This is a genomic window from Sphingobacterium populi, assembly GCF_001586775.1.
GTDB classification, from domain to species: Bacteria; Bacteroidota; Bacteroidia; order Sphingobacteriales; family Sphingobacteriaceae; genus Sphingobacterium; species Sphingobacterium populi.
In genome coordinates this window covers 55847-171189 of record NZ_LQXS01000004.1, presented here as the reverse complement: position 1 = coordinate 171189, position 115343 = coordinate 55847, and the positions used below count along the sequence as shown (strand labels likewise).

Sequence of the window (115343 nt, the reverse complement as noted above, 5' to 3'; positions counted from 1 at the left end):
CAGCGCTTGTATTGGCTTGTTTTACTAGAGATCAGCAGTGGGAGCTTTATATTTAACATTAAGAAGGCCGTATGTTTCTCCAAATCAAAATGCCATGATTTGGTTGCCAAAAAGTCGGTAGCAACGTGCAAATTTTCGGCTACTTGCGACATGTGGGACTCTGAATAGGTTTTGGTCAACGACTCGCTATTCGATTGCCGATAAAGGTAATAGTGCTGGTCAAGAAAGCTGACATTTTTTGCCACCGCAAACAATTTAATCATGACCATCATATCTTCGCCCATATTTACTCCGGGCAGAAAACGGATTTGATGATCTTCATAAAGTGACCGTTTTACCAGAAATAACCAAAGGTTCCAACGCATGGTGCCATTCATCAATTTTTGGAGCGCATCTTCAGCAGAAATGAAGGAAGGTTGGTTCATTGGTCGTTTGTTTTTTTCAAAAGCCAAGTACCAACTAAAGCCCACAATGTCGCTTTCGCTGTGCTCGGCTGTGTTTACAGCCGCACGAATAGTATCGGTTTCGAGCTCATCATCAGCGTCTACATAATAAACGTATTTACCCGATGCATGATCTAAACCTGAATTTCGAGCTGCCGCAACACCTTGATTTTTTTGATGCTGTATTAGTATTGATAGTTTATCGTTTTCCCTAGTACTCAAGAACTCGTTTACTATCTCTATTCCGTTATCTGAACTGCAATCATCTATAAATACAAATTGGAGATTCTTGTACGTTAAGCGTGCTAAACTTTTTAGGCATGACGACAACGTCTTCTCTGCGTTGAAAATAGGCGTAATTATGGTGACAAGCGGTTGATTAATCATTTCGGTGATTTTAATTACTTACCTTTTGAAGAATTTTTTGTACAATATCAAGGTTTTTGCTGTTAAACTTTCGGGCAAATAGTAATGGTGAATGGATTAACTTTTCGTAGTCTTTATTGCTAAAATCATTTATGTGTCCATTTTCCCAACCGATCAAACGTAAACTGCCTCGACCTTCGTCATCTATATCATAAATATGTTTACGAAAAGCGGAGTGCCAACAAAGTGTTTGTTTATATATCTCATCTGCACAAAATGTGTGCTTGTAAATCTTTAGCACATGGTGCTCTTGTGTCAGTAGATAGCCAACGAAGTTGTGTGTTACGCTAACCCAGTTCGTACCCTTTTTTAATTCAATGTTTTTAGATCTGTATAGATTCAATGCAATTTGCAATTGCATGAAAGAGGCTCTCAGAACGCGTTTAACAAACTGAATAAATCCTTTTTTCTTACCAAAATGTTTCGAAAAAAAATGGTATCGCTTAACTTTTCGTTCTAATTCTTTTGAAATATCTCCAGAAGTAAAACCGATGAACTCTGTACCAAGATGAGACTCGAAAAATTCATGGATGTAGTCTTGAGATTTCAATGGCATATCTACTCCAGACATCAAATGATAGTAAGCGTATTCATCATGATTGAACGCGGTATTGAAAAGTGATAATTCTACCTTGATCTGGCTTACATCTCCCCACCTGACATCTATTCGATTCTTCAATAGGATTAATTTTGCATAGCGACAAACAAGATTTGGAATAGTAGAAGCTTTTTTGTCAAAATGAATAAAAATAGTGTTTCTTTCGTCATCTAAGGCTTCAATAAGAAGTGCTAGTACATCAAATTCTTGATGAGCAATAATAAGGTAAGCATGTTTTTTCATGTATTTTGATTCATTCAACGACGTACGAATTTACGAAGACCGTCCAATAAATTTTTACCCAACGAATTTTCGTAGATTGTGGCTAGTAGTCTAACTTTAGAACTGTAATTACCAAATTTCTTAATAGAATTTGGTAAGTTGTTATAGTATTGCCACCAAATATCAAAAGCCACGGTAAACGTATTCCATGGTTTTGGACCTGTATAGTGAATATTACCTGTTCGTTGGACGTTTATCCAATCATCCGCACTGTAAAACTGTAAAAAATTGGCCTTGTAGGCAGGTATAAAAAATGTGCGAATACTATTCCAATATGGTGGTAAGCCTATTATCTTGCCTACACACAATTGATTGATGACATCTTGATCTGGAAATTCTAGACCCGGAAATCGTAATGCTTCTAAAAACTTAGTACTCATATTATCTTGGCGAAGTTCACGCAAATTCATCAGTAGCAACCCAGAATTTATGTATTTTCCAGGATCGCAACCAATAGCCAACATATGCTCTTTTTGAAAATCTAATGTTGCTTCGAAAACTCCTGCCATATAGTGGCCTGTTAGATCTACCGAATGAAAAAGTTCTGCGAGATCATTACGAACAATTATGTCACAGTCTATGTATATGATGGTGTCAAATTCAGGGAGAAGATCGGGTAGTAACAAACGGTAGTTTGCCGCAACAGTGTATTTCTCGTCAACGTAGATATCATCAGCGATTTTACCAGCTAAGTTTAGGAAAGACAGGGTGTTGGTGGGCCCGATCAACTCTGCTAAAGAGTTTCTCATTTCATCGTTTAGTTCTTCAGTAAGTAAACAAATTACATGAAAAGAACCCTTGAATTCGGAAGATTCAAGAATAGAAACCAAGCAAGTACATGCGGGCACATAGTAGTTAGGCGTGAAAGCTAAGACAAGAGGTATACTATTTTTGTGCATTACGATATCGTTTTGTAAATATAGCTTTAATTTTTGTTGTCAATAATTTAGAAATTTTCTCCAAAAAAAGGTTTCATCAAGCAACTATTGTTCGTATTTCTTTAGCGCCTAAATACTTTGTTATAGAAAAATCGGCCCAGTGTAATGCACTTATCTCGTATGGAAAGTAATTCACATTGGCCTATTTTCCAAAATTTGTACCAAGGCAAATATTTGATAACCTGATTGTAGTAATCGTAAAGGCACTTTTTCTGAATGTATTTCGAGTTGTTTTCGTAAAAAAAGAACTGATCTCTTTCTTCAACAGGTTTCTCGTAATTCAAGGCAAGTAGCCAACGATAAAACTTCGTCGTTGCTAGAAGCTTGTTATCTAGCTGGCTTCTGTCACTTGATAAATGAATATCAGATATTCTAAATGAAAACAGTGCTTTATCTGTATTTGCTATACCATTTTCGGCCATCATAATTGCTGTAGCAGCATCTGAGCAGAATGCAGATGGAAAATTTATAAAGCCCTTGCTATTTAATACAGTAGTTTTAAACATGTAATTGCCAATACACGTAAAAATCGTAGCGCGTAACCAATGGTATAGAAACTCATGTTTACTACAGTATTCGGATATCGTTTCATCAGTTATTGACACTTCATTGTGTTCATTGATGATGGATGTTTTGGCTCTTACAATGTCTACTGCGGGATATTTTACGGAAAGGTCCACCATAGTTTGCAGAAAGTTTGGATGATAGATATCATCATCTGCCGCTAGGACTATATATTCTCCTTGCGCAAAAGTAATGGAGTGATTCCATTGTTTTACAAGATCAGTACCACCGATGTTCTTCGTGTTGCGATAATATTTTATGCGAGAATCTTCAAAAGAATCAACAATGACCTTTAAGTTTTCGGGCGAAGTATCATCTACGACAATAAGCTCCCAATTTTCGTAAGATTGATGTAGAATACTTGAAATTGCTTGCTCAAGATACGTTGCTTTATATGCCGGAAGAACAAAAGAGATTAGTTTCATGGTGTTGTTATAAATTGAAAAACAACTATTTTGAAAGTTTACGACCTATTTTTACCATCGCAACATATAAAGGATAGCATTTTTTCTTTATCAACAATATTAATCGTGTTGAAAACCCCAAAGTATCGTTTGTATAAATGTCACGTAAGCTATATTGTGACCAAATGTGGTTTGTGTTTTTGATAGTTGGCAAAACAAATCGTTTCAATAAGGCGGAATCTAATGCTGAAGCGTCGTCATTGCGGCCTAGGTCGATAAAGAAATTTCTACGGTTATAGATGGCTTCTGTTTTATCTACAAAGCCAGCTGCGTTTGTTTCATCAGCAGTAATGCTTCCTGCGCGACGGCGGTAATAATACAAAGGAATATCCATATAACAGGAGACATCTACTTGATGTAGGATTTCGTGTATTAGAAATTCATCTTCGTGTACTCTGCCTGAAGGATATCGAATTTGATCAAATAAACTTTTTGCATACAGCTTGTTCCAAGGAACGACAAAAAGTATGTCGAAAATATCCACCAATTTTTTTAATGGATCTGATAGGTGTTTTATCTCGTTTTGACTTATGTTAATCGGGTTAGTAGGATTAACTTCAAAGTCTTGATCGAATAGTTCATAACCACAAGTTATCAACTTGTTAGACCCAATATAATAATGTAGCAACTCTATAAACTGGTTGTGTACGCGATCGTCACTATCAATAAATGAGATGTACATGCCATTTGCATGATCTAACCCCGTGTTTCTAGCTGCTGAAACGCCAGCATTCTCTTGATGAATAACCTTAATGCGCGCATCTTTCTTTGCAAAATCGTCGCAAATTGATGCGCTCGAATCTCTTGATCCATCATTTACTAAAATGACCTCTAGGTTTGTATAGGTTTGCGCCAAAATGTCGTCCAAACAGCTCGGCAAATAGTTTTCTACATTGTAGATAGGTACAATGACAGAAACTAATGGATGTTGTGTATTGATCATCTTTTCCATAACTCACCTGCAATAGCACGACATTGTCTAATAATCCTTTCTTTTAAAGGAACTTTTTCTGCGTACATGGAATGGATTTCTTGGTAAGCCTGTTTAGGAATCATGTGTCTCACACTATAAAAGTTGCTGAAATGGTAGGCAAAGAATCCTTCTTTATGTACGAACCCCTGTAGAAGCTCATTCAGGTACGTGATAGCTTGCAGTTCTTCCTTAAATCGAAGCCCTGAAGCTGTTGTTTTAGTAGTAACGTCTGCTGCATGTTTTCTGAAATAACTGAGAAACTTACCACTAATAAAAAACGTCGCCGAGTAAACTAATTTCACTCCAAAAAATCCAGTCGCCACAGAGTTTATAATTCAAGTATTCTGAAGAAATCTTATAAAATGCGGCTTTTCTGAATATGGCTTGGCTAGCATTCCAAATACTTAAATGAGGCAACATCTGATTTTGAACAAAGCTTAAGCCGTCTGTCGTATGGTGTAAGTTTTTGCCCTCGAATCGAGCGCTAATGTATTGGGATTTCTCTTGTACCAAATATAGCTGAGTGAACGCCAAATTTGTGTTTGGTGATCCATTGGTTTGGCATATCAACTCTTCTAAAAAATTAGGTTCTGCCCAATCGTCACTTTCTGCTATCCAAATCCACTCTCCATTTGCAAGCGCAATACCTTTCTCCCATTGCTTGAAAGTACTTCCAGAGTTCTTCTCGTTATAAACAATATGTGACACCTTCGGGTGGTTAGCATATTGATCTATGACATCTCTGCTCTCGTCCGATGAGCAGTCGTCCATTATAATGAGCTCAAAACCTTGATAAGTCTGATTGAGTATAGAGTTCAATCGCTGTTCGAGGAAAGGAGCGTGATTATAATTGGGTACGATGACAGATACAGAGATTTCGTGCATATTCAATTTTATTTACTTTTTAATTGAGGTTGCTCCTTTAATAAACTTGGTAAACGAAAAATAATTTTCAATATCATTAAATAAGGTAAGCGACTCATCGGAAAATGTTTGAAAGTTTCAAAAGCATAATACAAGCAAAGATCAAGCTTAGAATAGTAGAAGCACTCATTGAAAAACCAGAGGTATTTGGCCTTTTCAAACTTAGATTCCTCCTCTATTTTTTCTGTGTAGACGGGTAAAAAATTCTTGTACATTTTGTAATAATGATGACTAGAGATAACCCAGTCTTTGTTAAAATTACCAGAAGAAAAGTGTTTTACACGGATTTGGTAACTGACGATATTTTTCAAACTTTTTTGAATTGATTTGATTGAGATAGCTAAATCGTAATTATGAAATCCAGATAAATTTTCATCAAATCTTAACCCAAGAGATTTTTTGGTAGCTAGGAATACACCATCTAAAGTTGCAACTTCATCAAAGTCGCGACCTAGGTTATCTTGGACAAATTCGCCAACTATTCGTCCATTGCTATATTCTGTAATGAACATTTTTTGAAATTTATGATCTATCCACCACCCAGATGGCGCTTTAGTTTTTAATGTGCTGCCCGCTAAACCTACTAAGCCCACATCTGGAACATTTTCTAGAATGTTTAAAAGAATCTTTCCCCAACCTGGGGTCTCGAATAGTACATCTTCGTGAACAAAAAGCAAATGTTCATAATTACTTTTGTCGATACCCCGATTATACGCGGAATTTATACTCATAATCCCTGGGTTCTCCATACGGATAAGTTCATATTCAATACCGCAGGTTGTAGCGATGTTGGTCGCTAAAGCACTATAAAGATTGTCTTTGTAAGATGACACTATTATTGACAGCATTCTTTAACCTTTGGTATAAATTTTTAAGATTATAACTCCGTTTTTTTTGATGAAAAGCTTAAAAAGCATTTTTAAGTCATTAGGTTGGTTTTGAAATCAAACCCACGACATTTTTTATAAAATTCTTGATGAAAGACGGTGTGAAGTAAGAAATTTTTCTACTGATCGGCGTTTTACTAGTCTTCTTTTTTATCACTGGCGATTGGAAAAAAACCATCTTTATTTTACTTGAAAAAGATAGCTTGTCCGTGAGGTAGAGGTGGTCTATCGTCGTGTTGGATAACTTAACTAAAGCAATCTCATTATCACCATTATACTCATTCTGTACAAAGCTTTTACAAATAGGCGTGAGTGATAGAAAATCTTTATAGAAAAGTTGCAACTTAGTCCTCCAAGCATTCATGGAATAATTATGTATGACGAAGCCATATTGTATTTCGGCCAAGTAATCTCTATAATCTTTGTCTAGGATTACACGATCAACAGCTAACCTCCATTCATTTAGGTTCGAAGGATATTGAAAGCCGATATCCGAATCCATAAATTGTTGAAAAATAGGTGTTGGGTTGTAATGTAGTATGGCGGGCTTTTTAAAAAAAACAGTTTCTAACGTTGCAGTAAAAGATGGCATCGGAAACCCTTCTAAATAAATATCGCAGCTACTTCTGTATTTTTCCAAATCTTCATAATCCAAAAGCCCGAGGTAATCAATCCTTTCATGCTGATGTTTTATCGCGTATTTCCCTTCCTTGCTTACCCCAATAAGTTTAATTCTTACATTTTTATGCTTCTCTACGATTCTAATACACTCCTCGTAAAAATTATATTTTTCATTCGGTTCAAATTTAACTTCGCTGCCAATACAGAGTATGACAACTTCATCTGCTTGGGTCGTTGAAAAACTGTCTTGTTCGGTTGGAGCAGTTAAAGGTGCCTCTACTATCGGAAGAGGTATGTAAAATGACTTTTCAATCTGCCGTCTTTCCACGTCCAGTATTAGAAAAGGCTTACGTAATTGGACTAATATAGTAGAGATAGTGCTACCGAGCCAAAAAACATGATCTGCATGATTGACGAAAGCTATTTGTATGGTAATTTTTGGGTCTGAAAACACCAAATTACACAAAGAATCATCCGGATGAATGTGCAAAACTACCAAATCATAGTTTTCGTATAATTGGTCTTTCAAAGCTTGGGCGCGTCGGAGATGATCTTCTTGAGGTAAGCAGACATGCTTTGCGATTTCTTGTCCTAAATAACGTTTGGATACAGCGTTTATAGCACTCATGTCCATTCTAGTTGAAAGTATGGTATGTTGGCTTGTTACATCATTTTGCACCCAGTTATATAATAATTTCGTGTGACCTCCCGTAGTGTAAACTTCGGAACAAATGTGTAAGATCTTTCTTTCTTTTTTACATGAATTTGGTTTGATCAATTCCGGATTAAAACTTGTAAGTTTTTTCCCTATTTCGGCAAGTAAGGTTTCCATTTCCAGCGAATAGTATACACTTGGAAAGTTCCACCAGCAAAATTGAGCGATCTTCTCGATGTAGCTTACACAGTCATTGTAACAACCCCTATCATAGAGCTCGCGCATTATTGGAATAGATTGCCGATAATAGGCCCTATTATCCGAAAGCTTTAATTTATCAATTTCTCGCAAGCTTTGCGCGGCGTTTAATTCATTCATGGCTGTTATTACAAAGAATCATAAATATAAGCGTGTACTAAAAGTTACGAGTAAAAATCTTTTAAACAACGGATTATCTTATCGATTTCTTCCATTTTCAATTCGTAGAATAGCGGTAGCCGAATAAGAATATCTGAATATTGATCTGCCATAGTGAGCTCATTTCTTTCGTGTTTATTTTCGAAAAAGGGACTTTTATGCAGACTCAAATAATGAAAAACAGAATGAATACCGTTTGTTTTTAGATGCTCAATTAACTCTCCTCTTTCAGACAAAGATTGACACAATATGTAAAACATGTGAGCATTGTTTGTTGCATAGTTTGGTAGTTTTGGAAGCAAAAAACAGCCCTCGCGCTCTAGGTCTTTTAATCCGGAGTAGTAACGCTCCCAAATTTCTTTCCGTTTACGTTGGATTTTCTCAATATTTTCAAGTTGAGCCAGTAAAAAGGCAGAAATGAGTTCTGAAGGAAGAAAAGACGAACCAATGTCAACCCACCCATATTTGTCGATCTCATTTCTGAAAAAAGCACTTCTATTAGTGCCCTTTTCACGGATGATTTCTGCACGTTCAATGAAACTAGGGTTATTTATCGTCAAGATCCCACCTTCTCCCGCAATAATGTTTTTTGTTTCATGAAAAGAAAAGGCTCCGAAATGACCGATAGAGCCTAATGCTTTTTTTGAGCCATCACTGAATGTGAAATAACTATCAATTGCTTGAGCGGCATCCTCTACGACATAGAGATTGTGTTTATGAGCCAAACTCATGATGCTCTCCATGTCACAAGCCACGCCAGCATAGTGTACTGGAACAATGACTTTAGTATTTTGAGTGATAGCCGCTTCAATTTTTTGCGGATCTACGTTTGGGTTATCTTCACATGAATCTACAAATACTATTTTAGCTCCCCGTAAGACAAATGCGTTTGCTGTGGAAACGAAGGTGTAACTAGGAATAATTACCTCATCACCAGGTTTTATGTCGCAAAGTATGGCTGCCATTTCAAGTGCATCCGTACAAGAGGTCGTAAGTAGCACTTTTAGAAAACCATACTTTTCTTCTAGCAAAGCTTGGCACCGTTTTGTAAAAATGCCATCTCCGGAGATTTTGCCGCTAACAACGGCGTCTTGGATGTACTGTAATTCGTTGCCGATTATAAAGGGCTTGTTAAACGGTATCTTCATGCTTCCAGTAGTGATTTATATATATTTGTTGATTCTCTAGATATCCTTTTTTTTTATAAAATGCGCAGGCTAAATTGTTGTGCTTTTGTGTGGGTACATCGATAGAGAAAATATTGTTTTGATAAGCAATGGTTTCTAATTCTCTAATAAGTGACGAACCGACACCTTTACCCTGCGACTTTTCATCGATACCTAAAAGCCCAATTTTAGCACGACCTGACGGATTGTCGAACTTCGCTGTTATGAAGCCAATCACTTGCTGATCTACCTCATATACCAATACGTAATCGGCTATCGAACAATCGACAGACTTATCAACCCACGTGTTATAGAGTTCGAAAAAGGAGCTTGATTTAAATTTTTTGTCTAAAAAAAATCTGCTGTGCTGTCCACTTACGTGCGCAAGTTTATATAGGTCTTCTATGTTATGTCGTGTTTCATTGAAACGGACTATATTGGAACACAGCGGTGTGCCGGACGTAATTTTTTTTGAAAAGGTAATTTTTTTCTCTGAATAACATAGATAATAACCATGTATAATAGGGCATGTAGATAAATGAGACTGGTGATAGATTAGTTCATAATCCTTGTTTGCAAAACTAAAGATGCTTTCGTTTGTCGTGTCATTAATTAAGCCCACCTCAAAGCCAAAAAAATCACTATCCCAATCTAGTCTCTGCACCATAACCTCATTATTATCAATTTATCAATTTTAGGATTATACGCCTACAGCTCCTGTAATTGCACCATTTTTTTGAATTTTGGAGACGACTCTTTCAGAGCATCAAAATCACCTTGACTCACAATTTTTCCATCGCTCATCAAGACCACCTTATCCGCATTTCGAATCGTGGCCAAACGGTGTGCAATAATTATAATCGTAAATTGTCCTTTAAGTGCATCTATATTTTCTTGAATAGTTTTTTCTGTTTCGGAATCTAAAGCTGAGGTAGCTTCATCCAAGATCAGGATATCTACTTCTTTGAAAAGCTCTCGAGCAATCGAGATTCGTTGTTTTTGTCCTCCGCTAAGGTTTATGCCGTTATTGCCTAGCACAGTTTCCTTGCCTTCTGCTAAGCCATCAACAAATAGGCTCAGTGAGGCCCTGTCTAAGGCTTTTTGGAAACGAGCTAGATTTTCTGTGTTAGGTTCCGCCCAGAGCGTCACATTATTATAAACACTGGCATTAAAGATGACGGTATCTTGTGAAATATAACCTACTTTGTTTTGAAAAGTATACTTATTTAATGATGCTATAGATTTTCCATCCACAAGGTATGTTCCGCTATTGGCATCAAGCAAACCGGCAAGAAGGTTTACCAGAGTAGACTTACCACTACCAGATTCACCAACTAAAGCAACGGTATTATTTTTAGCAATTTCGAAATTTATTCCCTTGATTATTTGATGGTTCCCGTAAGCGAAATAAATATCTTGGAATGTTAAACCATTCTTTAGTTTTTCGTATTTAATTTGGCCTTCTTGCTCGCGATTTGACCCAATATCGTCAGAGAATTGAGCCACATTTTCCATTGTCCCTACTTTCCCCAAAAAGTAATTGTATTGTGCCTGTAGGTCAGTCAAGTTAGTTAATGCCCGATAAAAGAAAAGCAAACTGACGATAATGGTGCTAAGAGGGCTCTCTCTCATATATACTTGCAACAAGATAACCGCCGCAACGATAAAGATGAGGATCGGCTCTCTTATAGCCCCAGTGATGGAGCCGAGTTTACCTAATCGATAATTTACCGCCTCTATCGATTCAATATTTTGTGTTACGCGTTTTGCGTATTCCTTGATAAAACCAGTTGCTTTCAAATACTTGAAATTGGCAACAAGCTGAATAATGGTGCCTTGATAATCGTTGCTCTCCTTGACGAGTTTTCTTGATGCGACAAGAGTAAACTTGTATATCCATTGAAATACAAAATTGAACAGCAGTCCGCCTACCATGATCAAAATGGCGAATTCTGCATTCATGGCAAAAGCAAATAGCATATAGACGATGACCATAACCCCTTTTTGAACAATGATTAGATAATCTCTAAAGGCATACAAGAGATTGTTGATTTCATTGGTCATTAAATTTTGTACAGCACCCACATCGGCTTTGATAAAGTAGCGAAATGATAAGTGCGCAAATTTTTCTAAGAGGTTTTTGCGCGTGGAAACTAGGAAATACCGAGAGACTTTTGCGTCGTAAATTGACTTGACATAGAAAAACAGCCCTTTGAAGGCAAAAAACACGACCATCAAGATCAACATATTGACTAAGGTAAACTCAATACCCAAGACCGTAAAGAAGTTCATTAGGAAGTTGTCTTCGGTAGGTGAGCTTGCAGTACTCCCTCCTTCTCGATCTGCCGCAATCTGGAATAATGGCAAAAACATGCTTAAGCCAAGGCCGTCCATCAAACCAAACATGAAGGTTAACCCTATCACGATAAAAATGCGGTACTGAAGGTACCGATAGAAGTAAGTGAAGTTTTTAAAATATTTTTTGATGAATTGCTTTAGCATGTGCAGATTGATTCTTCTTTTAAAAGTTATTTTCCAAACTCGGATGCTAAGGTTCTTCTCAACCCTTCCTGCATGGTGTATGGCGGTTGGAATCCAGATTCCATCGCTTTGCTAGAATCGTATTTGGTGATTGCGCAAAATTTCTTAACGCGCACGGAACTAATTGGCAACTTTTTTCTCGTAATAAAAGCCAGTACATCAAAGCCATAGCCGCCTAGCATACCTAACCAGTAAGGGATGCGTAGCGTAGGGATACTTTTGCCTAGAATCGTGCTGGTGTGATGTACTAAATCTTTCGTAGAAAAATCTGGTTTATCGACATAATTGTATACGCGTACACCAGGAGACATGGTGTTTATTAAAAAGGCTAAGAAGGCAACAATGTTTCCAATGTAGGACATTGATTTTTCGTTATTACCTTTTCCTATAAGCATAAACTTTCCAGAGGCGATTTGATTTAAGAGATTAAATACATTTCCACGATTACCTTCGCCAAAAATCACGGTTGGTCTTACAATGCCAATGCTCCAGTCGGGATGGTTTTGTGCCCATTTCTGCAAAACTAATTCAGCTTCCCATTTGCTTTTGCCATAATGGTTAAAAGGGTCGGCGGGAAAGGATTCGTCGGGATTATCTTTATCCAGCCATAAATGGCAACTGAACTGGTGAATACAATTTGTTTTACGCCCTGTTTTTCCATCGCTTCCAAGGTATTCTGCATTCCTTGAACATTAACGTCGTAATATAGAGAAGTTGGCGATACATCATCGCGATGTTCTGCTGCCAAAAGAACTACGGTATTTACACCAATTAATGCGTGGCTCAAAGAATCAGGATCTAGCACATTGCCAATTACAGAAATGGACGCATGTGTCTGGCTAGGTTGTTTGTCAATGTTAATAACGGAAGTTTCGGGAGAGACACTTAATGTGTCAATTAACTTTGTGCCCACAAAACCTGATCCACCTATGATGGCTATTTTCATCCAGAAAGCTTATTACTTAGCGTTGCCGCCGGTTATTTAATTTGATCTGCAATTACCTGACTATGACTTTTGTACTTCTTAGGAGCATTTTTCGTGGCGAAGGACTGCTTGCGTTTAAGGCTTTTGTCTACAACAGTATGAAAAGCACCCCACAATATTAAATCTGCTGCTAGTACAATATTGTTGCTAATTAGCTGAACAGCGATAGCGTTAAAGATACAAAAAAAACCAGCAAGGGAAATGATCGAAATCATGGCCTTTTGGTGTGACATTCCAAGGTCAAGCAGTTTGTGATGTATATGACTGCGGTCGGCCCGAAATACTGGCGTGCCTAATCTTAATCGGACAAGCATAACTCGTGCAACGTCCATTACTGGAACGATCAATACCGTAAATGCCACTACGATCGCTCCTTCAGAAAAAGGCTGAATATGTGGGTTATTCATGGCATAACTTACTGACAGAAAGGACATCGATAAGCCAAGCGTTAGGCTTCCTGAGTCTCCCATAAATATTTTTCGCTTTTTGCGCGAAATACCGAAAACATTGTAATGAAAAAATGGAATTAGCAGTCCTGCGGTAATAAATGCAAATAATGCGTGTAGCCAAGCTTCATTGATCATAAAGAGTGTACCTAAAGCCAGGCAACCAACCAATACCAATCCTGAACAGAGCCCGTCGATACCATCGATAAGGTTAATCGCATTTATTATTAGAACGGTAATAAATATGGTGAGCGGTATACCTATCCAAGCAGGAATATATGTGATGAAGAAGACGCCGTACAGGTCATTGATCCATACTCCGGATATGGGCAAAAAGCAAGCAACTACGATTTGCATATAAAGCTTAGTTTTTGCACTAATGCCGATCAAGTCATCTGTGATCCCGACTATAAACAGCACAACTAGACCACAAACCAAACCCATAACCATGGGATATACCTCAAAAGTTTCAAGATTAAAATCCACCAGATTGTTTCTATAGCACAAGATCAACGTAAGTACTATGAGCACACATTGTATCGGTACGAATGTAACGCCGCCAAGCCGTGATACTAATTGATGGTGTGCCTTCCGAGAATCAACAGGATCGAATAATCTTTTACGATAGCTGATAAGTAGAACGTAAGGCAAAAGGAGTCGTCCGAGTATTAAGGCAACAATAAATGCTGTAAGTACGACTAATATCTTCATCTTCCTGTAATCCTAAATTAAATCGGGTAGTTGTTCCAATATGTTATTCTATAGAGCTTAACACGCAATTCGAAGCCATAATAAACGCTTTTGTAAAGGTACTACAAGAAGAATGTGAAGATGTATACATCGAATGCTTTTATTCTGCTGTGTAGTATTCGAACTACATGGCTGCTTGACGCAATTAAAATTTCGAAGATAAGACTTTTAATTTGTGAACGGGATTTGGGGCGCTATAGTCGATCTCTTGGCGCGATAAAATAGGTTTGCTTTCCAAACATTAATGGTTCTGTAAAGCAATGGTTTAGAGGTGAAAGTGCTAATTGTGATTAATTTTTTTTCTTATAAAGCCGAGTGCCGCGATTTGACATTTTATTTAATTATGGGGGCGACAAATTTATGGTTAATCAATGTTACCGCAGGGACATCGTGTTGCATTATTCGATACCTAGGGGCGGGTTGTAGGCAAAGTGTAAAGTCTATAATAATATAAATTTATAAATTTCCTTGTTGTGATAACTTTATAATTACGAACGAAACAATTGTCATTTTTTAAAATTCTTAAAGTATTTTCTCATTAATGACTGTTATCCATATTATATTTAAAGCACTTTAAGTCAATTAAAACTGCGTATTATTATTTTATTTTATCTTTCGTTTTTTTAAAATTAATCTAAGAAAGATAATTGTATAATACATTCTTAAGGTATATTATGAATACAATTTTCACACAATTATACTTATGAAACAGCAAAAGAAAATCTATTTTAAACCAATTGTAAATGTCGTTTCTTTAATCACGGAGTACGGAGTCGCCGCTTCTTCGGTTCAGGTTTCTGGAGGATCCAATGATACGCCATATCAACCCACTATAGAAAATTGGGAAGTCGGTGGTGAAGGATACGGCTCTACAGACTTATAATAGCTTTTATCGATCCAGACTTTATACCAACATTATTTAATATGATAACGGCACGTTATAATCTAAAAATTATGAAGCATTTAAGTGCGTACCTGCTAATCACAAGCGTTTATTTAATGGGTTGCGATCGAGATACTAGTCGCGAAGATCTCTCGGATCCAAATGCCACTTTAGTAGTTGTGCAAGCAATGGTTGATGACACGGAAGTGGTACCGCTAAATGATGCTCAGAATACCAAGGCAAATCTTGGAGATTCAAGAAGCTCATCTACTCCGTCAGGTCTTGCTGATATTGACAATAAGAGTGCCTTCATTGAAGGTGATGGATTTGATGTTATTACGTCTGTGTCCTCTTCTTGGAAATTAAAAGAGGATGAAAGTACTTTAGAAGCTCCCAGTTTGCAGAGTTATCCTAGGGCGGCATCACCAATGACTCCGGGATTTACCTACAGACTTGTGCTTTATAAGGTCGTTGGTTCTACGCAAACCTTTTGGAGACAAAAGCAATTGAGATCTTCGACATCCACCGCGGTAGATACAGCACAGCAGATTGAAGTAGTAAGAGGTGATACGTATCAGTGGTATGCTTATTCCTATAACAACAGTAGTGATATCCCGCCTTTAACAAACACGGGTACTAATGCCCAAATTAGCATGGGAACAAACTCTGACTTCCTTTATGCGACAGGAAGTTTTACAATTTCTGCGACAGGAACAGCCAACACGCCTTTAAACATCACATTCCGCCATCAGGTAGCCCGGTTAGCGGTAGAAGTCGATGCAAGGGGAATGTTTGCAGATCAAGTTACGCAGCTTGGTGTATCAGTAGGCGGCATTACTGGCGGCCAATCTCCGCTCACTACTGGATCTTTTGGATTGCTCGATGGACAGGTTTATAATCCAACACCTTATACTCCAACGACAACATTTACTATTGCTGATTTTCGAAACGTAGATGTGGGGTTTAATGACCGGAAAGCAATCTATTTCTATTCGGCAACTCCAGCCTCATTCTCCAACTTTACGGTTAATCTCAATAATGTCACTATTACCATGACAGATGGCCCTACAACAAGAGCTTTTACTGGCCTAAATAGGGTCTTTGCTTTCAACACTTCGGCTGCCATGACTAGGGGCCGTACATATAACGCAAAAATCGATTTAATTGAATCAGCGTTGCCGTTTCAAGGGGTTAATTGGGCACGAACGAATTTGTACTTACATTCATCTCAAAGAAACCGGTATCGATTCCATGCAACATATGCACACACAAATATGCGGGAATCGTATTGGCCATTCCGCTCCACGACGCCCTACATGTTCAGTACCGGCGCTGCTGGTGCAAATTCAGACCCCTGTACCCTAGTGCATCCTACAACGCGTCCGAGCGATGGGCTTAGTGTTTGGAGGCAAGCTACGAGGGCGGATTATTCGACATTAGGATTTAATGATCTTCTCTTAGGTGTGCTGCCTTTAGTAACACGAGCTCCAGCAAGAAGTATCATTTATAATCAAACCAATGGCAGGGGTTATTATGAGTATGCAACAACAGGTAGCGCTGCGCAATACCCAAGTTCCAACCTAAGATTTAATATGAATGGCTTCGGAACCGCAGTGAATGTTGCTAGCGGCTTACTAGTAATCGACATTGGTATATCTAACTATGGTACGGAAGGAAGGCACTGGTCATATGATCGATTAATAGATGCAGGAGGTCTGCTGGGGCTTGGAGCTTATAGTTTAAGAACTAGGCGAGTAACAAGTTCTCTTGCAGGAGCCTACAACTTACTTAACCCAGATATCGTAGAGGTGCTCACAATAAGTTTATTAGGAGGTGGGTTATTAGAGTCTTCTTTTCAAAATGTTCGTTGTGTTAGGAGGTAATAAATTATTGTTGTTGAACACAAGGGGTTAGTAGTGAATAATCTACATACGGTGTGTTTATGAATCATTAGGTCGATTGGCGGTCGACGGAACGGAACTATTGTATCAACAAAACGTTATCTTTGTTTGTACAGACATATATACGCGTAACAAAACAATGATAATAGCTGTAGATTTTGACGGAACTATTGTAGAACATCAATACCCCAAAATCGGGAAACCGATTCCATTTGCGATAGAAACATTGATTAAGTTACACGAGGAACGACATACGCTAATCCTATGGACCGTTCGCGAGGGCGATCTTTTGCAAGAGGCGGTTGATTATTGTGCCGCCAGAGGTGTGGCCTTTTACGCACACAATGCTAATTTTCCGGAAGAAATAGCGGCACGGGCATCCCGGAAGCTAACAGCGGATTTGTTTATAGATGATCGTAACCTAGGAGGATTGCCCGATTGGACAGCTATATATCGAGCCATTTCTGCTATGGGAAAAGGCTCTCAGGATATAATCCCTATACTTTATGGGCAACCTAATTTTTTGGCAAAAAGACAAAAGAGAGGCTTTTTTTCAACATTGTTTAATAGATATTAGTGCTTGAAACAACTGTGGCAGAATATGACTACACATTGGGTATATTGCATTGTGCTTCTAATCCTTTTTAGCACATCCTGCAAGCAGCAAAAAGAGAAGTCCGAGCAGCAGCAAGGAGAAGGTCAAAAACCGGCGGTGACGCTGTTTTGGGACAAATACAATTTGGAAGATACTGTAGCCATCGTGAGGCCAGAGATTGGCGAGCAGGCTATAGTAGATTTTATCACGATTGCGCAGCAAAGTGATAGCAAGGAGTCGGTAGCGGCCTTAAAAAAAATGCTGCAACGAGCTTCTCAGACACCCGCAGTACTTGAGTTTTTTGTGGAGAATTTTGGTAAATACTTATACAATCCCAATTCTTCAATGTACAACGAGGAGCTCTACTTGCCAGTACTCGAGTTCATGGCGCAAAACGAGGATATACCCCAGTATGAAAAGCAGAGATTTGAACAGCGGCTAGCCTTAATTAGGCGAAACAACGCCGGCACAAAGGCAACCAATTTTGTTTTTCAAACGCCAGACGGCAAAAGGCATGATATGTACAGTCAAGAAGCACCATATACACTACTGTTCTTCTACGAGCCAGGATGTGGTGGGTGTGCTAGTGCAATTGAAAATCTACAACCCGAATTGACAGTGCAGGAATGGATTCGCCGAGGAGATTTACAGATTCTCGCAATCTACGCCACCGCTGAGTATAGTTTGTGGAAAGATTATCAGCAATATATTCCGCCCTTGTGGATAAACGGCATCAATACCGACCGATCTATTATAGCAGATAATTTGTATGACCTCAAGGCCTCTCCGACATTTTATCTACTTGATAGCAATAAAGTAGTGTTATTAAAAGATCGAAATTTGGCCGAGAATATCCTTTACCTTGGTCAATTTTTGGGGCAATAAATTAATAGTACGAAAAATCAGCTACTATTAACACGATTATCAAGTAATAATCCGTGTGTTAACAGTAGCTGATGATTAATAGATCGGAAGAGCTGTAAGTGTAGCTAGATACTAACTAATTTGCTCTTACGCACCTGATCGATACGGCAGTATTCTGTCCTAGCTCATAGAAATTAAACGTATTAATGTTTGGTCCTATTTGCATGTATTCATATTTGTTTCCATTTTTGAGCATGTACCATCCGGTGCCGTCTAGATCACTTCGAGTAGTATTGCTATTATAAATACCATCGAATGAAATGAAAAGGAATTTATTAAAGTTACTACCAGGATCAGTTTGCGTACCGAAATACATACCTCGTCTATCGCCTCCAGGATATTTTTGTGCGATATAACGAACTGGATGATATATGTCTGGACCAGGATGCCCACTAATGTTTGCCTCAGTAGCATTCTTGATGTTTTCCATTTCTACGCGTTTTGGAAGTCTCCAGGAATTTAATGGCGCGACTAATGCACAAGGGTCACCAGGGCCACCATTTAGTTCCGTACGTGCTTCTTGATTATTCTGCCCCCAAGGGAGCTTATCTAAATCATTACGTCGTGGTTTTACGTAATTTTTAAACCAAAGATCACCCTCACCTTTCGTAGAGAAAAGATAAGTCTTTTTATTGCGGTCGTAAATCAGGTTTCCAGGAGCATAAGTGCGATCGCCCAATTCAATTCCTGGATCAACGTCTTGTGTAAAAGTTTTAATCTTCAACGTTAAGATATATCGCGTTCCAGGGGCTAATTGAACATTTGGAATTGTAACACCTCTTTTGGTGATATTGTTGATCGTTAGCTCATCAAATGTTAATGTGCTTTTAGTAGCTCCGCTATTACAGATTATGGAAGCTTCATTCGCGGCACTTGTAGGAGTGTTTTGAACAAATTCTAATACTTTTCCGTTTTCGGCTTTGTTGTTATATGTTAATACGGTGCCGTTGTTCAAGCCGATCGTTGGCGATAAAAAGTGATCGCCAATTCGTGCTTTAATGGTGGAGATATTCCCTACGTCTGCTGTATTTATATGTGTCGTTATCTGACTGAAGACGTGTCTTAGCGTCACGTTCAATTTGTTTTGGCCTGGGCTGAGTTTGAAGGTTTTGCGAAAGTAAACAAAGTCAGTATTACCATTTATGTTTGTGAATACGGCTTCAGACAATTTACCGTTTGGAGCGGCTGGCACCTCAGATTTACTCATTGTAGAATAAAGTACAAAAGTGTATGTGGTTTCAGGATTCAACTTCAGTGCACTATTGCCGTACTTTCCGACAGTATATACCGTGTCAATTACCTTGCTCTCATTACTATCATAAGCGAGTAGTCGGTATTGAATACCGTCTTCCATTTTCCATGTTATTGGTCCAAGGTTGGTTACTCCAGCTGCGCGCGACACCGTGTTCTCTTCTTTCACAAGATCACTGCGGCCATCTGTATTTGGAAAATCTCGTGCTAACGACACTGTAACACCAAAGTGCTGATCGAATGGGATGTGTGCTAACTCTTGTGATTCGTTTTCAAGGATAGACGCGCTAGTCGCAGCACGACTTTCGGTATCCGAAGGTTCCGAAGTTTCTATTTCTATACCCAATAAGTTCACCTCAACAGAGGTTTCTTCTCGGAAGGTCTCTTTATTACAAGAATACAATACTACTGCCACCGACAATAGTAAAAGATAAAAGTTGCTCTTCATGACTGTTGCTTATAGATTTTTTAGGGGCTACCAATAAAGCTCGCGATCATCGGCGACATTTGACTCCCATAAGTGATCTACATCTTGAGTCGGAGATTGAACAACAACTTGTGCGGAACCTGCTGCGATACTGTTTTCTAATTCGACGATAAAAATATTCAGTGTAGGCGCGACGTAGGCGCGACGTATTTTTGAGTTCATTTTCTTTATATTTTCGTTTCTCATAATATCCTCCATTTGCAGGTAGAGCTGAATAGAGTGATGCAAATCTATAATATAAATTAGTGTTTGAACTCAAATTTTCCCATCCAATTTTCTTTTGTAGTTTGTTGTCTACAAACGAAAAAGCCCCCCAAAAATGTCTTGGAGGGCGGAAATTTTCTCAATGCGTGTTAAACTTCTTCGGAGGCGATTTCTTCATCGACCAGTATTCGGCCGCAGTGCTCGCACACTAAGATCTTTTTACGTTGTCTGATTTCAGATTGCATTTGCGCAGGTATTTTATTGTGGCAACCAGAGCAGCTATCACGTTCGATAGATACGATGGCCAGTCCATTGCGGAAAGAATTTCGCAATTTGTTGGAGACTTTCAATAGGCGCTCATCGATATTAGCTTCAGATGCTTCTGCTGCTTTCAGTAGCGAGTCTTCCTCTTTTTGTGTTTCAGAGGTAATGTTCTCTAGCTCCTGTTTCTTAACTTCCAACTCCCCTTTACTGTAGTTTAGATTACCTTCGGTAGTTTCATACAATTCGGTTTTGTTCGAAATTTCAAATTCAGCTTCGCGAATACGTTTCTCACATACTTGGATCTCTAAGCCCTGCAGCTCGATTTCTTTCGTGATGGCATCGTACTCACGGTTATTTTTTACTTCGTTAAGTTGAGTTTCGTATTTCTTGATTGCCGCTTGCGCGTCTTTAATCATGTTTTTACGAGATACGATGGAATCTTCTAACTCATCAAGCTCACTGCGGATTTTCTCATTACGAGTTTCCAATCCTGCGATCTCGTCTTCTAGATCAGCCACCTCAATAGGCAGTTCTCCCCTTACCTGGCGAATTTTGTCAACTTTGGTATGGATCGATTGCCATGCCCATAAAGCTTTTAGTTTTTGTTCTACAGTTTGTTCCATTAAATAAAGTACTTTATCGGATTTGTCTCTGTTTCAGTCAACAGGACAGCAAAGTTAGCAAATTTTTTCTGAATTAATTCCATCAATAATTCTTGTGTAAACTGTTCACTTTCATAGTGTCCCACGTCGGCTATAACTATTTTATCTTCTGCGTCAAAGAATTCGTGATACTTATAATCTGATGTTATAAAAACATCAGCACCAGAACGTATAGCATCTTGTAGCAAAAACCCGCCAGCTCCTCCGCATACGGCTACTCGGCTTATAGGTTTGCGAGGCAGGTTGGTATGTCGGATTATCGAAAGCTTTAGCGAATCTTTCAAGAATCGCAAGAAATCTTCTGCGAGCAAAGGCTCCTGCAAGTTCCCGATAGCGCCAGATCCTACGTGATGCACTGTGTTTTCTAGATTTAAGATATCGTAAGCGACTTCTTCGTAAGGGTGAGCGGCCAACATCGCAACCAATACTTGGCGCTCTATATGAGCAGGGTAGACAACTTCGATTTTAGTTTCTTCTACACGCTCTTGCTCACCGCGCGAACCGATGTGGGGATTGGCTTTTTCTAATGGACGAAAGGTGCCGTATCCCGCTGTATTAAAACTTGCTTGATCATATTCTCCAATGCGCCCGGCACCACTACTGAAAAGTGCTTCTCGTACTTCCTCAACGTGAGTTCGTGGTACAAAAACGGCTAATTTTTTAAGAATGTGTTTCTTCGGTGAAAGGATAGATATTGCGTCTAACTGTAGTTTATCGGCGATCTTCGAGTTTACACCACCTAAGACGTTGTCCAAATTGGTATGAATAGCGTAAAGGGCGATGCCGTTTTTTATTGCTTTGATGACCGTTCGCTCTACATAATTTTGGCCTGTAAAACGCTTTAATCCCTTGAAAATAATGGGATGATGTGAAATGATAATATCACATCCCTCCGCTATCGCTTCATCAACGACAGACTCTGTACAATCAAGGGATATCAATGCGCGATGTATCTCATCGTTTGGATTACCAACGATTAAGCCTGAATTGTCATAAGACTCTTGATAGCTTAGTGGCGCTAACTGTTCAAGGTAATGCGTTAATTCTTTAATCTTCATTGGGCTGCTGCTTTTGTTTCCAGGCCTCATGATCCTGAATCAATGATTTGAATTGTACAATCTTATACCAGTACGATATAAAATAGGTGATACATAGTATAAATGCCAGAAGGCGGATAAAATCTGGAAAAAAGGGAATATTGTAGATTAAAAAGGACCATGCGTAGCGATTACCGATCTGTAGGGTCGGCATCTCTTCTACTGCAACTTTGCGATCAAAAAACTCATTGTTGAAAGAATAAGCCAAGCGCTTTGAAACCTCAAAATTCCAAAATATATTAAATAATGGTACGGCCAGAAACCAAGCTTGGTTTGGTAAGATAATTTGGTTTTCGGGCTTAATCAGTAATAATGTCTTACGCACGTTGTACGCGAAAAGAATCCACACCAAAAGGATGACAATCATGACGTAGATCGTCAACTGCTGCAATTCGGCAATTAATTCTGGTGATAATTCGGACATGTGTGTTTCGTTAATATATATATGCTGACCTCATAAATAATATCGAAGTGAGATCAATCCAGCTAAAATTACGGATATTATGAAGCAAAAAGGAGGAATATTGCGGGTTTTTTATGCAGGTCAACTTCTGCTATCGTTTTCCACCTTGCGATGGGCTGGGATATGATTTGTTCGTCTTCGCCAGTTAGATTCCAAGCCACGCACAATCTCGTATTCGGATGGCAGGTGCGTAGTAGTTCGTTTAGGAGTTGGCCATTGCGAAATGGCGTTTCAATAAAAATTTGTGTACTATGCTCTTTGCTAGCCGTTGATTCTAAATCTTTTATTTTACGACTTCGGGCCGCCTTATCGATCGGCAAATAGCCATGAAAATTAAATTGCTGTCCATTGAATCCGGATCCCATCAACGCTAGTAAAATTGAGCTGGGGCCTACTAGTGGACAAACCTGTATACCACGCTTATGCGCTTCGGCCACCACTAGTGCGCCTGGATCTGCTACTCCCGGACTGCCGGCGTCAGACATTAAGCCTACATCTTTGCCCGACATTAGTCCGTTAAACAAGGCGTTATAATTCACTTTATCGCGCACATGCTTGCCATAATCATGTATGATTAATTCGCTTTGCGCAATTTTTAGTCCGGCAAGTTTCAAGAACTTGCGTGCCGTTTTTTCATTCTCCACGATGTATTCGTCGATCGATTGAATTACTTCTTGATGTAGCAATGTGTACGAAGCTTTTTCTGCGCCTTCTGCTAGTGGTACTGGTATAAGATAGAGTTTTCCGAACGCCATAATGCAAACTTAGTCATTTCGCTGGTAAACCAATTGCGATTATCTAGCATTGCATGCTAGAATTGGCTGCTTATCTCATACTACATAAATGAAAAAAGGATCTGACCGATAGGTCAGATCCTTTTTTCATTGGCTGAAAGTTGCTTACGCTTCTAGCTCAGCATAGGCTTCTATTGGAGGGCAAGAGCAAATTAAGGTTCGGTCACCTTGTGACTCATTCACCCGCCCAACAGTAGGCCAAAATTTATTGTTACGCAAATAAGCTAATGGATACGCTGCTTGCTGACGACTGTAAGAGCGATCCCATGCATCATCAATCACTACTTGAGCCGTGTGCGGCGCATTTTTTAACACATTATTTTTGGTATCTACTTCTCCAGATTCTACCAAGGCAATCTCTGCGCGAATCGCAATCAAGGCATCGCAGAAACGATCTAATTCGGCTTTCGACTCCGATTCTGTCGGTTCAACCATTAGGGTGCCAGCTACCGGGAATGATACAGTAGGAGCGTGGAAACCATAATCCATCAATCGCTTTGCGATGTCGGCTACTTCGATTCCTACGTTTTTAAAGCTACGACAATCCAAAATCATCTCATGCGCACAACGGCCATTTGCGCCAGCGTACAAGACAGGATAATGGCCTTCTAAACGCGCTTTGATGTAGTTTGCGTTTAAGATCGCTGTTTTGGTGGCAGTCGTAAGACCTTCAGCGCCCATCATAGCAATATATGCGTGTGGAATTACTAAGATAGAAGTCGATCCATAAGGCGCAGCAGATACTGCCGTGATTCCTTCTTGACCAGAAACCGGTACGACGCTGTGATTTGGTAAGAATGGTACCAAATGCTCGGCTACGCCGATTGGTCCCATGCCTGGGCCGCCACCGCCATGTGGAATACAGAATGTTTTGTGCAAGTTTAAGTGACAAACATCCGCACCAATAAAGCCTGGACTGGTCAATCCAACTTGTGCATTCATATTCGCACCATCCATATATACTTGTCCACCATGTTCGTGAATGGTATTACAAATCTCAATGATCGGTTCTTCAAAGACGCCATGCGTAGACGGATAAGTCACCATCAAAGAATGTAGGTTTTCGCTATGTTCTTCTGCTCTGGCTTTTAAATCTGCTACATCAATATTACCGCGTTCATCGCATTTCACTACCACTACTTTCAAGCCTGCCATTGAAGCAGAAGCCGGATTGGTACCGTGTGCCGAAGCCGGAATTAAACAAATATTACGGTGTCCTTGCCCTTTGCTTTCTAAATATGCCTGGATAACCATCAAACCGGCATACTCACCTTGAGCTCCCGAATTTGGTTGGAAAGACATCTTGGCAAAACCGGTAATCTCGGCCAACCATTGGTTTAATTCATCCAACAATTGCATATAACCCGAAGTTTGATCGACTGGTGCAAATGGATGCAAACTGCCAAAACGTGCCCACGTTACTGGAATCATTTCCGAAGTTGCATTCAACTTCATGGTACATGATCCTAACGGAATCATCGAGTGGCACAAAGAAAGATCTTTGGCTTCCAATGATTTGATATAACGAAGCATCTCACTCTCGGAGTGGTAACTATTGAAAACTGGGTGTGTAAGATAGTCGGATTGGCGTACCAGATCAGCCGGGATTGCTTGTTCCAACTGTTCTGCAATCGCTTCAACATCTACATCATTCGCATTTTTGCCTTTTATTCTTGCAAATACTTTAACGATGGTTTTGATGTCTTCGAATGTTGTAGTTTCGTCGATAGAGATCCCCACAAATTGATCTTGGTAGAAGAAGTTGAGGCTATTGTCCAACGCTTCGCCTTTCAACGTGCCAGCTTGCTCACCAACTTCAAAACGCAGCGTATCAAAATAGTTCGTGTTAAGTTGCTTGTAACCTAAAGCTTGAATCGCTTGATCTGCCAAGCGGGTCAAATCGTGAATTCTCGAAGCAATATTTTTGATGCCTTGTGGTCCATGGTACACCGCGTAAAAAGAGGCCATTATCGCCAGCAAAGCTTGCGCTGTACAGATATTGGATGAGGCTTTGTCGCGACGGATGTGTTGCTCACGTGTTTGCAACGCCATACGAAGCGCATAATTACCAGAAGAATCCGAAGTTACGCCGATGATACGGCCAGGGATTGACCGTTTGTACGCATCTTTTGTCGCGAAGTAAGCTGCATGCGGACCGCCAAAACCCATCGGCACACCAAAACGTTGGCTGTTACCAACCACGACATCAGCGCCCCACTCGCCCGGAGGCGTCAATAGTGCCAGCGACATCAGATCTGCTGCTACTGCAGTAGTAATACTTTTTTCACTAGCTGCACTAACAAGCTCACGGTAATCAGATACTGAACCACTTGCTGCAGGATATTGTAAAAATATAGCAAACACATCGTCCGACAAATCATTAGCTGATAGGTCAGCCGTTTTGATTTCGACGCCGAAAGGTAGTGCTCGAGTGCGCAATACATCTAATGTTTGCGGAAAAATATCTGAACTGACTAAGAATGTACGTGCTTGTTTGTTCTTGCGCGCATTGAACAACATGAACATCGCTTCTGCAGCTGCGGTCGCTTCATCTAAAAGCGAAGCATTAACAATTTCTAATCCAGTCAAGTCCGAAACCATAGTCTGGAAGTTGAGCAACGCTTGCAAGCGACCTTGCGCAATCTCGGCTTGGTAAGGCGTATATTGGGTGTACCATCCTGGATTTTCAAACACATTGCGCTGAATAACTCCTGGAAGTACTACGTTATAATATCCTTGGCCAATATAGGATTTGAAAACCTTGTTTTTTTCGGCGATTTGATTCACACGCTCTAAGTAAGCTACCTCACTTAATGAAGAGGGCAATCGCATCTCTTTTCTCCGAATCGGAGCTGGTACGGTTTGCTCGATCAGTTCGTCTAGAGACGACACACCCAGAAAGTTTAACATATCGTCTACCTCGGTGGCCCGAGGACCGTTGTGACGATCTTCAAATTTTTCGCTGTAAAATATATTGCTCATTGTAGCCCTTAACTTTTTCATTTACATCGTTCTAGCTTCCTTTTCACTTCCCTATGACGTGATCCCGACTCATGAACCTTTTGACGGGGCAAAATTACGATTTTTATTGGCGAAAAAATAATGCTGTGTTCCTTTTATTCTCTTGATCAAATTGGGCCGTACACGCCGAGGCAAAAATGCTGTTTAACCATGTATTTTGTAACATAAATTGTGATCTACAAATAACAGAAATAGCTGATGAATGAAAATAAAAGATTAAATTTATATCTTCATGTGTTATAAAAATTAATCATGCTGAAGCTGTCAATAAAAAACGAAACCAATAAATTACGCTCCGTTATTCTGGGAAGAGCAGATTCCAATGGCCCCACACCGATGGAATCCGAGGCATATGATCCTAAATCGTTGGAACATATACGAGCAGGAACTTACCCAAAAGAAGTAGATATGGTGCAGGAGATCGACGCTTTTCAACGTGTGCTTAAGAAATACGATGTTGAAGTTTTGCGGCCTAAACGTGTAGAAAACATGAATCAGATCTTCACCAGAGATATTGGTTTTGTGGTAGACAATATTTTTGTAAAAGCGAATATATTGCCTGACCGGGCAGACGAATGGCAAGCGATTCAAGATATCGTTGCTCGAATTGATCCGAAAAACGTGATTGTCCCGCCAGAAGAAGTGCACATTGAAGGCGGAGATGTTCTAGTGTGGAACGATTATTTGCTGATCGGAACATACACCGGTACAGATTATAGCGACTACAATACGGCGCGGACTAATACGGCGGCAATTACCTTTATGCAAGATCTTTTCCCGAATAAAAAAGTGAAAGCCTTCGATCTGGTGAAATCAATGACCGATGCGCGCGCCAATGCCTTGCACTTAGATTGCTGTTTTCAACCTGTAGGCATAGATAAAGCCATTATTTATGAAGGTGGATTTCGGAATCCCGAAGAATATCAATTTTTGGTTGACTTATTTGGTTTAGAAAACCTTTTCCAGATCACGGCAGATGAGATGTACCAGATGTATTCTAATGTATTTTCTATCTCACCGGAGGTCGTGGTTTCCGAAATGCAATTCACACGGTTAAACCACTGGCTTCGAGCACAAGGATTGCACGTAGAAGAGATTCCATATCATGAAATTGGCAAACAGGAAGGTTTACTTCGTTGTTCAACATTACCACTTTATCGCGATTGAGCTATGAAACAAACTACCGATACGATCTTGATGGTACGACCATCACAGTTTCGCAAAAATGAAGATACCGCCGTCAATAATTATTTTCAAACAGCCGAAAGCACGCGTGATAATACGCAAGAATTAGCTTTGACGGAGTTCAATGCGATGATTCAGCGCTTAGAAAAGGCCGATGTACGTGTCATTATTGTGGAAGACGAAGGTAAATTGGATACACCGGACAGCATCTTCCCTAATAATATCGTCTCTTTTCACGGGAGCAAAGCTGTATTATACCCGATGTTTGCAAAAAATCGTAGGCTCGAACGCCAACTTAATGTACTCGGGGTGTTACAACATGAAGCATTGCCTTATGATCAGATTATCGATTATTCCATTTATGAAGATCAGCAGCAATATCTAGAAAGCACTGGCGTACTGATTTTGGACCGAATTAATCGTGTGGCCTATTGTTCGTTATCGCCTCGAGCACATCCCGCTTTGGTCGAGCGCTTTTGTGACGATCTTCACTATAATGCTGTAGTGTTTGAAGCATACCAACAGGTAGGTGACGAACGATTGCCGATCTATCATACAAACGTGATGATGGCAATAGGTACTGCATTTGCAGTCGTCTGTCTGGATTCGATCCGAGATTCGGCACGCCGTCAAGCAGTGCAGCATGCTTTAGAAGAAAGCGGTCGAGAGATCATTGAAATTAGTGAAGACCAGATGAACCATTTTTGTGGCAACATCTTGGAGTTGCGTACTAAAACAAATGCTGATCCACTTATCGTGATGAGCGAACAAGCATATAAGCATTTTAGCGATGCGCAAAAGGAACGGCTAACTGTGCATGGTGAGATTGTAAAAACACCTGTGTACACCATTGAGAAGTATGGTGGCGGCAGCGCACGTTGCATGATTGCCGAAATATTCCACACATAGAGCGAATCGGTTTTTTGCTTATTTTTGTGAGAAATAGAACCGCTCATGCAAATCGAACAACTCTACCAAATATATCAACAGTTTCCTCAGATCAGTACCGATACGCGGCAGATTAGTCAAGATTCCTTGTTTTTTGCTTTGAAGGGCGGAAACTTCAATGGTAACACATTTGCTAAACAGGCACTGGCAAGTGGCGCAAGATATGTGGTGATTGATGAGGTTGCGTACCAAGAAAACGATACGCAATATATTCTAGTAGAAGATGTGCTCACGACTTTGCAACGTTTAGCCAAACATCATCGTCAGTTACTTAACATCCCAGTGATCGGGATCACAGGTACCAATGGCAAAACTACGACAAAGGAGTTGATCTACTCGGTACTAAGCCAAAAGTATCAAACACTAGCGACAAAGGGCAATTTGAACAACCATATTGGCGTGCCTTTAACATTATTGAGTATAGGAAAGGAAACGGAAGTAGCAATTATCGAGATGGGAGCCAACCATGTGGGCGAAATCGATTTTTTATCCAGTTTGGCGCAACCAACAATGGGCCTAATTACGAATGTAGGAAAGGCGCATCTGGAAGGATTTGGCTCTTTCGAAGGGGTAAAAACCGCCAAAGGAGAGTTGTATACTTATCTGGCAGATCATCAAGGCACCTTATTTATTCAGGCGGACAACGCGCATTTGCTCGGCATGGCCAGTGGAAAGCAATTTGATCAGGTGATTAGATACGGTGCATCAGAAGAGTATGATGTGTCTGGCAAACTTTTAATGGCAGATCCTTATTTGCAGATCGAATGGAAAGTAAACCGGGGTACTTATCATACTGTTTCCACCCAACTAACGGGTTCTTACAATACGGAGAATATCTTAGCAGCGATTGCGATAGGACTTAGTTTAGGGCTTTCATCAGATCAAATTTGTGCAGGCGTAGAACAGTATACGCCACAAAACAACCGTTCGCAAGTCACAAAAACGGCCCGAAATACCGTGATTGCTGATTTCTATAATGCCAATGCGAGCAGTATGGCTGCCGCGCTTACTAATATGGAGATCGTAACTGCCTCGAAGAAGGTAATTATTTTAGGAGATATGTTTGAGATGGGGGCGGAGAGTGAAGCCGAACATCTTACAGTGATTCGCCAGGCAGAAAATATCCCAGTTCATTTAAGGGTGTTTGTGGGCAAAGCATTCTATGCTCAGCAAAATGGTCAGGATCACTTTTTCCCAACAACTGAAGAAGCGGCACAATTTCTACGTGAGCAACAGTTGTGCGAGTGCTTCATTCTATTGAAAGGTTCTAGGGGGATGGCTTTTGAAAAATTGATGGAGGAACTTTAGGTTCGTAGTCGTTGATTGTCGACTATTCTTCGGGTACGTGGAGATCTAATTCTTTCTCCTTGTTGATCAATGCAGCAATGCTGGTATCGTTCAAAATCTGAAGCATTGCATTTCGTACATCAGTAAATGTATCGCGAATACCGCACACCCGCTCTTCCATACACTCATCGCATGCGCGATAAAAGTTGAGACTGACGCAAGGAAGCAATGCAATTGGTCCGTCGATCAGGCGCATTACTTGTGATAAGTAGATGTCTTCCGGCGCCTTGTTCAGGCTATAGCCGCCACCAGCACCTTTTTTGGAGTACAACATGCCCGCATTGCGCATCTCAAGCAAGATTTGCTCTAAGAATTTTTTCGGAATACGTTCTTCCTCCGCAATCTTCACGATCTGCATTGGATCCTTGCCGTAGTTTCTTCCTAAAAGCATGAGTGCCTTAATAGCATATTTGGTTTTCTTCGATAGCATAGCAGCTCAGATAATCTAAAATTCAGAACAAAATTACGAAAAAATATCCGTTTGCATGACTTTCTGCTGTTATGCCTTCGGCAAATGATCTCGCAAGAACTGGCCCGTATATGATGTTTCACATGTTGCCAATTGCTCGGGAGTACCTGCAAAAACTAATTCGCCACCAAGTTGACCGCCTTCCGGGCCGATATCGATTACCCAATCGGCTGATTTTATCATGTCCATATTGTGCTCAATGACCAAGATGCTATTGCCTAAAGCAATCAGCGCATCAAACGATTTGAGCAGTTTGAGAATATCATGAAAGTGTAGACCAGTGGTTGGCTCGTCGAAGATAAATAAGGTTTTCTTGCTATTGTTGCCTTTGATCAGAAAAGATGCGAGCTTGATGCGCTGTGCCTCACCACCTGAAAGCGTACTGGAAGACTGTCCTAGTTTTACATAACCTAGGCCTACATCGTGCAGCGGCTGTAGTTTGGCGATCACTTTAGGTTGATCGGCAAAAAACGTTAATGCTTCATCCACGCTAAGTTCTAGCACCTCCGATACATCTTTCTCTTGATAACGAACATCCAAAACGTGCTGTTTGAAACGTTTACCGCCGCAAGCCTCGCAAGGTAGTACAATATCTGCCATGAACTGCATTTCGATCTTTACTTCGCCATCTCCTTGACACACATCACAACGCCCACCTTCTACGTTGAAGGAAAATGCTGCTGGTTTCAGACCACCAGCTTTGGCTGCTGGAAGACCAGCGTACAAAGCACGTACTTCATCCCAAGCTTTGACATACGTGACCGGATTGGAGCGCGAAGATCGGCCAATGGGATTTTGATCGACCATTTCTACTTGCTCGATGCGCTCGATGTCGCCTTCGATTCCATCGAATAAACCGGTCTGATCGCCAGTATAATTTCCTAAATTCTTTTGCAGAGCAGGATATAAGATGCGTTTCACCAAAGAGGTTTTACCCGATCCTGATACGCCCGTTACTACGGTAAAGACATGCAAAGGAAATTCTACATTAATGCCTTTCAAGTTATTCTCACGCGCGCCTAAAATGCGGATCGCATCATTCCATTTGCGACGTTCTGGAGGTACTGGAATCGCTGCACGGCCGCTAAGGTATTGTCCGGTCAGACTGTTCTTGTCGGCGATTATTTGCGCATAATTGCCGGCAAAAACCATTTCGCCGCCATTGATGCCAGCTTCCGGGCCAATGTCAATAAGGTAATCCGCGGCTTCCATCATCTCCTGCTCGTGCTCTACAACGATCACCGTGTTTCCCACATCGCGGAGTGATTTCAAAACACCGATAAGGCGTTGCGTATCTCGTGGGTGCAGACCGATACTGGGCTCATCAAGCACGTATATCGATCCTACTAGCGAACTGCCCAAAGATGTTGCTAAATTAATACGCTGAGATTCTCCGCCAGATAAGCTATTGCTCAATCGGTTCAATGTAAGATATCTCAAGCCTACATCGCACAAAAATTTGATGCGGTTGCTAATTTCTTCCAACAATCGTTTAGCGATTTTCTGTTCCGGATCAGAGAGTGAAAGCTGCTCGAAGAATACCAACGCTTCATCGATAGGTAGCAATACAATGTCGGTAATCGATTTGTCTGCGATCTTCACGTAGGTGGCATCTTTGCGGAGGCGTGATCCGTGACATTCTGGGCAATCTGTTTTTCCGCGGTAGCGAGAAAGCATGACCCGATATTGGATTTTATATGTTTGTTCTTCGAGTTCCTTAAAAAAATCATTTAATCCTCGAAAATACTTATTGCCAGTCCATAGTACTTCTTGTTGTGCTTTGGTGAGCTCATTGTAGGAGCGATGAATTGGAAAATCAAACTTTAGGGCCGATTTGATCAAGGCATCAAGCCACACGCCCATCTTTTCGCCACGCCAAGGAGCAATGGCACCATCGTATACCGATTTACTCTTATCCGGAACGACTAAGTCCGGATCAATCCCAATCACTTTTCCATAACCCTCACAACGCTTACAAGCACCGTAAGGATTATTAAAGCTAAAGAAGTTGGGCGATGGCTCTTCAAAGGTGATCCCATCTAGCTCGAATTTGTCCGAATACGTCTGGCGTGCGCCATCAATATCTAATGTGCAATTGCCTTTTCCCTCGAAGAAAGCCGTTTGTATCGAATCTGCCATGCGGTTTACCGTATCCTCATCACCATCCCAACGAATCCGATCGATCACGATCTCTACATCTTGCGAGCCAAAAGAAGCGTTGCGGATGCTGTTATCCTCCAATAGCGCTTCGATCTTATGCATCGCATCTTTATAGAAAACACGCACAAAGCCTTTTTGCAGTAATACGGATAATTCCTCCTTTAGCTTGCGGCCATTGAGTGGAATTAAAGGACAGAAAATAGTAAAAGTACTGTCTTCGGGGCGATTGGTAAGGTCGGCTACAATAGATGTTACCGAATCTTTCTTCACTTCGCGGCCAGATATTGGCGAAAATGTGCGGCCGACCCGTGCATACAACAATTTTAGGTAATCGTATATTTCGGTAGAAGTACCCACCGTGGATCTTGGATTGCTGGTAATGACTTTTTGCTCAATGGCGATCGCTGGCGCAATACCTTTGATGTAATCGACTTCAGGCTTGTTCATCCGACCCATAAACTGGCGAGCGTACGATGATAAGCTTTCCACATAACGTCTTTGTCCATCTGCGTACAACGTATCAAAAGCTAAGGAAGATTTACCAGAACCAGACATTCCAGTAATGACGACCAGCTTATTCTTAGGAATGTCGACATCAATATTTTTTAAGTTATTGACCCGAGCACCTTTTATTAATATGTGTGATTTCGCATCGTGCGCAGACTTCTTTTGCATAGATCGCAAAATTACGCAAAAACTAAGTAATATCCACTAGTTCGTCATCAGGGCTTTCGTCCTGATCGTCGGCCAATTTGGCCAGTAGCTGCTGTACTTCGTCCTCGGTACTAGTGAGTTTCGCTTTACATATCGCAATGAGTTGGGATGCACGATTGATATTTGCTGATAAGCTGTCAATATCAATATTTCCAGATTCCATATCTGCTACAATTTGTTGCAGCTCTGCGAAAGCATCTTCGTACGTGTATTCATTTTCCATGCTTGATGTCGTTTAAGGTACTGGTCAAATGTCCGTCCAGTATTTCTGTTTCTATGATGTCGCCAGCCTGTAAATCCGCGCTATTTCGTATGGCCTTGCCATTGACTCGCGTGATGCTAAAACCACGTTTAAGTAATCGCTTTGGATCGGATAGGTGGACGAGTTGAGCAAGGTGCTGTAAGGCCGTATGCTGTAATCGGATCGTGTTTCCGCTCGAGTGTTCCAACCTTTGAGTAAGACTCTTTAATAATTGATGATGTGCCTGCAAAGGCTGCTGACTCTGCCAGCTCAATGCCTGAGAAAGTTGTAGGAGCAACCGCTTTTCTTGCTCAAATTGCCATTTTCCGCTGTCTACAATACGCTGTAAAAGACCATCAAGAGGTATCGCAAATTCGTGAAAGCGCTGCAAAAGGAAGTCAGCGAGCTCGCTGGGTGTAATAGCATTTTTGTAAGAAACTAATTCCGAGACGGTTTCGTTGGTCGAATGACCAATCCCCGTGAGCACAGGTAAAGGAAAAATACAAATCGCTTTGGCTAACTGATAATTGTTGTAGCTCGAAAGCCCAACCTCACCACCACCACCACGGATAATTGCGACAGCATCATATGATGCTGCGTGCTCAGCGATATTGGCCAACTGGGCAATAATCGATGGAATGGATTTGTCGCCCTGCAATAGTGCTGGGAACAAGGTCATTTCCAGCTTATATCCCCACGGATTATGCGAAATAATTTTATTAAAATCGGATAAACCTTTACTCGTTTCTACCGAAATGATGGCTAACCGCTTGGGCAATCTCGCTAATCTCAATTGCTTGTTTAGCTGAAAGACTCCCTCAGCCTGAAGGCGTTGTACACTTTCTTTCTTCTCCCTTTCTAATTCGCCCAGCACAAAGGCAGGATCTATATCTACTATACGCAAACTGAAGCCGTATAACGGGTCGTAAGAGATACCTGCTTGAAATAAAATCGTAATTCCATCACGTAGCGGCTCTTGCAATAATTCCAAAAACTGCTGATTGATCCGAGAATAATCAGATTTCCACAAGATCGAACGCATTTCCGCTACGATTTTCCCCTCTTTTTTCTCAACTAATTCTGGGTAGCAATGTCCGGAATGGGAATAATGGTTGAGCTTATTCATTTCCGCTTTGATCCAATACAAACTTTGATAACGCTCACCAATAGTTTTCTGGATACTGCGAGAAACCTCGAATAGGGAAAAAACAGTTTTATGATCGATTAACTCTGGCATTTAACCAAAAATAAATAAAAGTGATCTCAAATGCAATGGAACAAAATCTGGACATTATTCTTACCTTGTTTATAGTGTTAACAAATATACGCACTATGAAAGGGACCAATAAAACTCTTACACGATATAGGCTTTTATTCATCATAGCATCACCCATAGTATGGATGCTTTTTTACGATGCACATGTGTATGCTGCCGAACCTCCAGTTATTAATCGCACCGAGCTATTAGCGGATAGCAAAAATTTTTTGCCAGTAGGAGATCTTTCCAAGCAATCTTTGGTGATCATTACTCCTTCCACAACAAAATACGAAGCTTTTATTCGACAAGCCGCGCGATATGCGCCGCTAGCCGCCTTTTCGTTTGCAGCTCTCGGATCTGTAGTAACGCAGTCGCAGGTCATTCTAGTCGTTGCAGAGCGCAGTGAATTGCGCAGTGATATCCTTTCGAGATTGCGTACTTATGCGGCCAAAGGGCAAACTATTGTGTTCTGCGAAATAGGAGGGAATAGCTACAGCCTGCCAGCTGGATTATCGGCTGATATTATCCACCTGCGCAACCCCACGAAAACGAAATCGGCTCAGCGCGCACTCGCCATGTCGGTGTTTGGTGGTTTGCCGATCACATCTGGGAAAATCAAACGTAGCCAAACGCGTCTGCAATATGATGATGGTCAATTAAAATCTTGGGGACTCGATGTGGCGAAAATGACCCAAAAGATTGATGCGATTGCCGATGAAGCGATGAAAGAACATGCGACGCCTGGCATGGTGGTGATGATTGTCAAAAACGGTGCAGTGCTGCTCGAAAAAGCCTATGGCTTTCATACGTATGATAATATGCAACGTACCAAGTCAAATGATATTTTTGATCTGGCTTCCGTTTCCAAAATCGCTGCAACTACACCATTAATAATGCACTTGTACGAAACTAAAAAAGTGCAGTTGGATAGTACGTTGGGGTTTTATCTGCCAGCAGCACGCCGGAGCAATAAAGCAAAAACCAGCTTACGAACGGTGCTGTTGCATGAAGGTGGCTTTGAACCTTACATTCCTTTTTATCGCGATCTTAAACCCGGTGATGTGCAACGGCAAAGCTCGGCTACCCATCAGGTGCAATTGGCCGATCATGCTTTTCTTCGCAACGAATATTATGAGCAAATCATGTGGCCAAAAATGTTGGCTTCGCCAATCAAAGATGCAGGGAAATATGTCTATTCAGACATTAGTATGTATGCCATGAAAGAAGTGGCTGAAAAGGTGACGCAGGAAGGCATAGAACCGTACTTGCAAAAATGGCTTTACAGCCGCATAGGTATGCAAACTACGGGATACAATCCGCGTAAGCGTTTTCCGAAAGATCGATTGATTCCAACCGAAAATGACACCATTTTTCGAAATGAACTATTGCAAGGATATGTGCACGATCAAGGTGCCGCAATGGCCAACGGCGTGGCTGGCCATGCTGGTTTGTTTGCTTCGGCCAACGATTTGGCTATTTATGGGCAAATGTTATTAAATCGAGGAACTTATGGCGGAGTGCGCTATTTTCAGTCTGCCACGGTCGACTTATTTACCTCACGGCAATCCTTAACCAGTCGCCGTGGATTAGGATTTGATCGCTATGATATGGATACCAGCAAGGCGTATCCTTCGCGACTGTCGAACGAATCAGTTTATGGGCATACAGGCTTTACGGGCACTTGCGTGTGGATCGATCCGAAGCATCAATTGGTATACATCTTTTTGTCCAACCGTGTATATCCAGATGTATCCAACAAATTGTATGATCTCAACATTCGGAGCCGCATACAAGATGCGATTTACGAGACAATTAATGAAGCTAAATAAAATCGTCTTCGTCGTAGAATTCGATTAAGCTTTGCATATACACATCGTTCCAGCCATCTACAATTTCATCATATGCCTCGTCCGGGATATTGGCGTGTTGTAATTCAAAGGAAGTACCTTTCTTGTGCGGGTGCAATTTGATCGTGACGACCGATTGCTCAGCTTGCTCACCAAAATACCATTCTTGTACGATCTTCTGCGAAGGGATCAATTCTAGAAATCGCCCCGTAATCGCGCCGTCCCACATAGAAAATTCACCGTTTGGTCGTGCATCAATCGAAACGATATCTCCCGTCCACAATCGGATCGTGGTTTCTGTGATGAGCGCGAGATAGACTTCTTCAGGCGTAGCCGCCAAGGTGTAGTATTTCTTGAAATGCTTCATGTATCAAAGATAGGGCAATATTTATGATTTGTGTTTTTTATCCTAACTTTGATGTATGAGTAACTTCCTGCCCAACGAGCTGATAAAGCGCTTAAATGAAGAGCCTGAATTCAATATGCAAGCTTTTCTCCAAGTCCATGAAAATGAGCAGAAAATATCTTCTATTCGGATAAATCCAGAAAAATTGCCAGATCCTACATCGGTCTTGTCGATCTCGGAGCGCGTGCCGTGGTGCGATCGCGGATATTTTCTGGAAAAGAGGCCGGTGTATACCTTAGATCCATTGTACCACGCCGGAGCTTACTATTCGCAGGAAGCGAGCTCTATGTTTTTGGCTTTCGCAATGCAAACCCTTAGCGTAGATACGAAACCGCTTATAGCGCTAGATTTATGTGCAGCACCAGGCGGCAAATCTACTTTATTACAATCGTATCTTTCGTCAGATTCCTTATTGGTTTCTAACGAAATCATCAAAGCACGAGCCAATATTCTGGAAGAAAATAGCATGAAGTGGGGCGGTGTGAATGTCGTAGTTACCAACAATGATCCGGTGTCTTTTGGCCGACTGCCCGGTTTTTTGATTTGTTAGTGGTTGATGCACCTTGCTCGGGCTCGGGAATGTTTCGCAAAGATCATGATGCGATCGATGAATGGTCGGAAGCGAATGTGAAGCTTTGTGCCGATCGCCAACGAAGGATATTAGCCGATACAATTGGCAGTCTAAAAACAGATAGTTATCTATTTTATTCTACCTGCTCTTATTCTCGAGAAGAGAATGAGGAGATAGTTCATTGGTTGATGGAAGAATTTGATCTCAACTCGGTACCGCTTGATCCGCCTGCGGAATGGGGAATAACTACAACAAAAGCAGGTGATGTATCTGGATATCGGTTCTATCCGCACGAAGTAAAGGGCGAAGGCTTTTTCTTTGCCGTTCTGCAAAAGAAAGCGGAGCAGACGACGTTTAGTAGAAAGAAGATCAAATCGGAGAAAAATAATGCTCCTAAAGAAGAGCTTCGCAAGTGGATCGATGATGAAGGACTGTATCCTTTTTTGCATAACGATCAATTACATGCTTTTCCCAAAAAGTATGAAGTAGAGCTAGAATTCATGCAGAAGATTTTGTACTTGAAAAATGCGGGCACGCGATTGGGTAAATGGACAGGTCGTGAACTAATACCAGCTCACGATCTAGCATTGAGCACGCGAGTGCGTGATGATATTGCAGGAATAGACTTAGATTTGGAGACAGCCTCCAGTTTCTTCGCAAAGAAAATCTGGACGCAGGCATTAATGATTCTGGAAAGATAGGCTGGTTATTGGTTCGCTATCAGGGTGTGAATCTTGGTTGGATTAAAGCATTGCCCAACCGAATCAACAATTACTATCCCAAAGAGTTGCGGATTTCTAATCTATAAAGAATTGCGATGCACTAAGATGCGTTCGCAAATATCGGAAGCAACGGCGTCTTTGCTTTTCAACTCATAACGATGTTCCTGCCCATCTCTTTCGATGATGGTAATATGGTTGGTATCTGTCGAAAACCCTGCTCCAGTGTCATTGGTAGAGTTCAAAACAATGAAATCTAAATTTTTGCGGGTTAATTTACCTTTTGCATTAGCTAATTCGTCGTTGGTTTCCAGCGCAAAACCAACCAATGTTTGTTGAGCTGTCTTTTGCTGACCCAGTGTGGCCAAGATATCGGTAGTGCGCTGCAACGAAAGCGCGAACGAATCTTCTTTTTTCTTAATCTTTTGATCAGCGTATTCGGTAGGGGTATAGTCGGCTACTGCCGCGCTCATGACCACAATGTCAGACGATTGGAAGTGCTCCTGACAGGCGGCCAACATTTCGGCTGCCGAATTTACTTTGACAAGATCTACACCTTTTGGTGCGATCTCATGCGATGGGCCTGAAACTAAGGTAACTGTTGCGCCAAGATCGTGCAATCGCTTGGCGATTGCATAGCCCATTTTGCCACTAGAATGATTACCAATAAATCGTACTGGATCAATAGCTTCGTAAGTTGGGCCAGCGGTAACTAAAGCCCTGAGATGAGTGAAGGGCTTGTCGCCTTCATATTGTTCGGAAGATTGACGTTGTAAGAACGCAATAATCTCTTCTGGTTCAGCCAATCGGCCTTCGCCCGAAAGTCCGCTTGCTAATTCTCCATTACCCGGAGGGATAATGTGGTTTCCATACGATTGGAGTAGTGCAATGTTGCGTTTAGTTGCTGGATGTTTCCACATGTCTAGATCCATTGCAGGAGCTATATAAACCGGACATTTGGCAGAAAGATACACAGCCGTAAGCAGATTGTCGCAAAGTCCGTTAGCCATTTTGGCAAGCGTATTTGCTGATGCAGGAGCAATTATGAGAAGATCCGCATCGAGACCAATCTGTACGTGGTTGTTCCATTCTCCCGTTTTAGGATCAAAGTAATCGACAAAAACGGGCTGTTTGGATAAAGTTGCCAGTGTGAGTGGAGTGATAAACTCGGTGGCATCAGGAGTCATAATCACACGGACAGAAGCGCCTTCGTGGATCAATAATCGGACAATGAGGGCGGATTTGTATGCGGCAATACTGCCGCATACGCCCAATACAATATGCTTGCCCTGCAGAGACGACATGAAATTATTCTTGCTCTTTAGCAGGATTTCTGAAGTACACTTTGTCGTGCAAAAAGTCATCTATCGCAACCAGACTTGGTTTGGTAAGCGCTCGTAATGCTTTGAGATTTCGATTTGCTCTCTATTTTCAAATACTTCTTCTAGGTTGTCGCTACTAGTCGCAAATTCGGCTAGCTTACCGCTCAACTCCTCTTTAATATCTACTGCGATTTGATTAGCACGTTTGCTTATCACTACGATGGACTCGTAGATGTTGTCAGTGCCGGTGTCCAAATCACGTAAATCGCGAGTTATGGTTGTATTAGGGACAGTTGATGAATTATGACTCATAGTTTGATCGTATTTTTCTTATTGTAGTTATTTATTGTGCTTCATTAGTGCTAATTGAACCTGGGCCATTTGCAATTCCCAGTTCTTCTTCGTGCTGCTTTCTGGCCTCATTCATCTGGTCAGTTTGTTTTACAGCGAGAACAATTTTTCGTTCAGCACTTTGGCGTAATGTTTCGAGCTCTTTAACGTATTTGCTTTCTGGATAGTTTTGCACAAAACTCTGATAGTAATCAATGGCATCGTTAAAGCGTTCTTCTTGCCGAAAGAATGCGCTATGTTCAGCAAACATATATTGAGACCGTACTATTAAATATTCCGCTTCTTCGGCATATTTGGTGTCGGGATACTGTCTTAGCATACTTTCGAAGGCGATTACTGCCGCTCGGAAGTCCGCAGGTTGCGCCATGTTGTAGTACAGCTTGGCATTGTCAAAGGCTTTTTTCTCTAATTTGTTTCGTAGGTTCTGAATCAAATCAGATGCTTCTTCGCTACGCTCCGAATCTGGATACAAGTTTACAAATAGCTGTAGCTCGTCAATCGCTTTATACGTGTTTTCCTGATCCAAATTTGTGCGTGGAGAATCAATATAAAAGCAGTATGCAGACATAAAACGGCACTCTTCGGCACGCGCACTGTTTGGATAATTTTGTGCAAAAGCTTTGAAGTGATAGCGTGCCGAGATGTAATCTTTCATACGATATGACGTATATGCCGTATAGTACATAAGATCTTCAGCTTCGGCACTTGCGCGATATTTGTTCAATAGATCTGTAAAAAGAACAGAAGCTTTAGAGTATTTGCCTGCTTCGTAATACTTGACCGCCTCGAGATACTTCATCTGGATATTATTGCTGGCACGCAGCCTTTCAAAGCGACTTTTACAAGCGCCAAGACTTACTAGCAACACCGTGCCGAGACAAAAAAACCAGATACGTTTATGTGAAAACATTTTGCAAAGATACTTCAATTCGTAGTAATAATCAATTTATTTTTCGAAACTAAGGTAATTTAATAATGCACACGAAGCATTTAAATATCACGCATTTAACATTCTTTAACTGTGGCAGAACTTTAGTCATTGCAATGTTTTATTCGGCAGGGCAAAGGTGGCATTTTAGATAAAATTATCTATATTTATACCATAAATATAATAGTTAATAGTAAAATGACTTTACACGAACGAGTTGAGCAGGCGTTAGATACCATCAGACCTTATTTGGAGACTGATGGTGGGAATGTGAGTGTGGAAGAGATTACTCCAGAAAATGTTGTGAAGCTAAAGCTGTTGGGTGCATGTGCAAATTGTGCGATGAGCATCATGACTTTTAAGGCGGGTCTTGAGCAGGCTATTAAGAAGGCTGTGCCAGAGATTGTCTCTGTTGAAGCGATAAATTTGACCGATGTGGACGATCCTAATGCAACCACTCCATACTAGACATATTTTCCATTATATACCTGATTAACACATTTTAACAACACCCGCTTTGGTGATTGATTACTTTTGTGAATATGGCAAAGGGATTTCCATTTTTTGTTTTTAGTTTCTATTTCCTCACGCTGTCTTTTGCACAAGCACAGAAGAAAGAAATTGTGCAATTTTCTGGCATCATAACAGCAACTGGTACGACCATAGAGGTGCCTTATGTTACTATTATCAATGCTAGTTTTGGAAATCAATTGTTTATCGCCAATCATGAAGGCTATTTTACATTTGTAGCGCATAAGGGTGATGTTGTCGCTTTTTCATCGATTGGTTATAAGCCGCTAACAGTGACGATTCCTAGCGATATTTCGGGAGATAAATATAGTCTTAATATCGAGATGGAGAGCCTAGTCGAAGAACTACCGATCGTTACGATCGGTCCGCCATTACCTTGGGCTAGTGTTGAAGAATTTACCATGGCATTTTTGAGTTTAAATGGGACGATGGACGAATATGCGAATGCGCGCAAGAACCTATCTCCAGAATCATTGGCAGCGCTTTCTGCCATCCTGCCTCGTAGCGCCGAAGAGATGCAAAGTTTTGACGGGCGGATGAATCATATCCAAATGAATAATACAGGAATGCGACAGAATGCTACGACACCATTTCTGAATCCTTTTGCGTGGGGGCAATTAATTAATCAAATCAAAAGCGGGGACTTTAGTAGAAAGCGACTAAAGTATTAGCTATTCTTCATGTAAGCCGACCGATCCAAATCTTTTAATACTGAGCTTGGAAGCAGCATACGAAATGAGTATGGACGAAAGCATTACTGTAAAAAAGATCAGCGCAAAATCCATATAACGAACATCTACCGGATAAGCGTCAAATAAGGTCTGCCCACCGGTTCGCACAAAACCATATTTAGCTTGCAGTAAACAGAAAGCGATCCCTAAAGCAATCCCTATTACACTGCCAAGAAGAGCGATAAGAACGCCTTCAAAAAAGAATATCCGCTGAATAAGGCTCGCATCTGCTCCGAAGCTTTTTAATATCTGAATGTCTTTCTTTTTATCGATCACCAACATGGTCAATGAGCCGATAATGTTGAAGATCGCTATTACACCTATAATAGTAACGATGAAAAATACAATCCACTTCTCCGAACTCACAGTTTTGTACAGCGTCGGGTTTTGCTGTTGCCGGTCTTTGACGATGAATTTTTCGCCGATTTGTTTTTGTATCGATCTTTGAATATGATTTACTTGCGAAGAATCCTTTAAAAAGATTTCGATGGCTGAAATACCGTTGGGTTCACTTAACAAATCTTTTGCGAAGCTCAAGGAGGTAATAACCAGATCTTCAAATCCTTGCTGGAATTTCATCACGCCTACAGGTTTGATTCTGCGCACATTAATCTCATCCATTGGGTTGAGGTTACTTGCCTGCGGGTTAATGTTTTTCTTCGGAATGTACAGGGCGATTGCATTCTCAAATTCTTTATAAGGAATTTGTAGATTGGTTTGTACTTGCTCACCAATGATTGCAAAATTGGTGCTGTCCTCCTGCACAACAAAATCGCCGAACAATAGCATATCCTCAGCGGCTTGCGTATGTAAACTTTCTTGTTCAACTCCTTTGATGCGGCCTACGAATTGCTGATTGCCATATTGTACTAATACGCGGTCTTCCAGAATTTCGCTGTACGACTTGATGGCATCATTGGTGCGCAGCTTCTTAAAAGCCGGATTCTGCGCATCAAATACTTTCCCTACAGTGGGCTCTATACGTAAGTCTGGCGAAAACACGCTGTATTGTGACAGGATAAATTGCTCCATACCATTATAGAAGGAAAGCACAATGACCAATGCGGCACTACTTACTAATACTCCTACTACACTGATAGAAGAGATAATATTAATTGCATTTACAGACTTTTTGGAAAAGAGGTACCGCTTGGCGAAGAATAATGGCAACTTCATGTATTAGCCCTGAATGAATGGGTTAGAACCTTTCTCGAAACCAATACTGGTACTTGGTCCATGGCCCGGGTAAACCGTTGTATTATCAGGCAGGCTGTAAATTCTTTGTTTAATACTATTTAATAACTGCGCATGATTTCCTCCAGGAAGATCGGTACGCCCGATGCTATTGCGGAATAATACATCACCGCCAATCAAAAGTTGATGTTTAGCTGAATAGAAACAAAGATGTGCCGGAGAATGGCCTGGTGCCAAGATCGCTTCAAAGGTTTCATCTCCAAGTGAAATGACATCCTTATCTGACAAAAAATGCTCAGCAATTGGTGCAGCATCGTAATTAAAGCCCATCTGCGGAGCATAATTCTGAACTTCCAGCAAAACAGGAATCTCACCTTCATGAAATTGTGCCAACAGGCCGAAGTTGTCATACACAAACTTATTGCCTAGCACATGATCAACGTGGCAGTGTGTATTAAGTAGGATAGTCGGCTTGAGCTCATGTTGCTTTAAAAAAGAAAGGAAATGTTGTTCTTCCTGTCTATTATGCATTCCCGGATCTACAATAATACAGTCTTTCTGCTCATTGAACAGAACGTAAGTATTTTCTTGATATGGGTTGTAAGTGAGGGACTCGACTGTGATCATCTTCAAAAATAGGAACTATTTTGCCTGATGCCAAATCTCCCAATTTTTATCAGCTTGTAAGATGAGCATCTCTAAACCATTCTTCGTCACAGCGCCTTGCATGCGTCCTCGTTTCAAAAATAGCGTTTCCTCAGGATTGTATATCAAATCGTATAGATAATGATTTTTTCCAATACTTTCATACGGAATGGGTGGGCAGGCTTCTATGTTTGGGAATGTACCTAGTGGCGTGCAATTAATAATTAACGGCGATTGGCTGACCATATTCTCCGAAAGCTCTTCATAGCTGATAGCCGAATCCGATTTGACGCGGCTCACTAGTTGACTGGAGATGTCCAACTTTTTTAAAACGTATAATACGGCTTTGGCCGCTCCGCCATTGCCAAGTACCAACGCTTTATGATGTTTCTCTGGATCCCAATGCTTTTTTAAGGATTGCTCAAATCCATACGCGTCCGTATTGTAGCCGACCAACTTTGTGGATCCGTCAGGGAGATGCTTTATGGTGATACAATTTACTGCGCCAATTTCTTTCGCCTCGTCCGAGATTTCTTGCAAATAAGGCATCACTGCCTGTTTGTAAGGAATAGTGACGTTGCATCCCACAAAGTCTGTATTTCCTGAGGCGAAGAGCTCTGGAAATTCGCTGATGCTTGGTATCGGATATAAATCGTAATCGACATCAAGAATGTTTTCCTTTTGCATCTTCTCCACATAATATTTTTTGGAGAAAGAGTGTCCTAAAGGATAGCCAATCAGGCCAAGCTTATTCATATATACAAAAATGTTATCCTGTGTACTTTTTTATTAATTCAAGTATGACTTGATTACCTTCCAACTGTGGCAAGTATTCGAAGATCACATAAGCTTTATCAGGGTCTTTGGTCAACGCGATATCTAAGAAATTAAGTGCTTCGTTTAAATTCCCATTTGCAATAAGATAGGCCACTGTTCGATAATACAATAACGCTTCATCGGGATTGCATTTAATACCTTCGGCCATGGATTCGATGGCCGCTTCCAGCTTCCCTTGCTCAAATAACAAAGACGAATAATCTAACCAAGCTTCCGCGTCTGTAGGGTTTAGCTCTACAACACGAGAGTAGGCATATTCTGATTCTTCGATTTGATGTAATTTGTATCGTGCATCGGCTATTGCAAACCAAAAATCTGGGTTTTCCTCATCAATTTCTAAAGCTTTCTTATAGTAGTACAACGATTCAAAATATCGACCTTCGGAGTCAAGTGTTACGCCGATTCCAAACCAGGCATCGGCGTGTAAAGCGTCCAGCTTGACGGATTTCTCATAGAACTCCCGTGCTTTGGTCATTTTATCTAGCTTTTCGTAACATTCTCCTATGGCACAAAATGTCTCAGCACGCGGACTTTCGAATTCAAATGTATGCTTGAAAACCTCAATGGCTTCGCGATACCGCTCCATATTGATTAAAGCATTGCCTTTATCTAAATAAGCTGGAGAAAACTTCTCCTGGATTAGTATGGCGTAGTCATACGCATCAATAGCTTCTTCAAATTTGCCTAAATGATGAAAAGCATTACCCAAGTTATACCACGCGACAAAAGAATAGGGGTCGCTATCAATGTATTTTTGGTAGAATGAAATGCTTTCTTCTAGCCGGTCCATTCGATCGTAACACTCTGCAATCGCATACAGCGCGTCAGAATTTTCGTTGTTTAGACTCAGCGTCATCTTAAAAAACTGAATTGCTTTAGAAAGGTCGTTATTTGACTGATGCATCTGGCCAATCTGAAAGTATACTTCGTCTTTCGCATCGCTAAGTTCTAGTGCACGGTAGAAATTCTCTTCAGCTCGTGCAGAGTCCCCATATGAGGAGTATACAGCGCCTTTAATAAGATAAATCTCAGATTCGGAAGGCTCCAAAAGCTCTGCTTTTTCAAGCGCCTGTAGTGCAAGAGCAAGCTGTTGCATGCTGAGCAGCAATTGTGCTTTACGAATAAAGAAATTCGTCTCGAATGGATGTTGATTTAAAGCAAAATCGGCGACTTGTAAGGCTTTTACTGGATCATTTTTCCCAATATAATATTCTATGATTCCTTCGAAGGCGATGGTGTCAAAGAAATACTGATCCTCATTGCGAAGCATTTCCTCATATCGATCCACTGAGTGCTTCTGTTCTTCGGGTGATCCGAAGTCAAAATTTTCTTCCATAGCTACAGTATCTCCTAATGGTTGACATCGCAGCATAAATCTGCTGCTTTGGAATGAAGATAAACGTTTCTAAGTTGAAATTTACCTGATTGTTTTCCACATTTAAACATTAGACTATAGATGAGTCAGATTGTTTAACGTCAGAAATTTCTAAAAACAGAAAAAGCCGACTCATACGAGTCGGCTTTCTTATGTTGATAATCAACGCTAGGCGTTACTTATTTTTTGATCTCAACACGACGGTTTTGGATACGTCCAGCTTCAGTATCGTTAGACGCTACTGGGTTAGACTCACCTTTACCTTCTGCAGTGATTTTAGAAGCAGCAACACCTGCATTTACTAAATACTGTCTTACCGCGTTAGCGCGATCTTTAGAAAGGTTCATGTTGTAAGCTTCGCTACCTTCAGCTGAAGCATAACCATCTAATTTTACAGATCCATTAGTATCACGTAGTTCTTTCGCTAATCTATCTAGAGTAGAGTAAGATTCAGTTTTCAATACAGAGCTATCAAATTCAAATTGAATTGGAGCTGAGTAAGAACCTGTTGCTACGTTATTGATTACTTGTGGCTCTGGGAATTTGATTGGACATCCTGAACCATCTACTTGAGTTCCAGCAGGAGTGTTAGGACATTTGTCAAATTTATCAGATACACCGTCACCATCAGAGTCTTTGCTCAATTGATCAACAGTACCTTCTAAAGTAGATACACGTTGTTTCAAAGCTTCAACTTCGTTTCTCAAAGTGTTGTCTTTCAACTCATCGTAAAGAGCAGCAACTGGGTTAGCAAAAGTTAAGTTTTCTTTGTCACGTGATCCTAGAGTGAACTCTAAACCACCTGTAACATGAGAGAAACGTCCCTTGATATTCATGTCGCGACTTGGTCCGTAGAAGTAGTTATCATCAGTGAAGTTCATGGTGTAACCTAAGTTCAAGGCAACCACTTCAGATAATTTAAATTTAGCACCAACACCTACTGGAATGAAACCAGATAATTTGTTTTTGCGATCTCCTGTAAAGTTTCTGTCTCCAAAGATTTCAGAACCCCAGTTTCCTTCATTGCTGAAAGAAGCTCCAGAGAAATCGTTGTTTGCGAATTGTACTGGATTCGAAGCCAATACTCCCATACCTACTTTAGCGAAAAAGTTAACCGCATTTTCTCTGCGCATGAAGTCGATAGTACCCAATTGGAATACTGCGTTCAAGCTACCAGACCAGTCAACACTAACCTCTGAAGAAGTAGCTCCACCTGGTAACCACTCACGGCTCTCAATTGCAGGGCCAGAAGCGTCAGCATTGAAAGTTTTGATACGACCACGGTTACCTTCCAACTCTAAACCGAATAGGTGAGAGAATTGTTTACGGATAGTCAAACCATAGTACTCACCAACACTGTTTTGGAAGTAACCAACTTTTTGACCAAAAGCGTTTGATCCGCCAGTCAAAACGTTAGGAGCAGTAATACCACCGTGTACACCGATAGACCAAGTTCTGTATTGAGATCTTCCACCGAATACAGTTGGTTGTTGAGCTTGAGCAACTTCAGCAAAACCGAAAGCGGCTACTAGAGAAGCTGCAACAGCTGTTTTTTTAATTGTAGAATAGTTCATACTCTTGTTTTTAAGGTTATTGAATTTTTAATTGTTTCTTATTAATCCCAATTGATCATCACTCTTACAATAACGATGCCAAAATTAATTTAGGCATATTCAAAATTGAAAAAATTCCATCCTATGGGTATTGTGCCGTAAAAATACGTTAATACATACGATGTTTCCAAATTTTAAAAGAAAAATTTCTTCTAAATGGAGCAAATATTTTTTTGGCTATCTAAATCACGTAATGAATGATCGCAAAAGTAATACCTCCTAGTACAGCGCTCACTGGTATGGTTAGTACCCAAGCCCACAAAAGACTTATCGTAACGCCCCAACGAACCGCTGAAACGCGTTTTACAACGCCGACACCGATTATCGCCCCGGTAATGGTATGCGTTGTGGAAGCAGGAATACCGAAATGCTCTGTAATACCTAATGTTAAGGCTCCAGCGCTTTCTGCACTAACTCCTTCAAGAGGTGTCACCTTAGTAATTTTCGTACCCATGGTTTTTACAATTTTCCATCCGCCACTCATAGTACCTGCGGCGATAGCTGCATAACATGATAGTGGAACCCACTCTGGCATAGCTTCAAAATTTGGAATAACCTGTTGTGCAATCAATGCTGTGGCGATAATACCCATAACTTTTTGCGCATCATTACCACCATGTGCAAAACTCAGAGCGCCAGAAGAAATTAATTGAAAGATCTTGAACCATTTCTCTGCCACGGCAGGGCGAGATTTTCTGGCCAAATTAATAATGATTAGTGTGATAATGATGGAGATCGTCATACCGATTACTGGTGCTAGCACGATAAAAGAAATGATCTTAGCTGTAGCACCTAGGTTAACCGCATCTAGCGGATTAGCTCCTTGTATAAGGGCAAAGGCCATTCCTGAACCTGCAAAGCCACCAATCAAGGTGTGTGAAGAGCTAGAAGGGATACCATAATACCATGTAAATAAATTCCACGAAATCGCGGCTACCAGACCAGCGAAAATCACCTCAAGCGTGATGTATTCTTCTAATACCGTCTTCGCAATGGTATTGGCCACCTTGTGATCTGTAAAATAGAAGTAGGCTGCGAAATTGAATACTGCAGCCCAAAGTACGGCTACGAAAGGCGTAAGTACTTTGGTGGAAACGATGGTTGCGATGGAGTTCGCTGCATCATGAAATCCGTTGATATAATCAAACGCGATAGCAAGTATGACAACAACGACAAGTAATGTAGTAATCATGTACTAAGTGTTTTCTTTGTAAAGTACGCTTTACTTATTAAGCGTTTTTAACTAATATACTTTCCAATACGTTGGACACATCCTCGCATTTGTCTGTGGCAGTCTCCATAGAAGACAGGATCTCTTTGTGTTTGATTAGGATGATGGCGTCTTTCTCGAATTCAAATAATTCAGCGACGGCTTTTTCAAAGATGTAATCTGCCTTGTTCTCCACGCTATTGATGCGTACGCAAGAATCGGTGATGTTGCGCACGTTTTTTATATCCTTCAGTTCGTACACTGCCTTGGCTACGTGCTCTGTCGCTTCGATTAGTAGTTCGGCCAATTCTTTCATAGCCTGAGTAGGCGTTTCTACCTTGTACAGGTCCATCCGGTTAGACGCGCCATGAATGTAATCGGCAACGTCATCCAAAGAACTTGCTAAAGAGTGAATATCTTCGCGATCGAAAGGAGTGATGAAGTTTTTGCCCAACTCCAAGTGGATTTGATGGGTGATATCATCCCCGCGATGCTCTAGATCTTCTATTTTTTTTGTTAAAGTTTTGCGTAGTTGACTGTCTGTGGTATTTACAGATTCGTTGAGAACTTTAGCCATTTCGATCAGGTTAGAGCCTGCTTGCTCGAAAAGAGGAAAGAATTTTTTGTCCTTAGGGACGAAAAAATTGAAGATATTACCTAATGCCATATATTGTGATGTTTAAGCCTACAAAAGTATGTAGCTAATGTTAAGTTAATGTTAAGTTTCTTTGTTTTTATCCGTTGGTTACTTTTGCCTTTTGCAGTGTAAATGAAAAGGTTGTCCCAATTCCTTCAGTACTTCGTACATGTACGCTTTGCTGGTGTGCTTCTATTATGTGTTTTACAATGGATAGTCCTAATCCGGAGCCACCAATATCTCTTGAACGACTTTTATCGGTCCGATAGAAGCGCTCGAAGACACGAGATAAGTTTTTCTCTTCAATACCATGACCGTTGTCGGTCACTTCCACTAATATTTGTTCAAAAAGGGAGCTGGTTCTTATGGTTGTTGTACCGCCTCTGTTTCCATATTTAATAGAGTTTTCCACCAAGTTGATTAATACTTGTTGAATTTTCTTTTTGTCGGCCTTTACAAAAATTTGCTGTGTAGGTTTGTTGGCCATCTTTAATGTTATGTTGTTACTTTTAGATTTATCTTCTAAATATTCGATCGTATCATTTATTAGATCATGGATATCAAAACGTTCAATGTTCAGTACGACCGCTCCAGATTCTAGTTTGGCTATTTCGTCAAGATCATTAATGAGGTAGCTCAATCGATCAATGTTTCTGGAAGCTTTTGCTAAGAAGGTCATAGCCATTTCAGGGTCTTCTTGCATTATGCCATCTTGCAGAGTTTCTATATAACCTTGTACGGCGAAGAGCGGTGTTTTAAATTCATGTAAGGTATTAGAGAGAAATTCTTTTCTGAATTTAGCTTGTTCTTTTAGTCGTCCGATTTCAGAAATTTTTTGATTGGCCCAGGCAGATACTTCCTGCTCGGCCTCGGCGATCGGATTTTCAGGCCTGTACGGTCCCAATGCTTCTTTTAGATCTTTGCCTAATTTGAGATTGGTAATGAGTTTATACAAGTTGTGTATTCGATCGTTGATCGATCTCTCAAGTACCGTACTGATTATAAGATAACTGACTACGAACGTAGCCGCGGAGATACTTGCCGCTCGCTTCCAGTCGGGCACGAAATACAACAGGATGCCCATAATGACACAGGCAAAGGAAAGGGAGACAAAGAATGATATCTGCCTAAAGGTCATATGTGACTTTTTTGAGTTTATTAAACTCAAATATACAAATGCTTTATTAAGGAATCGTTAAAGGCGCGCTAAAGTCGTTTTGCCACCGACAACTTTATCTCCGATTTTGACATCGACCTGTGTGCCGATGGGTAAGAATAGATCTACACGAGAGCCAAATTTGATGAAACCAAATTCGGTACCTTGCTCTACTTGATCACCTTCATTTACATACCAGACAATACGGCGAGCCAAGGCGCCAGCTATTTGGCGGAATAGAACTTCGACACCGTCTTCTTGCTTTACGACAATGGTCGTGCGTTCGTTATCTGAGGAGGATTTTGGATGCCAAGCTACTAAGAATTTGCCCGGATGGTACTTAAAAAATGAAACTATTCCAGAAATAGGACTTCTGTTGATATGTACATTTACTGGTGACATAAAGATGGAAACCTGCAAACGTCTGTCTTTAAAATATTCGTTTTCTTCGGTTTCTTCAATCACCACCACTTTGCCATCTGCTGGACAGAGAATGGTATTCGCAGTTTGCACTATAGTACGTTTTGGGCTGCGAAAGAATTGTAATATTGTAAGAATCAGAAATGCAGATAGTAAATAAAAAAACCATTTAATATATGCGTTGGCGTCGTAATAGTTAGCGACGGCATTCACAATGAAACAGAAGAGAATAACTAAAGCTAAACTGGTGTAGCCTTCTTTATGAAATTTCATATTGATATCTGATTAATACCCGCAAAAGTAATCTTTTTGTCTTATTATTCCTGCTCTAATTTTCGTTCTATACGATTCGTCTGAAACTGTAAGCTATTGTCCGCAGCAGTAGACATGGTGCCATATACGGTAATCGTATCATCGATATATTCTCCACGTTTAAACGAAGGTACATAATATGGTATAGTCTCGACCACCTTCTTAAAGCTGTTATCGAATTGATCGGGTAGTGATTTTATGATCAATGTACCACGTGGCGTGCCATCTTTACGTACCTGTACTTCAAATGCATAATCTGTAGTGATCTGGCTATCTGCCTTTGCCAGTTGAAATGCGTTGCGCAAGTATTCTGCTAAGTAAACAGTAAACCCGGTGAAATCATCATACGTACATTGCTTAAACAATAAACTTTCTGCACGATAGAAGTTTTCGTAAGGGAGTATACCGTAGATAGGTTTGCGGTATTCGATATCTTCAAACACATTGTACCCCCGCAACAACGCACCGTCTCGATAATATTCTTCAGCTGCAAATTCACTTTGCTTCGCCTGAGGATTTTCGAGGTGCACCGTCCATGCGCCATGAGGTAGGCCATCTTTAATACGGCCTTTCATCGCGTAGAATCCATACCCATATTCTGAAAAACCATCAATTGGATTGAGAAATTCATATCTTCCATCACCTTGCTTAACGCTCAATTTTCCGCGACGATCCCATTGCGACACGATCCTCGTTGTCGAGTCAGAAAATGAAACACTTAGATAAGGCTTTCCATCCGGGTAGAAATAGTTCCAAAACCCGTCTGGACGATTGTCTTTAAACGTTACTTCCCACTTTACTTGCCGATTAGGATGATAAGCAACGAAGGATCCATTTTTCACGCCCTGAGTGTATTCTCCAGTCAATAAAAGTGTGCCGTCAGCAGCATAATCTCTGAAGATCCCATTGAACTTGTTTGTCGATCGGTCAAATCCGGCGCGTCTTTCGATAGATTTGAACTCGCAATTTTTATCTACCAGAAAATAATTAGGGTCGTAATAGAAGCGAACTTCATCGGCGTCGATACGTTCAAAAAATATGTTATTGACCGAATCTTGCGCATACGCCATGCTCCAGAAGATAGGCAGGCAGAATATAAATAGGATAAATGTAGTCTTAATTCTCATGGTGCAATATCAAATACTAATGTGCTTCTAACCAATTGCTTCCTTCGCCAATTTCGACTTCTAAAGGCACTTGTAGTTTTAATGCATTCTTCATTCGTTGGCTAATGATCTCTTTGAACGTGTCTACTTCAGACCTCGGAACATCAAATACCAACTCATCGTGTACCTGCATAATCATTTTTCCTTTCAAGCCTTTTGCCAAGATATCCTGATGGATATGGATCATGGCTACTTTGATCATATCGGCGGCCGATCCTTGGATCGGCGCATTAATAGCATTTCGTTCGGCAAAACCACGGACAGTCATATTTGCAGAATTGATGTCACGGAGATAACGTCTACGTTTCATAATTGTTTCTACATAACCTTTTTCCTTTGCGGCTTCAATCGTATTAGACATATAGTCGCGAATACCACTGTATTGTGCAAAATATTGGTCGATAATCTCGGCAGCCTCTTTTCTCGAAATCTTTAAGTTCTGGGAAAGGCCGAAGGCCGATTGTCCGTAGATAATACCAAAGTTCACTGCCTTCGCGTTGCGACGCTGTTCGGACGTCACAGATTCTAAATCTACGCCATACACCCTAGCGGCGGTAGCGCGATGGATATCCTGGTTTTTCTGAAAGGCTTCCATCATATTTTTATCCTGACTTAGCTCCGCCATCAGGCGCAGCTCAATTTGTGAGTAATCGGCAGAAAGGAGAACATGATCCGTATCGCGTGGAATGAAAGCCTTGCGCACTTCGCGACCGCGCTCGGTACGAATAGGAATATTTTGCAAGTTGGGATTGGTCGAACTCAAGCGGCCAGTCGCGGCCACGGCTTGGTTGTATGAAGTGTGGATCAGGCCGGTCTCGGCATTGATCAATGTTGGCAAGGCATCGACGTATGTTGATTTTAGCTTTTGCATCTGCCGAAAGTCCAAGATATCTTGTACAATATCCGATTTATCTGCCAAAGCCAGCAGTACATCTTCACCCGTTTTATATTGCCCGGTCTTCGTTTTTTTGGCTTTTGGATCTAGTTGTAGTTTATCAAACAATACTTCACCCAATTGTTTGGGCGACGCGATGTTGAAGGTAACGCCTGCTTTTTCGTAGATGGATGCTTCTAATTTGGCAACATCTTGCTCCAAGCCTTTGGATATAGTCTTCAACGTATCGACGTCGATCTTAACACCATTTTGTTCGATCGATGCCAATACATATACCAATGGAAACTCCACTTCTTGGGCTAATTTTTCGGTGGCGCTGTCTTGCAATAGCGGTTGAAAAATTTCTTTGAGCTGCAGCGTGATGTCGGCATCCTCGCTAGCGTACTCTTTTATTTTTTCGAGCTCTACATCGCGCATCGATCCTTGCTTTTTACCTTTGGCGCCTATTAATTCGGTGATGGATACCGGCGTATAGCTCAGATAGGTTTCGGCGAGCACATCCATGCCATGGCGCGTATCTGGATCGATGAGATAATGTGCTAACATCGTATCAAATAGTGCTCCGCGTAAATGTATTCCGTATCGCGAAAGCACCAGAATATCATATTTTATATTCTGTCCGATTTTACCAATCGAAGGATCTTCGAGCACCGACTGGAATGTCGTCATTATTTGTATTGCGTCATCTCTATCGGCGGGAGTGGGTACATAATAACCGATGCCTTTTTTGAGCGCGAATGACATCCCAACGATCTCCGCCGATAAGGCGTCAAGGCCTGTCGTTTCGGTATCAAAAGCAAATTCCTTGCTCTTGGCCAACAGCTGTACTAAATCTGCTTGCTTTTCTGGCGTATCTGCCAAATGATAGGTGTGCGCTATGGTATTTATGCTATGCTCTGCCACGGTCGCTTCTGCTGCAGCTGTCGGTATATCTGGAAACCCAGATTTGTCTGCGCTGAACAGATCCATTTGTCCACTAGATTTTTTACTTTCGGCGTCTGTAATCGTGAAATCATCACCAAATACTCGTTTACCTAACGTTCTGAACTCTAGCTCCGCAAAAAGAGGTTCGAGCAATTCCTTATTAGGAGCGGTATATGCCAATGCTGCTTCGTCCAATTCAGTCGGTACATCGAGCAAAATGGTTGCTAGCTTTTTAGAGACCAAACCTTGCTCCGCAAAATTCTCGACATTCTCTTTTTGTTTGCCCTTTAATTTGTCTGTATTGGCAATAAGGCCTTCGATGCTGCCATATTCTTGAATCAACTTTTTAGCGGTTTTTTCGCCAATGCCTGGTATTCCCGGAATGTTGTCCACGGCATCGCCCCATAGTCCCAGAATATCGATTACCTGCAAAGGATCAGTGACTTCCCATTTTTCCAAAATCTCGGGCACACCAAGTATTTCGGCGCCATTGCCCATGCGAGCAGGTTTGTAGATAAAAATATGATCAGACACAAGCTGGCCAAAGTCTTTATCGGGCGTCATGCAGTAAACGGTAAATCCGTTTTGCTCGGCGCGCTTAGCTAGGGTGCCGATGATATCGTCTGCCTCGTAGCCATCTTTGGTAATAATCGGAATATCAAACCCTTCAATAAGCCGAAAGATGTAAGGAATGGCGGTAGCCAAATCCTCTGGCATCTTTTCCCGTTGTGCCTTGTAAGCTTCAAAATCGATATGACGTTGGGTAGGTGCATCGGTGTCAAACACGACTGCGATATGCGAAGGTTGTTGATTTTTCAGCACCTCTAATAAGGTGTTAGTGAACCCCATGATAGCGCCGGTATTAAGTCCGTACGATGTTAGTCGAGGAACTTTATTTAACGCAAAATAGGCGCGATATATTAGCGCCATACCGTCTAGAAGGAATAATTTTTTTTCACTATTGTTTGAGGTGCTCATACCAGATTTTTAAAGATTCGAAGCGTAGCAAATATACTTTTTATTTTATAAGAACCGTGGATCACAAAGTACAAATCCCGCTTCAAAGTAGGCGTAGCAATGCGTTGAGGTGATGTATATTTGGTGATTAAGGAATCTTTCTTGCATCGCTTTTCGTAGCTTTGTATGTGCAGATCGGCGTAGCGATAATTTCGTTACATTGCATGACCGATTTGTTGATGGTATGGATATGCAATACAGCAAATAGCGAACAACGTAGTTTAAAGCGAAATGATAAATCGAGGAGTTTTAAAAGGTCTGGTAACGAAATCTACGGGAAGTTGGTACCAGGTGCTCGGCGAAGATAATCAGCGCTACGAATGTCGTATAAAAGGCAAGTTTCGTATCAAAGGAATTAAAACAACTAACCCTATTGCCGTCGGCGATCGGGTAACGATCGAACCGGAGCAAGAAGAAGGTTATGCTGTTATAACCACTTTAGAGCCTCGAAAGAACTATATTATACGCCGTTCTATTAATCTTTCTAAACAAACTCAGATCATCGGTGCAAATTTAGATCAAGCACTACTAGTGGTGACGCTGGCATCACCGCCTACATCAATGGGTTTCATTGATCGCTTTCTGGTTACTGCCGAGGCATATAGTATTCCAGCTGTATTAGTATTTAATAAATTAGATCTATTTAGTGCGGAAGGTTTAGAAATTCTCCAGGATTACAAATCCGTATACACCAAAATTGGTTATACCTGTCTAGAAGTATCGGCTCTAGAAGGGACGAATCTCACTTCATTACACGAGCTATTACAGGATAAAATCAGTTTGGTATCAGGTCATTCTGGTGTAGGAAAGTCAACTTTGATTAATGCATTGATTCCCGACATTAGTTTAAGAACTGGGCAAATTTCTAGTTGGTCCGACAAAGGAAAGCATACGACCACGTTTGCCGAGATGCTAGAACTTCCCTTTGGCGGTAGCCTGATCGATACGCCCGGAATTCGCGAACTAGGGGTAGTCGATATCGAACCACAGGAGCTATCACATTTTTTTCCCGAAATGCGTGCACTCATGAATCAGTGCCGATTCAACAATTGTAGGCACATCAATGAGCCGGGATGTGCGGTGATAGATGCCGTCGAGCAACAACATATCGATGCATCGCGCTATGAAAGCTACCTGAGCATTTATCACAATGAGGATTCGAGAAATTAACCTACTGTAACATAATTCTATACTTCGAAAACATCGTTTCGTGTTCTTTGTTTAGGATATTACTTAGTGGTATAATTTTGATCAAAACAATTTATGAAACCTATCTGGAAGTGGATCATTGGTATAAGCGGTGCATTACTTGTGATTATATTGGGTGCAGCATGGTACCTCAGCAACAATTATAAGCCTTTGTTAGAAAATAAGCTGAAAGATCTTATCGCCGAATCTTCGGATGGTCTTTATAGTTTGCAGTATGACGAATTAGATCTCAATGTAATACTTGGAAACATTACCTTAAGCAATGCTGTATTGATGTCCGACAGTGTGGTTTACGAACAGTTGGTGGCGGCGCAAAAGGCGCCAGATAATCGATTTCATATTGCATTAGATGAGCTTAAAGTTCGTCGGTTGGGTATAATGGGCCTTTTGCTGAACAAAAAACTAAACATTGGTACCATAGAATTAGCTATGCCAAAGGTGCACATGATCAGTCAACCACATGCATTTAACGATACGATAAAAGACGAAAAAACAAAAACTCTTTATGAACAGATCAAAGATGATTTATCTTCTATATCTGTAGATAAAATTGACTTTACGAATATTAAATTCAGCCATACCAAAATTGCAGACGGCAAGCAATCTACTATGGAACTGGACAGCGTGCAATTGCACATCGGCGATGTGTTGATTGATGAAAACTCAGATCAAGATACCTCAAGGCTATTTTATACGAAGACCGTGGATCTATCTCTACCAGGATTTGAATACGATCTTCCGGATGGTTTCCATCGCGCAAAGTTCGATCAACTGCACCTTAATACACAGCAGCGTAACTTGTTTATCGGCCAAGTATCATTCGCTCCAAAAATGAGCAAAGCAGAGTTTTTTAAGAAGAAAGGTGTAAAAACTACCATGGCGATCTTGCAAGTTGATAGTATCAATCTGGATGGCCTGGATATCGCACGATTGATTGACCAGCAGAAAATCTATGCTCAAAATGCAAGACTAAAAAACGGATCAGTATCGCTATACATGGATTTACGGTATCCCTCAACTCCTAAATCACATATAGGAAACTCACCACATCAGCAGATTATGAAACTGGAGCAGTCTATACATATAGATACGGTACATATAGACAATATCGATGTGTTGTACGGTGAAACTAGCAAAAAATACAATCAGGAAGGTATCATCACATTTAATAAAGCTACCGGTATAATAACTAATGTAACCAACGATACCATTGTCTTGCAGAAGGATAAATTTATGCGGGCAGATCTTCGTGCAAGAATTATGAATTCGGGCAATTTACATGCTATCTTTGGCTTCGATATGTTGAGTAAAAATGGTGCTCATACATACAAAGGTAGTTTGGGTGCAATGAAAGCTACAGCTTTCAACCGAATTATAAAACCATTAGTAAATGTCGAAATTAGCTCTGGGAATATTCGGAAAGTAACGTTCGATATGGCAGGTACTGATTATCGTAATTGGGGAGATTTTCGTTTTGATTATGACGATTTGAAAATCAAGATTTTGGGCAGCAAAGATGAAGAAGGTAAGCGCTCTGGCAAAGGCATTCTTTCTTTCTTAGTAAACCAAATCATCATCAATGACAGTAATCCTGATGCCAATGAAGTATACCACATAGGTAAGGTGGAGTACAAAAGAAATCCGACGCATTCGTTCTGGAAAACTTTGTGGCAGAGCTTGCTAGATGGTATTAAGCAGACGGCAGGCATCAGTCCAGAACGCGAAGCGAAGCTCACCCAGGCAGGACGTGCCACACAAAACGCCTCGACAGGAATAAAGGGGGCTGCGCAGAAAACGGGAGGATTTATCAAAGGCTTGTTTAGCAAGAAGGATAAAGACGATACGGATAAAAAAGATGCGAAAAAGTAATACTAAATATAGTAACTAATGTCTATAACGAACGAACAGGAGCTGAATGGAATGAAGCGAATTAGCGAGGTGGTTGCACACACTTTGAAAGAAATGATCGCTTTTGCTACGCCGGGAATGTCTACCAAAACATTGGATAATTATGGTAGAGATATCCTTGAATCTTATGGTGCCGCATCTGCACCATTTAAAACCTATGGCTTTCCAGGCTGGACCTGCATTAGCGTCGATAAGGAATTTTGCCATGGCATTCCTTCCGATCAGCGCATATTGAGAGAAGGGCAACTAATTAATATAGATGTATCGGCCGAATTGGATGGTTTCTGGTCCGACAATGGTAGCTCATTTGTCTTAGGGAATGCGCCTTCAGAATACGATAATTTGGTAAAAGCATCACAAGAAATATTACACGAAGCTATCGCTCAGATCAGTGGTGGTGTACGTATTGCAGATGTAGGAGAATTGATGGAGAAATCTGCCAAGCGACGAGGATATCGGGTAATAAAAAACTTAACAGGACATGGTGTAGGCCGGAGTTTGCATGAAGCGCCACATGAAATTGCTAACTTTCGTGATCGTTTTAATCGCGAGAGATTTAAGAAAAATACCACTGTAGCAATCGAAACATTTATTTCTACGGATTCGTCTGAAGCTATTACATTGAAAGATGGCTGGACGATGGTAGGCAATAGAGGTGGATACATGGCCCAGCATGAACATACAATTTTAGTAACTGGAGGTAAACCAGTGATTTTGACTTCGAATAATGGCGTATAAATAGTAGCTTTGTTCGGGGATTATCTATGTCTGAGCTACTTCACTATTTTGTTCGATATAAGGCACAGGCTCTAGATAGAATTCAGTTTTATTTAAGCCTATGCTGCACAGTTTTTATCCTATTGCATATCGGTTTTATCCGAGATGTATTTTGGGCAGACATCCTCGGAAGGCTGTCCATTTATTTTTTTTACGCGCTTTTTCTTCTAGAGTTTGGTCGTCTCGCAAGTAGTCTATTACTACTAAAGAGAATAAACGTCACGCACCTCCCCGGTATTTTGTTGAGTGCCTACATGCTCTTCATAATTTATGTAAGGCATTTTGGTTGGTATGGAGAAATCAATTTTGCACAAGATGAATGGTCGTTCCTAGCTGTAGCTATGATTTTTCTGACGCAGCTGTCGAAAAATAGTTTGTTTTTGGACAAATTGTACTTCAACCCGACCATATTATTTGTAATAAGTTTTTTGGGGTTAATAGTACTTGGTACCGTTTTACTAATGCTACCCCGTACATCGATAGATAGGCCGCTCACGTTTATTGATGCATTTTTTATGGCGACCAGTGCAGTTTGTATAACTGGCCTGCAGGTGACAAATATTGCCACTCAATTTTCTTTTTTCGGACAATTTGTTGTCTTATTGCTTATACAGATCGGAGGGCTTGGAATAATGACCTTTACGGGCTTCTTTGGTTACTTCTTTTCGGGTGGATTTTCGTTTAAAAATCAACTTATGTTTGGTGAGGTTCTAGGCGAAAACAAGCTCAACGAAGTCATAAGAACGTTATTGATGATTATATTCATCACCTTTCTGTTAGAGCTATTTGGCGCCATTTTGTTGTTCTTCTCTCTTGATGCTAATCTATTTCCTCATTTGGGATATCGGTTGTTTTTTGCCGTATTTCACGCTGTTTCGGGGTTTTGTAATTCTGGCTTTACTCTGATGGAAGGAGGAATATCTGGCAATGTATTCCGCTATAATTATCCATTTCAATTGGCCTTGTCTTGTCTGTTTATCTGCGGAACATTGGGCTTTGGGGTTATTCACAACTTCTACACCTACGCAAAGAAAATGACGGCCAATTTGGTCAACCACTTTGTCATGCGCAGACAGGTCGTTCATAAAGCACACAACTTCTCGTTCACACACAAGTTTGTCGTTTATTGCAATGTTATCATGATAGTATTGGCTACGGTATCATTCTTAGTTTTAGAATATCATAATAGTTTAGCCGCTGATGAACATTTTGGAGGAAAGATAACGACGGCATTCTTCATGGCAAATTCATTGCGCACCGCTGGATTTGAGACGATCGGAGTAGGATTTTTGTCGATGCCCACTTTGATCATGGCCGTGACATTAATGTGGATAGGCTCCTCACCAGGTTCGACTGGAGGAGGTGTGAAAGTTACCACGATTGCGGTAGCGTTACTCAATGTAATATCATTAGCAAGAGGTAAGGAATCTATCGAAATTTTTGGCCGACGGATATTACCAGAATCAGTCAGCAAAGCTTTTGCTATCGTACTGTTATCTATACTCACTATTTTACTTTGCTTTATTTTTTTGAATGTGACGGATGGCAATTTAGACACGACAGCTTTGTTGTTTGAATCTATTTCTGCGTATACTACCTCTGGCCTAAGTCTGGGTATCACGGCAGAACTGAGCTCTGCGGGTAAGATCGTGTTGGTCACGACTATGTTTATTGGCCGTGTTGGTATGCTCACACTATTAGTTGCTTTTATCAAAGACTCGTCCAAGAAGAACTATATTTATCCATCTGAAAAGCTATTATTTTAATGAAATACATTGTATTAGGACTTGGGCACTTTGGAAGATCATTGGCCATACGGCTCACCGAGATGGGACACGAGGTAATTGGCGTCGATGTGAAACTTACTTTGGTGGAGCAATTTAAAGATCGTATCACACATACAGTATGCTTGGATGCTACCGATCGAGAATCAGTACGATCATTGCCGCTCAAAGATAGCGATGCCGTAATTGTCGGCATTGGCGAAGATGGAGGTGCTTCTATATTGGCTACTGCTTTGCTCAAACAACTTCAGGTAAAACGCATCATTGGCCGCGTTATTTCCGATCTACAGAAAACAGTACTCGAGGCGATGGACATTGCCGAATACGTGATGCCAGAAGAAGAAGCCGCAACTCGATTAGCTATGCGCTTAGATAATATAGATATTGTAGACTCTTTTCAGGTATCCGAAAAATACAGCATCATCGAAACTAAAGTGCCGAACAAATATGTAGGCCTATCTTTGCAAGAAGCGAATTTGACCAATTTATTTAAAGTGATCGTGCTTACTACATTGCGCGAACAGGCCGATAATGTGCACAGCCAAAAGCAGCTAAAACGCGAAGCCACGGGAATAGCCAAGTCTGATACGATTTTGCAGGATGGCGATGTACTCGTGCTATTTGGAGAAATGGCAGATATAATGCGCTTAATCCGTAAGGGGGAATAGCGGGAAATACTTCCTTGTATTTTAAAATATTTATATATTTTTGACCCTTAATCGATAATTAATCCAAAAGCGCGCATGAAAAATTGGTTTAAGGAGAATGCCTCCCACCTCACTATTATAGCGATACTCGTCTTACTTGTTTTCTTTTATTTCACACCGGTATGGCAAGGCAAAACTTTAGCTCAATCGGATGTGGTACAAGCAGCCGGTGGCCAAAAGGAGATGTTTGACTACAAGGCAAAAGATGGTAAAGCACCGTTGTGGACAAACTCCATGTTTGGTGGTATGCCTGTTTACCAAATCTGGTTGGGGCACGAAGCCAACGTTACGACGTATATTTCAAAAGCACTGCGCGCGGTATTCCCACCTCCGGCAGACATTTTATTGCTCTACCTTTTGGGCGGCTATTTCTTATTTAGCGTGCTTCGAATTAAACCGTGGCTGGCTGCGGTCGGTGCTATTGCGTTAGCATTCTCGTCGTACAATATGATTTATATTGAGGCGGGTCATATGAATAAGGCGTATGCAATAGCTTATATGGCACCCATTATCGCATCGATCATTTTGTGTTATCGAGGTTCTTGGCTGTGGGGCGGTTCTTTGCTTGCGCTTTTTATGGCTTTGGAGATTCGTACTAACCATATACAGGTTACCTACTATTTGTTTATTACGCTATTGGTGCTAGTCGGTTTCGAGATTTATTATGCAGTGCGCGACAAAAAGCTCAAGCCATTTCTACAATCCACCGCGGTACAGCTAGGAGCTGTTCTTGTTGCGGTTTTGGTCAATGCCACCGTATTATTCCCAACCTACGAATACAGCCAACTGAGTACTCGTGGCAAGGCCAATTTGACCAACACGGATACGGCTGGAAATACTGAATCCGGACTTACAAAAGAATATGCTTACGGTTGGTCGCAAGGTGTTGGCGAAAACCTTACTTTCCTTATTCCTAATGCGTATGGAGGTCGTACGGGCGGCGTATTGGATAAGAATTCCAATGTTGCAAAGTTCGTCCAAGGCCTCAATGTTCCAGAGGCGCAAGCAGCGCAATTTGCACAATCCATGCCGACTTATTGGGGCGAGAAGATGTTTACTTCTGGGCCTTGGTATTTTGGTGCTGGAGTGATCTTCCTGTTCATTTTAGGAATCGTCATTGTTAAAAACAGGTACAAATGGTGGCTGGTATCTGCCACTGCCCTCACTATATTTTTGGCTTTCGGCAAGCATTTGCCTTTCATCTCCGACCTGTTCTTCGATTATTTCCCGATGTACAATAAGTTCCGAGCGGTAGAATCTATTTTAGTGATTCCGTCGGTGTTGATCCCTATTCTAGCCGTGTTGGCGTTAGACCAGATCATTAGTCGAGCAGGAGAAGTCAAGAACTTAGATAAGAAACTGTTGTATACTGGAGGCAGTATAGCAGCGCTCTGTCTATTAATTGCACTAATGCCCGATTTGTTTCTTAATTTTCGTTCATCTACCCATCAGCAGCTGATTGCTAGCTATCAACAGCAAGTAGGTGACGCAGCTATGGGGAATGAAATAGTGAATGCTTTACTGAAAGATCGCGCGGCAATTGCTAGTGCAGATGCCTGGCGTTCGTTGATCATTGTGTTGATCACATTCGGCGCGGTTTGGTTCTATGTTAAGAAAAAAGCATCTCTTACGATTCTATTAGCCGTGGTGGGTTTAGTGACGTTGGCCGATTTGTGGACGGTAAACAAACGGTATTTAAATAACGACTCGTTTAATAGCCCGGCCGCATTGCAGGATCATATGCCAAAGCGCGAAGTAGACGATCTTATTCTAATGGATAAAGATCCTTCTTACCGAGTGTTTGATTTGACAACCAGTCCATTCCAAGATGCGCGCCAGTCTTATTATCACAAAAGCTTAGGTGGTTACCATGCAGCGAAGCTGATGCGTTTTCAGGAAGTATTGGAGCATCAGTTTGACGGTGCCATTAATGAAGATGTGTTGGATATGTTCAATGTACGCTATGTCATTACGCGCGATCCGAAAAATAATTCAGAGCGTATCCAAAGGCGCAGTTCCGCAGCGGGCAATGCGTGGTTTGTAGATCGTGTCACTATCGTAAAAGATAATAATGAAGAGATGAATGCACTGGATAGCTTCGATCCGCGCAAAGAAGCTTTCGTCAACAAAGAGTTTGAAGACAAGTTGACTGCAAAACAACTCGGCAATAGCAACAACGCACAGATCAACCTGGTTTCCTACCATCCTGATACACTGCGATACGAATACACGGCGCCACGTGACGCATTCGCAGTATTCTCAGAAGTATATTATGATAAAGGATGGAAAGCCTATGTGGACGGAGAAGAAGTGCCAATTATCCGTGCCGATTATATTTTACGTGCGCTGCAGCTTCCAGGCGGAAATCATGAGGTAGAATTCATCTTCGCGCCGCAGTCGATGAAGACCAGTACGTTATTATCATTGATATTCTCCGTTGTCTTGATATTGGGGATCGGTTTTGCCCTTTTCTTGCATTATCGTCGCAAAAAACAGTTGCCGAAAGGCGTCGTGAATCAGCAATAATACAGTTTTGACCTCCTACTTAGAGGCCAAAAATACGATAACATAACCTTTAGAATAATCGAAGCTGCGGATCGGTTACTCTAAAGGTTTTTCTATGATGTGGCGTCAGTCCCAACTGTAAAATAGCGTTGCGATGCTTGATCGTAGGATAACCTTTGTTGCGCAACCAGTCGTATTCCGGATGCTCAGTGGCTAGATTATGCATGTATTCGTCGCGGTACGTTTTGGCCAGTATAGAAGCTGCCGCGATAGATAAGTATTTGCCATCGCCTTTAACAATGCACGTATATGGTACCGTTTGATACGGTACAAATTTATTGCCATCTACAATGATATAATCTGCCGGCACCTTCAATAGGTCCAACGCGCGATGCATCGCCAGATAAGATGCCTGATGTATATTTATCCGATCAATCTCCTCTGCCGAAACAGATGCTACAGCAAAGTCAAGCGCTTCTTCTTCGATCACAGCACGCAGAGCAAGTCGTTTCTTTTCAGAGAGTTTCTTAGAATCGTTGAGTATTGGGTTGTAATAATCCAGTGGAAATACAACTGCAGCCGCAAAGACAGGCCCTGCTAGGCAGCCGCGCCCAGCTTCATCACAGCCAGCCTCTCGCAATTCATTTTGATAATAGGACAGTAGCGGAATAGTATCTTGCATAAGCTGGCAAATTTAATAATAATTGTAACTTCTGTGTGATAAAACCCCGTTTACACTAATTTACACTGCGAATGATTTCTTTTGTCAACGTTTTTGATTTTATCGTTGCGTACTTTAGCGCAGCCAAAAAATAAATTAACTGAATATATGAAGAGAATTGTTGCGTTTCATTTACTACTCGTGCTTGCCCTTACTGCTGTAGGCCAAGCAAAAAATGGGAGCGCAAAATTGATACGTGATCTTGCAGTACAGGTTGATGGGAAGTTGGCAGAGTGGGATGGTCATTGGCATACGGTGGGCGATCAAGACGCACTTTGGTCATATGCTGTTACGTATGATGATCAGCATCTCTTCGTAGCGACCAAGGTGATCGAGCCAGCACTGCAACTAGAGGCCGCAGCACACGGAGTCGCAATCATGATTAATAATCAAGGTAAGAAAAAACACGGCATGCAATTTATCTTTCCAGTGCCTGATGCAGAGACGATCCGATCCATGCTGGAATCTGGAGATTTTTCCGCCACACATGTAAAGACAGCCTTAATCGAAGGATCACGGGGTTACAAAGTGAAAGATTTTCCGAAAATAGTTGATGGTATGCTGTCGTTGCGTAACTCCTATGGTCTGCATGCGATCGCAAAGATTGATGATTCCGATCATCTACTCTACGAATCGGCCATACCGCTGGCGCAGTTAGGATTAGTAGAAGGCGAAAACACGATTGCGATACAGATAGCACTCCAAAATAGATGGGATATCGGAGCAATGAGTAAAGCTAGGCCACAACAAAGAACATTATCTCCTAATAAAGGAACTGCGCGTGTCAAATCGCCTTATAAAGGGAATACATCCGTGTGGATCGTGGATAAAATCCAAGTAAAAAAAGACTAAGTACATTACAATGAAAATTTTTAATTTCTTCTACATCGGTTTTCTGGCATTAATGAGCCAATTCGCTTACGGGCAAACAGGCAAAACCGTACAAGGTATGCTTCGCGATACAGAAGCAAGGCCCATCTCTGGAGCGACCGTGCAGTTGGTATCCGATCAAGATTCAATGGCCATGACGTCAAGTCCGGCCGGCATCTACAACTTCGACCAGGTAAAAGCGGAACGATTTAGAATAACTGTCAGTAGTCTCGGATTTGAAACTTATTCCAAAGATTTTGAATTCCCTGCCGGGGAGCAAAAGATGTTCATCCCTAGCTTTGTATTGGATGTGAATGCTAACCTAATTGAGGAAGTCGTAATATCAGGCGTATTGACCGTGCAGGTAAAAGGAGATACAGTAGAATATTCTGCCCAAGGGCTCAAGCTTCGAGAAGGTGCGGTGGCAGAAGACGCATTGAAGCGCTTACAAGGAGTAGAAGTAGATAAAGATGGTAATGTTACCGCGCAAGGAGAAGCTGTGACGCGCGTTCGGATCAATGGCAAAGATTTCTTTGGAGGTGACGTCAAGACCGCTACCAAAAACTTACCAGCGAATATCATTGATAAAATCCAGATTGTAGACGATTATGGTGACATGGCTAACCTGACGGGCAATCGCACGGGAGATTCAGAAAAAGTACTAAACATACAGATCGATCCAAAATACAATAGCGGTTGGATGACGACATTGCGCGCCGCAGGCGGTACCGAAGAGCGCTTCCAGACAACAGCTATGGTAATGGGGATGACCAACAAGACGCAAGTTTCCGTATTGGGTAATTTAAACAACTTGAATGCCTCACTTTTTGACTTTCAAACCATGGGCGGTGGCGCTCGAAATCGTCAAGGTGGTGGTGGCAGCCTGGCGGCGGCGGGTTTGGGAACAATCAAGAAGGAATTACAGAAACCAGTTCCATCGGATTGAACGTAAGACACGATTTTAGCGACAAATTCAAGATCTACGGTAGTTATTCCTTCGAGCGAAATGATAACAATACACTTTCTAACGTATTTAGAGAATATATTGGATTGAATCAGACAGAAGAAGAGAATGCCGATAATAACAATATCCGAGCAAATCATCGCTTTGAAACCAATATAGAATGGAACATTAGCGACAAAGATTATATCAAACTAACGCCTCAATTTGGCTTTAATGATAACAAAACGAGTAATATGGCAACCTCCATTTTGTTTAGAGATTCCCTGTTAGACAATAGCCAGCTCCTGACAACACTATCCAACTCTACCGCGCCACGCTACAACATTAGTGGTTTGTACAATAGAAGGATGAATGATCGAGGACGCAATTTCTTTATTAACTTCAACATAGATAATTCGGTGACCGAGCGCGATGTCAATGAAGCTTTAGAGCGTCAAGTCTTTGACCCCAATAATCAGCAAACTCCCGCTAGTGAGATCTACCAGCAAGTATTGCAAGATGTGCAAAACAAAAGCTGGAATGGCGGAACGTCAGTGTCCTATACCGAACCGCTTACAGACCACAGTAAAATTGAGGTTACCTACGATTATAACATTAGCGATTACGACAATACCGATAGGCAGCGCGCGGTAGACCGTGACAATAATCCGATCGACGGATTGCCAGGATCTAATTATAGCTATGCCTACGATTACTCGTTTACCACGCATCGGGCCGGCGCGAGCTACATGTTCGAAAACGATAAAATCAAATATTCTGTCGGTGCAGCCTTACAGCCGTCGCTATTACGTGGCGATGCCTTTAGCGCGAATGATGAAGCTGTGATCAACCGGACGAATTTAAATTTCGTGCCGATTGCGCGCTTTGAGTACAAGTTTTCGCGCCAGTCGAACATTTCGATGAGCTATTCTGGAAGGGCTACTGAGCCAACAGTTACGCAAATTCTTCCGTTCGAAGTTACTCGAAATTTAATGACGACAACCGGAAATCCAAATCTAGACCCAGAATTTAGACATCAGGTACAAATGCGTTTTCGTGCGGGAGATGTACAAAAGGGCAAAAACTTCTTTGCCGTATTGCGCGCCGAATTGATCAACGACCGCGTCGTAACGATGAATAAGCGATTTGCAAGGCCAGGACAAGGTATGTTTCAGTTTATAGATTACAAAAACGAAACCGATCCAATTTATAACATCAGCTCATTCTACATGTTTGGAAGATCGCTGAAAGATAAAACATATAACATTACTTATATGGGCGGAGTGACGTATAATAAGAATGTATCTTATCTAGCGACCGACTCTTTGGCGACGCTAGATGATTACCGCAAAAACGTAGCAAATAACGTCATCCTGATGCAAAACTTATTCTTGCGGTACACACCTTCTGAACGAATAGAAATCAATCCAGGAGTACGTTTTACGTACAACATGGTAAATGCTTCTTTGCCAGAATTTGCAGCGCCAAACATTACGACTATAGCACCATCCTTGATTGGCTCTGTTAATTTAGCGAAGAATACAATTTTTGGTGCCGATGTGTCCAAATCCTTTAATCGAGGCTTTGCGAATAATGTGAATCCATTTATCATCAATAGCTATATCGAGCAGCGTTTTATGAAGGGACAGCGTGGAGCACTTCGTCTGCAAGGATTCGACTTGCTAAACCAACAAGTAAATCTTAATCGATCAATCGGTGAGGTTCGTGCAGATACGCAGTCCAATCGACTTGCCCGCTACTTCTTGCTGTCATTCACGTACCGTTTCCAAAAATTTGCATTAGGCAACCCGGGTGGTCCGCAAAGCGATCTGCCGTTCGACAAGCCACGCCCACGTATGTAGACGGTAGCGCTATTTTTATTTATAATCGTACCTTTGCGTGCACTTCTTATTAAAGCAACGTATGGGGTATCATATAATACAATTAGACAATGGAATACGCGTGGTGTTAAACCAACAAGCGTCTAATATCACGCATACCTGTTTGATTGTAAATGTGGGCTCGAGAGATGAAGAAGCAGGGAAGTTTGGTATGGCTCATTTTATTGAACATTTGCTCTTCAAACAGACGGCCCGGCGCAACACCAACCAAATCCTCAACCGACTCGAATCTGTGGGCGGCGATCTCAACGCTTACACCACCAAAGAATACACCTGTATTCATGCGTCTGTATTGCGCCCGTACTTGAGTCGTGCGCTAGATTTATTCGAAGATATCACCTTTCATTCTACCTTCCCTGAAGTCGAAATGACTAAAGAGAAAGGTGTGATTCTGGACGAAATGGCTTCCTATTTAGACAGTCCGGAAGAATCCATCATGGACGATTTTGATGATCTCCTATTTGCCGGTACTGGCTTAGGACATAATATTTTGGGTTTGGAAACTGATCTACAATCCATCACCCAGCAGGATGTGAAGGATTTTATCGCTAGAAATTATACCGCAGAGGACATTGCCATTGGCATCTCGGGCGACTATACGCCCAAGGAGATAGAGCGCCTGGTCAACAAAATATTCACGGCGCCACTGCGCCCATCAAGAGAGAAATCGTTGGCTTCGCCGGCACTATTTGCGCCAAAACATGAAATCGTATACAAGCCGATCAATCAGGTGCATTATGCGTTGGGAGTGCCAGCGTACGGCATTCATGATTCACGCAAAACCACTTTAATGCTGCTCAATAATATGCTGGGTGGCATCGGCATGAGCTCTATTCTAAATCTTTCTGTGCGGGAAAAATATGGTATTGCTTATACCATCGAATCAAGCTATGCGATGTATGAAGACACAGGGATATTTAGCATTTATTTGGGCACCGACGAAGAAAAAATAAAACGTGCTACTCGGCTGGTGCGTAAAGAATTAGATAAATTAATTGTGAAGCCAATTAGTGAAAGCGTATTAAATAAAGCAAAGCATAAGTTTAAGGGGCAGATCGCATTGGCCGAAGAGAACAGAATGAGTGTCATCATCGCTGAAACTAAAAACATCTTAGATTATAATAAAATTATAACGTTGGAGGATGTTTTTCAAAAGATTGATGCCGTCACGGCAGATAAAGTCCATGAAATAGCTGCAGAACTATTCGCGGCAGAACGAATGTCATCATTAGCGTTCGCTCCCGAAGATTAAATAGCCATCAATAGTATTGTAAACGTATAAACAGAAAAAATAGAGATATGAAGACAGCGTATATTTTTCCAGGTCAAGGAGCCCAGTTCGTGGGGATGGGACAGGAGTTGTATCAACTGAATGATACCACTAAAGCATTATTTGAGCAAGCGAATGATTTGTTAGGTTTTCGGATTACCGATATTATGTTTTCGGGAACGGATGAGGATCTCAAGCAGACCAAGGTGACGCAACCTGCCATCTTTTTGCACTCCGTGATCTTAGCAAAAGCGTTGGGAGACAAATTTCAACCTGCTATGGTTGCCGGACATTCATTGGGCGAGTTTTCTGCCTTGGTAGCAGCGGGCGCTTTGTCTTTTGAAGATGGACTTTTACTTGTTTCTAAGCGGGCAAATGCCATGCAAGCTGCCTGCGAAGCACAGCCGTCGACAATGGCAGCTATCTTGGGCTTAGAAGATGAAGTGGTAGAGCGCATCTGTGCGGAGATTGAAGAAGTGGTTGTTCCTGCAAATTACAATTGCCCAGGTCAATTGGTAATTTCTGGTTCTATCGAAGGAGTAGATAAGGCGTGTTTATTATTAACCGAAGCTGGCGCCAAACGCGCATTGAAATTAAATGTTGGTGGCGCATTTCACTCACCATTAATGGAGCCTGCTAAATTGGAATTACAAAAAGCGATTGAAAACACAAATATTCAAGCGCCAATCTGTCCAATCTATCAGAATGTAGATGCCAAAGCATATACCGATCCTGCGGAGATCAAAGCTAATCTAATCGCGCAACTAACCGGAGCGGTACGTTGGACGCAAACGGTGCAACATATGCTAAATGATGGTGCCGATAACTTTGTAGAAGTAGGCCCGGGAAATGTGTTGCAAGGCTTGGTCAAAAAAGTGAACAGACAAGCGGCTACATCTTCTGCGAGCGTAGCAGCGGAATAGTGGAAATAATTTAAATCTGTTTCTTGGAACAGATCGTAAGTAAGAGAGCCGTACATCATATGTACGGCTCTCTTCTCATATTGTCGTAGAATAGGCTTATTACAATCCGAAAGCTGCTTTTACTTTATCTACGTAGTCGAGTTTTTCCCACGTAAAGAGATCCACTTCCACCGTTTTCGTTTCGCCAGTGCTACTTTCAAAGGTTTTTGAAACGGTTATAGGTGTACGCCCCATGTGTCCGTACGCAGCTGTTTCCGAATAAATTGGATTCCGTAAACCCAGCCGTGTTTCGATGCCATAAGGCGTCATGTCAAATAGTTCACCGATCTTCTCCGCAATATCGCCATCGCTCAATCCAACTTTGCTGGTGCCGTACGTATTTACATAAATTCCCATTGGATCTTTAACGCCGATCGCATAGGAAATTTGTACCAAGATTTCATCTGCCACACCAGCGGCCACCAGGTTTTTCGCGATATGACGTGTTGCATAAGCCGCCGAACGATCTACTTTTGAAGGATCTTTTCCAGAGAATGCACCACCACCGTGCGCACCTTTTCCACCGTAGGTGTCTACAATGATTTTACGGCCAGTCAGCCCGGTATCGCCGTGCGGTCCACCAATCACAAATTTTCCGGTCGGATTGATGTGGTATTTGATATGATCGGTAAATAAAGGTTGTAATTCTGCTTTCAATTGCGCTTGTACGCGAGGAATCAAGATATCGATTAGATCTTGCTTGATCCTTTGCTGCATTGCCACCTCGTTGCTATCGAAATCATCGTGCTGGGTAGAAATCACGATAGTATCGATACGCAAAGGTTTGTTATGCTCGTCGTACTCCAAGGTTACCTGCGCTTTAGCATCTGGGCGTAAGTACGTGATTTGCGTATTCTCACGACGTAGTTCGGCCAATTCATATAATAGGCGGTGTGAAAGATCCAATGCCAATGGCATAAAATTTTCAGTTTCGTTGCTTGCGTAACCAAACATGATGCCCTGATCTCCAGCGCCTTGCTCTTGTTTAGTTTGGCGCTCCACACCTTGATTAATCTCGTTAGATTGTTCGTGAATGGCCGATAAGATTCCACACGAGTTGGCCTCAAACATATACTCCGACTTGGTGTACCCAATGCGTTGAATTACCTGACGAGTAATTTTTTGCACATCCAAGTAGATATTAGATTTCACTTCTCCAGCTAATATTACTTGTCCGGTTGTTACCAAGGTTTCGATAGCTACTTTAGAATCCTGATCCCAGGCAAGAAAATTATCGATTAAAGCATCTGAAATCTGATCGGCAATTTTATCGGGGTGACCTTCCGAAACAGATTCGGATGTAAAAAAATATCCCATGAGTCTTACTTAACTTTAAATAATTAACGATTTGTAGAGAAAGCGGGCAAGGTGTTAAAGCATTTATTCGAATGGTTTTAGCACTTTTTTTCTGTGGTTGCAATCTCTTTGTCTACCTCGGACGAGGTAAAAACGCAAATCAATCCACTTTTTGTTGCTGCAAAACTACGACTCTTAATTGTATTTGTGAAATGCAATGTAGTATTCTACCAAATAATAGATTACAATGACAATAATTTTAGCTTATCTTTATGATCCGTAACGTAAATCGATGAATACAAAAAAGAAGATCCTGTTTGTGATTAACCCCATTTCGGGAGGTAAGCGAAAGACGGCATTTAAAAAGCAGATTCTCGACACATTGGATTTGAATAAGTTTGAGCCCACCTTTCAGCAGACGGATCACGCTGGACACGCACACGAATTAGCGAAACAAGCGGTAATCAATAAATACGATGTTGTAGTAGCTGTTGGTGGTGACGGTACGATCAATGAGATCGGCTCTGCATTGGCTGGTACAGATACGCCTCTGGGAATCATACCCGAAGGCTCTGGCAATGGATTAGCGTTGTATTTAGGTATCCCATTGCACGAAGCTGGAGCAATTCGTCGTATCAATCGCTTTGATATGATGACGGTAGATACAGGACGTGTAAATGATAGATTTTTCTTTAACGTAGCCGGCGTCGGCTTCGATGCTTCTGTGAGCGATAAATTTGCGACAGATTCTACACGCGGGCCCATAGGCTATTTGCGTACGGTAATGAACTTGCTAGGCTCGTACCGATCCAAAAAATATCAGCTAACGATTGATGGCAAATCTTACGATCGTGAAGCATTTATGATTAGCGTAGCCAACTCGCCTCAATATGGCAATAATGCGTATATCGCGCCCAATGCTTCTGTGACAGATGGTATGATAGATGTATGCATTGTGCATAAATTTCCATTGTACCTATTGCCTATGATGGTGTTTCATCTATTCAATAAATCTGTTGATCAGTCCGAATATGTGGAGATCATTCCTGGAAGAGTGATCAGCATCGATTCGGAAGATATCGGTCCGGTACATGTGGATGGCGAGCCGCTATTAATTGAAGCCCCGTTGCAATTCTCTGTTCAGGAAAAATCCTTAAAGATCATTTGTTAGTATATAGAAAGATATGGCGAAGCATAAAAAACAACAATATGAGGGAGTCGTGTACTCCACGGCAGAAGATTTTGATTATAGCCCGTTTGGTGAGTTAGCCACTCAGGAGACATTGCCCAACCAGCAGCAACAGTTGCGTGTTGGGCTTGATAGAAAATCACGCAAAGGCAAGGTTGTTACAATTGTGGAAGGTTTTAAAGGGCAAGAAAGTGATTTGGAGGTGTTGGCGAAGCATTTAAAGCAAAAATGTGGGGTCGGTGGGAGTGCCAAAGATGGCGTGATTCTGATTCAGGGAGACTTTAAGAAAAAAATTATTGATATGCTAAGTGCTGATAATTACAAAGTTAAGGGTTTTGGCGGTTGAGAATATTTGTTTAAACACAATAGTTTTGCATGTTGGTCGTTTAAAGTAAGGCATACAATCTACTACAAAAATCGTTGAGTAAACACTTACTTATTTTTGCCAATTAATAATTTGATAATTTGCATATGAGAAAAAAAATACCTTTCATTGCAAAACCAAAATCAAAAGGAGTCTACTTTGGTGATTGAAATAGGGGATATAATGACGAAAGAGAACTGCTGGCGATATTTCATTAGACACATCGGGAAGCGAGTTTATTGAATTATGATAAGGGAATTTTATTTTTAGCATAAAATAGTATATTTGTTTTTGAAGTACATCATTGAATGGCGTATTTCTTATAAAATTTTTGAATTAAACTATAATAATTAACAACAGTAAAATCTAAAAATCAGTAAAATGGCAAACGCACCAAAAACAACAAGTCCTGCTAAACAAGAGGGAGGAAATTCGGGTAATTTATTTGCAAGTTTAGCGATTATCATATGTTTGGTAATTGGTTATTTGGTATATCAATTTGTAATGGGTTCACCGGATAACTTCATTGATGGAGATCCAGCAAATCAACCATTGCCAGGAAACTACTACGGTATGGTATATCATGCAGGAGCTGTAGTGCCTGTTCTTCTTGGATTATTCTTAATGGTATGGGTTTTCGCGATCGAGCGCTTCATCGTAATTGGTAAAGCTTCTGGTGCAGGAAACGTAGGAAACTTCGTACGCAAAGTACAAGGTTTATTGAGAGCACAAAACATTGATGCAGCAATCTCTGAGTGTGACAAACAAAAAGGATCTGTAGCGAACGTAATCAAAGCAGGTTTGTTAAAGTACAAAGATGTACAAGCTAACCCAGGTTTAGATGCAGAAAAATCTGTATTAGCAATTCAAAAAGAAATTGAAGAAGCTACTACATTAGAAATGCCAATGTTAGAGAAAAACTTAACTGTTCTTGCTACATTAGTATCTATTGGTACACTAACTGGTTTGTTAGGTACAGTAACTGGTATGATCAAGGCCTTCTCTGCGTTAGCAACAGGTGGTACACCAGATTCAGCTAAACTAGCGAATGGTATCTCTGAAGCCCTAATCAACACGGCTACAGGTATTGGTACTTCTACTATCGCAATTATTTTCTACAACATTTTGACTTCTAAAATCGATACATTGACTTACTCGATCGACGAGGCTGGTTTTTCTATCGTACAAACTTACGCAGCAAACCACAAGTAAGAGATATGATGAAATTATTTTAGATTTCTTTATGGAATCTGAAATAATTAATCATCATAAAGATGTAGTGAGTTAAGTAAGTAATTTAAAAGAAGACAGAAATGGCAAAAGCAAAAGTAAAAAGAGCAAGTACCGCCATCGATATGACGGCCATGTGTGATGTCGCTTTCTTACTTCTTACCTTCTTCGTGTTGACAGCTACTGCTCGTCAGCCAGAAACATTAGATGTAGACACACCTGCTTCGACTGTGAAGGAAAAGCTAGTGGGAGACAACATCGGTATGATCACAGTAGGTGATGGCGGAAAGATCTTCTTCGGATTAAAAGATCCTGCGGTACGTCGCGAGACGTTGAAGAATATCAGTGCTAAATACAAGGTCAATTTTTCTGAAGAAGAATATGAGAAGTTTGCGGAATCTGAGGATTTCGGAGCACCTATTCGTACGATAAGACAACTCTTATCCTTGCCTAAGGATCAAAGAACGGTAGAGATTCAACCCGGTATACCGGTGGATTCGACAGAAAATGAATCCAATGAACTATACCATTGGGTGCAGCAAGCGCGTTTAGCGACGGTAAAAATAAACCGTGATCGCGAAAACGATCAGCGCGATTTCGTAAACCCAGGTCCGATGCAGGTAGCAATTAAGGCCGATGCGGAAGAGAAGTACGCGGTAATGAATTTGATCATTGAGACGCTGAGAAACCAAAAACAGAACAAATTTAGTTTTGTAACTGGTTTGAGAGCGGAATAAGAAAATAGCAAAATGGCAGAATTAAACCAGGATTCCGGCGGCGGCAAAAAAGGCGGCAAGGTAAGATCAAAGAAAAACGGTGGACGGGTCGATTTGACCGCCATGGTGGATCTAGCGTTCTTATTGATTACGTTCTTCATGCTAACAACATCCCTGAATACACCACAGGCGATGGATGTAGCCATGCCGGATAAGAATAAAGATCAGAACGAGCAAAATCCAGATATTGATATCGCAGATAACCGTTCGGTAACTCTATTATTGGGATCCGATAACAAGTTAGTGTGGTACTATGGTCAGCTAGCAAAGCCGATTACAGCTCCTACAGTAACTGACTATAGCGCAGAAGGTCTTCGCAAAATCTTAATTGAAAAGAAAGCGCAAGTACCAAAAGTAGCGGGCGGTAAGGATCTGATTGTAGTAATCCGTCCGAGCGATCGATCTGTTCAAAGGAATCTCGTCGATGTTTTAGATGAAATGAAAATCGTGGATATTAAGCGTTTTACAATTTCGAAGATTAAGGCAGAAGAAGTATCTGTTTTGGAGTCTAATGGAATCTATAACAATTAATCCCGAATAAATAGAAAGATATGTTTGGATCTAAATTAGATTTGTTCAAGAAGGAATGGCTAGAAGTCGTCTTCGAGGACAGGAACAAAGAATATGGCGCTTACGAACTGCGCAAGAATGCCTACAAAGCAACCAACATTGGTTTGTTAGCGGTAGTCGTTATTGTCACCATCATAAGCTTGCCTAAGGTATTCGGATTTAGTTACTTCCCTGCGGGTGAACCTAAAGAGGAAGTAGAATACACCGAGGTTACACTGGAAGATTTGGATATACCAGAGCCGGAGGAAGAGGAGGAAGAAGAACCGATTGAAATCGAAGAAACTCCACCTCAACGAATCGCCGAGGAGCCACCAGCGCAAGATCTTATCCGTTTCCCTGACGTGAACGTGGCTGATGCCAAAGACGTGAAAGAGGAGATCGTTTCTCAAGAAGAAATCAAGGAGAAGAATGCTACGCCGGCACGTTTAACCTTAAAAGGAACGCCAGGAGCAACTGGTGTACCGACTGGTGAATTCGGTCCGAAAAAAGTAGAAGGTGCCATTACCGGTAGCACCAAAGGCGATCCTGATGGCGACGCAGATCCAAATAAGATCTTTACGTCAGTAGCCGTTGAACCAGAATACCCAGGAGGTATGGCAGCATTCCGTAAATACGTGGAAACGAGCTTTCAGTATCCTTCTGGCGCAATAGATGCTGGAGTTAAGGGAGCTGTTGAATTGACTTTCGTAGTCGAGAAAGATGGTTCTTTAACCGATATCAAAGTGTTGAAAGATTTAGGTTATGGAACCGGTCAAGCAGGTGTAAACTTGTTGAAACGTTCGAAAAAATGGAAGCCAGGTATTCAGAATGGTCGTCCAGTACGTGTTCAATATAGATTACCAATCTCATTGAACTTACAGCAATATTAAGTAATAAACTAATGTCGGAAAATCGACGTATATCAAATTACAGACGGAAATCGCCCACACAGCGATTTCTGTCTATTTTAGGGCTGGCGATGTTTTTGTTTTACTTCGTCTTGGGGCTGGTTGTCATCTTCTGGGAAGAACTTCCGATCCAGATCGACCCTACCTATCGGAAGCTTTTTGGTGGTCTACTGATCGTATACTCGTTTTTGCGGTTTGCAAGACTTTGGCAGAATAATTTTAGAGATTAATATTAATCCTTTTCATTTCATTCTAGTATAATATTAGAGATGGCAAATTATTTGAAAATATCATTGTTTTGTGCGATACTGCTAGGGTTAGTGGCTTGTAATAATGGCACCACTGGCGATAGTAGTGAGCAACGTGCTGAAACACCATTGGCCGATGATCGAAATGATATTCTGACCGGTAGTATGACTGTTATTGTCGACGAATCCGTCGTAGATATCATGCAAGATCAATTGGATGTTTTTCGTTCATCGTACACCAATACCGAAGTAAAGATGGTGGCCGATGCGGAGCGTCCTGCGATCAATCGTTTGTTGAAAGGTGAGGGAAGTATCGCAATACTGAAACGCAAGCTTACCGACGACGAAGCTAAAGGTTTTGCGCAACGTTCTATCAAACCCCGCGTATTTGGTGTAGGGTATGATGCTGTCATTTTTGTGGTAAGCGCACAATCTTTAGATTCTACGATTAATTATACAAAGATCGGCAACCTTTTGGCGGGGAGTGCTACTGGCGAAAATAGCTTAGTGTTCGATAACATAAACTCCAGTTCTTTACGTTTATTAAAGGAAGTAACGAAGCTAGACAAAGTTAGTTCTGGACAAGTATCTGCCGCGGGATCCGCTGCAGACGTTTTAAAGACTGTGCAAAACAAGTCGAATACAATTGGTGTTTTAACCTTAAATCAATACTTGGCACATCGCGATTCATTAGGCAGTCAGGATAAAATTCGTATATTGAGCGTAAGTAAGGAAGATAATGGAACTGCATATCGTCCGTCGCAAAGTACGCTAGGTGATGATACCTATCCGCTGAAGCATGAATTTTTCGTGCTGAATTATCAGCCGAATATGGGGTTGGGCATTGGATTCTCCGCATTCTTAACTGGTGATCGTGGCCAACGTGTGATATTGAAATCGGGCTTGCTGCCTTTTACCATGCCAGGTAGGCAGTTAATTATTCGTGACGAAGCAAATTTTGAATAGAGTAAACAACAAGAATTAGAAATAGATTATGACAAAAAGAGAATTATTTTTAGGACTATTAATGGCCAGTGTAGCGGGCGGTGCCAGTGCACAGAAGTTGAAGGACGCGCAAGAAGCTATGCAAGTCGAGCAATATGACAAAGCTAAAACCATATTGCAAGAATTGATTCAAAAGAAGCCTAAAGATGCGGAAAACTACTTTTATCTAGGTCAGATTCATTTGGTGAATGATAAAGTAGACTCTGCACAGATTGTGTTTCAGCAGGGAGCTGCTAGCAATGCAAAGGATGTATTGAATACAGTAGGATTAGGTGCGGTTGATTTACAAAAAGGAGATGCGTCTGCTGCAGAATCTAAATTTACTCAAGCTACTTCTAATTTAGGTAAGAAAGATTATTTGCCGTTGTATTTTACTGGTCGCGCGTACATCGCCGCTCCTAAACCAGATTATACAAAAGCAATTGAATACCTAACACAAGCAAAAGAGAAAAATGCGAAGGATCCAATGATCCCGACTGCATTGGGTGATGCATATGCTGGGCTGCGCGAAAGTAACCAAGCGTACATCAGCTACCGTGATGCATTGAGTTTGGATGAAAGCTTGATCGCGCCAAAAATCGGACAAGCCGTGATCTCTCGTTGGGCACAAGCATACGATGTAGTTATCGAAGATTTGAATAATCTGATCGCTGAAAACCCAACTTACGCACCTTTGTACCGCGAGTTAGCTGAAACTTATTACTACTCCTCACTAAAAGCTGCGGAAGAAGATTACCGTGAGATCAACCAAAAAGGTCTAGATGCGTATAAAAAATATCTAGAAGTATCAGGTGATCAATCCATTGATGCACAAGTGCGTTACGCTGACTTCTTGGTGTACACAGGTAACTACGAAGAGTTGAAAACAGTAGCGCAACGTTTGAGTAGCATTCCAGGAGTAGATCCGAAAGTATACCGTTATTTAGGATACATCACATTTTTGCAAGAAAAAGATTATGCGAAAGCCAGCGAATACATGGGTAAGCTATTCGAAGAAGTAGATGAAAGCAGATTAATTGGCCGTGACTACTTAATTGCAGGTCTTGCAGCAGTATCCACTGGAGACGAAGCCAAAGGTGCTGAATTGCTTAAAAAAGCAGTTGAAAGACAAGGAGAAGATGAGGACCTAGATTCAGAGATCGCAGAAACAGCATTTGCAAAATACCAAGATGGCGAGCAAGATATCGCAATGAAGATCTTTGCAATTCCTGCTGCTAATCCAGAGTCTGATTACTACTATGATTCTAACTACTACTTGGGTACTACAGCGTACACTGAAGGATCAAAGTTGTACATCGGTCAGGGTGGCGAACCAGAGGATAAAGGCGTAGCCAACCTAGAAGCTGCTAGACCATATTTAGAAAAAGCTATTAAAGCATTTGACGTGGTGATGACCGCTCAAAAGCCAGAAACTATTGAGAAATACAAAGTAAATGCAATGTATTTCAAAGGGCTTTCAGAGCTTGCGCTTGATAATTTGCAATTCAATCCAGAAGAACACCAAGGCCTATTTGTACCGACATTCGAACAATTGGTGGCTTTACTATCGGAGAAAGAAGAATTGCCTGACGCACAACGTGGTTATTTAGTCGATGCCTATAACTATTTAGGTTACCATACTTACTTCAAAGGTGATATGGATAAAGCAAAATCTTACTTTGAAAAATCGTTGGAAATTGATCCAGAAAACGAAACTGCTAACGCATTCGTTAGTCAGATGTAGTAAGCAGAATTTATTTAGTATTGAGGGGCTGATATTTATATCAGCCCTTTTTTTTACCCTTTATTTTTATATATTTGATAGAGAGAAGATAAGAAAATTCTAACACGATTATAACATAACATTGCCAATGGAAAATACACCATTTGACTATGTGCCTATATTAATTCAACTTGCTGTTGCTGCTGGCTTCGGCATTATCACGATTATTGGTACACACCTATTGGGTCCGAAGGTACGAACAACGAACAAGTTGACGGCTTTTGAATCTGGAGTTGAGGTTATTGGTAACGCCAGACAGCCTTTCTCTATTAAGTATTTTTTGGTGGCTATACTGTTCGTTATCTTCGATATAGAGGTTATTTTTATGTATCCCTGGGCGGTAAATTTTAGAGAATTTGGATGGGAAGGTCTTGTGCAGATGTTTGTATTTATGGGTCTGCTATTGCTAGGATTTATTTACATCTTGAAGAAAAAAGCGCTAGACTGGGAATAAATCACCATGTCGATCCTTTTCGTCAAAATCTTGTGAACATAGAAAGGAAATTGAAAAAATGAGTCAAATAACTTTGGCCGATCGTCCGCCTGGTGTGGAAGGATCTGGTTTTTTTGCAACAACACTTGATAAAGCTGTAGGATTGGCAAGAGCCAATTCATTGTGGCCTCTTCCTTTTGCAACATCTTGTTGCGGAATTGAGTTTATGGCGACAATGGGCTCTACTTATGATTTAGCGCGTTTTGGAGCCGAGCGGCCAAGTTTTTCGCCACGGCAAGCTGATATGTTGCTGGTCATGGGAACAATTGCAAAAAAAATGGCGCCGGTACTCAAGCAAGTATACATCCAAATGGCAGAACCTCGTTGGGTGATAGCAGTTGGCGCATGTGCGTCAAGCGGTGGTATCTTTGATACCTATTCTGTGTTGCAGGGAATAGATGAGATTATTCCAGTAGATGTATACGTTCCTGGTTGCCCGCCAAGACCCGAAGCGATTTTAGACGGCGTGATGCGTTTGCAAGATATCGTAAAGAGTGAATCGCTAAATCGACGAAATACGCCAGAATACAAAGCTTTGTTAGAGAAATACGGTATAGCTACAGATAATGGATAAACTCGATAATCAACAGCTTTTAGCGCAATTACAACAGCATTTTGCTGAAGGTATTATTCGGTATGAAGAGCCATATGGCTTATTGACGATACATACCAAAAAGGAGTTGATTCTGGATATACTTCGTTTTTTGAAAGATACAGCCGGATTCATATATCTTACAGATATTACTGCAGTCCATTATCCCGAAAGGGAAAACACATTTGAGATTGTTTACCATGTTCATAATTTGGTAGAAAATGTGCGTATAAGGATTAAGGTATCGATACCAGTAAATGAACCAACGATACCATCTGCTACTGCAGTGTGGGCTGGAGCCAATTGGATGGAACGCGAAACCTATGATTTCTTCGGAGTGGAGTTTGAAGGACATCCTGATTTGCGACGAATCTTAAATATGGACGAATTGGATGTATTTCCAATGCGACGAGAATATCCTTTAGAAGATCCTAACAGAGTAGATAAAAGAGATTTTTATTTTGGACGTTAGTCCGCTATACAAGACGCGATACGTATGAGCAAGCCGATCACCGAGTTAACATCTAATAGACCCGTTTTTGAAGAGCACGACCCAGAAGAAGAGCTCACCACCCTCAATCTTGGGCCGACGCATCCTGCAACGCATGGCGTGTTTCAGAATGTGTTGCAGATTGATGGTGAACGCATAGTTAGTGGGGTATCGACGATTGGATACATACATCGCGCATTTGAAAAAATTGCGGAACATCGCCCTTTCTATCAAATTACGCCGTTAACTGACCGTCTTAATTACTGCTCTGCACCGATCAATAATATGGGCTGGCACATGACGGTCGAAAAGTTATTGGAGATCGAGATTCCCAAGCGCGTACAATACATGAGGGTCATCGTGATGGAGCTAGCCAGAATAGCCGATCACATTATCTGCAATGGCATCTTGGGAGTAGATACAGGTGCCTTTTCTGGCTTCTTATATTTAATGCAAGAGCGAGAGTTCATTTACGAAATTTTTGAGGAAATCTGTGGCGCGCGCCTAACGACCAATATTGGTCGTATTGGCGGATTCGAACGGGATTTCAACGAGGTTGCATTCAGTAAAATTGAAGCGTTTATCAAACGTTTCCCGCCAGTACTAAGTGAATTTCAAGAGTTATTTACGCGCAACCGCATCTTTATTGAGCGAACATCTAATGTCGCGGCCGTAATACCCGAGCAAGCGTTGGATTATAGCTGGAGTGGACCAATCTTACGGGCAACCGGAGTAGATTATGATGTGCGCGTACAATCTCCTTATTGTTCGTACGAAGAATTTGATTTTGATGTGCCAGTAGGTACCAACGGAGATGTGTATGATCGTTTCATGGTGCGCAACGAAGAGATGTGGCAATCCATGCGAATCATTGAACAAGCTTTGCAAAAAATAGAAAAAGAACCGAAAGGTGTATTCCACGCGGATGTTCCCGAATTTTATCTACCGCCTAAAGAGCAGGTATATACGAATATGGAGGCGCTCATATATCATTTCAAGATAGTGATGGGCGAATGGGAAACTCCCAAATCAGAGGTGTATCATGCAGTAGAGGGAGCAAATGGTGAGTTGGGTTTTTACCTTATTCACGATGGAGGTCGCACGCCATATCGGTTGCATTTCCGCCGTCCTTCGTTTATCAATTATCAAATGTTTGCACCCATGAGTAGCGGAATGCTTATTTCTGATGCGATTATTAATATGAGTAGTTTAAATGTAATTGCGGGAGAATTAGATGCTTAGCGTAAAAGAAAATCTAATAGTAGACTTCTCTCCTAGCTTACTAGAGAAGTTTGGTGAGATCGTTGCTCGCTATCCTGAAGGGCGGCAAAAATCCGCGTTATTGCCAATTCTGCACGAGGTGCAAGCCGCATATGGTTGGTTAAGTGTAGATGCGATGGATAAAGTGGCGCACTATCTTACGATACAGCCATTGAAGTGTACGAAGTCGCCACTTTTTATAGCATGTACTTCTTGCAACCACAAGGCAAATATATGTTGGAAGTTTGTCGTACTGGCCCATGTTGCCTTGTTGGCGCTGAGAAGATTATGGAGCATCTTGAGCACGAACTAGGCGTAAAAGAAGGTGAAGTAACCGCTGATGGACTTTTCTCTTGGCGTGGCGTAGAGTGTTTGGCGGCGTGCGGATTTGGTCCAGTATTGCAAATAGGGCCTGAATATACGTTTTATGAAAAACTCACACCGCACAGTGTAGATGAGTTAATCGGAAAGTTGAGAACCGAAGCACAAGCTAAAGATTAGTATCATGGGGCGAAAGTTATTACTCACACATATCAACGTACCCGGCATACAAAGCTATTCCGTGTACAAAGAACAGGGCGGTTATCGATCAGTCGATAAAGCGTTGAAATCCATGAGTCCGGAGGACGTCGTAGAGGAAGTAAAAAAATCCGGATTGCGTGGTCGTGGTGGAGCAGGTTTCCCGACCGGAATGAAATGGAGTTTTCTGGCAAAGCCAGAAGGAGTTCCACGTTATTTGGTATGTAATGCTGATGAGTCAGAGCCAGGCACATTCAAAGACCGGTATCTTATGACACATATACCACATGCCTTAATCGAGGGAATGATTGTATCCAGCTACGCACTGGGCGCACACACCTCTTTTATTTATGTGCGTGGAGAAATGATGCCACAGATCCGAATCCTTGAAAAAGCAATTGCCGAAGCAAAGGCTGCCGGTTATCTGGGTAAGAATATATTAGGTTCGGGATACGATTTGGAATTGTATGTACAACCTGGTGGCGGAGCGTATATCTGTGGAGAAGAAACTGCCTTGCTAGAATCTTTAGAAGGGAAACGTGGCAATCCGCGGATCAAACCACCTTTTCCAGCGATAGCAGGCCTTTACGGCTGCCCGACCGTGGTCAACAACGTAGAATCAATAGCCGCTACCGTGCCCATCATTAATGATGGTGGCGAAGAATATGCTAAAATTGGCATTGAGCGTAGCACTGGTACAAAATTGATCTCCGCAGGAGGTAATCTAGCGAAACCCGGTGTGTACGAAATCGAGCTTGGCCTGCCAGTAGAAGAGTTTATCTACTCCGATGAATATTGTGGCGGAATTGCCAATGGCAAGAAGCTAAAAGCAGTCGTAGCAGGCGGATCGTCGGTGCCGATTCTTCCCGCCAACCTGATCACAAAAACCATTAAAGGCGAAGCGCGCCTTATGACATACGAATCTTTGGCAGATGGCGGCTTTCAATCGGGTACGATGATGGGCTCAGGAGGTTTTATTGCTTTTGATGAAGATCAGTGCATTGTGCGCAACACGTGGAACTTTACCCGATTTTACCGCCACGAAAGCTGCGGACAGTGTTCTCCTTGTCGTGAAGGTACGGGTTGGATGGAGAAAGTGCTCTACAATATTGAGCACGGTCGAGGCACGATGAACGATATCGATCTTCTCTGGGATATACAGCGAAAGATTGAAGGAAATACCATCTGCCCATTGGGCGATGCAGCGGCATGGCCTGTTGCGGCAGCGATACGGCATTTCAGGGATGAATTTGAATGGCATATCAACCATGCGCAAGAAGCACAGAATAGAAATTATGGATTGGCGCATTATGCTGATCCTTTGGAAGTCGTAACGGAATCATAGAGCTAAGAAAACGGTGATGGCGGAAGAAGTACAAAAATTTAAAGTAAGTATAGATGGCATATCGGTAGATGTAGATGCCGGTACAACAATATTAAACGCTGCCCGTCAGATCGGTGGAGATATTGTGCCGCCGGCTATGTGTTATTACTCCAAGTTGGAAGGCAGTGGCGGTAAATGCCGTACCTGTTTGGTAAAAGTCACTAAAGGATCAGAGAAAGACCCTCGGCCAATGCCGAAACTCGTTGCGTCATGCCGCACAACGGTAATGGATGGCATGGAAGTACAAAATATTACCTCGCCAGACGTGATAGACGCACGAAAAAGTGTGGTCGAGATGCTATTAATCAATCACCCACTAGATTGTCCGGTATGCGATCAAGCTGGAGAATGTAAACTGCAAGATTTGGGTTATGAGCATGGTTCTGAGAACACGCGTTATGACTTTCCTCGTCGTACGTTTGAGCGGATTGATATCGGAGACCAGATTCAACTGCATATGAATCGTTGTATTCTGTGTTACCGTTGTGTATATGTTGCCAATCAATTGACGAATACTCGCGAGCATGGCATCTTGTACCGTGGAGATCATGCAGAGATTTCCACATTTATTGAGAATGCGTTAGAAAATGATTTCATCGGAAATGTGATCGATGTGTGTCCAGTAGGCGCGTTGACCGACAAAACATTCCGCTTCAAAAATCGGGTTTGGTTTACTAAACCAGTCAATGCACATCGGGATTGCCCTTCGTGCTCTGGAAAAGTGACCTTGTGGTACAAAGGAGCAGATGTATTGCGCGTGACCGCGCGCAAGGACGAATACGATGAGGTCGAAGACTTTATCTGTAACACCTGTCGTTTTGATAAGAAAGAAACGGCAGATTGGATTCTGGAAGATCCAGCTAAAGTGAGTCAGGAATCCGTCATCGCTTCGAACCACTACACACAGTTCCAGCCACCGGCCGTGATTCCGGAAAATATGCCATTAAAAGAGGCCAATTGGGAACAGTTGGCAAGAACCGAGAAACTGAAATAGGCGACGAGCAGCTATGGAGACAGCATTTCTATTAGAAAAATTGATATTGGTAGTGATCGTATTTACGATCACCTTAGTAATCGCAATGTATTCGACCTTGGCCGAACGCAAAATCGCGGGATTTATGCAGGATCGGCATGGGCCGGATCGCGCCGGAGCATTCGGATTGCTACAGCCGCTTTGTGATGGAGGTAAGTTCTTTTTTAAAGAAGAAATCATTCCGGCAGGGGCACACAAAGGCTTATTTATCATCGGTCCAGTGATTGCCATTATCACGGCATGTATTAGCTCCGCTGTTATTCCGTGGGGGCAAACACTTACTATTGGCGATGTGAGTATCACCTTGCAAGTGGCAGAAGTCAATATCGGAGTATTATACATTTTTGGTGTCATTGCGCTTGGTGTATATGGGATTATGCTGGGAGGATGGGCGTCCAACAACAAGTTTTCTTTGATGGGCGCTATTCGTGCTGCTTCGCAAAGTATTAGTTACGAGATTGGTTTGGGCTTGTCGTTGATCGCCTTGTTAATGGTGACCGGCACACTTTCTATTGGGGAGATCGTAGCGCAGCAATCCGGATTTGTTAATTGGAATATCTGGGCACAACCGCTCGGCTTTATCATCTTCGTCGTCTGTGCATTTGCTGAATGTAATCGCGTACCATTCGATTTACCAGAGTGTGAAACCGAATTAGTGGGTGGATATCATACCGAGTATTCGTCCATGAAGTTGGGCTTATATATGTTTTCAGAATACATCAACATGTTTGTGTCGTCGGCACTGATGGCAGCTTTGTATTTTGGTGGTTACAACTTCCCTTTTATGTACGATTTGGGACTTTCGGACAACTGGATCACGATCATTGGTGTATTGGTGTTTTTTGCCAAAATATTTGCTTTTATCTTCTTCTTTATGTGGATCAGATGGACGTTGCCACGGTTTCGATACGACCAACTGATGCGTTTGGGCTGGAAGAAGCTAATACCTTTGGCTATTGCGAATATTGTGCTCACAGGTGTGATCATATTGATTAAGGATACATTTTTTTAGAGAGGAGCTTCGAATTATATGCAGTCGTTATCGAATAGAAAAAAAGTACTAGAACAAAAACCCATGAACTTTTGGGAGCGCATTTATCTGCCTGCCATAGCAAAGGGATTGTCTATTACGCTTCGGCATTTTTTAAAAAATCCCAACGGTGAAATATCCGGAAGAAGTGCGTCCTTATTCCAAAAATTTTCGGGGGCAGCACTCTTTAAAACGCGACGAGCAAGGTAGAGAGCGGTGCACGGCTTGCGGATTGTGCGCTTTGTCTTGTCCTGCGGAAGCAATTACGATGACTTCTGCCGAACGAACTAAAAGTGAAGAGCACCTTTATCGCGAAGAAAAATATGCAGCCGTGTATGAGATCAATATGCTCCGCTGTATCTTCTGTGGATTATGCGAAGAAGCTTGCCCCAAAGAGGCCATTTATCTGGATGGGCCACATGTAACGGCGGACTACCTCAGGAAAGATTTTATCTATGGGAAAGATAAATTGGTAGAACCCAAATTTGATATCACAAAACTTGCTAAAGATTAATCTATAAGCCGATGTCTTTTTTTTATCTCGTAGCTTTTATTTCGGTGATTTTTTCGCTGATGACCATTTTTACTAAAAACCCGGTACACAGTGTATTGTACTTAGTGATTACGTTTTTCACGTTTACCGTACATTATATCATGCTGAATGCTCAATTTTTGGCTGTGGTGAATTTCATTGTGTATATGGGTGCGATCATGGTATTATTCCTTTTCGTGTTGATGTTGCTGAATTTAAATAAGGATACGGAACCAATGAAATCGCCCTTGGTGAAGGTTATGGGTACGATTGCAGGATTATGTTTGTTAGCCACCTTTTTGGGCGCATTCCGAGCACTAGAGCAAAGCGATGTACTGATCGAACCTCACGGTAATATTGGGTTGGTCGAGAGTCTGGGTAAAGTGCTTTTCGGAGAGTTTTTACTACCTTTCGAATTGTCTTCTATCCTGTTGCTTACGGCGATGGTAGGAGCAGTTTTGTTGGCCAAACATGAGAAAGGAGTGAAAAAGCAACATGGATAATATAGCCACACAGTTACAAGGGGTTCCCTTGCAGCATTACTTGATCTTTTGCAGTACCATTTTCGCTATTGGCGTTATTGGCGTGCTTACAAGAAGAAATATTATTATTATCATGATGTCTATTGAGTTGATGCTCAATGCGGTGAATTTGCTGCTTGCCGCTTTTTCGGCGCATCATGCTGATCCCGCTGGTCAGGTCTTCGTATTCTTCATCATGGCGCTCGCCGCGGCCGAAGTTGCCGTCGGGTTGGCCATCGTAATTATGGTGTATCGCAATACCAAATCGATTGATATTGATTCGCTGACCAAATTGCGTTTGTAGCACGAGCGAAAAAGAATAACAGATTGCTAACCCAGGAAAATAAACTTGCTTAGAATAAATTAACCGCGTATGAACGAATTGATCTGGATAGTGCCCTTACTGCCCTTGTTGGGCTTCGTATTTATCGGGACATTGCGCAATTTCCTTCCGCACTGGCTAGTTAGCCTGATAGGGTGTGGGACTGTACTTGCCGCATTTGCTGCCAGTATAACACTTTTTGGAGAAGTTTACCGTGCTCGGATGGTAGGCGGAACAGGAGTTATGACGCAGGAATTGTTTACCTGGATTTCGGTTTCCGATTTTCAAGTATCATTTCGCTTCTTAGTAGATCCATTAAGTGCCATTATGCTATTGATCGTTACAGGAATCGGCTTTTTGATTCATTTGTACTCCACTTCGTACATGCACAAGGATCCGGGATTTGCTAAGTTTTTCAGCTACTTGAACCTGTTCATCTTTTTCATGTTGCTATTGGTCTTAGGGAGCAATTACCTCGTGATGTTTATCGGTTGGGAAGGTGTGGGGCTTTGTTCGTACTTATTGATCGGGTTTTGGTACAAGAATACGAATTATGCCAAAGCAGCAAAAAAAGCCTTTGTGATGAATCGGATAGGTGACCTAGGTTTCTTAATAGCTTTGTTCTTTATGATTGCCCACTTCGGAACATTAGAATTTGCCGGAGTATTAGGGCAAGCCAAGCTCATGGTATCCGGTGATGTGACGTTGTTGATTATTACCTTATTACTTTTTGTTGCTGCAACAGGAAAATCTGCACAAATACCGTTGTTCACGTGGTTGCCCGATGCGATGGCGGGGCCAACACCAGTTTCTGCGTTAATCCATGCGGCGACCATGGTTACGGCAGGTATTTATATGATCGCTCGCTCAAACATTATGTTTACGCTATCACCGATTACGATGCAAGTGATCGCGATTGTCGGTGTGGCAACGGCCGTCGTGGCAGCATTCATCGCACTTACACAAAATGATATTAAAAAAGTACTGGCTTATTCGACCGTATCACAGTTAGGATATATGTTTCTTGGTTTGGGCGTAGGTGCTTTTACAGGTGCATTTTTTCATGTACTGACACACGCTTTCTTCAAAGCTTTACTGTTTCTTGGAGCAGGCTCCGTAATACACGCGATGAGTGATGAGCAAGATATGCGCAAGATGGGCGGATTGCGCAAAGCCTTACCCATAGCTTTTGCAACGATGCTCATTGGAACCATTGCTATCGCTGGGATTCCGCCCTTTGCGGGATTCTTTTCCAAAGATGAGATTTTGGCTTATGCTTTTGTCGAAAACCCAATCTTTTGGGTGCTAGGCTTGGCGGGTGCTTTGATGACGGCATTTTATATGTTCCGATTATTATTTATGACCTTTTCAGGCGATTTTCGTGGTACGCAGTTGCAGAAAAGTCATTTGCACGAATCGCCTTGGCCTATGACTGTGGCACTGATTATTTTGGCCGTGTTATCCGTGTTAGGTGGTATGCTAAACGTGCCTGAAGCATTGCAGGGACATCATTGGTTAGCTAATTTTTTGAGTCCGGTCTTTGCCGATTCTGCGGCCGTATCCGTTCCATTCCATTTAGATCACACAACGGAGTATCTGCTCATGGGCATATCTACTGTTGCCGCACTAGCAATGGCTTTACTGGCGTACAAGCGCTATGTCAAATCTGAGGCCAGACCGGAGCAGTTAACAACAGATCGTGGCCTATTGTACCGCCTCTCTTATCACAAGTTGTACGTAGATGAAGCGTATGCAATGCTCATCACCAAACCGTTGAATAACTTGGCCGATATTTTTAAGAAAGTCGATGTGAAACTCGTAGATGGATTAGTCAACCGCGTCGGGAAAGGATTTTTATCAGCTGGTAACGGCATCAGGCATTTACAAACTGGGCACGTTAGTTTTTATATATTTATGATGGTACTGGGCGTTGCAGGCATCATGTTGTACGGCCTTATTGCAAATTAATAGAAAGATAATCTAAGAATTCATGGACAACCTTTTTTCGCTGTTGCTGCTCCCTTTATTAAGTGCTATCGCTTTGGTCTTCGTGCGTTCGGATCGTGCAAAGTGGGTGGCTTTATTACTATCATTATTCAATGTAGGGCTTACGTTACCTTTTTTACTACGTTTTGATCCACAAGGTGGGATTCAGTTTGAGCAGTTGTGGGTATGGATGGAACGTCTGAATGTCAATTTTCATATTGGCTTGGATGGCATTAGTTTGCCCTTGGTGTTGTTGACCAACGGATTGATACCCGTTATTATAGCGACTACAGATGGCAAGCGTTTCAAAGGTAATTTTTATGCGCTCGTGCTATTTATGCAATTAGGCTTATTGTTGGTCTTTACCGCACTAGATGCGTTTTCTTTTTATGTAGGCTGGGAGATCGCCTTGATCCCGATCTATTTTATTTGTGCATTATGGGGTAGTGGTGATCGGGTCGCAACCAATCTTAAGTTTTTCATCTACACGTTTGCGGGAAGTATCTTTATGCTCATTGGTATTATTTACCTCTACCAGCAAACACCTGTTAGAAGTTTTGAATGGACAGCATTTACCGCGTTGAATCTTCCTGATACTGCGCAACATTGGATTTTTTGGGCATTCTTTTTGGCGTTTGCGATCAAGATTCCAATCATTCCCTTTCATACTTGGCAACCTAATACGTATGTGCAAGCACCTGCTGCCGGTACCATGTTGCTATCTGGTATCATGCTCAAAATGGGGATTTACGGATTGTTGCGTTGGTTGTTGCCTATAGCGCCATTAGGTGTTTTTGAATACGGTACGCTGGTCATGATCTTATGCGTTGTGGGAATTGTATATGCTTCGCTTATAGCCTTTCGGCAGGATGATGCGAAGCGTGTCATCGCCTATTCGTCAATAGCGCACGTCGGGCTTATTGCTGGCGGAGTATTTTCTTTGACGATCGATGGTATGCAAGGTGCCATGATTCAGATGGTAAACCACGGTATATCGGCCGTAGGCTTGTTTTTTGTAATCGACTTGATTGAGCGGCACACGGGAAGCCGAAGCTTATCTACACTGGGTGGATTGGCATCGCGTGCTCCTAAGCTGGCTATCGCATTTTTGATTCTCGTGATGGGAGCCGTAGGCTTGCCATTGACTCACGGTTTTATCGGAGAGTTTCTTTTACTCAAGGGCTTATTTGGCACAGCCGAATACGGCTGGTGGTACGCCATTTTTGGAGGGCTAACCTTGATTTTAGGCGCGGTGTATATGCTTCGTCTTTTTCAAAAAACGATGCTCGGCGAATTATCAGAGCAATCGAGTACGATTAAGGATGTTAAAAGCATTGATGTAGTCATACTGGCTGTTTTAGTGCTTTTCGTTATTGTTATTGGTGTCTTGCCCAATTATCTGCTACAGTTATCGGAGCCGAGCATACAGAATTTATTACAGCAAATTTCATTTAAAACAGCATAGTTTAATACCAACATAGATTATGGGTGCAATTATCACGCTTTCATTACTAGCAATATTGCTTTTGTACTTAGGACTTTTTAAGGCAAAAAAGGCACTGTTGCCAGTCACCTTAATAGGATTAGTATTAGCAGTCGGTTTCGAATGGTATGGTTGGGACAAAATTGCCGAACCGCAATATAGCGGTATGGTGCTGTTCGATCGTTATGCGATTGCTTTTTCGATCTTGTGCATATTTATCGCTGGCTTGGTATTATCCCTTTCGAAAGCCTATTTCAAGGCAATTAGTGAGAATGTAGCAGAATATTACACCTTGATTCTTTTCTCGTTAGTAGGTGCTTTATTGGTATGCTCCTATCACAATTTCGCGATTCTATTTATCGGGATCGAAGTAATGTCCGTCGCTTTGTACATTCTAGTCGGTATTCGTAAGAAAGATCGTGCATCTAACGAAGCGGCATTGAAGTATTTTTTAATGGGCGCATTCTCCACAGGATTTTTACTATTCGGCATCACGTTGATGTACGGTGCAACAGGATCCTTCGATTTGAGTGAATTGCAACAATACGTTCGGAACACCCCCGATCATCAAATTTCTCCATTGTTCTTCGGCGGAATTTTGCTGATGATAGTAGGTTTATGCTTTAAGGTAGGCGCGGCGCCGTTTCATTTCTGGACACCGGATGTATACGATGGATCGCCGATATTGGTGACGGCGTATATGAGTACTGTGGTAAAAGTTGCTTCATTTGCTGGTTTCCTTCGTTTATTTTCGATGGTCTTGATTCCACTGGATGGGTTTTGGGAACCGCTATTATTGACCATTGCAATTATTACACTATTTGTTGGCAATATTTCAGCGCTGGTTCAATCTAGTTTCAAGCGCATGCTGGCCTATTCTAGTATTGCACACGCAGGGTATATGTTGTTTGCGATTCTTTCTATCGGAAATCTTTCGCCTTCGGCTATCTTAACTTATGGTTTTGCTTATTCTCTGGCATCTGTAGTCGCATTTGCAGCGTTGATCTTGGTAAAAAGACAGATTGGTACGGACCAATTTGAATCGTTCAATGGCTTAGCCAAGAAAAATCCATTCTTAGCTGTAGCCATTACAATAGCAATGCTGTCATTAGCTGGTATCCCATTAACCGCGGGTTTATTGGCAAATTTATGATGTTTGGCCGAGTTATGGAAAGTTACCATACCTTGCTATTAGTACTCGCAGCGATAAACGCCGTAATTGGTGTATGCTACTACTTGCGTGTGGTGGTACATCTGTACTTCAAGCCGGCAGCAGAAGAGGCAAACGCTTCGACCATCAAAATGCCTTTGAACTTCCAAATCATATTTGCTGTTTCAATACTTTTAACACTAGCTGTGGGAATTTATCCGGATTGGCTGATTAATTTACTGTAAAACGGAATCTTCTACTAGTTTAATCAAGCAAGTAAGTTTTTCCGCTATGAGTGATTAACTCTGCGAACAAATTGTATCTTTATCGGAGTGAGCATAAAGGACACATGACTATAGGGGTTTTAGCAATTCGATTCATATACCTGCTTTTTCTGATATCCTGTTTAACACCTGTCGTATTTGCACAGCATAGAATCCAAGGTGTAGTCGTAGATGAAGATTCGGGAAATAAACTAATGGGCGTATCAGTGCGTGTGTTAGGAAGTAATTTGGGCACGGCATCCGACTCAACAGGCCATTTTGTATTGATATTGGATCAATCTGCTGCAGAAGTAGAATTCAGCTCAATAGGCTATGCTACGAAAATAGCGCACGTCAGTGAGCAAGGACCAAACCAAGTTTCTTTAAATGCAGAAGGCACAGTAATTGACGGTATTACGGTGCAAATCAACCGAAAATATTCAAACAAAAATAACCCCGCTGTTGAACTAATTGATTCCGTCATTCATTACAAATCAAAAAATCGCTTATCTGGCAATGCTCGCATCCAATTTGAGCAGTATGATAAAATTAAGATCGGCATAGTAGATCCTCCTAAACTTTTGAAGCGCACGCTATCTCTGGTAAACTTTCCAACGGATTATATGGATAGCCTTAGCCTACCGGGGAAAAAAGTGCTGGGAATTTATCAGGAAGAAAATCTTGCACGCGTATATAGCCAGCGTGATCCATCTCGCTCCAAAAGACGTATCGAACACCAGATCAAAACAGAGTTTGACCAACGTTACATCAATAATCCAAATATTCAATCGTACATCAACTATGTTTTGCAGCCCGTTGATATTTATGATGAAAGCATCTTCATGCTGGACAAACTCATCCTAAGTCCGATAGCGAATAGCGGCAAGACCTTCTACAAATATTTTCTCATCGATACGGTTAAAAATGCGCATGGCCAATTCATGGAGTTGGAATTTGTGCCTCGTAACGATAAAGATCTATTGTTTAGAGGTAAATTGCAGGTGTCATTAGATGGTAGTTATGCAGTAAAACGTGTTGAATTACATCTAGGACCCTCGGCCAATATTAACTGGATTAGTGCGGTAGATCTGGAGTTGAACTATTCACCAAGAGCGGGCGGCGCGATGCTATTAGATAGTACACATGTAGCGGTATCTTTTGGTTCTGAAAATAATCAAGCGATGTATGGCGAGCGAATGAGTATACATCGGGATTATGATTTAGAAAGCCCTATTGATAATTCAGTATTTAGCGGGCCGCCAGTAGAGGTTATACCCAATGTTAGTACATTTATTCCTAATCGGCCAGTACCCCTTTCTGTATTTGAGCGGAATACGTACGAGAATATCGAGCGGCTTAAAAATAATCCTACTTTTAGATCAACGATAGCGTTAGGCTATTTGATAGCACAGGGATATTATAATCTCAATGCATTTGAATTAGGCCCTTTGGAATATACCTATAGCCGGAACAATATTGAAGGCAATCGTATTCGCTTTGGAGGAAGAACAACACCTTTGCTTTCCGAAAAAATGTACATGGAAGGTTATTTGGCGTATGGCACGCGTGATAACGACCTAAAATACTTCTTACGTACCGCAGTATCACTAGATGGGCGCAATATTGCTACTTTTCCGGCACATTATGTAGAAGGTTCGATCCAGCATGATATCTTAGAGCCTGGTCGTCAGCCAAGTTTTTTACGCGGAGATAGTTTTTTTGATTCATTCCGGAGAAATCGCCCCACAAAATGGTTTATGACAGATGCTTATCGCCTGGGGCATGTGGTAGAGTTTGGCAATCACTTCTCTGTAGCCACGGCATTTAGTCATATCAAACGCCGTACGATCGGCGATTTCCGATTGATAAGCTCAGGCGATCCTAATAGGGCTGTTCGAGATATTAATACGAACGATGTGGAAGTTATTTTGCGCTGGGCGCCGTACGAAAGATTTTATTATCGCAACTTGACTCGACGGACCATTATCGAACGACATCCTGTATTTACCGTACAATATAACAAAGGCCTTAAGGGGTTTTTGGATGCGCCCTACGACTATGATATGATCAAGGCATCGGTATCACGTCGACTCTTTTTGGATCAATTTGGATTTGCTGATGTGACCATCACAGGTGGCAAAATATGGGGCGTGCTACCCTACACTCTTTTGCACATGCCCAACGTAAGACAGCGAGAACTTGATGGTCGGCACGAAATTCGCTATGATTTGATGAATAGCATGGAGTTCGCAGCCGATCAATACGTTAAGTTCGGTTTTCAACATGCGTTAAATGGCTTTATCTTTAACAAAATTCCTTTATTGCGAAGGTTAAAATTACGAGAGATTTGGGGCGCCCAAGGGTTTTATGGGCGAATGAGTCCACACAACGATCCCGCGCTTAGTGATCAAGTGCTCGAATTTGACTTGGACGATCAAGGACTTCCGTTAACAAGAAGCCAGAATGGCAAGCCATATTGGGAAGCATCGGCGGGAATAGATAATATTCTTCGTGTACTTCGTGTAGATACGTACGCAGGCTTACACATCGTGAATTTCCAAACATCAGTCAGGATAGATACCGCGTCTCGCTGTCCATTAACTTCTAACACCTAACACCTAACAGTTATGTACAACAACATTACTATCCAATTGCTCGACCAAACCGCGCTGTTGGAAATCACTCGTCCCAAATTTTTAAATGCACTCAACAGAGAAACGCTTGAAGAGATTGATCATGCCTTTAGCCAGGAATTACTTCAAAATAAAGATATCCGTGGCGTCATAATTACAGGAGCCGGCGAAAAGGCTTTCGTAGCAGGAGCAGATATAAAAGAATTCGTGAACTATAGTGCAGAAGAAGGCGCAGCTTTAGCTAAATGGGGGCACGGTGTGATGAATCGTATTTACGAATTTCCGAAGCCTATCATTGCTGCGATCAACGGTTACGCTCTTGGTGGAGGATTAGAGCTCGCATTAGCATGCCACATGCGTGTAGCATCGCAAAATGCGAAAATGGGTCTTCCAGAAGTCACTTTAGGATTGATTCCAGGATATGGCGGTACACAACGTCTTGCTAGTTTAGTGGGACGTGGTAAAGCGCTAGAAATGATAATGAGTGGAGAAATGATTGATGCCGTAGAAGCACATCAGTGGGGTTTAGTAAACCACGTGACCAACCAAGAAGATTTATATAATACGTGCAATCACTTATTGAAGAAAATGTACGAGAAATCGCCCAAAGCTATCGCGGCAGCGATCAAAGTAGTGAATGCTGGATTAGATAAAAGTAAAGATGGCTACGAGGAAGAGGTCAAAGCTTTTGGAGAAAGCTTTGGTACACCAGATTTTCGTGAGGGGACGGATGCGTTTATTGCAAAACGCAAACCAAATTTCTAATTTCGTGTTATAACCACATCATACTGTAAATTTTTTTAACTAAACATGGAAAATCCAGTTTTTTCTCAAAAGGAGCGGAATATCATTATTCTGCTGATTGTCCTCGTATTAGGTGGTGTAATCTTATATGCAACGCAAGGATTGTTCGGTGCATTCTTGGGTACCATGCTCATGTATACATTGTTTCGTGGTCTCAACATCTTTCTAATAGAACGGTGGAAATGGCCTAAGCCTGTTTCTGCAATATTTATCATCATCCTTTCGATCTTGATCATTGTCATGCCTTTTTACGGTATTGGAAAGATGCTATTCTCGAAAGCTATCGAATTGCAACGTGATCCAGAATGGATAAACAATTTGGTCAATGCGATTAAGCAATTCGCGGGCGACAAATTGGGGCAGCCAGATTTTATAGAGAAGCAGTTAGAGGCGAGTTCTTCGTATGTTGGAGGCTTATTGACCAGTACGCTAGGTGGTGCTGCCAATCTATTTCTAGAAATTACGGTGATGTATTTTGTCCTGTATTTTATGTTTGTGGGCTATAAAAGCTTTGAACAATCTTTGCGCTTTTACCTTCCATTTGATGAATCAAGCGCAGGTGTTCTTGCCGAAGAATTTAAAAATGTCACCTACGCCAATGTCATTGGGCAAACATTGATTGCTATCGTACAAGGTGCGTGCTTGAGTATCGGATTCTATATTTTTGGGGCTTCCGATCCATTCTTCTGGGGTGTGATTACCGCTATTTTATCCTTTATTCCGTTGCTCGGGCCACCACTTATTTTTGTGCCCGCTGCCGTCATTATGTTTTCGCAGGGAATGACTTGGCAACCCGTAGGTTTGTTGATATGGGGATTTGGCTTGGTGATTAACATCGATAACGTGTTGCGTTTTATCATTGCAAAGCGAATGGGAGATATTCACCCGATCATTACGGTGGTGGGAGTAATCATTGGTATTCCATTGTTCGGACTTTTGGGGCTAGTTTTTGGTCCACTACTTTTAGTATATTTCTTATCGGCAGTCAAAGTATACAAGACGAATAAGCGTTTGTCCTTAAAAAGGGAAACTTTAGAAGGGACGATAAACCAATAAGCGCGTTGGGGAATTTGAATTGCAACGTCTTATTCAGATAATACAAACAGCTCGCTGGCAATACGATCAGCGAGCTGTTTGCCTTTTGGTGAAAGCGTAAGCGTAGCTCCGTCATAGATAAGTTCTTCGCCAAGAATATAGGGCTCAGCCTGAGATAGTATAAAATGCATGACGTCCACACCAAATTGTTGCTCAACTACGCTCCTGCGAATGCCCCACATCGTTCGCAGGCTAGTCATGATGTATTCGTTGATACGATCTTCTGTACTCAGCATTTCGCTTTCCACAGCAGAAATCCCATTAGTTATATCGCGAATGTACAATGCATTGTTGCTTTTATTCCAGCAACGGGACGTACCATTGAAGGAATGTGCAGATGGGCCAATTCCCAAATAATGCGTACCATTCCAATAATTTGTATTGTGCTGAGCATACTTGCCATCTTTTGCAAAGTTGGAGATTTCGTAATGCTCAAAGCCATTGCTTGTTAATTTCTCAATCAAAATGGCCATTTGGTCAGCACTCTGTCTCTCGTCTATAGCTTTTGTCTTCCCTCTTTTGATTTGATGGTGAAGTGCAGTGCGCTCTTCCACCGTCATGGCGTAGGAGGAAATATGCGGTACGCTATAGCCGATTAACTGCTCTATATTGCTATGCCATTTTGTATCCGTCAGCAGAGGAAAACCATAAATCAGATCACATGTGATATTATCGAACCCGGCATCCTGAACGCGCTTAATCACCGCATCAGCTTCTTGCGCATTATGCGCACGATTCATCCATCGAAGATCTTCTTCGAAAAACGATTGAATACCGATACTAAATCTATTGATCGGTGTAGCACGTAGTGCTTGTATTTTGGCTGCGTTGAGGTCGTCAGGATTTGCTTCTAACGTAATCTCAGCCCGCTCATCTAGCGAAAAATGTTGTGTTATTTTATCCAATACGCGCTGAATGTCCGAAGCATTAAGCAACGAAGGCGTGCCGCCACCAAAATAGACCGAACGAATATGCCGATCTTCCAGATAATCCGAGCGAAGTTCTATCTCTCTTACTAATGCATCAACCATCAGCGCTTTGTCGTCCAAACGTGTGCTGAAGTGAAAATCACAATAATGGCATGCTTGTTTGCAAAAAGGGATGTGGAGATAGATCATAAGAGCTAGCTGCTAGGAAGGGTTAAATTCAATATATCGTTCAAAATGGAGTTCCACCTTATCGCCTTGTGCTAGCGTAGGTTCGCCAATTTTTGCGGCACGTATACTCACATCGTCATTGCCCACAATGTACTCGTAATACATGCCTCTAAATTTGATTGACAGAACATGAAAGGCTGCCGATTCGTTCTTAGTTAGGCGTATGTCTTCCTGATGAATAGCAATATTCGAGCTCGTATCAATACCCAATTTGCTGGCTTGGCTGGCAGAGATGATATTGCTTTTGGCTAAAAGCTGGGCAGTATAAATATTACTCGGGCTGAAATATAAATTTTTGGGTTTTCCGGCGTCTATGATTTTGCCATCCTTCATCACAATTAGCTCGTCGGACATAGCAAGTACTTCAGCTGGATCATGAGATACCAAGATCACGGTGAGCCCGGTGTCTGCCACAATCTGTTTGATATCGTGCTGCAGTGCATCGCGAAATGCCGCATCTACCTGGTTGAAAGGTTCATCCATTAAAAGCACTTCCGGATCGTTGATTAAAGCACGCGAAATGGCTACACGTTGGCGTTCGCCACCACTGAGATCTGCCACACGCTTTTGCGCAAGATGTAATATTTGAAGCTTTTGCAACGTCTCTTCTGTTTTCTTCTGCTTGTAAGCAAGATCAATATTAGATAGTTGAGAAGCGACATTGTCCCATACTTTAGCGTAAAGATTGAGATCGTCAAAATTCTGCGAAACCATTTTCATGGCTTCGTGGCCAGGGATAAGTTTATCTTTCCTCGTTGGTACTAACCATCCGCGATAGCGAATTGCACCCTCAGAAGGATCGAGCAGCCCATAGATCAATTTCAAAAGCGTGCTTTTGCCACTGCCAGATGCACCAATAATCGCCGTGATGGTGTTCTCTTCGATGGCAACACTAACCTTATCTACAGCAATCACGTTTTCCTTGCCTTCAAAAATACAAGAAACTTCATTCACATGGATTAATGGTAAGCCATGTTGCTGTGTGTCCTGTGGTACAAATTGACAAGATGAAGTAGTGCTCATAAAAAATGCCGAATCTTTTTAGGTGATTCGGCACAAAAATACGGTTTTAATATCAGGAATTGTTTAACTAGAAACCTAAGGTCAAACCAAAGGCGAAATTTCTGAATCCTTCCTGATTTGGAGATTGCTCGAACATATCGTTCATGTAATATTTGGTGAAAACACCGAAGGAACCAAATCCTACACGTAAATGTGCGCCATACTGGAAGGATTGTAAGTTGTAGGTATCACGAAAACTCTGTTTGCCCAATTCGCTACTGCGTAAGCGTTGTGAACCTTTTAGTAACACACCGAACATCGGGCCAGCCACAATGCGTACGCGATCGCCGCCGCGACTACGAGCACTGCGCCACTCAAATGCTACAGGAATGCGTAGATAGGTCGAAGTCAAGACATTTCTTGTGTAGTTCACATCGTTAGGATCGACAAAAGTAGGTGTAAGTGGAGCCTGATTTTGATTTAAGATCACATTGCTAGTCAATCGCATATAATTCCATTCGAAGCCTGCTGCGGTATAAACCTTAATATTATCATCTAAACGGACGCCAAACTGCGCCACATCGAAGCCAAAGTTGGACGCTCTGCTATGTGATAAAAACTGATTCTCTTCCGAGAAGGTAAAGCTACCATTGTCCATCGGGCGCGAGAAACCCCAATCAATTCGTGAGAATGTAAGACCGCCAAATACGCGCGGGTATTTAATCTTCTTTTTATTGCTTTTTTCACTATCATCATCACTTTTTCCTAGCGAAAGATTCATGTTCACCTTTTTACTCGAATCGCGCTCTGCGATTAAGGTATCTTGCGTTTGAGCCTGAGCTGTGTTGGTGACTGAAAGTCCAAGTGCGACCCAGACGATCATGTGATATACGTACGATTTCATAGTTGCTTAATGATTATGTTTTGATAGTTATTTACGTTTTTTTGATCTGTTTTTGGCAAAAATGTTACCTAGTTCTAGTCGAAATGAGCCTTCATCGTCCTTTAGCACATAGACATCTTTCGTTACCTGCGTTGGCGTATTGTCGTTCACTACGTTTATGATTTTGTTGATCACGTTCGTTGTTGCTTTGCGTACCGTACCGGCTATCATCATTTCTTCCTCCTCTTCAAATGGTTCAATGAGTGGCTTAATCGGCTCCACATCTGTTACAAAACGTGTGGGAAGCTCTACGGCCGATACCTCAGCTAATTGAATAACGGGCAATGTCGAAACTTCCGATTGCTCGATTAATGCGCTTTGACTTAGTTCTGGCTCTCTAACAGGAGCAACTCGTTTTTGTTCCACCGGTTCGTTAACTACTTTCTTGGTAGATTCTTCCTGATGGGGCGTTGCCGGGCTATAAGCGAGTTGTTTCTCAGTCCGAATTATATCTTTTACTGCTTGAGTATGTGATGGTGCGCTGTCCTGATTCGAAGAATCCACATCTGCTACTACAGCTGGCAAATGTGCTGTAGATGGTTGAGGCGTGAAAACTTCGTTTTGATTGGTGAAATAGGCAAATAATCCTACTCCTACCAAGGTACAGGCTGCCGCATAGGGCATCCAAAGATATTTTCGCTTTTTGGCAACGGGAATGAGTGGTACGATGTCTTTCTTGCTCGCCATTTCTTCATCCAACTGCTGCGCGATTTTGTCCCACAATTGAGGCTTTGGGGTTGCTTCTTCCCCTTCTAGCGCATCACGAAACAGTTTATCGATATCCTGATCTTTCATATCCAGTCCTCTTGTTAACTAATATTATCCATTTTTAGTAATCGCTCTTTCAACCAGCTCCTGGCCCTCGAAAGTTGCGATTTGGAATTCGTTTCTGTAATAGATAGGTTTTCAGCAATCTCTTTATGACTGAAACCTTCTATCGCATACAGGTTGAAGATGGTTTTGTAGTTTATTGGCAATTGATTTACCAACTGCAACAAATCTTTGTATGCCGTCTGATCTGCTGGCAGGGTGCTCACCATTTGTGCTACCTCTCCACCTTCTTCTTGCAAATCAATATACGTGATCTTCCGTTTTCTATAAATCTCAATAGCGGTATTGACCATGATACGTCTGATCCAGCCTTCAAGCGATCCTGCACCATCATAGAGATGGTGTTTGGTATAAACCTTCACAAAGCCAGTCTGCAACATATCTTCTGCTTCCAGATGATCTTTTGCGTACCGCAAACAAACCGCAAACATCTTCGACGAAAAATGATGGTATAAAGCTGCTTGCGCTTTGCGATCCTGCTTTTTGCAGCCGTCCCATACCATGTCAATATTCGTCAGTTTCAATTTTCAGTTGGTTTTATAAGGAAGACGGCGAATCTGAAGGAATGGTTGCAGCAGCTAGAAAAAAAAGTTAAATAAACTTAAATGAGTTTAATAAGACGGCTTTCGGGGCCAGTAACATGTATATGAACCGACTTCGCGTCTGCTGGTAATAAATTGGTGATTTTTTCTGGCCACTCGATTAGGCAATATGCGCCAGAATATAGGTACTCTTCATAGCCCATATCAAATGCTTCTTGTTCATCTCTTAATCTGTAGAAGTCGAAATGGTAGACAGGGCCATTAGAAGATGCATATTCGTTCACAATAGAAAATGTAGGGCTCGACGTATTTTCAACCACGCCAAGTTGTGTACACAATTCTTTGATGAAAGTCGTTTTTCCGGCGCCCATATCTCCATAAAATAAGATTACCCGGGTGTCGGAAAGAGATTGGACCATACTTTTGGCGACCGCGCTGAGGTCCGCCAGATTAGCTACGCGGTATTCCATAAGCAAATTTACTTATTTCGGGGTGTACGTCGCAAATGGAATGATTATTTCTTCCAGCGATATGCCACCATGTTGGAATGTACCGTAGAAATGATTCACAAACTGATTGTAATTGTTAGGATATACGAAATAAGCGTCCTCTTTTGCGAAGGTATACACCGAACTGATATTGAGCTTAGGGAGTTGCGCATCGTGCGGATTTTTGACCACAAATACATCCTTGTCCTGGTAGTTGAGATTTTTGCCTTGCTTGTATCGTAGATTTGTATTGGTGTTACGATCACCCACTATTTTACTAGGTTTCTTCACACGGATAGTGCCATGATCTGTAGTCACGATCACACGCACTTTCTGCTGAGCTAACCATTTCAATACATCGAGCCATGGCGAATGCTCGAACCATGATAAAGTCAGCGAGCGATAAGCGGCATCATCGTTAGCTAGTTCGCGAATCATGGCCATATCCGTACGGGCATGCGATAGCATATCGACAAAATTATAGACCAACACATTTAGGTCGTTATTCATCAAGTTGTTTAGATTTTCTAAAACATCCTTTCCTTGCTCGTGAGTTAATATTTTGGTGTACGAATGCTTAATGTCTTTACGATAAACCCGCTTTATTTGGTCGGCAAGGAATACATCTTCGTGCATGTTTTTGCCGCCTTCATCGTTGTCATTTTGCCAGTGATCTGGAAAGCGTCGCTCCATTTCCAAGGGCGTCAGTCCGCTAAATATGGCATTTCGCGCATACTGAGTAGCTGTTGGTAAGATGCTGTAGTAGCTGTCTTCTTCTTCCAGCCTAAAGTATTCTGTGATTATTTCATTAATAACGCGCCACTGATCGTACCGTAGGTTGTCAATCAAGAAAAAAAACGTTGGACGATCTTCTTCCATACTCGGGAATACCTTCTTTTAAAAGATGGTGTGACAGGTTGGGTCCACTTCCCGGATCATTGATCCAGCTTAGGTAATTGTTTTCAACATACTTGGCGAATAAGGCATTTGCCTCAGATTTCTGCATGGTCAGGATCTCATGCATGCCGCTGTCTTCCAATTTTTCAAGCGACAATTCCCAGTAAAGCAATTTTTTGTAAGCTTCGATCCATTGCTTATAGTCCAATGCATCGTTCATAATCGTACCCAGATTTCTGAAATCCTGTTGGTAAGCCAGTGAAGTTTTCTCGCTGACGAGCCGACGGTTTTCGGTGAGCTTCTTTATAGTCAGTAGTATCTGCTTAGGATTGACTGGCTTGATCAAGTAGTCATCTATTTTGGATCCGATGGCGTCCTCCATCAGGTGTTCTTCCTCATTTTTGGTGACCAATACCGTGGGGATTGATGGATTGACCGACTTAAGAATACTTAATGTTTCCAGTCCAGTGAGCCCAGGCATATTTTCGTCAAGAAAGACTAAGTCATACGGGTCACTTTTAAAAGCATCTACCGCATCATAGCCATTATTTACGGTCTTTACTTTATATCCCTTTTGCTCTAATAATAATATATGTGGCTTTAGAAATTCAATTTCGTCATCCGCCCAGAGTATTCGTGTTTTCTGCATAAATATTGCTAAAGGTAAACTATCTGTTCAACAACTGAAGTTTAAAAATGATTTGAAAGGTGAAGATAACCAGGAGAATGCCATTCAATGCCCAACCATTCAAATCATTGCGTATTTTTAACAAGAATTAACTCATATCTATGTATCTTTGCCGTTATATTCGAGCAGCTTTATCTGTGGAACTACGGCAAAAGACTAGGATAATATAACAATAGATTGTAAAGTATTGAATAAGAAAAAAATAATTAATGATCCGGTGTATGGTTTTGTGACCATTCCATCTGCTTTCATTTATGATCTTATTCAGCATCCATTCTTTCAGCGGTTGCGATATATCAAGCAGGGTAGTATGAGTCATCTGGTGTATCCTGGGGCATTGCATACTCGTTTTCAGCACGCTATTGGAGCAATGCACTTGATGAGCCTAGCAATCAGCACGCTGCGTAATAAGGATGTAGCAATTTCGGAAGCAGAGGAAGAAGCTGCATTGGCAGCTATCCTGTTGCATGATATTGGTCATGGGCCTTTTTCTCATTCATTGGAGCAAACGATCATTGAAGGAGTATCGCACGAGATGATATCTTCTGTCTTAATGCAACGTTTGAATGAAGCTTTTCAAGGTAGGTTAGATCTAGCAATCTGTATTTTCAATGATGAATATGCTAGGCCTTTCTTGCATCAGTTGGTATCGAGTCAATTGGATACGGATCGGATGGATTATCTTAATCGTGATAGTTTTTTTACGGGTGTATCAGAAGGAGTGATATCATTTGATCGCATCATCAAGATGTTGTACGTTGTTGACGATCAATTAGTTATTGAGCAGAAGGGGATCTATTCGGTGGAGAACTTTTTGATTGCAAGACGACTTATGTACTGGCAAGTATATCTGCACAAGACCGTGGTCGCGGCAGAGCAAATGTTGCTGCAAGCCTTGAGGCGCGCTAAAGAATTGGCGCAGGAGGGAGTGGCCATGTTTGCCAGTCCGGCTCTTGTGCATTTTCTACACCAACGCATTACGAAAGACAATTTTATGAGCGATCAGTCTCATCTTTCATGGTTTACTCGTTTAGATGATACAGACATTATGTCGGCAATCAAGGCGTGGAGCACACACGATGACAAGATATTACGCATACTGTGTTCCAAATTAATGAATAGAGAGCTCTTTCGAACTGAAATGCGCAGTGAGCAGATCACATCCGCAGAGTTTGAGAAGCTGCAGCAACTAACTCAAGTAGCATTTGATCTGGAAGACCATGAGGTAGATTATTTTATTTACCAACAGACGATCCAGAATAGTGCTTATGATCCTGCTCAAAATAATATCCATGTTTTATCGAAAGATGGAACATTGCTAGACATTACAGCAGCATCAGATTTATCAAACCTGGGAGCGTTGTCTAAAATTGTAGTTAAGCATGCGGTTATTTATCCTAAAGAAATAATTAATTAAAAGAGTATTAAAAAACGATGAAGTTTTCAGCGCAACAAATTGCTACATTATTGCAAGGTACGATAGAAGGTGATGCTGAGGTGTCGGTATCTCGCCTTTCTAAGATCGAAGAAGGCGATGCGGAAAGTCTGTCCTTTCTTTCAAACCCAAAATATGAGCAATATCTTTATGAAAGTAAAGCGGCTATAGTCATCGTTAATGAATCGCAAACCCTTGATCCGCAGCGCAAGGTGAAACCCACAATGATTCGTGTAAAAGATGCTTATCAGGCCTTTGCAGAGCTATTGAAAATTTATGAGCAAATGCGCTTCGATCGTAGCGGTAGAGAGGAGTATAGCTTTGTACACGATTCAGTTCAGCTAGGCGAAGGTTACTATGTTGGTGCTTTTGCCTATATAGGGTCGCAAGTCGTTTTGGGGAAAAATGTAAAAATTTATCCGCAAGTTTATATTGGCGATAACGTCCAAATCGGAGATAACTGTACTATATATCCAGGAGCTAAAATTTATCATGACTGCGTATTAGGTAATCATGTTACGGTCCATTCAGGCTCAGTAATCGGTAGTGATGGCTTCGGTTTTGCGCCACAAGAAGATGGTTCGTATAAGAAGATTCCACAGATCGGCAATGTCGTGATCGAAGATGGAGTCGAAATCGGAAGTAATACAACTGTAGATCGTGCCACACTTGGGCAAACGGTATTGCGGAATGGAGTCAAATTAGACAATCTTGTGCAAATAGCACATAATGTAGAAGTTGGAGAAAATACGGTAGTAGCTGCGCAAAGTGGAATCTCCGGAAGTACGAAGATCGGAGAGCGAGTAATATTAGGTGGGCAGGTTGGCGTGGTAGGCCATATATCTATTGCAAATGGTACGCAAGTACAAGCGCAATCAGGAATAAACAAATCAATAAACGAAGACAATAAAAAGTGGGCAGGTTCACCCGCTTTTCCTTATCAGGGCGAGTTGCGGTCACAGGTACTCTACGCAAAACTACCTGAGTTAGAGAAAAGAATCGCGGAACTTGAAAAACTCCTCCACGAGAAATAATACCTACATTTAATACATACTTGAGTCAATATAATGCTAGATATGAACGTTAAACAAAGAACTATCAAGTCCGACGTGAAGATTTCGGGTGTAGGATTACACACCGGCCATCACGTTAATATATGTATCAAACCAGCTCCAGAAAACCACTGGTATAAATTCCAGCGGGTAGATTTAGAAGAAAAGCCTTTGATACATGTAGATGCTGACAATGTGACTGACACATCTCGTGGCACAACGATCGCGCAAAATGGTGGATCCGTAAGTACCATCGAGCACCTAATGTCTGCATTAGTAGGCTTGCAGCTTGATAATATATTGATTGAGATCGATGGCCCCGAAGTGCCAATTTTGGATGGTAGCGCGGATATTTTTGTCACTAAGCTTCGCGAAGCCGGTTTTGTAGATCAAGAGGCCGATCGGGAATATTTTGAGGTGAGTAGCAATATTCACTACAACGATTCGGAAAGAAAAGTAGAAATCGTTGCGATGCCATTAGATGGTTATCGCCTAACCTGCATGATCGACTTCAATTCACCTGTCTTAGGCAGCCAACATGCCTCCATCAGTCACATATCCGAATTTGAGAAAGAAATCGCTTCATCAAGAACCTTCTGCTTTTTGCATGAGCTCGAGATGCTCGTCCAACAAAATTTGGTAAAAGGTGGCGATTTGTCTAATGCTATCGTTATTGTAGATAAGGAAATTGAAGAAAGTGAGCTTATTAAGCTAGAACACGTCTTTAATAAAAAGGTGGAAATAGCCAGCGAAGGCATCTTGAACAACGTGCAACTTCGTCACCTGAACGAGCCGGCGCGTCATAAATTATTGGATATGATAGGCGATTTGGCTTTGGTAGGAAGACCGATCAAAGGACATATTATGGCGGCGCGACCAGGTCATGCGGCTAATGTTGCTTTTGCAAAACGGATCAAAGCGCAAATGAAAAAAGAGCGTTCGCGCAAGAACGTGAAAGTATACGATCTGAACATGACTCCGGTATACGATACCGTGCAGATCATGAAGATTTTGCCACACCGTCAGCCGTTCTTGATGATAGACAAAGTACTGGAATTGTCGGAGCAGCATGTGGTTGGCCTGAAAAATGTGACCATGAATGAGGATCTATTTATGGGGCATTTCCCAGGATCACCGTTATTCCCTGGCGTGTTGCAAATCGAAGCAATGGCGCAAACAGGAGGAATATTGGTGCTCAATACGGTGTCAGATCCAGAAAATTGGCTAACGCTATTTTTAAAGATAGAAAATGCCAAATTTAAAAATCCAGTTCGCCCAGGCGATACGGTGATTTTTACGTGTGAGTTATTAGAGCCGATACGTCGCGGCATAGCTCGTATGAAAGGAGTTGGCATGGTCGGCGAGAAGGTAACGAGCGAAGCCGAGCTAATGGCTCAAATCGTTCGCGTAAAAGAATAAACTAAGCATGATGATACAACCATTATCATATATACACCCAGACGCGCAAATAGCGCACAATGTGGTGATTGAACCCTTTTCTACCATTCATAAAGATGTGGTGATTGGCGAAGGGACATGGATAGGATCCAACGTGACAATAATGGACGGTGCTCGAATTGGCAAGAATTGCCGCATCTTTCCAGGTGCTATTATTTCAGGTGAGCCTCAGGATTTGAAATTTGAGGGAGAGATCACAACTGCGGAGATCGGCGATAATACCACGATTCGCGAATGTGTGACCATCAATCGCGGAACCAAAGATCGCTACCGTACTGTAATTGGCAAAAATTGCTTGATCCAAGCATATAGCCACATCGCGCACGATTGTTTTGTAGGAGATAATTGCATCTTCTCCAACTCAAGTACTCTTGCCGGTCATATCACTGTAGGCGACTATGTAGTACTAGCGGGAATGGTAGCAGTACATCAATTTTGTAAAATTGGTTCGCATGCATTCGTAACTGGCGGAACCCTCGTACGTAAAGATGTACCTCCTTATATCAAAGCTGCGCGGGAGCCGATTACTTATGCGGGAATTAATTCCGTGGCTTGCGCCGCCGAGGATACTCCAACGAGCAAATCAATGAAATTCAGAATATCTACCGAGTACTATTCGTAAAGCACAGCAACTTGGGTAAGGCCTTAGATATTGTAGAGACAGAGTTTGAAGCGACAGAACTGAGAGATGAGATTATAGGATTCGTCCGTGCATCTAATCGGGGTGTGGTGAAAGGCTTTGGACAGGGAAGAGCGAATCTTTAGTATCAAAGTAGTAATGGCACGAACTTGAAGATCACGCTGCACGATATTGGAAGAAGGTATAACCGAGAGTGGATATTCAGACACCTTAGTTATACCTTTTCTGCTGGAAAACGCTATGCAATTCTAGGACCGAATGGTTCTGGAAAATCAACCTTTATCAAAGTATTGACAGGTAGCTTATCAGCAAGCGAGGGGATCGTGCAATACGAGCGCACACCACAGGATATTTGCTTGATCGATGATGTGTACAACCATCTGACCATTGCGGCACCGTATATGGAATTGATTGAAGAATTCACCTTGTCTGAGTTGATTGACTTTCATTTTAGGCACAAAAAGTATTTGCTAGGCTACGACAAGGAATCCCTTTTACACCTATCGCAGTTGCAGTCCGCCAGAGATAAGGAAGTCAAACACTTTTCGTCGGGCATGAAACAGCGTCTCAAGTTGGTACTTGCCTGTTGCTCGGATAGTGAACTCGTTTTTCTGGATGAACCAACTAGCAACTTAGATGTACATGGGGAGCGCTGGTATCAAGATCTTGTGAAACAAACAATTGGTACAGAGCGAATCCTTTTTATTGGTTCCAATCAGCCCAAGGAATACGATTTTTGTGATGAACATCTACACATACAAAACTACAAGCTTTTTAAATAACCACGGATTTTTCTATTTTTGAGTCCGAAATAAATGAACTATTATGGCTAAAGCATCAGACGTAAAATCTGGAAATATATTGCGTTTCAACGGAGAGTTGGTAAGCGTAGACGAGTTTTTGCACCGCACACCAGGCAATTTAAGAGCTTTTTACCAGGCAAAAATGCGTAACCTGAAAACAGGTAAATTAGTGGAGTACCGCTTCAGAACCGACGAAGAGGTAGAGATTGCACGAGTAGAAACGAATGACTATCAATATCTATACGATGATGGCGACTTTTTTGTCATTATGGACAATGACTCGTACGAACAATTCAACGTACCTAAATCACTTTTTGGAAGTAGTGCTCGTTTCCTAAAAGAAGGTATGAACGTCATCGTAGCTTTTGAAAGCGAAGAGCCAATCATGGCACAAGCTCCTACTACCGTCGAGTTGGAAATTACTTATACGGAACCGGCTGTAAAAGGTGATACTTCTACCAATGCATTGAAAAATGCGACAGTAGAGACTGGTGTAGAGATTAGAGTACCTTTATTTATTAATCAAGGGGATCGCGTAAAAGTTGATACACGCACAGGAGATTATATTGAACGTGTAAAATAAGCTCGTACGAGCTTGCTATTTCTTAACCACTTTACAAACGCGGCCTGTGGAGTTTTCTCCAAAGGCCGCGTTTTTTGTGATAAGATATGGAATGCTAAGTAAACTGTTGCGCCAGCGATAAAAATACCTTTAGCGATGCAAAATATGACAAAAAATGAGCTAAGAGCAACTTATAGATCAATGCGTTTGGCACTTTCGCCAGCAGAAACGAAGCTCCTTGATACGCACATACTTGCTGGTCTCCAAAGCATTGACTTCAGCACCTTATCTCATATACATATTTATCTACCTATCGCGAAGTGGAACGAGTACGATACCATGCCATTTATTCGTTGGCTACGGCATCATTATCCGGCCATATTCATCGTTGTTTCGGTGTCGCAGTTCGATCGGGGCACGTTGCAACATTTCGTCTGGAATTTGGAATCGGTGGTAGAAAATGCATGGGGAATCCCGGAGCTAGTTGTACAGCCTGATACAGTTGCTGTAGCTCCTGAAGATATTGATTTGGTCGTGATGCCCTTACTTGTTTGCGATCGAAAGGGAAACCGCATCGGCTACGGTAAGGGTTTCTACGATCGTTTTTTACATGAATGTCGGCCTGCCGTGCAAAAGGTTGGCATCTCTTACTTCGCGCCATTACTCGAACAGATACCAGTAGATCCATGGGATGTGCCGTTGGACAGCCTAGTCACGCCGGCTGGCACCATTTCTTTTTGATTTTAGTTGTGGCGCATGGTATTGTGCACAAAAAAAAGCGATCAAGACAGCGAGCGTGCCTTGATCGTTTTTTTTTAGAACTTTCTAGTCTTTGAGTGCTTCTCTAAAGCTAGCCACACTGGTTTTTACATCACCTGCGTTGTTTTCCCAATTGTGTTCGTATTCTGCTGAGATCATTCCTTTGAAGTTCTGACGTTTCAGCTCTTCGATGATCTGTGGCATGCCGATCACACCGGTTCCCCAGTGCACATCGTGCGCCGCTTTATCGTTAGCTACATTAAGATCTTTGAAGTGCATATGGTATACTTTTCCTTCTAGTTTTTTCAAAGATTCTACTGGATTCAATCCTGAGCGCTCCCAGTGACCAACATCAGCCGCTGCGCCCATTTTGTCACTACGGCCTTCAATCGCTTTTAATACAGTTGTAGGGTCCCAATACGTCGAAGGATCTGGATGATTATGAATCGCTACTTTAATGTTGTGCTCATCACACAATTTAGATAAGATGTCCAAATGTTCTGCCTTTGGCTCACACACGATCACGCTGATGCCCATTTCTTTCGCGAATTCAAAGATCTGACGCCATTCCGCTTCGTCTTTTCCATCCACTACGCCGTAAGCATTTAAAGTGATGCCATTTTCAGACAATAATTCTTTAGCTTTTTTGCGGCCTTCGGCAGATAGTTGATGACCAGTTTTATCGGAACTACCTTTGGTCAAATCTTGACCAGGATACATTTCTACATGTCGTAATCCCGCCTCTTTGACCTTTTGTAATGCTTCTTCGAAAGAGAATAGCCGAAACGTGTATGCTTGTGCACCCAATTTCCACCCTAATTCTTCCTCAGGATAACTTGCTGCCACCGTTGTCGTGGTATCCGCTGTTTCTTCTGATGCATTTTGAGACGTGGAACTGTTGTTGCAGGCTGTCGTAGTCCATGCTAACATGGCTACCAAAGATGCTTGCAGCATAGTGGTTTTTAGTTTCATAGTGATGATTTAATTAGTGATTAGTTTTGTATCGTTTTCAATCCATTTTTGATGCGTGTGACTACCTGATCTTTGCCGAGTGTTTCTACAATTACAAAAACATCGGGTCCAAATTTTCCGCCGACCAGCATGATACGTAATGGTAGCATCAATTCGCCCATCTTAAGACCTGATTGCGCAATTTTTTCTTTGAAGATGGTTTCTAAATTACTAGCGGTCCAATCAGATTGGCTTTCAAAAAGCGCAATTGCTTCTTCAAAAAAGACTGTTTTTTCAGGCGTCCACTTTGGTTTTACAGCTGCGGTATCCAAGGATTCTGGCGCTTGAAAGAAGTACGAGGCATGTTCCCAGAAATCTGCACTATAGGTCATTCGGTCTTTTACCAATGCCAATATTGTGTTTACCTTCGCTGGTGTCGCGTCGATTCCTTTCTTCGCCAATACTTCTATGATTTGCGGAACTAATTCTTCATTTGGGCTACGCTGAATCCATTCTCTGTTGAACCATTTTGCTTTCTCAAAATCAAATTTTGCTCCTGCTTTACTGATACGATCGAAAGAGAACTTTGCGATAAGTTGCTCCATCGTGAAGAATTCTTCTTCTGTCCCATCATTCCAGCCCAGCATGGCCAACATATTCACGAATGCTTCTGGCAAGAATCCTTTCTCGCGAAATCCTTCGGTAGTATTCCCAGTAGCTGGGTCTGTCCAGTTCATCGCATACACTGGGAATCCTAAGCGATCGCCATCGCGTTTACTTAGTTTTCCATTGCCATCCGGTTTTAAGATCAATGGCAAATGCGCCCACTGCGGCATTTGCTCTTTCCAGCCGAGATATTGCCAAAGCAAAATGTGTACGGGAGCAGATGGAAGCCATTCTTCGCCTCGGAAAACATGCGTAATTTCCATGGCCTTGTCATCCACAACAACAGCGAGATGGTAGGTAGGCATACCGTCTGCTTTTAGCAGTACCTTGTCATCAATTAATTTTGTTTCGAATGCCACGCGATCTCGAATCATATCATCGAATGATACCGTTCCTTCTGCGGGAATTTTGATTCGGATGGTGTGCGGATGACCTTCACTTAGCAGGCGTGCTACTTCTGCTTCTTCCAGACTGAGTGAATTACGAAGATTCAGCCGATTTTCGTGGCTATAACGGAAGTTTGGTTGCAATTTGCGCTGCTCTTCCAACTCTTCAGCGGTATCAAAAGCGTAATATGCATGTCCATTTTGGACCAGCTGCTCCGCATATTGGCGATAGGAAGGTTTCCGTTCGCTTTGCCGATACGGGCCAAATGCGCCCGGTTTTTCGGGACTTTCATCGGGTGTGATACCACACCATTCCAAACATTCGTTGATATATGCTTCTGCGCCAGCTACAAATCGAGTCTGATCGGTATCTTCTATTCGAAGAATAAAATCTCCGTTGTGATGCTTTGCAAACAGGTAATTGAACAACGCGGTACGTACGCCTCCCAAGTGCAGACCGCCGGTCGGGCTGGGCGCGAAGCGCACCCGGACTTTCTTTTCCAAACTCATAACAACAAAACTACATATTATTTCCCGATCATGGTGGCGTACAGCTGCTCCTGCTAACGATAAAATGCCTATTTTGTAACGCGATTTAGATAATTATGCAACGAAATCCCTACCGTCATCATCGGCAACATTGGAAGTTATTTTTGTTTTTGTTTGCGGCTATGATTGCGGCAGCATCACTTCTGTATACCAATTACCTTACAAAGAGTCTGTCTAAATCCGAACGGACCAAGGCGGAGGTATGGGCAATGAGCACACGTAGTATTGTATCTTTGCCCGATGTGAACGACGAGTTCATCAGCTTTATCTATGCGGTGCGCGATAGTCTTTCGTTGCCTGCAATTATTACGGATGATACGGGCGATATTATATTTTGGCGCGATCTGGATAGTACCCGTACGAATATTTCGACAGATGTGAGTGACACATTGTCTTCTAAGCTTGTGTATGATCCGGCCTATTTTGCCAAAGAGTTAGCAGAAATGCAGCGTCGACACCCACCTATTATTATTGAGCTAGAAACCGCTGGGCAGAAGTGGTTTGTGTATTATAAAGACTCCGATGCATTGCGGCAACTTCGTATCTTTCCTTATATACAATTGTCATTGATTGCTATATTTCTGGTCATTGCCTATACCGTTTTTAATTCTATTAAGCGTTCGGAAGAAAACCTAGTGTGGGTCGGGATGGCCAAAGAGGCGGCGCATCAGCTGGGCACACCGATCTCCTCACTCATGGGGTGGCTGGAATTGGCAAGAGCCACCTTCGAGGCCGAAGATAATACGCTTTTTGACGAGATGGAACGCGATGTATATCGACTTGAAGTGGTGGCAGATCGCTTTTCCAAGATTGGATCTGAGCCACATCTTTCCAATCATAATATCTATCACGTGGTCAAAGAATACATGGATTATTTTCGCGTACGTACTAGCGGTCGCATTTCTTTTGTGCTGGAAGGAGATCAGCATGTGGAAGCCATGCTAAATGTACAACTGTTTGACTGGATCGTGGAAAACCTCTTGAAGAATGCTGTCAATGCCATTGAATCAGAGGGGAAGGTACATATCCAAATTTTTGAAAACATCGCGAAAGAAGAAATATTTATGGATGTTAGCGATACGGGAAGAGGTATTCCACGAGCCAACTGGGAATCGATATTCTTACCCGGATTTACAACCCGAAAGCGTGGCTGGGGATTAGGACTAAGTCTGACCAAAAGAATGGTGAAACTACATCGTGGCCAGATATTTGTGAAAGAATCGGAGGTGGGCAAGGGTACCACGATCAGAATAATTTTAAAAAGTAATTTGAGATATGAACCAACTCAAATCGGATGATTATCCG

At 41.7% G+C, this 115343-nt stretch carries 106 protein-coding genes and 5 pseudogenes (2 of these 111 running past the window's edge); 60 read left to right on the top strand and 51 right to left on the bottom strand.

What is annotated here, in order from left to right; all coding sequences use genetic code 11:
• From A0125_RS11610 to A0125_RS11545, 14 genes are all read right to left on the bottom strand, one after another.
• On the bottom strand, positions 1-830 hold the 5' portion of the coding sequence (locus A0125_RS11610; RefSeq protein WP_066756226.1) for a glycosyltransferase family 2 protein. 163 nt of this gene lie to the left of the window's left edge; only the first 830 of its 993 coding nucleotides appear in the window; the start codon lies at positions 828-830; its stop codon lies beyond the left edge, outside the window.
• 10 nt (positions 831-840) lie between these two features.
• The gene (locus A0125_RS11605) at positions 841-1710 is read right to left on the bottom strand and encodes a beta-1,6-N-acetylglucosaminyltransferase (protein WP_066756223.1); all 870 of its coding nucleotides are present in this window, start codon (positions 1708-1710) and stop codon (positions 841-843) included.
• A 14-nt stretch (positions 1711-1724) separates the two neighbouring features.
• A complete protein-coding gene (locus A0125_RS11600) occupies positions 1725-2648 on the bottom strand; it encodes a glycosyltransferase family 8 protein (protein WP_066756218.1) in 924 nt (307 codons plus the stop codon).
• A 101-nt stretch (positions 2649-2749) separates the two neighbouring features.
• Positions 2750-3676: a glycosyltransferase family 2 protein gene (locus A0125_RS11595; RefSeq protein ID WP_066756215.1), complete on the bottom strand. Its 927-nt coding sequence runs from the start codon at positions 3674-3676 to the stop codon at positions 2750-2752.
• A 25-nt stretch (positions 3677-3701) separates the two neighbouring features.
• The gene (locus tag A0125_RS11590; protein ID WP_066756212.1) at positions 3702-4667 is read right to left on the bottom strand and encodes a glycosyltransferase family 2 protein; all 966 of its coding nucleotides are present in this window, start codon (positions 4665-4667) and stop codon (positions 3702-3704) included.
• A 288-nt stretch (positions 4668-4955) separates the two neighbouring features.
• Positions 4956-5573, bottom strand: a complete 618-nt coding sequence (locus A0125_RS11580) for a glycosyltransferase family 2 protein (protein ID WP_066756204.1) — start codon at positions 5571-5573, stop codon at positions 4956-4958.
• Between the two features lie 8 nt (positions 5574-5581).
• Positions 5582-6445, bottom strand: coding sequence for a glycosyltransferase (locus A0125_RS11575; protein WP_066756202.1), 864 nt, complete (start codon positions 6443-6445; stop codon positions 5582-5584).
• A gap of 94 nt (positions 6446-6539) precedes the next feature.
• The gene (locus tag A0125_RS11570) at positions 6540-7952 is read right to left on the bottom strand and encodes a glycosyltransferase family protein (RefSeq protein WP_156472526.1); all 1413 of its coding nucleotides are present in this window, start codon (positions 7950-7952) and stop codon (positions 6540-6542) included.
• Between the two features lie 245 nt (positions 7953-8197).
• Positions 8198-9340 carry a dTDP-4-amino-4,6-dideoxygalactose transaminase gene (gene rffA / locus A0125_RS11565; protein WP_066756195.1) on the bottom strand — a complete coding sequence of 381 codons (1143 nt, stop codon included), beginning with the start codon at positions 9338-9340 and terminating at the stop codon, positions 8198-8200.
• Entirely contained in the window at positions 9324-10025 is a 702-nt protein-coding gene (locus tag A0125_RS11560; protein WP_066756192.1) for a GNAT family N-acetyltransferase, read from the bottom strand. Before A0125_RS11560 ends, rffA begins: the two co-directional genes overlap by 17 nt.
• A gap of 41 nt (positions 10026-10066) precedes the next feature.
• Positions 10067-11860, bottom strand: coding sequence for an ABC transporter ATP-binding protein (locus A0125_RS11555; RefSeq protein WP_066756188.1), 1794 nt, complete (start codon positions 11858-11860; stop codon positions 10067-10069).
• Positions 11861-11886: 26 nt separating this feature from the next.
• The gene (locus tag A0125_RS16545; RefSeq protein ID WP_317038819.1) at positions 11887-12504 is read right to left on the bottom strand and encodes an NAD-dependent epimerase/dehydratase family protein; all 618 of its coding nucleotides are present in this window, start codon (positions 12502-12504) and stop codon (positions 11887-11889) included.
• Positions 12423-12845 (bottom strand): NAD-dependent epimerase/dehydratase family protein, encoded by a 423-nt coding sequence (locus A0125_RS16540; protein ID WP_317038814.1) that lies wholly within the window; start codon positions 12843-12845, stop codon positions 12423-12425. The genes A0125_RS16545 and A0125_RS16540 overlap by 82 nt, the downstream gene beginning before the upstream one ends.
• A 32-nt stretch (positions 12846-12877) precedes the next feature.
• Positions 12878-14041, bottom strand: a complete 1164-nt coding sequence (locus A0125_RS11545) for an MraY family glycosyltransferase (RefSeq protein ID WP_066756182.1) — start codon at positions 14039-14041, stop codon at positions 12878-12880.
• Positions 14042-14783: 742 nt separating this feature from the next.
• Here A0125_RS11545 and A0125_RS11540 point away from each other — a divergent pair.
• From A0125_RS11540 to A0125_RS11525, 4 genes are all read left to right on the top strand, one after another.
• Positions 14784-14963 (top strand): hypothetical protein, encoded by a 180-nt coding sequence (locus A0125_RS11540; RefSeq protein ID WP_066756180.1) that lies wholly within the window; start codon positions 14784-14786, stop codon positions 14961-14963.
• 71 nt (positions 14964-15034) lie between these two features.
• Positions 15035-16846: a fimbrillin family protein gene (locus A0125_RS11535; RefSeq protein ID WP_156472525.1), complete on the top strand. Its 1812-nt coding sequence runs from the start codon at positions 15035-15037 to the stop codon at positions 16844-16846.
• Between the two features lie 157 nt (positions 16847-17003).
• Positions 17004-17441 carry a BT0820 family HAD-type phosphatase gene (locus A0125_RS11530; protein ID WP_066756176.1) on the top strand — a complete coding sequence of 146 codons (438 nt, stop codon included), beginning with the start codon at positions 17004-17006 and terminating at the stop codon, positions 17439-17441.
• A 51-nt stretch (positions 17442-17492) separates the two neighbouring features.
• Complete coding sequence (locus A0125_RS11525) at positions 17493-18344, top strand: DUF5106 domain-containing protein (protein ID WP_197464860.1); 852 nt, start codon at positions 17493-17495, stop codon at positions 18342-18344.
• A 115-nt stretch (positions 18345-18459) separates the two neighbouring features.
• On the opposite strand, the gene A0125_RS11520 is transcribed toward A0125_RS11525, so the two are convergent.
• The 7 genes from A0125_RS11520 to gcvP form a co-directional block, all read right to left on the bottom strand.
• Positions 18460-20082 (bottom strand): hypothetical protein, encoded by a 1623-nt coding sequence (locus A0125_RS11520; RefSeq protein ID WP_066756173.1) that lies wholly within the window; start codon positions 20080-20082, stop codon positions 18460-18462.
• Positions 20083-20109: 27 nt separating this feature from the next.
• On the bottom strand, positions 20110-20283 hold the full coding sequence (locus A0125_RS11515) for a hypothetical protein (protein ID WP_156472524.1): 174 nt from the start codon (positions 20281-20283) through the stop codon (positions 20110-20112).
• A 191-nt stretch (positions 20284-20474) separates the two neighbouring features.
• Positions 20475-21212, bottom strand: coding sequence for a zinc ribbon domain-containing protein (locus tag A0125_RS11510; protein WP_066756169.1), 738 nt, complete (start codon positions 21210-21212; stop codon positions 20475-20477).
• A complete protein-coding gene (locus tag A0125_RS11505) occupies positions 21212-22309 on the bottom strand; it encodes a Nif3-like dinuclear metal center hexameric protein (RefSeq protein WP_066756158.1) in 1098 nt (365 codons plus the stop codon). The genes A0125_RS11510 and A0125_RS11505 overlap by 1 nt, the downstream gene beginning before the upstream one ends.
• Positions 22299-22772, bottom strand: coding sequence for a hypothetical protein (locus tag A0125_RS11500; RefSeq protein WP_066756155.1), 474 nt, complete (start codon positions 22770-22772; stop codon positions 22299-22301). The genes A0125_RS11505 and A0125_RS11500 overlap by 11 nt, the downstream gene beginning before the upstream one ends.
• A 77-nt stretch (positions 22773-22849) precedes the next feature.
• Complete coding sequence (locus A0125_RS11495) at positions 22850-23566, bottom strand: SAM-dependent methyltransferase (protein WP_066756152.1); 717 nt, start codon at positions 23564-23566, stop codon at positions 22850-22852.
• 144 nt (positions 23567-23710) lie between these two features.
• Positions 23711-26587, bottom strand: a complete 2877-nt coding sequence (gcvP, locus tag A0125_RS11490; RefSeq protein WP_066756556.1) for an aminomethyl-transferring glycine dehydrogenase — start codon at positions 26585-26587, stop codon at positions 23711-23713.
• 291 nt (positions 26588-26878) lie between these two features.
• On the opposite strand from gcvP, the gene A0125_RS11485 reads away from it, so the two are divergent.
• Genes A0125_RS11485 through A0125_RS11475 form a run of 3 tightly spaced genes read left to right on the top strand, consistent with a single transcriptional unit; the run spans position 26879 to position 30067 of the window.
• Positions 26879-27793: a dimethylarginine dimethylaminohydrolase family protein gene (locus tag A0125_RS11485; RefSeq protein ID WP_066756150.1), complete on the top strand. Its 915-nt coding sequence runs from the start codon at positions 26879-26881 to the stop codon at positions 27791-27793.
• Between the two features lie 3 nt (positions 27794-27796).
• A complete protein-coding gene (ctlX, locus tag A0125_RS11480) occupies positions 27797-28720 on the top strand; it encodes a citrulline utilization hydrolase CtlX (RefSeq protein ID WP_066756148.1) in 924 nt (307 codons plus the stop codon).
• Positions 28721-28765: 45 nt separating this feature from the next.
• Entirely contained in the window at positions 28766-30067 is a 1302-nt protein-coding gene (locus tag A0125_RS11475) for a UDP-N-acetylmuramoyl-tripeptide--D-alanyl-D-alanine ligase (protein ID WP_066756146.1), read from the top strand.
• Between the two features lie 22 nt (positions 30068-30089).
• Here the strand turns inward: A0125_RS11475 and A0125_RS11470 are convergent, their stop codons facing one another.
• The 4 genes from A0125_RS11470 to xseA all read right to left on the bottom strand — a co-directional run bounded on the left by A0125_RS11470 (position 30090) and on the right by xseA (position 34927).
• On the bottom strand, positions 30090-30536 hold the full coding sequence (locus A0125_RS11470; RefSeq protein WP_066756144.1) for an RrF2 family transcriptional regulator: 447 nt from the start codon (positions 30534-30536) through the stop codon (positions 30090-30092).
• A gap of 69 nt (positions 30537-30605) precedes the next feature.
• Positions 30606-33410 carry an excinuclease ABC subunit UvrA gene (gene uvrA, locus A0125_RS11465; RefSeq protein ID WP_066756142.1) on the bottom strand — a complete coding sequence of 935 codons (2805 nt, stop codon included), beginning with the start codon at positions 33408-33410 and terminating at the stop codon, positions 30606-30608.
• A gap of 22 nt (positions 33411-33432) precedes the next feature.
• The gene (xseB, locus tag A0125_RS11460) at positions 33433-33672 is read right to left on the bottom strand and encodes an exodeoxyribonuclease VII small subunit (protein WP_066756139.1); all 240 of its coding nucleotides are present in this window, start codon (positions 33670-33672) and stop codon (positions 33433-33435) included.
• A complete protein-coding gene (gene xseA, locus A0125_RS11455) occupies positions 33662-34927 on the bottom strand; it encodes an exodeoxyribonuclease VII large subunit (protein ID WP_066756136.1) in 1266 nt (421 codons plus the stop codon). The genes xseB and xseA overlap by 11 nt, the downstream gene beginning before the upstream one ends.
• A 164-nt stretch (positions 34928-35091) precedes the next feature.
• Here xseA and A0125_RS11450 point away from each other — a divergent pair, with 164 nt between their 5' ends.
• A complete protein-coding gene (locus tag A0125_RS11450) occupies positions 35092-36777 on the top strand; it encodes a serine hydrolase domain-containing protein (RefSeq protein WP_066756133.1) in 1686 nt (561 codons plus the stop codon).
• Here A0125_RS11450 and A0125_RS11445 read toward each other — a convergent pair.
• Positions 36770-37162: an SRPBCC domain-containing protein gene (locus A0125_RS11445; protein ID WP_066756131.1), complete on the bottom strand. Its 393-nt coding sequence runs from the start codon at positions 37160-37162 to the stop codon at positions 36770-36772. The two genes, A0125_RS11450 and A0125_RS11445, sit on opposite strands and share 8 nt — an antisense overlap.
• Positions 37163-37217: 55 nt before the next feature.
• On the opposite strand from A0125_RS11445, the gene A0125_RS16410 reads away from it, so the two are divergent.
• Genes A0125_RS16410 through A0125_RS16175 form a run of 3 tightly spaced genes read left to right on the top strand, consistent with a single transcriptional unit; the run spans position 37218 to position 38580 of the window.
• On the top strand, positions 37218-37751 hold the full coding sequence (locus A0125_RS16410; protein ID WP_262507299.1) for a hypothetical protein: 534 nt from the start codon (positions 37218-37220) through the stop codon (positions 37749-37751).
• A gap of 29 nt (positions 37752-37780) precedes the next feature.
• Entirely contained in the window at positions 37781-38473 is a 693-nt protein-coding gene (locus tag A0125_RS16405; protein ID WP_262507298.1) for an NOL1/NOP2/SUN domain family protein, read from the top strand.
• Complete coding sequence (locus A0125_RS16175; RefSeq protein WP_317038818.1) at positions 38440-38580, top strand: methyltransferase RsmF C-terminal domain-like protein; 141 nt, start codon at positions 38440-38442, stop codon at positions 38578-38580. The genes A0125_RS16405 and A0125_RS16175 overlap by 34 nt, the downstream gene beginning before the upstream one ends.
• Here A0125_RS16175 and coaBC read toward each other — a convergent pair.
• The 3 genes and pseudogenes from coaBC to A0125_RS11425 all read right to left on the bottom strand — a co-directional run bounded on the left by coaBC (position 38575) and on the right by A0125_RS11425 (position 41074).
• Positions 38575-39795, bottom strand: coding sequence for a bifunctional phosphopantothenoylcysteine decarboxylase/phosphopantothenate--cysteine ligase CoaBC (gene coaBC / locus A0125_RS11435; protein ID WP_066756129.1), 1221 nt, complete (start codon positions 39793-39795; stop codon positions 38575-38577). The genes A0125_RS16175 and coaBC overlap by 6 nt on opposite strands.
• A gap of 4 nt (positions 39796-39799) precedes the next feature.
• A pseudogene (locus A0125_RS11430) lies at positions 39800-40125 on the bottom strand (DNA-directed RNA polymerase subunit omega).
• Between the two features lie 31 nt (positions 40126-40156).
• Complete coding sequence (locus A0125_RS11425) at positions 40157-41074, bottom strand: outer membrane protein assembly factor BamD (RefSeq protein WP_066756126.1); 918 nt, start codon at positions 41072-41074, stop codon at positions 40157-40159.
• 216 nt (positions 41075-41290) lie between these two features.
• Between A0125_RS11425 and A0125_RS11420 the strand changes: the two genes are divergently transcribed.
• On the top strand, positions 41291-41560 hold the full coding sequence (locus tag A0125_RS11420) for a NifU family protein (RefSeq protein ID WP_066756553.1): 270 nt from the start codon (positions 41291-41293) through the stop codon (positions 41558-41560).
• A 74-nt stretch (positions 41561-41634) separates the two neighbouring features.
• Entirely contained in the window at positions 41635-42294 is a 660-nt protein-coding gene (locus A0125_RS11415) for a hypothetical protein (RefSeq protein WP_066756123.1), read from the top strand.
• Here A0125_RS11415 and A0125_RS11410 read toward each other — a convergent pair whose 3' ends face one another.
• The 11 genes from A0125_RS11410 to polA all read right to left on the bottom strand — a co-directional run bounded on the left by A0125_RS11410 (position 42295) and on the right by polA (position 55668).
• Positions 42295-43530 (bottom strand): FtsX-like permease family protein, encoded by a 1236-nt coding sequence (locus A0125_RS11410; protein WP_066756120.1) that lies wholly within the window; start codon positions 43528-43530, stop codon positions 42295-42297. It abuts the gene before it with no gap.
• A gap of 3 nt (positions 43531-43533) precedes the next feature.
• Positions 43534-44175 carry an MBL fold metallo-hydrolase gene (locus A0125_RS11405; protein WP_066756117.1) on the bottom strand — a complete coding sequence of 214 codons (642 nt, stop codon included), beginning with the start codon at positions 44173-44175 and terminating at the stop codon, positions 43534-43536.
• Positions 44176-44190: 15 nt separating this feature from the next.
• The gene (locus tag A0125_RS11400; RefSeq protein ID WP_066756114.1) at positions 44191-44949 is read right to left on the bottom strand and encodes a shikimate dehydrogenase family protein; all 759 of its coding nucleotides are present in this window, start codon (positions 44947-44949) and stop codon (positions 44191-44193) included.
• 13 nt (positions 44950-44962) lie between these two features.
• Positions 44963-46366 carry a tetratricopeptide repeat protein gene (locus A0125_RS11395; RefSeq protein WP_066756112.1) on the bottom strand — a complete coding sequence of 468 codons (1404 nt, stop codon included), beginning with the start codon at positions 46364-46366 and terminating at the stop codon, positions 44963-44965.
• Positions 46367-46584: 218 nt separating this feature from the next.
• On the bottom strand, positions 46585-47979 hold the full coding sequence (locus tag A0125_RS11390) for an OmpA family protein (protein WP_066756110.1): 1395 nt from the start codon (positions 47977-47979) through the stop codon (positions 46585-46587).
• Between the two features lie 220 nt (positions 47980-48199).
• Positions 48200-49210 (bottom strand): inorganic phosphate transporter, encoded by a 1011-nt coding sequence (locus tag A0125_RS11385; protein ID WP_066756108.1) that lies wholly within the window; start codon positions 49208-49210, stop codon positions 48200-48202.
• Positions 49211-49247: 37 nt separating this feature from the next.
• A complete protein-coding gene (locus A0125_RS11380; RefSeq protein WP_066756105.1) occupies positions 49248-49895 on the bottom strand; it encodes a DUF47 domain-containing protein in 648 nt (215 codons plus the stop codon).
• A 67-nt stretch (positions 49896-49962) separates the two neighbouring features.
• Positions 49963-51003, bottom strand: a complete 1041-nt coding sequence (locus A0125_RS11375) for a sensor histidine kinase (RefSeq protein WP_066756102.1) — start codon at positions 51001-51003, stop codon at positions 49963-49965.
• 57 nt (positions 51004-51060) lie between these two features.
• On the bottom strand, positions 51061-51714 hold the full coding sequence (locus tag A0125_RS11370; protein WP_066756098.1) for a phosphatidylserine decarboxylase family protein: 654 nt from the start codon (positions 51712-51714) through the stop codon (positions 51061-51063).
• A 44-nt stretch (positions 51715-51758) separates the two neighbouring features.
• Positions 51759-52880: a toxin-antitoxin system YwqK family antitoxin gene (locus A0125_RS11365; protein WP_156472522.1), complete on the bottom strand. Its 1122-nt coding sequence runs from the start codon at positions 52878-52880 to the stop codon at positions 51759-51761.
• 16 nt (positions 52881-52896) lie between these two features.
• Positions 52897-55668, bottom strand: coding sequence for a DNA polymerase I (gene polA, locus A0125_RS11360; RefSeq protein ID WP_231863221.1), 2772 nt, complete (start codon positions 55666-55668; stop codon positions 52897-52899).
• Positions 55669-55986: 318 nt separating this feature from the next.
• Here polA and rsgA point away from each other — a divergent pair, with 318 nt between their 5' ends.
• The 6 genes from rsgA to A0125_RS11330 all read left to right on the top strand — a co-directional run bounded on the left by rsgA (position 55987) and on the right by A0125_RS11330 (position 64666).
• Positions 55987-56925, top strand: a complete 939-nt coding sequence (gene rsgA, locus A0125_RS11355) for a ribosome small subunit-dependent GTPase A (RefSeq protein ID WP_066756086.1) — start codon at positions 55987-55989, stop codon at positions 56923-56925.
• Between the two features lie 93 nt (positions 56926-57018).
• A complete protein-coding gene (locus A0125_RS11350; protein ID WP_066756083.1) occupies positions 57019-58833 on the top strand; it encodes an AsmA family protein in 1815 nt (604 codons plus the stop codon).
• Between the two features lie 18 nt (positions 58834-58851).
• Positions 58852-59610 (top strand): type I methionyl aminopeptidase, encoded by a 759-nt coding sequence (gene map / locus A0125_RS11345; RefSeq protein WP_066756080.1) that lies wholly within the window; start codon positions 58852-58854, stop codon positions 59608-59610.
• A 293-nt stretch (positions 59611-59903) separates the two neighbouring features.
• Positions 59904-61415, top strand: a complete 1512-nt coding sequence (locus A0125_RS11340; RefSeq protein WP_231863220.1) for a TrkH family potassium uptake protein — start codon at positions 59904-59906, stop codon at positions 61413-61415.
• Complete coding sequence (locus A0125_RS11335; protein WP_066756067.1) at positions 61415-62101, top strand: potassium channel family protein; 687 nt, start codon at positions 61415-61417, stop codon at positions 62099-62101. Before A0125_RS11340 ends, A0125_RS11335 begins: the two co-directional genes overlap by 1 nt.
• Positions 62102-62176: 75 nt before the next feature.
• A complete protein-coding gene (locus A0125_RS11330; RefSeq protein WP_066756065.1) occupies positions 62177-64666 on the top strand; it encodes a YfhO family protein in 2490 nt (829 codons plus the stop codon).
• A 49-nt stretch (positions 64667-64715) separates the two neighbouring features.
• On the opposite strand, the gene A0125_RS11325 is transcribed toward A0125_RS11330, so the two are convergent.
• Entirely contained in the window at positions 64716-65327 is a 612-nt protein-coding gene (locus A0125_RS11325; protein WP_066756061.1) for a ribonuclease HII, read from the bottom strand.
• Positions 65328-65474: 147 nt separating this feature from the next.
• On the opposite strand from A0125_RS11325, the gene A0125_RS11320 reads away from it, so the two are divergent.
• The 5 genes from A0125_RS11320 to fabD all read left to right on the top strand — a co-directional run bounded on the left by A0125_RS11320 (position 65475) and on the right by fabD (position 71273).
• On the top strand, positions 65475-66218 hold the full coding sequence (locus A0125_RS11320; protein ID WP_156472521.1) for a hypothetical protein: 744 nt from the start codon (positions 65475-65477) through the stop codon (positions 66216-66218).
• 10 nt (positions 66219-66228) lie between these two features.
• The gene (locus A0125_RS16170) at positions 66229-67182 is read left to right on the top strand and encodes a carboxypeptidase-like regulatory domain-containing protein (RefSeq protein ID WP_231863219.1); all 954 of its coding nucleotides are present in this window, start codon (positions 66229-66231) and stop codon (positions 67180-67182) included.
• Positions 67179-69041 carry a porin family protein gene (locus tag A0125_RS11315; RefSeq protein WP_231863218.1) on the top strand — a complete coding sequence of 621 codons (1863 nt, stop codon included), beginning with the start codon at positions 67179-67181 and terminating at the stop codon, positions 69039-69041. The genes A0125_RS16170 and A0125_RS11315 overlap by 4 nt, the downstream gene beginning before the upstream one ends.
• 61 nt (positions 69042-69102) lie before the next feature.
• The gene (locus A0125_RS11310) at positions 69103-70332 is read left to right on the top strand and encodes a M16 family metallopeptidase (protein ID WP_066756056.1); all 1230 of its coding nucleotides are present in this window, start codon (positions 69103-69105) and stop codon (positions 70330-70332) included.
• Positions 70333-70379: 47 nt separating this feature from the next.
• Positions 70380-71273: an ACP S-malonyltransferase gene (fabD, locus tag A0125_RS11305; RefSeq protein ID WP_066756054.1), complete on the top strand. Its 894-nt coding sequence runs from the start codon at positions 70380-70382 to the stop codon at positions 71271-71273.
• A gap of 99 nt (positions 71274-71372) precedes the next feature.
• Here fabD and metK read toward each other — a convergent pair whose 3' ends face one another.
• Positions 71373-72629, bottom strand: coding sequence for a methionine adenosyltransferase (gene metK, locus A0125_RS11300; RefSeq protein WP_066756051.1), 1257 nt, complete (start codon positions 72627-72629; stop codon positions 71373-71375).
• Positions 72630-72900: 271 nt separating this feature from the next.
• On the opposite strand from metK, the gene A0125_RS11295 reads away from it, so the two are divergent.
• The 27 genes and pseudogenes from A0125_RS11295 to A0125_RS11175 all read left to right on the top strand — a co-directional run bounded on the left by A0125_RS11295 (position 72901) and on the right by A0125_RS11175 (position 98190).
• Positions 72901-73779, top strand: a complete 879-nt coding sequence (locus A0125_RS11295) for a diacylglycerol/lipid kinase family protein (protein WP_066756047.1) — start codon at positions 72901-72903, stop codon at positions 73777-73779.
• Positions 73780-73792: 13 nt separating this feature from the next.
• Entirely contained in the window at positions 73793-74143 is a 351-nt protein-coding gene (locus tag A0125_RS11290) for a translation initiation factor (protein ID WP_066756044.1), read from the top strand.
• 399 nt (positions 74144-74542) lie between these two features.
• Entirely contained in the window at positions 74543-75373 is an 831-nt protein-coding gene (locus A0125_RS11285; RefSeq protein ID WP_066756041.1) for a MotA/TolQ/ExbB proton channel family protein, read from the top strand.
• Positions 75374-75474: 101 nt separating this feature from the next.
• Entirely contained in the window at positions 75475-76128 is a 654-nt protein-coding gene (locus A0125_RS11280; RefSeq protein WP_066756038.1) for an ExbD/TolR family protein, read from the top strand.
• Positions 76129-76140: 12 nt separating this feature from the next.
• Positions 76141-76698, top strand: coding sequence for an ExbD/TolR family protein (locus tag A0125_RS11275; RefSeq protein ID WP_066756034.1), 558 nt, complete (start codon positions 76141-76143; stop codon positions 76696-76698).
• A gap of 20 nt (positions 76699-76718) precedes the next feature.
• Entirely contained in the window at positions 76719-77606 is an 888-nt protein-coding gene (locus A0125_RS11270; RefSeq protein WP_066756031.1) for an energy transducer TonB, read from the top strand.
• An 11-nt stretch (positions 77607-77617) separates the two neighbouring features.
• Entirely contained in the window at positions 77618-77854 is a 237-nt protein-coding gene (locus A0125_RS15425) for a hypothetical protein (protein WP_082785015.1), read from the top strand.
• Between the two features lie 39 nt (positions 77855-77893).
• The gene (locus A0125_RS11265) at positions 77894-78838 is read left to right on the top strand and encodes a PstS family phosphate ABC transporter substrate-binding protein (RefSeq protein ID WP_066756028.1); all 945 of its coding nucleotides are present in this window, start codon (positions 77894-77896) and stop codon (positions 78836-78838) included.
• A 28-nt stretch (positions 78839-78866) separates the two neighbouring features.
• A complete protein-coding gene (locus tag A0125_RS11260) occupies positions 78867-80600 on the top strand; it encodes a tetratricopeptide repeat protein (protein WP_066756027.1) in 1734 nt (577 codons plus the stop codon).
• Between the two features lie 127 nt (positions 80601-80727).
• Positions 80728-81093 (top strand): NADH-quinone oxidoreductase subunit A, encoded by a 366-nt coding sequence (locus A0125_RS11255; RefSeq protein WP_066756025.1) that lies wholly within the window; start codon positions 80728-80730, stop codon positions 81091-81093.
• 58 nt (positions 81094-81151) lie between these two features.
• Positions 81152-81706, top strand: coding sequence for an NADH-quinone oxidoreductase subunit B (locus A0125_RS11250; RefSeq protein WP_066756023.1), 555 nt, complete (start codon positions 81152-81154; stop codon positions 81704-81706).
• Positions 81699-82196 (top strand): NADH-quinone oxidoreductase subunit C, encoded by a 498-nt coding sequence (locus A0125_RS11245; RefSeq protein WP_066756021.1) that lies wholly within the window; start codon positions 81699-81701, stop codon positions 82194-82196. Before A0125_RS11250 ends, A0125_RS11245 begins: the two co-directional genes overlap by 8 nt.
• A 24-nt stretch (positions 82197-82220) precedes the next feature.
• Entirely contained in the window at positions 82221-83456 is a 1236-nt protein-coding gene (locus tag A0125_RS11240) for an NADH-quinone oxidoreductase subunit D (RefSeq protein WP_066756010.1), read from the top strand.
• Positions 83449-83975 (top strand): annotated as a pseudogene (locus A0125_RS11235) (NADH-quinone oxidoreductase subunit NuoE family protein). The gene A0125_RS11240 and the pseudogene A0125_RS11235 overlap by 8 nt, the downstream one beginning before the upstream one ends.
• A 4-nt stretch (positions 83976-83979) precedes the next feature.
• Complete coding sequence (gene nuoF, locus A0125_RS11230; RefSeq protein ID WP_066756007.1) at positions 83980-85338, top strand: NADH-quinone oxidoreductase subunit NuoF; 1359 nt, start codon at positions 83980-83982, stop codon at positions 85336-85338.
• Positions 85339-85354: 16 nt separating this feature from the next.
• Positions 85355-86371: a 2Fe-2S iron-sulfur cluster-binding protein gene (locus A0125_RS11225; RefSeq protein WP_066756550.1), complete on the top strand. Its 1017-nt coding sequence runs from the start codon at positions 85355-85357 to the stop codon at positions 86369-86371.
• A gap of 13 nt (positions 86372-86384) precedes the next feature.
• The gene (gene nuoH / locus A0125_RS11220) at positions 86385-87422 is read left to right on the top strand and encodes an NADH-quinone oxidoreductase subunit NuoH (protein WP_066756005.1); all 1038 of its coding nucleotides are present in this window, start codon (positions 86385-86387) and stop codon (positions 87420-87422) included.
• An 18-nt stretch (positions 87423-87440) separates the two neighbouring features.
• Positions 87441-87954, top strand: a pseudogene (locus A0125_RS11215) (NuoI/complex I 23 kDa subunit family protein).
• Positions 87955-87965: 11 nt separating this feature from the next.
• Positions 87966-88475 carry an NADH-quinone oxidoreductase subunit J family protein gene (locus A0125_RS11210; protein WP_066756002.1) on the top strand — a complete coding sequence of 170 codons (510 nt, stop codon included), beginning with the start codon at positions 87966-87968 and terminating at the stop codon, positions 88473-88475.
• The gene (nuoK, locus tag A0125_RS11205) at positions 88468-88797 is read left to right on the top strand and encodes an NADH-quinone oxidoreductase subunit NuoK (protein WP_066755999.1); all 330 of its coding nucleotides are present in this window, start codon (positions 88468-88470) and stop codon (positions 88795-88797) included. Before A0125_RS11210 ends, nuoK begins: the two co-directional genes overlap by 8 nt.
• Positions 88798-88866: 69 nt before the next feature.
• Positions 88867-90783: an NADH-quinone oxidoreductase subunit L gene (gene nuoL, locus A0125_RS11200; RefSeq protein WP_066755996.1), complete on the top strand. Its 1917-nt coding sequence runs from the start codon at positions 88867-88869 to the stop codon at positions 90781-90783.
• A gap of 22 nt (positions 90784-90805) precedes the next feature.
• Positions 90806-92266, top strand: a complete 1461-nt coding sequence (locus tag A0125_RS11195) for a complex I subunit 4 family protein (RefSeq protein WP_066755993.1) — start codon at positions 90806-90808, stop codon at positions 92264-92266.
• Between the two features lie 19 nt (positions 92267-92285).
• Entirely contained in the window at positions 92286-93437 is a 1152-nt protein-coding gene (locus A0125_RS11190) for an NADH-quinone oxidoreductase subunit N (protein WP_317038813.1), read from the top strand.
• A 14-nt stretch (positions 93438-93451) separates the two neighbouring features.
• Entirely contained in the window at positions 93452-93679 is a 228-nt protein-coding gene (locus A0125_RS16535; protein ID WP_317038812.1) for a hypothetical protein, read from the top strand.
• A gap of 104 nt (positions 93680-93783) precedes the next feature.
• Positions 93784-96312: a DUF5686 family protein gene (locus A0125_RS11185; RefSeq protein ID WP_066755991.1), complete on the top strand. Its 2529-nt coding sequence runs from the start codon at positions 93784-93786 to the stop codon at positions 96310-96312.
• A 12-nt stretch (positions 96313-96324) separates the two neighbouring features.
• Positions 96325-97095, top strand: coding sequence for an enoyl-CoA hydratase-related protein (locus A0125_RS11180; RefSeq protein WP_066755988.1), 771 nt, complete (start codon positions 96325-96327; stop codon positions 97093-97095).
• Positions 97096-97140: 45 nt separating this feature from the next.
• On the top strand, positions 97141-98190 hold the full coding sequence (locus tag A0125_RS11175) for an AI-2E family transporter (protein ID WP_066755984.1): 1050 nt from the start codon (positions 97141-97143) through the stop codon (positions 98188-98190).
• Positions 98191-98219: 29 nt separating this feature from the next.
• Here the strand turns inward: A0125_RS11175 and hemW are convergent, their stop codons facing one another.
• The 7 genes and pseudogenes from hemW to porX form a co-directional block, all read right to left on the bottom strand.
• Complete coding sequence (gene hemW, locus A0125_RS11170) at positions 98220-99347, bottom strand: radical SAM family heme chaperone HemW (protein WP_082785014.1); 1128 nt, start codon at positions 99345-99347, stop codon at positions 98220-98222.
• Positions 99348-99359: 12 nt separating this feature from the next.
• Positions 99360-100409, bottom strand: coding sequence for an ABC transporter ATP-binding protein (locus tag A0125_RS11165; RefSeq protein ID WP_066755981.1), 1050 nt, complete (start codon positions 100407-100409; stop codon positions 99360-99362).
• A 67-nt stretch (positions 100410-100476) separates the two neighbouring features.
• Positions 100477-101292, bottom strand: a complete 816-nt coding sequence (locus tag A0125_RS11160) for an outer membrane beta-barrel protein (protein WP_231863217.1) — start codon at positions 101290-101292, stop codon at positions 100477-100479.
• 27 nt (positions 101293-101319) lie between these two features.
• Positions 101320-102126: a hypothetical protein gene (locus tag A0125_RS11155; protein ID WP_066755975.1), complete on the bottom strand. Its 807-nt coding sequence runs from the start codon at positions 102124-102126 to the stop codon at positions 101320-101322.
• Between the two features lie 14 nt (positions 102127-102140).
• Complete coding sequence (locus tag A0125_RS11150) at positions 102141-102686, bottom strand: RNA polymerase sigma factor (RefSeq protein WP_066755972.1); 546 nt, start codon at positions 102684-102686, stop codon at positions 102141-102143.
• 77 nt (positions 102687-102763) lie between these two features.
• A complete protein-coding gene (gene tsaE / locus A0125_RS11145) occupies positions 102764-103174 on the bottom strand; it encodes a tRNA (adenosine(37)-N6)-threonylcarbamoyltransferase complex ATPase subunit type 1 TsaE (RefSeq protein WP_066755968.1) in 411 nt (136 codons plus the stop codon).
• Positions 103175-103186: 12 nt separating this feature from the next.
• Positions 103187-104738 (bottom strand): annotated as a pseudogene (gene porX / locus A0125_RS11140) (T9SS response regulator signal transducer PorX).
• A 226-nt stretch (positions 104739-104964) separates the two neighbouring features.
• Here porX and A0125_RS11135 point away from each other — a divergent pair.
• The 7 genes and pseudogenes from A0125_RS11135 (at position 104965) to A0125_RS11105 (ending at position 111468) form a co-directional block, all read left to right on the top strand.
• Positions 104965-106194, top strand: a complete 1230-nt coding sequence (locus tag A0125_RS11135; protein WP_066755966.1) for an HD domain-containing protein — start codon at positions 104965-104967, stop codon at positions 106192-106194.
• Between the two features lie 17 nt (positions 106195-106211).
• A complete protein-coding gene (lpxD, locus tag A0125_RS11130) occupies positions 106212-107246 on the top strand; it encodes a UDP-3-O-(3-hydroxymyristoyl)glucosamine N-acyltransferase (protein WP_066755963.1) in 1035 nt (344 codons plus the stop codon).
• A 42-nt stretch (positions 107247-107288) separates the two neighbouring features.
• Entirely contained in the window at positions 107289-108683 is a 1395-nt protein-coding gene (locus A0125_RS11125) for a bifunctional UDP-3-O-[3-hydroxymyristoyl] N-acetylglucosamine deacetylase/3-hydroxyacyl-ACP dehydratase (RefSeq protein ID WP_197464859.1), read from the top strand.
• A 10-nt stretch (positions 108684-108693) separates the two neighbouring features.
• Positions 108694-109487, top strand: a pseudogene (gene lpxA / locus A0125_RS11120) (acyl-ACP--UDP-N-acetylglucosamine O-acyltransferase).
• Positions 109488-109511: 24 nt separating this feature from the next.
• Entirely contained in the window at positions 109512-110144 is a 633-nt protein-coding gene (locus A0125_RS11115; protein WP_066755958.1) for an ABC transporter ATP-binding protein, read from the top strand.
• Positions 110145-110187: 43 nt separating this feature from the next.
• On the top strand, positions 110188-110748 hold the full coding sequence (efp, locus tag A0125_RS11110) for an elongation factor P (protein WP_066755956.1): 561 nt from the start codon (positions 110188-110190) through the stop codon (positions 110746-110748).
• 135 nt (positions 110749-110883) lie between these two features.
• Positions 110884-111468, top strand: coding sequence for a 5-formyltetrahydrofolate cyclo-ligase (locus tag A0125_RS11105; RefSeq protein WP_066755954.1), 585 nt, complete (start codon positions 110884-110886; stop codon positions 111466-111468).
• Between the two features lie 84 nt (positions 111469-111552).
• Here the strand turns inward: A0125_RS11105 and A0125_RS11100 are convergent, their stop codons facing one another.
• The gene (locus A0125_RS11100; protein ID WP_066755950.1) at positions 111553-112458 is read right to left on the bottom strand and encodes a sugar phosphate isomerase/epimerase family protein; all 906 of its coding nucleotides are present in this window, start codon (positions 112456-112458) and stop codon (positions 111553-111555) included.
• A gap of 20 nt (positions 112459-112478) precedes the next feature.
• Positions 112479-113999 (bottom strand): glutamate--tRNA ligase, encoded by a 1521-nt coding sequence (gene gltX / locus A0125_RS11095; protein ID WP_066755947.1) that lies wholly within the window; start codon positions 113997-113999, stop codon positions 112479-112481.
• A 95-nt stretch (positions 114000-114094) separates the two neighbouring features.
• On the opposite strand from gltX, the gene A0125_RS11090 reads away from it, so the two are divergent.
• The gene (locus A0125_RS11090; protein ID WP_066755943.1) at positions 114095-115336 is read left to right on the top strand and encodes a sensor histidine kinase; all 1242 of its coding nucleotides are present in this window, start codon (positions 114095-114097) and stop codon (positions 115334-115336) included.
• Positions 115314-115343, top strand: the 5' portion of a protein-coding gene (locus A0125_RS11085; protein ID WP_066755940.1) for a DinB family protein. Its footprint extends 519 nt past the window's final position; the window shows 30 of its 549 coding nt (coding positions 1-30); the start codon lies at positions 115314-115316; its stop codon lies off the right edge, out of view. The genes A0125_RS11090 and A0125_RS11085 overlap by 23 nt, the downstream gene beginning before the upstream one ends.

Bases quoted from the DNA above. Each gene is read 5' to 3' on its own strand.
- A0125_RS11605 (WP_066756223.1), bottom strand. From the start codon at position 1,710: ATGAAAAAACATGCTTACCTTATTATTGCTCATCAAGAATTTGATGTA.
- A0125_RS11600 (WP_066756218.1), bottom strand. From the start codon at position 2,648: ATGCACAAAAATAGTATACCTCTTGTCTTAGCTTTCACGCCTAACTAC.
- A0125_RS11595 (WP_066756215.1), bottom strand. From the start codon at position 3,676: ATGAAACTAATCTCTTTTGTTCTTCCGGCATATAAAGCAACGTATCTT.
- A0125_RS11590 (WP_066756212.1), bottom strand. From the start codon at position 4,667: ATGGAAAAGATGATCAATACACAACATCCATTAGTTTCTGTCATTGTA.
- A0125_RS11580 (WP_066756204.1), bottom strand. From the start codon at position 5,573: ATGCACGAAATCTCTGTATCTGTCATCGTACCCAATTATAATCACGCT.
- A0125_RS11570 (WP_156472526.1), bottom strand. From the start codon at position 7,952: ATGGAAACCTTACTTGCCGAAATAGGGAAAAAACTTACAAGTTTTAAT.
- rffA (WP_066756195.1), bottom strand. From the start codon at position 9,340: ATGAAGATACCGTTTAACAAGCCCTTTATAATCGGCAACGAATTACAG.
- A0125_RS11560 (WP_066756192.1), bottom strand. From the start codon at position 10,025: ATGGTGCAGAGACTAGATTGGGATAGTGATTTTTTTGGCTTTGAGGTG.
- A0125_RS11555 (WP_066756188.1), bottom strand. From the start codon at position 11,860: ATGCTAAAGCAATTCATCAAAAAATATTTTAAAAACTTCACTTACTTC.
- A0125_RS16540 (WP_317038814.1), bottom strand. From the start codon at position 12,845: ATGAAAATAGCCATCATAGGTGGATCAGGTTTTGTGGGCACAAAGTTA.
- A0125_RS11545 (WP_066756182.1), bottom strand. From the start codon at position 14,041: ATGAAGATATTAGTCGTACTTACAGCATTTATTGTTGCCTTAATACTC.
- A0125_RS11540 (WP_066756180.1), top strand. From the start codon at position 14,784: ATGAAACAGCAAAAGAAAATCTATTTTAAACCAATTGTAAATGTCGTT.
- A0125_RS11535 (WP_156472525.1), top strand. From the start codon at position 15,035: ATGAAGCATTTAAGTGCGTACCTGCTAATCACAAGCGTTTATTTAATG.
- A0125_RS11530 (WP_066756176.1), top strand. From the start codon at position 17,004: ATGATAATAGCTGTAGATTTTGACGGAACTATTGTAGAACATCAATAC.
- A0125_RS11520 (WP_066756173.1), bottom strand. From the start codon at position 20,082: ATGAAGAGCAACTTTTATCTTTTACTATTGTCGGTGGCAGTAGTATTG.
- A0125_RS11515 (WP_156472524.1), bottom strand. From the start codon at position 20,283: ATGAACTCAAAAATACGTCGCGCCTACGTCGCGCCTACACTGAATATT.
- A0125_RS11510 (WP_066756169.1), bottom strand. From the start codon at position 21,212: ATGGAACAAACTGTAGAACAAAAACTAAAAGCTTTATGGGCATGGCAA.
- A0125_RS11505 (WP_066756158.1), bottom strand. From the start codon at position 22,309: ATGAAGATTAAAGAATTAACGCATTACCTTGAACAGTTAGCGCCACTA.
- A0125_RS11500 (WP_066756155.1), bottom strand. From the start codon at position 22,772: ATGTCCGAATTATCACCAGAATTAATTGCCGAATTGCAGCAGTTGACG.
- A0125_RS11495 (WP_066756152.1), bottom strand. From the start codon at position 23,566: ATGGCGTTCGGAAAACTCTATCTTATACCAGTACCACTAGCAGAAGGC.
- gcvP (WP_066756556.1), bottom strand. From the start codon at position 26,587: ATGAGCAATATATTTTACAGCGAAAAATTTGAAGATCGTCACAACGGT.
- A0125_RS11485 (WP_066756150.1), top strand. From the start codon at position 26,879: ATGCTGAAGCTGTCAATAAAAAACGAAACCAATAAATTACGCTCCGTT.
- ctlX (WP_066756148.1), top strand. From the start codon at position 27,797: ATGAAACAAACTACCGATACGATCTTGATGGTACGACCATCACAGTTT.
- A0125_RS11475 (WP_066756146.1), top strand. From the start codon at position 28,766: ATGCAAATCGAACAACTCTACCAAATATATCAACAGTTTCCTCAGATC.
- A0125_RS11470 (WP_066756144.1), bottom strand. From the start codon at position 30,536: ATGCTATCGAAGAAAACCAAATATGCTATTAAGGCACTCATGCTTTTA.
- uvrA (WP_066756142.1), bottom strand. From the start codon at position 33,410: ATGCAAAAGAAGTCTGCGCACGATGCGAAATCACACATATTAATAAAA.
- xseB (WP_066756139.1), bottom strand. From the start codon at position 33,672: ATGGAAAATGAATACACGTACGAAGATGCTTTCGCAGAGCTGCAACAA.
- xseA (WP_066756136.1), bottom strand. From the start codon at position 34,927: ATGCCAGAGTTAATCGATCATAAAACTGTTTTTTCCCTATTCGAGGTT.
- A0125_RS11450 (WP_066756133.1), top strand. From the start codon at position 35,092: ATGCTTTTTTACGATGCACATGTGTATGCTGCCGAACCTCCAGTTATT.
- A0125_RS11445 (WP_066756131.1), bottom strand. From the start codon at position 37,162: ATGAAGCATTTCAAGAAATACTACACCTTGGCGGCTACGCCTGAAGAA.
- A0125_RS16410 (WP_262507299.1), top strand. From the start codon at position 37,218: ATGAGTAACTTCCTGCCCAACGAGCTGATAAAGCGCTTAAATGAAGAG.
- A0125_RS16405 (WP_262507298.1), top strand. From the start codon at position 37,781: ATGTTTCGCAAAGATCATGATGCGATCGATGAATGGTCGGAAGCGAAT.
- coaBC (WP_066756129.1), bottom strand. From the start codon at position 39,795: ATGTCGTCTCTGCAGGGCAAGCATATTGTATTGGGCGTATGCGGCAGT.
- A0125_RS11425 (WP_066756126.1), bottom strand. From the start codon at position 41,074: ATGTTTTCACATAAACGTATCTGGTTTTTTTGTCTCGGCACGGTGTTG.
- A0125_RS11420 (WP_066756553.1), top strand. From the start codon at position 41,291: ATGACTTTACACGAACGAGTTGAGCAGGCGTTAGATACCATCAGACCT.
- A0125_RS11415 (WP_066756123.1), top strand. From the start codon at position 41,635: ATGGCAAAGGGATTTCCATTTTTTGTTTTTAGTTTCTATTTCCTCACG.
- A0125_RS11410 (WP_066756120.1), bottom strand. From the start codon at position 43,530: ATGAAGTTGCCATTATTCTTCGCCAAGCGGTACCTCTTTTCCAAAAAG.
- A0125_RS11405 (WP_066756117.1), bottom strand. From the start codon at position 44,175: ATGATCACAGTCGAGTCCCTCACTTACAACCCATATCAAGAAAATACT.
- A0125_RS11400 (WP_066756114.1), bottom strand. From the start codon at position 44,949: ATGAATAAGCTTGGCCTGATTGGCTATCCTTTAGGACACTCTTTCTCC.
- A0125_RS11395 (WP_066756112.1), bottom strand. From the start codon at position 46,366: ATGGAAGAAAATTTTGACTTCGGATCACCCGAAGAACAGAAGCACTCA.
- A0125_RS11390 (WP_066756110.1), bottom strand. From the start codon at position 47,979: ATGAACTATTCTACAATTAAAAAAACAGCTGTTGCAGCTTCTCTAGTA.
- A0125_RS11385 (WP_066756108.1), bottom strand. From the start codon at position 49,210: ATGATTACTACATTACTTGTCGTTGTTGTCATACTTGCTATCGCGTTT.
- A0125_RS11380 (WP_066756105.1), bottom strand. From the start codon at position 49,895: ATGGCATTAGGTAATATCTTCAATTTTTTCGTCCCTAAGGACAAAAAA.
- A0125_RS11375 (WP_066756102.1), bottom strand. From the start codon at position 51,003: ATGACCTTTAGGCAGATATCATTCTTTGTCTCCCTTTCCTTTGCCTGT.
- A0125_RS11370 (WP_066756098.1), bottom strand. From the start codon at position 51,714: ATGAAATTTCATAAAGAAGGCTACACCAGTTTAGCTTTAGTTATTCTC.
- A0125_RS11365 (WP_156472522.1), bottom strand. From the start codon at position 52,880: ATGAGAATTAAGACTACATTTATCCTATTTATATTCTGCCTGCCTATC.
- polA (WP_231863221.1), bottom strand. From the start codon at position 55,668: ATGGCGCTAATATATCGCGCCTATTTTGCGTTAAATAAAGTTCCTCGA.
- rsgA (WP_066756086.1), top strand. From the start codon at position 55,987: ATGATAAATCGAGGAGTTTTAAAAGGTCTGGTAACGAAATCTACGGGA.
- A0125_RS11350 (WP_066756083.1), top strand. From the start codon at position 57,019: ATGAAACCTATCTGGAAGTGGATCATTGGTATAAGCGGTGCATTACTT.
- map (WP_066756080.1), top strand. From the start codon at position 58,852: ATGTCTATAACGAACGAACAGGAGCTGAATGGAATGAAGCGAATTAGC.
- A0125_RS11340 (WP_231863220.1), top strand. From the start codon at position 59,904: ATGCTCTTCATAATTTATGTAAGGCATTTTGGTTGGTATGGAGAAATC.
- A0125_RS11335 (WP_066756067.1), top strand. From the start codon at position 61,415: ATGAAATACATTGTATTAGGACTTGGGCACTTTGGAAGATCATTGGCC.
- A0125_RS11330 (WP_066756065.1), top strand. From the start codon at position 62,177: ATGAAAAATTGGTTTAAGGAGAATGCCTCCCACCTCACTATTATAGCG.
- A0125_RS11325 (WP_066756061.1), bottom strand. From the start codon at position 65,327: ATGCAAGATACTATTCCGCTACTGTCCTATTATCAAAATGAATTGCGA.
- A0125_RS11320 (WP_156472521.1), top strand. From the start codon at position 65,475: ATGAAGAGAATTGTTGCGTTTCATTTACTACTCGTGCTTGCCCTTACT.
- A0125_RS16170 (WP_231863219.1), top strand. From the start codon at position 66,229: ATGAAAATTTTTAATTTCTTCTACATCGGTTTTCTGGCATTAATGAGC.
- A0125_RS11310 (WP_066756056.1), top strand. From the start codon at position 69,103: ATGGGGTATCATATAATACAATTAGACAATGGAATACGCGTGGTGTTA.
- fabD (WP_066756054.1), top strand. From the start codon at position 70,380: ATGAAGACAGCGTATATTTTTCCAGGTCAAGGAGCCCAGTTCGTGGGG.
- metK (WP_066756051.1), bottom strand. From the start codon at position 72,629: ATGGGATATTTTTTTACATCCGAATCTGTTTCGGAAGGTCACCCCGAT.
- A0125_RS11295 (WP_066756047.1), top strand. From the start codon at position 72,901: ATGAATACAAAAAAGAAGATCCTGTTTGTGATTAACCCCATTTCGGGA.
- A0125_RS11290 (WP_066756044.1), top strand. From the start codon at position 73,793: ATGGCGAAGCATAAAAAACAACAATATGAGGGAGTCGTGTACTCCACG.
- A0125_RS11285 (WP_066756041.1), top strand. From the start codon at position 74,543: ATGGCAAACGCACCAAAAACAACAAGTCCTGCTAAACAAGAGGGAGGA.
- A0125_RS11280 (WP_066756038.1), top strand. From the start codon at position 75,475: ATGGCAAAAGCAAAAGTAAAAAGAGCAAGTACCGCCATCGATATGACG.
- A0125_RS11275 (WP_066756034.1), top strand. From the start codon at position 76,141: ATGGCAGAATTAAACCAGGATTCCGGCGGCGGCAAAAAAGGCGGCAAG.
- A0125_RS11270 (WP_066756031.1), top strand. From the start codon at position 76,719: ATGTTTGGATCTAAATTAGATTTGTTCAAGAAGGAATGGCTAGAAGTC.
- A0125_RS15425 (WP_082785015.1), top strand. From the start codon at position 77,618: ATGTCGGAAAATCGACGTATATCAAATTACAGACGGAAATCGCCCACA.
- A0125_RS11265 (WP_066756028.1), top strand. From the start codon at position 77,894: ATGGCAAATTATTTGAAAATATCATTGTTTTGTGCGATACTGCTAGGG.
- A0125_RS11260 (WP_066756027.1), top strand. From the start codon at position 78,867: ATGACAAAAAGAGAATTATTTTTAGGACTATTAATGGCCAGTGTAGCG.
- A0125_RS11255 (WP_066756025.1), top strand. From the start codon at position 80,728: ATGGAAAATACACCATTTGACTATGTGCCTATATTAATTCAACTTGCT.
- A0125_RS11250 (WP_066756023.1), top strand. From the start codon at position 81,152: ATGAGTCAAATAACTTTGGCCGATCGTCCGCCTGGTGTGGAAGGATCT.
- A0125_RS11245 (WP_066756021.1), top strand. From the start codon at position 81,699: ATGGATAAACTCGATAATCAACAGCTTTTAGCGCAATTACAACAGCAT.
- A0125_RS11240 (WP_066756010.1), top strand. From the start codon at position 82,221: ATGAGCAAGCCGATCACCGAGTTAACATCTAATAGACCCGTTTTTGAA.
- nuoF (WP_066756007.1), top strand. From the start codon at position 83,980: ATGGGGCGAAAGTTATTACTCACACATATCAACGTACCCGGCATACAA.
- A0125_RS11225 (WP_066756550.1), top strand. From the start codon at position 85,355: ATGGCGGAAGAAGTACAAAAATTTAAAGTAAGTATAGATGGCATATCG.
- nuoH (WP_066756005.1), top strand. From the start codon at position 86,385: ATGGAGACAGCATTTCTATTAGAAAAATTGATATTGGTAGTGATCGTA.
- A0125_RS11210 (WP_066756002.1), top strand. From the start codon at position 87,966: ATGTCTTTTTTTTATCTCGTAGCTTTTATTTCGGTGATTTTTTCGCTG.
- nuoK (WP_066755999.1), top strand. From the start codon at position 88,468: ATGGATAATATAGCCACACAGTTACAAGGGGTTCCCTTGCAGCATTAC.
- nuoL (WP_066755996.1), top strand. From the start codon at position 88,867: ATGAACGAATTGATCTGGATAGTGCCCTTACTGCCCTTGTTGGGCTTC.
- A0125_RS11195 (WP_066755993.1), top strand. From the start codon at position 90,806: ATGGACAACCTTTTTTCGCTGTTGCTGCTCCCTTTATTAAGTGCTATC.
- A0125_RS11190 (WP_317038813.1), top strand. From the start codon at position 92,286: ATGGGTGCAATTATCACGCTTTCATTACTAGCAATATTGCTTTTGTAC.
- A0125_RS16535 (WP_317038812.1), top strand. From the start codon at position 93,452: ATGGAAAGTTACCATACCTTGCTATTAGTACTCGCAGCGATAAACGCC.
- A0125_RS11185 (WP_066755991.1), top strand. From the start codon at position 93,784: ATGACTATAGGGGTTTTAGCAATTCGATTCATATACCTGCTTTTTCTG.
- A0125_RS11180 (WP_066755988.1), top strand. From the start codon at position 96,325: ATGTACAACAACATTACTATCCAATTGCTCGACCAAACCGCGCTGTTG.
- A0125_RS11175 (WP_066755984.1), top strand. From the start codon at position 97,141: ATGGAAAATCCAGTTTTTTCTCAAAAGGAGCGGAATATCATTATTCTG.
- hemW (WP_082785014.1), bottom strand. From the start codon at position 99,347: ATGATCTATCTCCACATCCCTTTTTGCAAACAAGCATGCCATTATTGT.
- A0125_RS11165 (WP_066755981.1), bottom strand. From the start codon at position 100,409: ATGAGCACTACTTCATCTTGTCAATTTGTACCACAGGACACACAGCAA.
- A0125_RS11160 (WP_231863217.1), bottom strand. From the start codon at position 101,292: ATGAAATCGTACGTATATCACATGATCGTCTGGGTCGCACTTGGACTT.
- A0125_RS11155 (WP_066755975.1), bottom strand. From the start codon at position 102,126: ATGAAAGATCAGGATATCGATAAACTGTTTCGTGATGCGCTAGAAGGG.
- tsaE (WP_066755968.1), bottom strand. From the start codon at position 103,174: ATGGAATACCGCGTAGCTAATCTGGCGGACCTCAGCGCGGTCGCCAAA.
- lpxD (WP_066755963.1), top strand. From the start codon at position 106,212: ATGAAGTTTTCAGCGCAACAAATTGCTACATTATTGCAAGGTACGATA.
- A0125_RS11125 (WP_197464859.1), top strand. From the start codon at position 107,289: ATGAACGTTAAACAAAGAACTATCAAGTCCGACGTGAAGATTTCGGGT.
- efp (WP_066755956.1), top strand. From the start codon at position 110,188: ATGGCTAAAGCATCAGACGTAAAATCTGGAAATATATTGCGTTTCAAC.
- A0125_RS11105 (WP_066755954.1), top strand. From the start codon at position 110,884: ATGCAAAATATGACAAAAAATGAGCTAAGAGCAACTTATAGATCAATG.
- A0125_RS11100 (WP_066755950.1), bottom strand. From the start codon at position 112,458: ATGAAACTAAAAACCACTATGCTGCAAGCATCTTTGGTAGCCATGTTA.
- gltX (WP_066755947.1), bottom strand. From the start codon at position 113,999: ATGAGTTTGGAAAAGAAAGTCCGGGTGCGCTTCGCGCCCAGCCCGACC.
- A0125_RS11090 (WP_066755943.1), top strand. From the start codon at position 114,095: ATGCAACGAAATCCCTACCGTCATCATCGGCAACATTGGAAGTTATTT.